We start from the raw sequence: 115,343 nt of genomic DNA, 5'->3' as shown, positions 1-115,343 counted from the left end.
GCGGCTTCCCGTTGTCACCGGAGGGCTTGCACCTGCCACCTTGCGTAACGTGCTGGCCTATATTGAAGCACATCTGGCGTATCCCATAACGTTGAGCGATCTGGCTGGTGAAGCAGCGCTAAGCGAATTCCATTTTGCCAGAATGTTTCGCCAGTCGATGAATATGGCGCCGCATCAGTACGTCATGCAACGCCGTATGGCACTGGCGCAGCAACTGGTCTGTTATTCATCACGCAGCCTGTCGGATATTGCAATGGCCTGCGGATTTAGCTCGGCGAGTCATTTCAGTAACCGGTTTAAACAAGTGACAGGTAAAACACCAACGCAGCTACGCGCGGCGAAATAACGTCAACACTGCGTAGCAAATACCGCCGACAACCAGCCCCCAGAATGCAGACCCAATGCCAAATACCGTCAGACCACTGGCCGTAACCAGAAAAGTTACGATGGCCGCATCGCGTTCAGCTTCATTATGTAAGGCTTGATATAAACTACCGCTAATCGTGCCGAGTAATGCAAGACCAGCAAGCATCTGGATCCAGCTTACGGGCAGGGCTGCCATCAGTCCTGTAACCGAACCGCCAAACACCCCAGCCAGAAGATAGAAGACGCCTGCTGCCGCTGCGGCGAGCCAGCGCCGATTTGCATCCGGATGCGCTTCAGGACTTTGGCAAATTGCGGCGGTTATGGCGGCGATGCAGATGGAATAGACGCCAAAAGGTGAAAATAGCAGCGCCAGTAGACCCGTAAAAACAATCAGAGGGGAAACGGGTAACGAATATCCTGATGCTTTCATGGTCGCAATACCGGGGGCATTTTGCGAAGCCATAGTGACCAGAAATAACGGTAGTGCAATGCTGATACTGTGGGCTAATGAAAAGTGCGGGGTAATAAACGCTGGGATAACCGGTGACAGATTAACATCATTAGTGACAATGTCACCTTTCATCAAGGCGATGGCAATACCCACTAACATCGCAGCGATAACGGCATATCTTGGGGCAATAACTTTTAGCACCAACCATGCCACCAGCATACTACCGCACAAAATAAGCTCACTGTTCAGGCTATTAAATGCCTGCAAACCAAAACGCAGTAAGATCCCAGCCAACATGGCTGATGCCAGCGAGTGGGGAATGATTTTCATCAGGCGGGCAAACAGTCCGGTTACGCCGCACAGCACAATCAGCGCGTTAGCCACGATAAAAACGCCGATGGCATCCTGAATAGATACCCCGTGCAGGCCCGTCACCAGCAGCGCGGCACCGGGCGTTGACCATGCGGTAAGTACAGGAGCGCGATACCACAATGTCAGCACCAGCGTACTGACCCCCATTGCTAACCCCAGTGCGGTCATCCACCCTGCAATTTGCCCGGTAGTCGCACCTGCGGCGAGTGCCGCTTGCCAGATAATGGCCGCCGAACTGGCATAGCCAACCAGGACCGCCACAAAACCCGATAATACAGTGGGCAGGGGGATGGAGAATGCACGCATATTCACTCCGTGTGCGTTATAACGGTCAATCACTGTAGCACTGTGCGTTATAGCGTACAAGTGCTAAACTGTAGCCCCGAGTAAGGAGAGCGACGAAGGAGAAAATGGACAACTTAACCCACTATCTGGCCACAACGCTCAGGACATTACGTCACCAGCGGGAATGGAGTCTTTCGCGTCTGGCGGAGGAAACTGGCGTCTCAAAAGCGATGCTGGGGCAGATTGAACGTAATGAATCCAGTCCAACGGTGGCGACGTTGTGGAAAATTGCCACTGGGCTGAACGTCCCGTTTTCAACGTTTATTTCACCACCAGAGTCAGACGGCACGCTAACATTCGATCCCCAGCAGCAGGCAATGGTCGTCACGCCGTTGTTCCCGTGGGATCCTCAACTGTGCTTCGATCATTTTTCGATACTATTGGCGCCCGGCGCGCTCAGTGAATCTACTCCGCATGAGACCGGCGTAATAGAGCACGTGGTGGTGATTAATGGTCTGCTGGATATGTGTATTGAGGGGCAGTGGCGCACCCTTAAATCTGGTGAGGGTGTCCGTTTCGCCGGAGATATGGCACACAGTTACCGTAACAGCAGCGAACAAACGGTGCACTTTCATTCGCTGATCCATTACCCGCGCAGTTAATCGGGAAAACTATTCCGAAAAGCTGCGCTTGTGACTACAATAGCCGCCATTTTTACCGCTTGTGGATGGTAACAACTGTATGCGCCAGCAGCCTCATCACCTTGAATTGTTAAGCCCGGCTCGGGATACCGCCATTGCGCGCGAAGCCATTTTGCACGGCGCAGACGCCGTTTACATTGGTGGACCGGGTTTTGGCGCGCGCCATAACGCCAGTAATAGCCTGAAAGATATCGCCGAACTGGTGCCTTTCGCCCATCGCTATGGGGCGAAAATCTTTGTGACGCTAAATACTATCTTGCACGATGATGAACTAGAACCCGCGCAGCGGTTAATTACCGATTTGTATCAGACCGGTGTTGATGCTCTGATCGTACAGGATATGGGGATTCTGGAACTGGATATTCCCCCGATTGAACTGCATGCCAGCACCCAATGTGATATTCGCAGCGTTGAGAAGGCGAAATTTCTTGCTGATGTCGGATTCACCCAGATTGTCCTTGCGCGCGAACTGAGCCTTGAGCAAATTAACGCCATCCATCAGGCTACCGATGCGACCATTGAGTTTTTCATTCACGGCGCGCTGTGCGTTGCCTATTCAGGTCAGTGTTATATTTCACATGCGCAAACCGGACGCAGTGCTAACCGTGGCGACTGTTCCCAGGCTTGCCGTCTGCCGTATACCCTGAAAGACGATCAGGGACGCGTGGTGTCCTATGAAAAACACCTGCTGTCGATGAAAGACAACGATCAGACCGCCAACCTCGGCGCATTGATTGACGCAGGTGTGCGTTCCTTCAAAATTGAAGGGCGCTATAAGGACATGAGTTATGTAAAGAATATTACCGCGCATTATCGCCAGATGCTCGATGCCATCATTGAAGAGCGCGGCGACCTGGCCCGTTCATCAGCGGGACGTACCGAACATTTCTTTACCCCATCCACGGAGAAAACCTTCCATCGTGGCAGCACCGATTATTTTGTGAATGCCCGTAAAGGGGATATCGGCGCATTCGACTCACCAAAGTTTATCGGTTTGCCGGTCGGCGAAGTCCTGAAGGTGGCGAAAGATCATCTCGATGTTGAGGTGACAGAACCGCTGGCTAACGGGGATGGCCTGAACGTGTTAATCAAACGTGAGGTTGTTGGATTCCGCGCCAACACCGTGGAAAAAACGGGGAACAATCGTTATCGGGTATGGCCGAATGAAATGCCTGCCGATCTGCACAAAGTGCGTCCGCATCATCCGCTGAATCGCAACCTCGATCATAACTGGCAGCAAGCGTTAACCAAAACCTCCAGCGAACGCCGTGTTGCGATCGATATTGAGCTCGGCGGCTGGCAGGAGCAGTTGATTCTGACGCTCACCAGTGAAGAGGGCGTGAGCATCACCCATACGCTGGATGGCCAGTTTGAGGAAGCGAACAATGCGGAAAAAGCATTGAGTAACCTACAGGACGGACTGGCAAAACTTGGGCAGACGATGTACTACGCCCGCAATATTCAGGTGAATCTGCCGGGCGCGCTGTTCGTGCCAAACGGTCAACTAAATCAGTTACGACGTGAAGCCGTTGATATGCTGGATGCAGCGCGCCTGCAAAGCTATAAGCGCGGTAGCCGCAAACCAGTATCCCAGCCTGCGCCGGTTTATCCGCAAACGCACTTGAGTTTCCTGGCTAACGTCTACAACCAAAAAGCGCGTGAGTTTTATCACCGTTATGGCGTTCAGTTGATTGATGCAGCCTATGAAGCGCATGAAGAAAAGGGCGAAGTACCGGTGATGATCACCAAACATTGCCTGCGTTTCGCCTTTAACCTGTGTCCGAAACAGGCGAAAGGGAACATCAAGAGCTGGAAAGCGACACCAATGCAACTGGTTAACGGCGATGAAGTCCTGACGCTGAAATTTGATTGCCGACCGTGCGAAATGCACGTGATCGGCAAGATGAAACATCACATTCTGAAGATGCCGTTGCCGGGTAGCGTCGTGGCTTCGGTCAGTCCGGAAGAACTGATGAAGACACTGCCGAAGCGTAAGGTTAATCGTTAGCTCAGATGCGTATCGGGTTTGCGTGATTTTTGCCAGTGATGGTGTTCACGAAGATCGGCGGCGGATTCTTCCGCCGTCACTCGCAGCTCATCGCTGTCGGCCGTGTGTCGTAGTAAATGATCGGCATCCTGCACCTGAAGATATTCATGTCCCTGATTAGTAGCGAAAAGTTGACCGGAAAAAAGCGCGCTGGCCAGCAATAACACTGTTAACCCTTTCTTAAACATCATGCACCCTCTGGTACGTTAGCTGCGGAATTGGCGATAATTTCGCCTGGTGACTATTCAATATTTTAATCGGGATAATGACAATCTCTGTTTTGTCATTTTGATGCTTTTTACATTTTTGTTTAGTCGATGTTGGGTTTTGTAACACCCGGGCAGTGCAGCGCTGCCCGGGTGTTATCACGGAGAGATTCAGGACTTAAATCCGGCGGCCGTCATCAGGAGACGAAAGAACATGCCAACAGCGGCGAGGGCCAGCACGCTGCCGCCCCAGAGGATCACCAGCCACATCAGGCGTTTCCAGATTGTTTGTTGCATCAATGATACCCCTCACCATGTTGAACTTTGCCGCGGAAAACGTAGTAGCTCCAGAAGGTGTACACCAGGATTATCGGGATAATCAGCAGTGCGCCAACCAACATAAAGCCCTGACTCTGTGCCGGAGCCGCCGCTTGCCAGAGCGTAATGGACGGCGGAATGATGTGTGGCCAGATACTGATCCCCAGTCCGCTAAACCCGAGGAAAATCAGCCCCAGTGTCAATACAAAAGGCAGCGTATGGCAGTTATGTTGCCCCAGTGAACGCCACAGCCAGATACTGATAAGCGCAACCAGCAGCGGAACCGGCATCAGGAACCACAGGTTGGGCAGACTAAACCAACGCTCGGCAATCGCGCTATGCGCCAGTGGTGTCCACAGGCTGATAATGGCAATCACAATCAACATTGCCAGCAGCAGTTTTTTGGCCACGCGACGCATTTTATCCTGCAACGGATTTTCACTTTTCATCACCAGCCATGTCGCCCCCAGCAGGGCATAGGCTACAACCAGGCCAACGCCGCAGAACAACGTGAACGGGGTCAACCAGTCGAAAGGACCGCCGCTGTAGCTGCGTCCGGTAACGGAAAATCCGTTGAGTACGGCACCCACCACCACGCCCTGGGTGAATGTCGCCAGGATTGAACCGCTGAGAAAGGCTTTATCCCAGAATGGTCGATGCGCCGGCGTGGCCTTGAAGCGAAACTCAAACGCGACGCCGCGAAAAATCAGGCCGATTAGCATCAGGGTCAATGGGATCGTCAGCGCATCGACAATCACCGCATAGGCCAGCGGGAACGCGCCAAATAACCCGGCCCCGCCCAGCACCAGCCAGGTTTCATTCCCATCCCATACGGGAGCGACGCTGTTAACCATCACATCGCGGTCATCAGCGTCCTGAATCGCGGGGAATAAAATGCCAATCCCGAGATCAAAACCGTCCATCACGATATACATCAGCGTGGCGAATACGATAATCACAAACCAGATAACTGATAAATCGATACCCATTAGCGATGAGCCTCCGGTTGAGAATCAAGGACGGCAGCCGAAAGCGGCCGGGCAGGCGTGCCGGTTGGCGGAATTGTTGAGTCATCTTCATGTGGCCCCTTGCGGATCAGGCGTATCATGTAGCTGTAACCCACACCAAACACTGAGCTGTACACCACAAAGAAGGACAGCAGGCTGATGCTCATATGTAAATCACCATGTGCGGAAACCGCATCCGCCGTACGTTGCAGACCGTAAACCACCCACGGTTGACGGCCAACTTCAGTGGTCACCCAACCGGCAAGGATGGCAATCAGACCTGAGGGGCCCATCCACAAGGCAAAGCGCAGGAAAGGGCGCGAGGTGTATAAACGCTGCTTATAGCGCAGCCACAGGGCAAAAGCGCCCAGCAGGATCATCAGCATGCCTAGCCCGGCCATTATGCGAAACGACCAGAACACCATAGTTGAGTTAGGCCTGTCTTCTTTAGGAAACTCTTTTAGTGCCGGGACCTGTTTGTCCAGGCTATGGGTCAGGATCAGACTGCCCAGGGCAGGAATTTCCAGCCCATAGCGGGTGCGTTCCTGCTCCATATCCGGCCAGCCGAAGAGTAGTAGCGGGGTTGGTTCGCCGGGCGGATTTTCCCAGTGCCCTTCAATCGCAGCAATTTTTGCCGGCTGATGCTTCAGCGTATTCAAACCGTGCATATCGCCAATCAAAGCCTGCAGCGGGGCGACGATTAACGTCATCCATAGCGCCATTGAGAACATCGCGCGAATAGCCGGGGTGTTATTCCCGCGCAATAAATGCCATGCACCTGACGCTGCAACAAACAACGCGCTGCTGAGGAAAGCGGCAACGGACATATGCAGTAAACGATAAGGGAATGAAGGATTGAAAATAACGGCGAACCAGTCAACGGGAACGACCTGGCCGTTAACTATTTCATAGCCTTGCGGTGTCTGCATCCAGCTGTTAGAGGCGAGGATCCAGAAGGTTGAAATAATGGTACCCAGTGCGACCATGCAAGTGGCAAAGAAGTGAAGCCCTGGGCCAACCCGGTTCCAGCCAAACAGCATTACCCCAAGGAAGCCCGCTTCGAGGAAGAAGGCGGTGAGCACTTCATAGGTCAGAAGCGGCCCGGTGATGCTACCGGCGAACTCGGAAAAACCACTCCAGTTGGTACCGAACTGATAAGCCATCACCAGCCCGGAAACTACACCCATACCAAAGTTTACGGCGAATATTTTCGACCAGAAATGGTATAGCGAACGCCAGGTGGGATTTTTCGTCTTTAGCCATAACCCCTCAAGTACTGCCAGATAACTGGCGAGGCCGATGGTAATGGCCGGAAAGATGATGTGAAAGGATACCGTAAACGCGAACTGGATCCTCGCCAGGTGAAACGCGTCAAGACCGAACATGCTTAACTCCGCAGACAAAATTGATTTGGCGCAATTCTAAGCCTGAGAAGCATTGCGGGGCAGAAACAGAACAGTTCTTTTTAACCATAACAGTTGCAGTGCTGTTATAGGTTGTACACGCTGATATGAAATCTGGAAGCTGGATTCCTGTTATTAAATAGCGTCCTCCCCACGTTAGTGATTTTGCGATATTAATAGCAAGGTAATTAAAAGGTAATCATAAATGTTTACTTTGTGTGTATAATAGACGACAGGGAGGCGCAGTGAAGCAAAGTGAGTTTAGACGCTGGCTTGAATCTCAGGGAGTTGCTGTTACAAACGGCTCAAATCATCTGAAACTGAGATATCAGGGAAGGCGTAGCGTTATGCCCAGACATCCAGGTGATGAAATAAAAGAAGCCTTGCGAAAAGCGATTATTAAGCAGCTTGACTTACAGTAATCATCATCACTACAAGGTTGATTATATGAGAGATTTTGAAAATTCTATGCGTTATCCTGTTACTCTAACACCGGCAGTGGAAGGTGGGTTTGTGGTTTCTTTCCCGGATATTCCGGAAGCATTAACTCAGGGAAATACTCGCCATGACGCTTTGCAGGCCGCGCAGGCGGCATTGATTACCGCTTTTGAATTCTATTTCGACGACAACGAGGCGATTCCACTCCCTTCAGCGGTTAGCGCTGAAGATGACTACGTAGAAATACCGCTGAGCGTTGCGTCTAAGGTTCTTCTGCTGAATGCCTTCCTTGAATCAAAAATCACCCAGCAGGAGCTGGCGAACAGGATCGGCAGACCTAAGCAGGAGATCACCCGTTTATTTGATTTAAAGCACACGACAAAAATTGATGCCGTGCAGATTGCTGCGCGCGCCTTAGGCAAAGAGCTGGCGTTAACGATGTTGTAAAACTGTTAACTATAACAGTTATAAAAAACACCCTGATTATGTAAACTGATATACACAGTGATTGTCACCGACACCGGTAATCAGGATCAAAAATGAAAAAGTACCAGCGACTGGCAGAGCAAATTCGCGATCAAATTGCGTCTGGCGTATGGCAGCCAGGCGATCGCTTGCCTTCCTTGCGTGAGCAAGTGGTCAGCAGCGGAATGAGTTTTATGACCGTCGGACACGCATACCAGTTGCTGGAAAGCCAGGGGCGGATTATCGCCCGGCCGCAGTCTGGTTATTATGTCGCCGCGCGCCCCGAACGTGAACTGGCAGCGCCGCAGGTACAGGTCATGCGCGACGAAGCGGTGGATATCAATACCTATATTTTTGATATGTTGCAGGCCAGCCGGGATGCGTCAGTGATGCCCTTTGCCTCAGCATTCCCCGACCCGCGTCTGTTTCCACTTCAACAGTTGAACCGCTCGTTGGCGCAGGTGAGTAAAACCGCCACCGCCATGAGTGTGATTGAAAACCTGCCGCCGGGGAATGCTGAGCTGCGTCATGCCATTGCCCGTCGCTATGCTCAACAGGGGATGACCATTTCGCCGGACGAAATCGTCATCACCACCGGCGCGCTGGAAGCCCTCAACCTGAGCCTGCAAGCTGTCACTGAACCGGGTGACTGGGTGATTGTCGAAAACCCCTGTTTTTACGGAGCGTTGCAGGCCCTGGAGCGATTACGTCTGAAGGCGCTGTCGGTAGCCACCGACGTTAACGAGGGGATCGATCTTGCCGCGTTGGAGCAGGCGTTGCAGGAGTACCCGGTAAAAGCCTGCTGGCTAATGACCAACAGCCAAAATCCGCTGGGTTTTACGCTCAGCGCAGAGAAAAAGGCGCGTCTGGTTGCCTTGTTGGAAAAATACCACGTAATGCTGATTGAAGATGATGTTTACAGCGAGCTGTACTTTGGCCGCGAAAAACCGCTACCTGCCAAAGCCTGGGATCGCGCCGACAGCGTTCTGCATTGTTCGTCTTTCTCGAAGTGTCTGGTGCCAGGATTTCGTATTGGCTGGGTGGCAGCAGGGAAACATGCCCGGCGTATTCAGCGACTCCAGCTAATGAGTACTTTATCTACCAGTTCGCCCATGCAGCTTGCACTTGTTGATTATCTTTCAACCCGGCGCTATGACGCGCATTTGCGACGCTTGCGTCGGCAACTGGCGGAACGTAAACAACAGGCCTGGCAAACGCTGCTGCGTCATCTTCCGGCGGAAGTCAAAATTCACCACAACGACAGCGGTTATTTTCTGTGGCTGGAGCTGCCGGAACCGCTTGATGCTGGTGTGCTCAGTACCCATGCGCTGGCACACCACATCAGCATTGCGCCGGGGAAAATGTTCTCGACCTCGGGAAGCTGGACACGTTTTTTTCGTTTTAATACTGCATGGCACTGGGGAGAGCGCGAAGAGCAGGCCGTAAAACAGCTTGGCAAATTAATTCGTGAAATGATGAAATAAACCATAACGCGCTATTCAATATAAATGAATAGCGCATTCTTATTTTCGAAATAGTGAATGCTGAACCACGGTATTATTTATATCGGGTGCGGCCATACAAAATATCAATAGTTAATACTATTGCCACCTCTGCGTCTAACTCCTTGTCTATACTCCAGAAGATTACCCCCCAGGTCAGAGTCTGTAGCGTAATGAGCGTTAGCTCACAACCTGATTAAATTTCCTTGCACCAGCAGGAACGCTTACAACACCCCGACTATTTTTAGAAAAGGACATATATTTACGGCAAGGCTGCCGCTCAATATTTTTTCGACAGGAGTAAGACGTTATGAGCAAGCAACTTGCCCTCAGTAGCCTGTGTGCCTTCAGCATGACGCTGATGACTGCGCAGGCGGCCGAACCCCCCACATCATTAGATAAACCGGAAGGCCGCTTGGATATTATTGCCTGGCCGGGTTATATCGAACGTGGGCAAACCGATAAACAATATGACTGGGTCTCGCAGTTTGAGAAAGATACCGGCTGTGCGGTCAATGTAAAAACGGCGGCCACCTCTGATGAGATGGTCAGCCTGATGGCTAAAGGCGGTTACGACTTGGTAACCGCTTCTGGTGATGCCTCACTGCGCCTGATAATGGGAAAACGCGTTCAGCCGATTAATACTGCGCTTATCCCTAACTGGAAAACCCTTGATCCGCGAGTGGTAAAAGGGGAGTGGTTTAACGTTGGCGGTAAAGTTTACGGTACGCCATACCAGTGGGGACCAAACCTGCTGATGTATAACACCAAAACCTTCCCAACGCCGCCGGACAGCTGGAACGTGGTATTCGTTGAACAAAATCTGCCTGACGGGAAAAGCAATAAAGGTCGCGTTCAGGCTTACGATGGCCCGATCTATATTGCCGACGCCGCATTATTCGTTAAAGCCACTCAGCCGCAGTTGGGTATTACCGACCCCTATCAGCTCACTGAAAAACAGTATCAGGCGGTGATCAAAGTCCTGAGCGATCAGCACGCGTTGATCCATCGCTATTGGCACGATACCACCGTGCAAATGAGCGATTTCAAAAACGAAGGCGTAGTGGCGTCAAGCGCCTGGCCTTATCAGGCTAACGCCTTGAAAGGCGAAGGTCAGCCAATTGCCACGGTCTTCCCAAAAGAGGGGGTTACCGGATGGGCTGATACCACCATGCTGCACAGTGAAGCGAAACACCCGGTTTGCGCTTACAAATGGATGAACTGGTCATTAACCCCGAAAGTACAGGGCGACGTAGCCGCCTGGTTTGGTTCTCTGCCAGTGGTGCCTGAAGGTTGTAAAGCCAGCCCGTTACTGGGTGAAAAAGGCTGTGAAACCAACGGCTATAGCTATTTTGACAAAATTGCCTTCTGGAAAACGCCAATTGCCGAAGGTGGAAAATTCGTTCCTTACAGTCGCTGGACGCAGGATTACATCGCCATTATGGGTGGTCGTTAATTCCGCTGGGGGTTTTATGACGTACGCAGTGGAGTTTCATAACGTCTCGCGTTTGTATGGGGATGTTCGTGCAGTGGATGGGGTGAGTATTGCGATTAACGACGGTGAGTTTTTCTCTATGCTGGGGCCATCCGGCTCCGGCAAGACCACCTGTCTGCGCCTGATTGCCGGGTTTGAGCAACTGTCAGGCGGCGCGATCACTATTTTTGGTAAACAGGCCAGCGAATTGCCGCCCTGGGAACGGGACGTCAATACGGTATTTCAGGATTACGCGTTATTCCCGCACATGTCGATCCTCGACAACGTCGCCTATGGGCTGATGGTTAAAGGCATTGATAAAAAACAACGCCACGCGAAAGCACGTGAAGCACTGGATAAGGTCGCACTCGGTTTTGTTTATGAACGTAAACCGTCGCAGCTTTCCGGTGGGCAACGTCAGCGTGTGGCGATTGCCCGGGCGCTGGTCAATGAACCGCGCGTCCTGCTGTTGGATGAACCGCTCGGGGCATTGGATCTCAAACTGCGTGAGCAGATGCAGCTGGAGCTGAAAAAATTACAGCAATCCCTTGGCATCACCTTCATCTTTGTCACCCACGATCAGGGTGAAGCCCTGTCGATGTCCGATCGGGTGGCGGTGTTTAATAACGGTCGCATCGAACAGGTGGATTCTCCGCGTGAACTTTACATGCGTCCGCGGACGCCGTTTGTGGCAAGTTTCGTCGGAACGTCAAATGTCTTTGATGCGACGATGTCGGCGAACGTTTGTGGGCTACAGGGTATGTTCTCCCTACGTCCCGAACACATTCGCTTGAATGATGCCGGAGGAGAAGTCCAGGCCCGGGGTGTTATTCAGGCGGTGCAGTATCAGGGGGCGGCGACGCGGTTTGAGCTGAAACTTGCCGGAGGGGAAAAACTGCTGGTTAGCCAGGCGAACCTGACGGGAGAAATGCTACCGTCAACGTTGTCGCCGGGTCAGCAGGTGATGGCATCATGGTCCCGCGACGTGATGGTACCGCTGGTTGAGGAGAGGTGAATGGCTATGAACGTCTTACATTCGCCTCCTCAGTCGACAAGCCTGAACCGGATCTCAGGTTACTTCTGGCGTAATCCGGGGATGGGGCTGTTTTTGCTGCTCCTTGGACCACTGATGTGGTTTGGCATTGTCTACTTCGGCTCATTACTGACGCTGTTGTGGCAAGGTTTTTATACCTTCGACGATTTCACTATGTCGGTCACGCCGGACCTGACGCTGGCGAATTTGCAGGCGCTGTTTAATCCTGCTAACTACGACATCATTTTGCGTACCCTGACGATGGCGGTGGCGGTCACCATTGCCAGCGCGATTCTGGCGTTTCCGATGGCGTGGTATATGGCGCGCTATACCAGCGGCAAAATGAAAGCCTTTTTTTACATTGCCGTAATGTTGCCAATGTGGGCCAGCTACATCGTTAAAGCCTATGCGTGGACGCTGCTGTTAGCTAAAGACGGTGTGGCGCAGTGGTTTTTAACCCATCTTGGGCTGGAGCCGCTACTGCTTTCGTTCCTGACGCTGCCTGCGGTAGGTGGCAATACGTTGTCAACTTCAGGCTTAGGGCGCTTTCTTGTGTTCGTCTACATCTGGCTGCCGTTTATGATCCTGCCGGTACAGGCCGCGCTGGAGAGACTTCCGCCGTCACTGTTACAGGCCTCCGCTGATTTGGGCGCGCGTCCGCGTCAAACCTTCCGCTATGTGGTCCTTCCGCTGGCAATACCCGGTATCGCTGCGGGATCTATCTTTACCTTCTCTCTGACGTTGGGCGACTTTATCGTGCCACAGTTGGTGGGACCACCAGGCTATTTCATCGGCAACATGGTGTATTCGCAACAAGGGGCGATCGGCAATATGCCGATGGCGGCGGCATTTACTCTGGTGCCGATTGTGTTAATCGCACTGTATCTGGCGTTCGTGAAGCGTCTGGGAGCTTTCGATGCACTCTGAACGCGCGCCCTGGTTACTCAAACTGGCGGCATGGGGCGGGGTTATTTTCCTGCACTTTCCCATCCTCATCATCGCCACCTATGCTTTTAATACTGAGGAGGCTGCTTTTAGTTTTCCACCGCAGGGATTAACGCTGAAGTGGTTTAGCGTTGCGGCGCAGCGTAGCGATATCTTGGAGTCTGTGACGTTGTCACTTAAGATCGCTGCGTTGTCGACCGCTATTGCCCTTGTTCTGGGGACGCTGGCCGCGGCCGCGCTGTGGCGTAGGGACTTTTTTGGCAAAAGTGCAATATCGCTGTTGCTACTGTTGCCGATCGCGCTGCCGGGTATTATTACCGGCCTTGCGCTGTTGACGGCGTTTAAAACCATCAACCTGGAACCGGGTTTTCTCACGATCGTAGTGGGCCATGCGACGTTTTGCGTGGTGGTGGTGTTTAACAACGTTGTGGCGCGTTTTCGCCGTACCTCATGGAGTCTGGTTGAAGCGTCTATGGATCTTGGCGCCAACGGCTGGCAAACCTTTCGTTACGTCGTGCTGCCCAATCTGGCATCGGCACTACTGGCGGGCGGGATGCTGGCGTTTGCCTTGTCGTTTGATGAAATCATCGTGACAACGTTCACCGTCGGACATGAAAGAACACTTCCTCTGTGGCTGCTCAATCAATTGGGCCGTCCACGGGATGTGCCGGTCACCAACGTTGTGGCATTGCTGGTAATGCTGGTGACAACACTGCCAATTTTAGGGGCCTGGTGGCTAACGCGTGAAGGCGACACTCTCGCCGGAAACGGTAAATAAACGACGATATGGGAAATTGCTATGCAACATCAATTACTGATTAATGGCGAGCTGGTCAACGGTGAAGGTGAAAAGCAGCCAGTCTATAACCCTGCCACTGGTGAACTCATTCTGGAGATTGCTGAGGCGTCAGCCATGCAGGTTGATGCCGCGGTGCGTGCGGCAGACACCGCGTTTGCCACCTGGGGGCAAACCACGCCGAAAGTCCGCTCTGAACTGCTGCTGAAACTGGCGGACGCTATTGCCGATAACGCGCAAACCTTCGCTGAGCTGGAATCACTTAACTGCGGTAAGCCACTGCACTGTGTCTTCAACGATGAAATTCCAGCTATTGTCGACGTTTTTCGCTTCTTTGCCGGGGCGGCTCGAACTCTGCAAGGACAGGCGGCCGGAGAGTATCTGGAAGGACATACGTCGATGATTCGCCGTGATCCGCTCGGCGTGGTGGCCTCTATTGCTCCGTGGAACTATCCGCTGATGATGGCGGCGTGGAAGCTGGCTCCAGCGTTGGCAGCGGGAAACTGTGTGGTGATTAAACCATCAGAAATTACCCCGCTGACGGCGCTTAAATTGGCCGAATTTGCCAAAGATATTTACCCGGCTGGCGTTATCAACGTCCTGTTTGGTCGCGGTAAAACGGTGGGCGATCCGCTGACCGGCCATGAAAAAGTCCGCATGGTTTCGCTGACTGGCTCCATTGCAACCGGTGAACACATTATTCAGCACACCGCGCCGTCAATTAAGCGCACACATATGGAACTGGGCGGCAAAGCCCCGGTGATCATTTTTGATGATGCCGATCTGGATGCGGTAGTGAGCGGCGTGCGGACCTTTGGTTATTACAATGCCGGGCAAGACTGTACCGCCGCTTGTCGAATCTATGCCCAAAAAGGCATTTATGACGCGTTGGTTGAGAAACTCGGCGCCGCGGTTGCCAGCCTGAAAATTGGTGCGCCGAACGACGAATCGACGGAACTGGGACCGGTAAGCTCGCAGGCACATCTTGATCGCGTGACTAAAGCAGTCGATGAGGCCAAAGCCCTAAGGCATATCAAAGTTATCACCGGCGGCAAGAAAGTGGATGGCGCAGGCTACTACTTTGCCCCAACGCTGCTGGCCGGGGCGAAGCAAGAAGATGCCATCGTGCAGCGGGAAGTTTTCGGCCCGGTGGTCAGCGTGACCGTATTTGATGATGAAGACCAGGTGCTGGCGTGGGCAAATGATTCGAAATACGGACTGGCATCTTCCGTCTGGACCCGGGATGTTGGGCGTGCGCATCGCTTTAGCGCTCGCCTGCAATATGGTTGCACTTGGGTCAATACCCATTTCACGCTGGTTAGCGAGATGCCGCACGGTGGGCAAAAACAGTCTGGGTATGGCAAGGATATGTCGGTTTATGGGTTGGAAGATTACACGATTGTTCGCCATGTCATGATCAAGCATGAGTAATCTTTTAAGCGCGAGCGGTAAATGGGGCACGGATAGCTAAATATCGGCAAACGTGTGTCTATACTATTCGCGCCACTGGCCTCGTCGCCATCGGACGGCGGTAAGTTGGAAATATCCGCGAGGTCAGGCTAATTGATACAACAAAGCCCCGGTTGAATGTCGGGGCTTTGTGCTTTAAGGAGCGCCATCGGGTTTATCTGCGGCCCAGGCTGCAAAGCCAGGCGAGTAGGGCACAGACGCTCAGAACTAGCCCCAGTTGTTGCACCATGCCTGCAAATCCCAGCATCATTCCCAGCAACAGGTAATAGCTTAATCCAAACAATGCCCCCGCGGCTCCGGCCTGTTCACGATAATGACGCAGCGCCTGACTCAGCACATTGGGAATGGCGATACCATAGGCAATCACCACGCCGAACACCGGAATCAGGATCCACGCAGAGTGCTGTAAGCACCACGCTACGAGACCTGACAACGCTGCCAGCGCACAGGCATAACGTACCAGTTGTTCCGGCGTCAGACCTGTCGTTAACAGTCTTTGGTTCAGCAGGCTACCCGACAGAGAAGCAAACGCAAGTAGCAACCCCGTCAAGCCAAAGGCTCTGGAGCTCCATCCCAATTGCCCAAAAAGAAACGGCGCCAGGCTGTAATAGCTAAACAGCATGGTGTTCAGTAGAGCAACCAGTATGGCGTTTTTCCACAGCTCATAGTCACGCGCCATGCGGGAGAGTAGCGCAGCAAGCCTTGGTCTGAGCGTATGTTCGGGCCGGGTTTCTGGCAGCATGGTCACGGTCAGCATCAGCAGTAGCAGCGCCAGCAGCACAAGGGCAATAAATACCCCGGTATGACCATACAAACTGACCAACCATCCTCCGCTTAGCAGACCGAAAACCGGACTCAATGCCAACGCGGCACCCATCACAGAAAAGACGCGGGATAGCGCAGTTGATTCATAGCTGTCCCTTAGCATGGTCTGTACCACTACAGATCCGGCAGCAGCTCCAATGGCCGAGACCATCCGTGCCAGCAGCAGAACGCTGAAATCAGTGGCAACAACGGCCATGAGGGAACCCGTGGCGTAGCACAGGAGTCCAGCCATCATCGCCCGGCGTCGCCCGATGCAGTCGCTCAGCCATCCCCACATCGCCACGCCGACGGCGAAGGCAACAAAATAAACGGAGAGTGTTTGAGCCGCGCGCTCACTGCTGACGTGATAAGACGTCGCAATACCTGGCAATGCCGGGCTGTAAATGGTTTCCACCAGTTGTGGAAACATAATCAGGAGTGTGAGAAGCCACAGCGGCGGTCGATGAAATGTGTTCATAGCAATATCCAGAGAAACAGAAAACAGGTGGGCATTATTGCTGAAAGGAAAATGTCGCATTACCATTATCAGGACTATAAATGTCAGATATCGGATAGAAGATGAAAATTGCCCCAGATGATGCTTTTGATGCGGACAGCTTTGATAAACCGGTAATCGGGATTGCTTCCGAGATGGGCGTACACGATTCAGGACGGCACAGCCATCTTCGTCATCAGCTACTTTATTCGGCAGCGGGAAGCATTACGATTGAGCTGGAACAGGCGTTGTGTCTGCTACCGCCACGTCGTGCGGTCTGGATCCCAGCCGGTACGGTACATCGCGCCATAATGCGCGGCGTGATGGCTTATCGTTCTTTGTACTTCTCAACCACGTTGCCGTTATCTGATTTACCGCTGCAGATAGTCGACGTTAACCCTCTCTTTTTTGAGGTGATAGAACGTATGTCTTTCTGGTCATGGGAGATGCCTGCCGCGCAGCAGACCAGTCTCATCACCGTATTTTGTGAGGAAATGCGTGCCGCCCACAGTGAAAACTGGACATTGCAGTATCCCTCAGATCCGCGGCTTAACGTGTGGCTTGAAGGATTACGCATGGGCGAACTGCCACCACGACTGAATCAATTGTCCCGACAGGTTGGGGCATGCGAAAGGACAATAGGTCGAATATTTATCAGGGATACCGGGATGAATTATCAGGACTGGCGGCAGCAATTTAGGCTGTTAAAAGCCATGGAAATGTTGGCTGACGGATGCCATATCAGCCAGGTCGCGCAATATCTGGAGTTTGTCAGCGACAGTGCTTTTATTGCTTTCTTCCATCAGCATACCGGCACAACACCAGGCCGTTATTCAGGCAATATAATGCCGCAGAAGGATTAGGGGTATTACATACTAAGGATAATTTACCCGGCAGTGCGAGAATGGGAAAATAGTTTACTAATGGCAGAGAGAAGTCCCTCTCTGCCAACGGACGCTGCAATTAATCAAACAAGAACCACATCAAGCAAACCAGCCGAACCTTGCGGAAATCAGACTGAAAAGTCCTACAGCAGCAAATATATTTATCAGCACCACCGTTTTACTGGAAACATTCATTTGTGCCACCTTTCGTTTTAACCCATATGGGTATAGTACGGGTTATAACTATCCGCAATAGTACGAATTCCGAACATAATGAAAATGGGTTGTTTTACAGCCACTTTTCTTAAATTAATTAATAAAACTTGATGTGGGTCATGAAAAAGAGCATATTGCGCGCGATTTCACCTTTCGGCCCGGATGCCTTACATGTCTCTGTACCAAAAAATGTTGGTTTTTTATGCGGTGATGGCCGTTATCACGGCAATCATCACCTGGTTTCTTTCCCGCGATAAAAAGCGAATTCGCTTTCTCAGCGCGGTATTAGTCGGTGCGACCTGGCCGATGAGTTTTCCCGTCGCGTTAATGTTCTCTCTCTTCTGATGACGGCGTAAACGCCGCTTCAGGCGGAAAGCAGGGCATCCAATCGCTTTTTGTCGACTTCGCTGACATCCTGTGGATGCTGATACCCCACGTTCTCATTCGCACGGGTATACAAAGCGACCAGCCAGTCGTATACGTAGCGGCTTGCGCCGTGCGAAGGTTGTTCATCCAGCTTCGTCAGGCGTAACATCGGCTGTTGCTTCGGCGCGCTAAAAATAGCCGATCCTTTCTGGATCCTGCTGGCAGGGCGCTGCTCCTCTGCAACGTCGGCAAATCCAAGCCAGGTAATAAAATCACCGATATCGGCGTATAGCTGCGCGGCACAGACGTTTTCGCGCTGCATAATGCGCTGTAAGCGTTGCGGCATCTCCAGGCGATAGCTGGTGGTGACGAGGATGTCGGCAACCTGCCTTAACGTACGGGGATCGAGTCGTAAACGGCGGGCATTATTTTCATCGCGACACCACTGGCGCACGTGGTTAATCCACATTTTGTGTGCCTGATATCCGGTCTCCTGGCTTTCCGGTGAGTGCATTGTGTCACGCACCTCGGCAAACAGGTCAATCTCTTCATTAAATAAACCACTTACCTGCTCCTCGCGCGGTTGCTGAATACGCAGCAGCGACTCAAAAATGCGCATCGGCGGGAGCAAACAATCCAGCAGTTCGCCATGCTTTGCCGCCTGAGCCTGTAGCTGGCGGATCACTGACTCATTGCTTGCTGATTCGGTCTCAACGGGGTTAATCCAGCCGATTAGGGTTTCGCGTACGCGCTGCTGGTGCTGTTCACGCAGGGAGGTCAGCCTGGCCTGGCGCTGCTGTGGTGAGGTTGCCTGAGTCAACCATTCGACGAGGCGTTGTAAGCTGTGTTTATCCAGCGCCTGCAGCGTGCCCCAGTGCAGTCCGGGTTTGCCCATTAATTGCTGCACGGATTCGTCAAGATTTTGCTGGGTACTAAAACGCGCATCCTGCGGGGTAATGGCCCAGACCACGCCTGGCAATGCGGCGTCGTGGACGGGTTGAGTATCGTTAACCCAGCCCAATAGCTTGCGGGTGATGGCGGGCGTCTGGGCGCGGGTAGAGACAGCGTTGCAGATTAAGAGCACATCCGGTTGCAGGTGCTGGCGATAATGTTCCAGCATCCAGCCTAATTTTGCCTGCCACAGTGGATGCGGATGAGTATCCGGGGCGAGGGGAATATCGAGCAGATCGACATTCTCCAGCACCGCGTCTTCAACCGTCAGGATCAGTTCGCGCGTGAGCAGCGCCAGTGACGACAAAGAAAGGCTAACTGCATTGAGCAACTGATGATTTTCAATCGGATGAACCACCACATCGCTTTGCGCCTCATTATTGCCGGTCAATGCCACCTGGGTCAGGAAACTTTCGGCAGGTAAACCAAAATGATCAACCAGCAGACTCAGCGGGGCCGCTAATTCTTGCGCGTGTCCGGTTTGTTGCAACGTGTGCGCCAGCGTCAGCCACTGCTGCGTCAGCTCTGGTTGTTCTCCCCACAGTAGTGCCCAGGCGTTTGCCCGGGTAGTCAGATCCAGTGCGGGCAGCAACGTGGCAAACTGGTGCCATAGCGCATCGTCAATTTGCTGTTGGTTTGCCGGTACGCAGGAGCGCCAGAAACGACCGATTGCCGCAACATCATGTGCGGTAATGCCCGGCACAGGGTGACGCTGACGCAGCGTTTGCCATTTTTCCAGGCGCGCCTCAATAATCGATTTCTCGACCTGCCGGTTATCCGGGAGCGCGCTGAACTGGGCGATAAATAGCTGTACCAGTTCCGCTTCACTGAGTAACCGCAGACGCAACGGCCATTCGCTATCATGCGGATTTTCATCGCGCGTAAAGCGGATCGCCATATTGGTTGGCGCATGGCCAGGATTAATATGCGAGAAGTAATCAAAGCTGCGATCCGGGGTAACAATATTCACTTTGCCAGTGGCATTGCTGCACAATGCCGCAAGCAGATGTGCTTTTGCCGATTGTGAATGTCCGTATAACCCTATACATCCTTGCGATGAAAAGGTTGTCTCCAGCACAGATTCACTCACTGCGGCTAGCGTAAGCTGTGCCAGCAGGGCATCCGCTTCATCATCAAGACGCGCCGCACGTTGACGGGTATCTACCACCCACTCGATGGCGGCCTGCGCGGTATTTAACATCTTGCTCATTTCAGGTACACGCTCCCGCTATCGATCCAGTAATGGCTTCCGCTATGGCGACGGTCTGCCAGCGTATTCAGTTTTAACGTTAAGGCATTGGCGGCAACGGGGGTGCCATCCTGTAACCAGGCATCGCTCAGGACGAAGAATTCTGGGCCACTTTCTTTGCTGCCGCCGCGTAGCTGCAGCCGTACATTCAACACGCCATCTCCGGCGATGTTTTTTGCCAGTTCGGCGGAATTTATGCTGAGCGTATACAGCGGCGTGGCAGGCCAGCGGCTGTTTGCCAGTTGCCGGAATCCTAACGTCACGTTGCCACGTAACGGGAAGTGCAACCGGGCATCCAGCTTCGCACCGGGTTTATCCAGATCAATATCGTGATACCAGATGTTCTCATCGCGCAGGGTATTGACCGTGTTATCCAGTACGCCAAGATAACGTACGGTCGAGTAAGCGCCGATATCGGCAGCTTTAAAGTTAAAACGCGGCAAACGCAAATCTAGCGCCAGGCTACACAGCATGGCGCCGACTGCCGCGGTGGATTTGGGATTACCAATCCGCCCTTGTTGGCTGAACGGATACCACTCATGCACGCGGTAGTTATCCATCCAGATCATACGGTTAACCGGAACAGGTTGCAGATGGCGGATCAACGCCTGTACACCCGGTAAACAGGCGGGCCTGCCGGTCACTAATAAAATATCGCAGCGATAATGTGAAATAGCCTCACAAACCGCGTGCAGCGGGGAAGTCAGGGTAAATTGCCCCGCTAACAGAGCTTCTTGTAACTGCCTGAACTGTACCTGCAACGGCACGCTCAGAACATCAAATGCTGGCGAACCTGCTGGCAACGCATGGTCGATAGCCTGCTGGATGTAGTTCATCACGTTGCGCGTTGGTCGTTGGCTCAGGAGTTCTCCGAATGTGGCATGCAGACCAGCGACCGGATCGTTAATATCGCTTTGTTCCCAGGCACTGAGTACCGCATGACCGAGTGGCATAAAGAGCTGCAATGCCGTTTGTTGACGCAAAATCGCCTGGGTATCGATACGACCGGAATCGCCAAACAGCGTGGCCAGCAATGCAGCGGCATCGGTCACGCCAGCTTGTTGTAAGCGGGTTTGCAGCGCAGGCAACACGCAACGCTGAATCACGTCCAGAAGCATGTCATCGCCTGCCACCTTAAAACCCTCACGGAACAGCAAATGCGGGGTAATTTTAACGTTCGCGCCGACGCCGTCATCAAGCTGATAATGGACGACGGCCATATCCGTTGTCCCGCCGCCAATGTCGATCGATGCCACGCGCAGCGCCCGACCTTTAGTCTCACCGGGTTCCGGCAAACGGTCCGGGCGGGCAAGGGCGTTAAAGAATGATTCGGTGTGGCCATCGTAGTGAGAGATAGCCTCGTTATACAGCCACACCAGTTGCCCGCAGCTGGCTTCATCCCATTCCATCTGAATTTCAGGTACGGGAACCACACTCTTTTCCTGCTGTTTACGGGTAGTGAAGTCTTCATCCTGCGGGTGCCAGCCCATTGCTTTCCAGACCAGGGCAATAGCTTCAAACATGCGCAGGCGGAAAATCTCGCGCTCCTGTTTGGGCATCGCCGACGGTAGGGTCAGGATCAGCGTCCGTAACTGACGAGGAGATGCCGGGAATCCGAGGCGCAACCGCGTCGCTACGCTGTTAATTTGCCCCAGCGCCTGGGCCAGTATTTCGCATAACATATGCGTCATCAGCGTGCTGCGGCTGTATTGCGGTGAGAATACCGGCAGACGATCGTCCTGCGGCAGGCTGAACAGCGGTTGCCCGTCATCGTTCATCAGGTTCATCAGCGGGAAGGCGGTAGCCAGCGGCTCGCGCTGGGTTTTGCCATTCATCTGGCTAAAGCGCCAGTCATGTAACACCGGCGTTTCATCCCACAGATAACGGCGCGGGCTGGAGATCCCACTATTGCCCTCGGTGCCCATACGCTGCATCGCCAGCTTACGGGCTTCATCACCCACACGCACAATCGACGGCCAGATAAAGGCGTCATCACGTCCGCTCTCAACGGAAAAATGCTGCTTACCAAAGCGCGCTTCGGAAAACTCCAGCCGGCTGGTGAACAGCGGATCGTTGAGGAACTGCGGCTCGCTTAACGAACGGACCTGCAATTCAGCGGTCTGACGCAGCCCGTCATTGGCATCCCCGTGATCTTCAATCAGGACGCCACAGGTATGGGTATTACCGATATCTAAAATAAGATCGACGGGAATAGCGGGTGTGCTAAGGGTATGCGTAACCAGTTTCACTTCCGGGACAGAAAGCTGCTCGCCTAACAGAGTCAGCACATTCAGCCAGTGCGCCTGGTATTCAAAGTTACGCAGCGCCAGCTGGATCTCTTGTTCTGAGCGATTCTCATGTTGGGTGACATGGTGCATAAAAGATTCGCGCAACCAGCCGTCAATCCAGGTCTGGTCAAGGAAATCAGCAATTTCATTGTCATGCCAGGCCAGCGCGAATCGTGTCCCGTTGAGCAGGTCGTTCTCATTAGGCGTTAACGCTGCAGGGGCATTTTCAGTGAGCTGGCTATCCAGCGCCACGGTAACGCGGTGGGTGTTGCCCGCGCTGTCGGGTTGCGCCAGTTTTCGTACCTGCACGCGCGCCCAGTTATCCGGGCCTTCAACAAACGTGCGCGGTGGGTTAAAGCGCAGAAACGGCAGCGGCAGCCAGACACCGTCGAGGACATCCAGCGAATAATGCAGCGTCTGGGTACTTTCCGGCTTCACCACTTCGGGCTGACCGCCAGTGCTGCCAGGCAAGGTATAGCGACCCGTTGCCAGATCGAAATCCAGCCGTAGCAGGGGACCGTTTGCCGTTTTGCGCACAAAGCGGCCATGGTGTGCAGATTCCTGCGGCGTCAGGCCAAAATCCAGGAATTGAACACCGCTATTGGCGATGAGCGTCACGCTCTGCTTGTAATCACACAGATTCACCAACATAGAATCAGGCACCTATCTTTTTGATTGTCAGAGGGATTTCCGCGTGATCGTCATAACGCGCGGTACAGGCGGCGACGTCGTTGGTTCCCGCTTTGCAGGTAATTTCAGGCATCGGATAACGTGACCCGTCTGTACAACGAGCATTGCCGCGACTCTTAATCATTAATTCACCCGACTGGTGCAAACCGGAGAAAATCTCGGCACGACAAACAATATTGTCACCATGAACTACGCGAGCAGTGCCTTTATTGGCCTGGATCTGATAGCGCAGCGACGGCGCTTTGCCGCTCACCGGATCTTTAACATCGACCAGGACGCGCCAGTTACCATTGAGGAAACGCGTCGTTCCTGCCTTCATCTGATTGGCATCCATCACCAGCGCATCTTTTGGAATCGCGGCGATCACCACCGGTCCTTCTACAGGTTTCTCTTTCTTCGCAGCTGGAGTCACTTCAGCACGATGCAAAGGCAGAGCAGATGCCAGTGCTGGCAGTGGTGCCATATCAATCTTAGCGACTTCAACAGCGGCGGCTTCGGGTACGGGCTGGGTGGTCTGTTGCTTCCACAGCAGCGGCCCAACGATGGCGGCAATGATGACTGCGGCAACGGGCAGGCTCCACAGCGGCAGGCGGCGCGCAGGTTTCTCTTGTGCCAGCGGCGGTGTAACCTCCGGTTCGTTAACTATAACCGGTGGCTGTGGCTCAGGTTCAGCCGGTTTAGCCAGCTCGACGACTGGCGTCAATAAAGGCGCATCAGCCTCGGCGAAGGTGATTTCCGGGGGGATTTCTTCTTCCTGTTCCGGCTCTGCTACGGTAACGACAGGAGGAATATCGGCAAGTTGCAGGCAATCGAGCACATCGTCGCGGGGATTTTCATTCAGATTGACGAAGCCCCAGAACGTAATAACGGGTTTGCCATCAACCAGAAACACGTGGTTTTCACCGGGAAACTGGATGGCTTTTTCGAGCAGAGAGCCAAACAGCTGTAGGGAGGTTTTTCCCGACTGCAGGCTTTTACGGCTCAGAGCCGCAGCATTTTCCAGCGTGCTTCCCAGATAGCGCAGCGCACGAAAACGTGCTTCTTCATCAGCGGCTTTCCACGCCACGGCTTTCCCTTCTATCGGGGAATACCAGTCAACCCGATCGCCGTTGTCGTTAATTTGTGGGATCGCCAAACAATCCACCATCGCCTGCTGTTTACGCAGACGAAGCGTTTCACGAATTTGCAATGCTGAATCAAAAACGGCCTGACCACCGCCGCCCACGGCCTGATAGTCATCCAAATTGCCGCTGCGCAAGAGAGTTTTTGCCACGTTGTTACCCCTTAGACTTCTTCACGTATCTACTTTACGTTTTATAAAAACGAGCAAACGGAGAAAGAGAGGCAAAAAGGGGCTAATTTTCATGGCATAGAGTGCCGGGAAAAATCTTGACGTTTTGAAAAAGACTTAAGGGAAATTAATTCGCTTAGGGTGATGAATTATTCAGCGAAATACACCGGATTAGAATAACCTGATAGTGATTTGTTATTGGTCAGTTTTTGTCAGCTATGCTCTGATATCTCGGTTAATAATAAAATAAGAAGGCTTATAACCATGATTGCAAGGAAAACGTTACTCGCGCTGGCTCTCAGCACCGTCATACCGTCAGGCGTTGCGTTCGCGGCCAATACTGACACCATCATCTATTGTTCTGAAGCATCGCCGGAGTCATTTAACCCGCAAATTGCCAGTTCCGGTCCCTCATTTGTGGCCAGTTCACAAGTGCTCTACAACCGACTCATCAACTTTGATCCGGTAAAGAATACCCCGGTACCATCTCTGGCAACGGACTGGACGATTTCTCCCGACGGTAAGACTTACACCTTTACCCTGCGTCAAGGCGTGAAATTCAACAGTAATAAATTCTTTAAACCGACCCGCGACTTCAACGCTGACGACGTGATTTTCTCGGTATTACGGCAGAAGGATGCCGATCATCCGTATCACAAGGTTTCTCAGGGAAGCTATGAATACTTTAACGATGTCGGTCTGGATAAACTGATTAAAGAAGTTAAGAAGCTCGATGATTATCACGTTCAGTTTGTCCTGAATGAACCTAACGCTGCGTTTCTTGCCGACTGGGGAATGGATTTTGCCTCGATTCTCTCTGCGGAATATGCCGACGCGATGCTGAAAAAAGGTACACCGGAAAACGTCGACAACTGGCCTATTGGCACCGGGCCTTACGTGCTGCAGCAGTACAAGCAGGACTCGCAAATCCGCTATCTTGCCAACCCTAACTACTGGGATGGCGCCGTTCCAACGAAACACCTGATCTTCTCAATCACGCCAAACGTCCAGACGCGGCTGGCAAAACTGCAAACCAATGAATGCCAAATAATCCCAGCACCTGCGCCCGTACAGTTTGACGAGATTAAAAAGAATAAAGATTTGACGCTGCATTCGGTTGACGCGCTGAACGTCGGGTATCTGGCATTTAATACCGAGAAAAAACCGTTTGATAACGTACTGGTGCGTCAGGCTTTGAACTACGCAACGGACAAAAAGGCCATTATTAACGCTGTCTTTTTAGGTTCTGGTACGGTGGCAAAATCGCCGATTCCACCGAATATGCTGGGGTTCAATAAAGATCTGCAGGATTACGCTTACGACCCGCAAAAAGCGAAAGACCTGCTGAAGCAGGCTGGGCTGGAAAATGGCTTTGAAGCGACGCTGTGGTCAATGCCGGTCCAGCGCCCATACAACCCGAACTCCCGACGGATTGCCGAAATGATCCAGAGCGACTGGGCAAAGGTGGGCGTGAAGGGGAAAATTGTATCGTATGAGTGGGGTGAATATCTCTCCGGAATGCGTAAAGGTGAGCATGACACCGCGTTGTTTGGTTGGATGTCAGACAACGGCGATCCGGATAACTTCGCGGATGTGCTGCTGGGCTGCGACAGCATAAAAACCGGATCTAACGCCGCGCGCTGGTGCGATAAAGAGTATAATTCGCTGGTTGAAAAGGCGAAACTGGTGAGCAAACCGGAAGAGCGCGCCGCGCTTTACCAGCAGTCACAAGAGATTTTCTACCAGCAGGCTCCTTGGATAGCCCTGGCAAACGGTAAAACGTTCTACGCTACGCGTAGCAACGTCAGCGGATACAGCGTTAGCCTGATGGGCAGTGATTTTTCAAAAGCAAAATTAAATTAATGAGTTAAGGAGAGGTTATGTCGCATCTGGATGAGGTCAGCGCACGTGTTGATGCCGCCATTGAGGAGAGCGTCATTACGCATATGAATGAATTGCTGATTGAGCTCAGCGATGATGTCGCGTTGAGCCGGGAAGACCGCTATACCCAGCAACAGCGTTTGCGTACGGCTATCGCCCATCATGGCCGTCAGCATAAAGAAGATATGGAAGCCCGTCGCGAACAGTTGACCAAAGGCGGCACTATTCTTTGATATTTCCTCGCCGGATCTTATCCGGCCTACAGGCGCGTTCTGTAGGTCGGATAAGCGCAATTAAAACGAACGTCTCGCCACCAGCCATGCCCCGATCACCAACATTACCGCGCCACAGATTGGGCCCATCAGCGTCCGTAGAGGCACGCCGTGACTACGTAGAATATCCAGTATCAGTCCCCCGATAAGCTGGCTGGCAACCAGTACCGCAATCGTCGTGGCAGCGCCTACATTTTGATATCCACTAATGCTGGCGAAAACAAAGAACGATCCCAACAAGCCGGGGATGAGTGTCCACCAGCGTATGCTGGAAACCAATTCACCAAACCCTGCTAAACCTTGCTTAAACCACAATATGCTGACAAACAGCACGATCCCGACCAGCGAGTTAAGTAACATGGCGATAAGGATCGTCGAGGACGTCTGCGTGATGCGTACCATCAAGGTATTTTGCACCACCAGACCAATACCAGCGGCAATCAGAAAGGAGAGGGTCAGCGTCTGGTTCATCTAAGGGCATCCGGTTCGCGGCGATCGTCTAACTGCAACTGCATGAAGGTCAGATCCAGCCACCGCCCAAATTTGGTTCCAACCTGTGGCATTTGCGCGGTGGTTTTAAAGCCCAGCAAGCTGTGCAGATGCAGTGATGCCTGATTCTGAGACTCAATACCTGCCACCATGACATGCTTGCCGCATGCGCGGGCTTCGTCTATCAGTCTGCTGAGTAGTGCTCGTCCGAGTCCTTTTCCCTGATGTTCTGGATGGACATACACCGAATGTTCAACGGTATGGCGGAAGCCATCAAAGTTACGCCAGTCGCCAAAGGAGGCGTATCCCGTAACCACGCCATTCTCTTCACTCACCAGTACCGGATACCCCATCAATTGTCGGGATTCATACCAGGAAATACGGTTTTCGGCATCGACCGTTTGATCATTCCAGATAGCCGCCGTATGCAGTACCGCATGGTTGTAGATTTCTGCAATGGCGGCGCAGTCTTCTTTGCTGGCAAATCGAATTGACATGTTGAACCTCAGGGCTTGTTCACTATAGTATTACAATATGAATACTATTGAAGACAGCATAAATCAACGGATCAGTGCAAGAATTCGCATTGAGCGGGAATCTCGCGGTTGGTCACTCACGGAACTTGCCGAGCGCGCGGGCGTGTCGCGGGCCATGATCCATAAAATAGAACGCGGCGAGAGTAGTCCAACGGCGACGCTGCTGGGTAGACTTTCCGGTGCGTTTGGCATCAGCATGTCTACCCTGATTGCGCGGGCTGAAATGCAGGAGGGCAAGCTGCTGCGCTTCGCTGACCAGCCCGTCTGGCACGACCCGCAAAGCCACTATCTGCGCCGCCATGTTTCACCGCGCAGCGATCTACCTATCGATCTGGTGCAGATTGAATTACCCGCTGGAAGTGATATCCCGATGCCAGCTTCTTCCTATGTGCAGGCCAGACAACTTATCTGGTTACAGCAGGGGGAATTAGTTTTTGTGGAAGGGGACATACGCCATGAAATGCAGGCAGGTGATTGCCTGGAACTTGGCCCGCCGAATGACTGTCGGTTTATCAATGAAACCGCGAAACCCTGCGTTTACCTGGTTGTGCGGTTAAACCACGTCGTCAGCTAAATAGTAGGCGCAGACTGCTACTATTGATGGATTCATGCCAAAAGCAGAGGAGCACATCATGGGTCAACAGACTAATCGTAACCGTCGCTGGGTACTGGCTTCCCGTCCACATGGCGCGCCAGTCCCAGAGAACTTCCGTCTTGAAGAAGATGAGGTGGCATCCCCGGGCGAAGGCCAGGTTTTGCTGCGCACTGTTTATCTTTCCCTCGATCCCTACATGCGTGGCCGCATGAGCGATGAGCCATCTTACTCACCACCAGTAGAGATTGGTGGTGTTATGGTGGGTGGTACCGTAAGTCGCGTGGTGTCATCCCGCCATCCGGACTACCAGCCAGGCGAATGGGTATTGAGCTACAGCGGTTGGCAGGACTATGACATCTCCGACGGTAACGGACTGGTGAAGCTTGGCGCTCATCCCGAACATCCCTCCTGGGCGCTGGGTGTTATGGGTATGCCGGGGTTTACCGCTTATATGGGCCTGCTGGATATCGGTCAGCCGAAAGCGGGAGAAACGCTGGTGGTAGCCGCCGCAACCGGGCCGGTTGGCGCAACGGTTGGGCAGATCGGTAAGCTTAAAGGCTGTCGGGTAATAGGTGTGGCTGGTGGGGCAGAGAAATGCCGACATGCCACAGAGGTGCTGGGCTTTGATGTTTGCCTCGATCACCACGCACAAGATTTTGCGCAACAACTGGCAAAAGCCTGCCCGCAAGGAATTGATATTTATTATGAAAACGTCGGCGGAAAAGTATTTGATGCCGTTCTGCCATTGCTCAATACTTCTGCGCGGATTCCGCTTTGTGGCCTGGTCAGTGGTTATAACGCAACGTCGCTTCCGACCGGACCTGACAGATTACCGCTGTTAATGGCAACCCTGCTGAAAAAGCGTATCCGGATGCAGGGTTTTATCATTGGTCAGGATTATGGTCACCGCATTCAGGAGTTTCAGCGGGAGATGGGGCGCTGGCTTAAAGAGGACAAAATCCACTACCGCGAGCAGGTGACCGACGGCCTGGAAAATGCGCCACAAACCTTTATCGGTCTGCTGACCGGCAAAAACTTCGGCAAGGTAGTTATTCGTCTTGCTGAGGATTGATGCGTAAGAGTGGAAGACGGTGAATGTCTGTAACCAGGCCTGCTTCGTACGAAATGTAGGTCTGGTAAAATGCCAATGACGTTATCTGGATGAAAAGCGATTATTCATGGAGAAAATGAGAAGGTTACAACCCGAAAGCAAATAAATACTCCACATTGAGATAAATAATGATTACTATTCTCATTCTTAAAAAGGCAAAACCATGATTTTGCTCATTGAAGCTATGTGAAGCAGTAACAAACGAATTTATCAAAGGGAGTCGTCATGTCTTTACGTCATCTGTTTTCACCGCGTCTGCGTGGTTCTTTACTGTTAGGTTCACTGCTCGTTGCATCATCTTTTACTACGCAGGCTGCAGAAGAACTGCTGCGCAAAGCCGTCGGTAAAGGCGCTTATGAAATGGCGTACAGCCAACAAGAGAACGCGCTGTGGCTGGCGACCTCACAGAGCCGCAAACTGGATACCGGCGGGGTGGTTTACCGCCTTGACCCGGTCACCCTCGAAGTGACTCAGGTGATTCATAACGATCTCAAACCGTTTGGTGCCACCATCAATAACGCCACGCAAACGCTGTGGTTCGGCAACACGGTAAATAGCGCGGTAACGGCGATGGATGCTAAAACGGGCGCGGTGAAAGGACGTCTGGTGCTGGATGCGCGTAAGCGTTCTGAAGATGTTCGCCCGCTGCAGCCGCGTGAGCTGGCCGCAGATGACGCCACTAACACGGTATACATTAGCGGTATTGGTAAAGAGAGCGTGATTTGGGTGGTGGACGGCGACGCCATTAAACTGAAGGACACCATCCAAAATACCGGCAAAATGAGCACCGCTCTGGCTGTCGACAGCAAGGCTAAGCGCCTGTACACCGCCAATGCGGACGGTGAATTCATTACCATCGATACCACCACCAACAAAATTATCAGCCGCAAAAAACTGCTGGATGATGGGAAAGAGCATTTCTTTATCAACCTGAGCCTGGACACAGCGGGCAACCGTGCATTTGTCACCGACTCTAAAGCGGCGGAAGTGTTGGTAATCGACACCCGTAACGGCAACGTACTGGCAAAAGTCGCCGCGCCGGAATCCCTTGCCGTGCTGTTCAACCCGACGCGTAATGAAGCCTACGTGACTCATCGCCAGGCCGGTAAAGTGAGTGTGATCGACGCGAAAAGCTATAAAGTCGTCAAAACATTCGAGACCCCAACATTCCCGAATAGCCTGGCGCTCTCTGCCGATGGTAAAACCCTGTACGTCAGTGTGAAACAGAAATCTACCCGCGAGCAGGAAGCTACCCAGCCGGACGATGTTATTCGTATTGCGTTGTAAAAAATCAGGAGGGGGAAACCCCTCCTGTCATTTCTCTAAACCCCACGATACGCCTCGTTACACCCCGCCAGTAGCCCGACCCACTTCAGGGACTTACACTACGCCTTCAACGGCTAACTGAATAACACGGGAATACCATGAAAAAGCCATTTATCTGTCTTTGTGCAGGCGTAATGCTGTTTGCCCTGGCAGGATGCACCACTGATTACGTCATGACAACCAAAAGCGGGCAAACCATTACCACCCAGGGTAAGCCAAAACTGGATAAAGATACGGGAATGACCAGCTATACCGATCAGGATGGAAACGCGCGGGAAATTAACAGCAACGATGTAGCGCAGTTGATTGAAGCGAACTAAAAAAGAAGGCCTGAAGGGTTAACCTGTCAGGCCTTCAGCCATTACGGCGCGGTGCGGTGGATTTCCGCGACGCGCTTACGCACGCCGAACCAGCCTGCCACCAGCAGGATGGCAATCAACGGTAATGACGCGATAGTGTAGGTGCCGTTTGGATAGTCAAACGCCATCAACACCAGCACGCTCAACAGGAACACCAGGGTTAGCCACGAGGTAAACGGAGCGCCCGGCAGTTTAAAGCTAACGTCTGCCGTTTTACCTTCTTTTATGGCCCGGCGCAGACGCATCTGACAGACCATGATAAAGCCCCACGACGCAATAATGCCCAACGACGCGAAGTTCAACACGATCTCAAACACCTGCGACGGCACCAGATAGTTAAGAAATACCCCGACGACATAGACGACCAGCGTGGCGAGGATCCCCGCCCAGGGTACCTGTTGGCGGCTCATTTTAGCCATGAATTTCGGCGCCGATCCGCCCATCGACATGGAACGTAAAATACGTCCGGTGCAGTACAGTCCAGAGTTAAGGCTGGAAAGCGCCGCGGTGAGCACCACAATATTCATGATACTGCCGATATACGGCACGCCCAGTTTGGAGAAGAAGGTAACAAACGGGCTTTGCCCTGCCTGATAGGCATTCCACGGCAGTAACAGAACCAGCAGCACGACAGAACCCACATAGAACAGACCAATACGCCAGATAACGCTATTGATCGCTTTCGGCACCATGGTTTGTGGATCTTTGCATTCTCCAGCAGCGGTGCCCACCAGTTCAATGGAGGCAAACGCGAAAACCACCCCCTGAACCAGTACCAGCGCCGGCAGCAAGCCATGTGGGAAGAATCCACCGTTGTCGGTGATCAGGTGAAAACCCGTGGCGTTACCATCCAATGGCTTTCCGGTGCCTAAAAAGACGGTACCCACCACCAGGAAAATCACAATCGCCAACACTTTGACCAGTGCAAACCAAAACTCCATCTCCGCGAACCACTTCACGCCGATCATGTTCATGGTGCCGACAATGGCCAGCGCGCCGAGGGCGAATACCCACTGCGGTACATCACCAAATGCGCCCCAGTAATGCATATACAACGCCACCGCGGTGATATCGACAATGCCGGTCATCGCCCAGTTGATAAAGTACATCCAGCCAGCCACATAGGCGGCTTTCTCACCTAAAAATTCACGGGCATAGGAGACAAAGCTGCCGCTGGAAGGGCGATGTAAAACCAGTTCGCCAAGCGCGCGCAGTATAAAGAACGAAAAAATACCGCACACCAGATAAACCAGCGCTAAAGCAGGACCAGCCATCTGCAAGCGCGCGCCAGCCCCTAAAAACAACCCGGTACCAATTGCGCCGCCAATGGCGATCATCTGTACCTGTCGATTTCCCATCGCTTTGTGATACCCCTCTTCGTGGGCATTCAACCAGCGTCGTTTCGCCGCATGTTGTTCCGCGGCTTGCGTGTTGTTTGTGTTCATTACTTTTCCTGTTGACCTGACAAAAATACAAAATCCTTTTTGCCGCACCTGCTGCGGCGAAAACAGCCTTACCCTTCATTGTGTTACGGGGAAAACTGCCGGCCGAGCATCCTACATTCAATTGTTCGGTTCCGCAAAGCCCCGATAACAAGAATTCAGTATTTTTGTACAGCCTGCACTGGCGCGGTGTGGCCTCGATTCAGCCAATAAAAGAGAAGGGCGTAAATACGTGGAGAGGAGTGCGCTTATCGAGACATTCACCCGATAAGCGCCGTAAGGTTATGCTGATACGCCAAAGACCTGAACGGCCTGCTGTAAGCGCGATGAACGTTGAGTCAGATCGGCGGTAGCATCGGTGACACGTTCCACCATCTCGGCATTATTGTGTGTCATGGTGCCAACGCGTGAAATCGAATCGTTAATCAGATCCAGCGCCAGGGTTTGCTCACGCGTCGCCAGACTAATATCTTTGATCATCATCGACATCTGCAGGACATCGCCAATCATCCCGGTAAGATGCGTCTCCGTTTGTTCTACCATTTTGACGCCGCTATTCACGTTGGCGACGTTCTTCTCAATCAACTGTTTGATCTCTTTTGCTGCAGACGCTGAGTGCTGTGCCAGATTACGGACCTCTGCCGCCACAACGGCGAAACCGCGTCCTGACTCTCCGGCTCGCGCGGCCTCGACCGCGGCATTGAGCGCCAGAATATTGGTCTGAAAGGCGATACTATCAATGACGCCGATGATGTCGACGATCTGCCCGTTGTCACGCGATATCGCCTGCATCATGGCGATAGTTTGTTTCATGATATCGCCGCCTTCTGCCGCATTGGCGCTGGTTTTATCGGCCATGGTCATAGTATGTGCCGCAGTCTCAGCAGTTTGCTGTACCGCGCTACCAATTTCTTCAATGGCGGCAGCGGTTTGTTGCAGGTCGGCGGAGGTTTCTTCGGAACGCTTATGCAGCGCCGTACCTTCTTTTGATACTCGCTGACTGATAGCGCGAATACCGGATATTTGCGTACTGACATCATCGACCAGTGAATTCAGATTAAGCCCGGACTGATTAACCAGGCGCATCAACATTCCGATCTCATCCACCCGATTTAAATGACAGTTATCAGGTTTTCTCCCGGATACCACTTTCTTCATTTGCGTCAGTAGCGTATTAACTGGCTGACAAATTTGATACTTAAGGTAAATAGCAAGCATCAGAAATAAGAACAGCAACCCTCCCGCCTGAATAAATGGATTAACAGGAGCAAAAAGAAATAGCACGGCGAGCAGGGCGATTACCCCTAAAGAATAATTGACGCGCTGGCTAATGCTCATCCATTTAAACATTGATGCCCATGACAATATGCCGCGGCGAATGATAATGCCTTTAAAAAGTCGAAACCCTTTAAACTGCTGGCTATTAATTTTTTGATATAAACTTTCGCTTTGAGTTATTTCATCGCGCGAAGGAACGGTACGCACTGAAATGTAGCCAGTGAGCTTTTCATTGTGCCAGACCGGTGTAACGTTGGCGCGAACCCAGTAATGGTCGCCATTCTGCCGACGGTTTTTCACCATTCCCGTCCAGCTGTCTCCCTGCTGTAGCGTGTACCACATATCGGCGAACGCCGCGGGAGGCATATCAGGATGGCGAATAATATTATGCGGTTCGCCCATTAATTGCTGTTCGTTAAATCCGCTGGCATCAATAAATGCGGAGTTGGCGTAGGTAATATGACTTTCTTTATCCGTCGTAGAAAGCAGCGTCGCTTTATCGTTAAGTGCGTGCTCAATTTGTGTAACGGGCATGTTACTTTTCATAGAGGTCCCATGATGCTATGTATAATCCATACAAAAATCCCCGCAATAAAATCGGGGGATATTAGAAATCTGTTTTCAACCGTTTTAATAAGAAACGTTGCATTCTCTACTAATCATCATTTCTGTGGAAGTAGTTAAAATAAAAATTTCCATGTAAATCATTCATCCCACGTCATAAAAGTGAAACAATTAATACAAGCGCATAACGTTACAAGTCGTTTAAACTGACTTAACGTAAATTGCGTTAAAAAACCTTTTCGTAAAAAGAAAACTGGCATGAAATGATTTTGATGTTATTAACGTGATATCAACGACCCTATTATATTTTGTAGGCTATTAATTGCGGGTGTTTTTCAGTTTAGCGGTACTGGGCGATCCAAATTTTAACCCTGGCTGCGGTAGGGTTTGTTATCTACTTTTTAGCTGAGTAAATGTGAATTAAATGTTTCAGTATGGCTATTTGATAAATTAATAATAAAGACATGTTAACAAACAAAGGCTCGTAACATGTCATATCGCCTGAGTATTCTGGATAAAAGCCCCATCGGGGAAGGTGAAACTGCCGCGACTGCGCTTTCCCGGACGTTGCGCCTGGCGCAACTGGCGGAAGAGTGGGGGTACCATCGTTTCTGGATCGCGGAACACCATAATACGCCACAGCTGGCCAGTCCATCGCCGGAGCTGGTGATCGCCTGGATCCTCGGGCAAACCCAGCGTATCCGCGTTGGTTCCGGCGGCGTGATGCTGCAACATTACAGCCCGTACAAAGTGGCGGAAAACTTCAATCTTCTGGCATCACTGGCTCCTGGACGTGTCGACCTCGGCGTAGGGAAGGCCCCTGGCGGGTTACCGTTGTCGACTCAGGCGTTACAGCATGGACTGCATCAGGAAGAAAAAGGCAGTTTTGCCGATCAGCTTTCTCAGCTTAACGGCTGGCTGGCGCTGAACGGAACGGAAAGCGGGGAAACGGTATTCCCGACGCCAATCCCACCAATACCGCCAGAAGGATTTGTACTCGGAGCCAGTGTGCAAAGCGCACAGTTAGCAGCGCAATCCGACTTGAATTTTATCTTCGCTGCGCACCTCAACGGTGACAAAGCGTTATTACGTGAGGTTTTGTCCTTCTGGCAGACCCACAGCGACCGCCCGACGATAGTCGCCGTTCAGGTGATTGTGGCTGACAGTCACGATACCGCTGCGCAACTGGCGGAAAACGTGCAAATCTGGGGCGTTGAGCTGGAAAATGGTCAACGCGTTACAGTCGCCAGCGAAGAGCAAGCCCTGGCATTCGCCGTACAGGCGGGTAGTTCGCCACGCAAAATCGCGCGTCGTGAACTGGCGTTGTTACACGGCACCGCTCAAGAGGTGATGGTAAAGCTGAATGCTCTGCATACGCAATTTGGTATTGATGAGTTCATTATCGACACGCCAGTGGCGGAGGGCCACCCGCGTCTGACATCGCTGCGTTTGTTGGCACAAGTCCATAATGCCGTGGAGGTGTTCTGATGACCCTCAGCTCAACGCTTATCAACTGGCGTCGTGAATTACATCAGCACCCGGAGCTTTCCCTGCAGGAGGAAGCAACCACCGGGCGCATTCAGGCCTGGTTGCACGCTGCGGATGTCGACATTCTGCCGTTCGAGCTGAAAACCGGTCTGGTCGCGGAAATCGGCAAGGGAGAAGATGTCATCGCGCTACGAGCGGATATCGATGCGCTACCGATAGAAGAAAGTGCCGACGTTCCGTTTCGTTCCCTCACACCGGGCGTGATGCATGCCTGCGGGCATGACGTCCATACCAGCGTGATGCTTGGTGCAGCACTGCTGCTTAAACAACAGGAAACAACCTTACCGGGGCGAGTACGTATTTTGTTTCAACCAGCTGAAGAGAGTTTCGGCGGCGCAAAAACGTTGATCCGCGCCGGTGCGCTGCAAAACGTAGCGGCTATTTTTGGTATGCACAATGAGCCCGGTTTGCCGGTGGGCGAATTTGCCACACGCGGCGGTGCGTTCTATGCCAATGTCGATCGCTTCGTGCTGCGCATAAATGGCAAGGGCGCACATGCGGCGCGTCCGCATGAAGGCAAAGATGCCATCCTGCTTGCCAGCCAGTTGGTAACCGTGTTGCAAAGCGTTGCCAGTCGCGACGTTAACACGTTGGATTCGGTGGTACTCAGCGTGACCCGTATTCAGGGAGGAAATACATGGAACGTACTGCCAGAGTCCGTTGAGCTGGAAGGGACGCTCAGAACGCACCGGACTCAGGTACAGCAGCAGGTTAAAGCACGGGTTAATGACATCGCTGCCGGATTTGCCCATGCCTTTGGCGCACAAATAGACGTTATCTGGCATGCAGGGCCGACCGCGTTGGTGAACGATGCGCGTTGGGCCGATATCGCCACCACGGTGGCGAAACAGTCAGGCTACACAACTCACCATGCTGACCTGCATATGGGCGGGGAGGATTTTGCCGTCTACCTGCAAAATACGCCAGGTGCATTTGTCAGTATTGGCAGCGCCAGTGAATACGGATTACATCACCCGGGATTTAATCCAGACGAACGTTTAATTGAACCTGCCGCACATTACTTTGCGCAGTTAGCAAAAACGGCATTCGCACACCTTTAAGTTTACCTGTTGGGTAGGGGTTATTATGGCTGAAAATCGGCAACTACGGCTCGGAACTATTCTGCATGGCGCATCGGGAAATATGTCCGCATGGCGCCACCCGGCGGCTCAGGCCGATGCCAGTATTAATTTTGATTTTGTCAAAGAGACGGCGCTTATTGCGGAAAAAGGGAAGCTGGATTTTATTTTTGTCGCCGATGGTCTGTATATTAATGAAAAATCAATCCCGCACTTTTTAAATCGTTTTGAGCCGCTGACAGTATTATCCGCTTTGGCCAGCATCACCCAGAATCTGGGACTGGTTGGCACAGTGTCTACATCATACAGCGAGCCGTTTACGACCGCACGACAGTTCGCCAGCCTGGACCATCTCAGCAACGGGCGTGCGGGCTGGAACGTGGTTACGTCGCCTCTGGAAGGATCGGCAAAAAACTATTCTCGCGCTCAGCATCCGGAGCATGCCCAGCGTTATCGTATTGCCGATGAATATTTACAGGTAGTGAAAGGACTGTGGGATTCCTGGGAAGACGATGCTTTTACCCGTAATAAAACAAGCGGGGAATTTTTTAATCCGCATAAACTGCACACGCTAAACCATCATGGAGATTATTTCCAGGTCGCCGGGCCGTTAAATATTGGGCGTACGCCACAAGGTCGTCCGATTATATTTCAGGCGGGAGCTTCAGCAGATGGCAAGAAATTAGCGGCGCAGCATGCTGATGCCATTTTTACCCATCAGGAGTCGCTGGCAGAGGCTAAGGCGTTCTATCAGGATGTAAAAAGTCAGCTGGAAATTGCCGGACGACATCCCGATCAACTGCATATATTCCAGGGCGTCAGCGTTATTGTTGGCGACAGCGAAGAGGACGTTGAGCAGCAGTATCAGACTACCGCTGCGCTGGTCTCCGTTACCGACGCGCTGAACTATCTTGGCCGCTACTTTGAACATCATGATTTTGCCCAATATCCGCTGGACGCACCGTTCCCGGATCTTGGCTCTCTCGGACAAAACAGCTTTCGCAGTACGACTGATGAGATCAAACGCAACGCGCGCGAGCGTGGCTTAACACTCCGTCAGGTTGCTCTGGAAGCGGCCAGCCCACGTCCGCGTTTCAGCGGCACGCCGGAACAGGTCGCCGACGGCCTGCAGCAGTGGTTCGACGAGAAAGCCGCAGATGGTTTTATTATCCAGGGCGGAACGCCGGATACCTTCCCGCGTTTTGTCGAACAGGTTGTCCCTGTGCTTCAGGCGCGGGGCCTGTTCCGCCATGAATATCCCGGTACGACCCTGCGCGCAAGCCTGGGATTAACGACACCTGCAAATCAATTCGCACAATAAGAGAAAAACGCTATGCAGAAAAAATCAGTATTCCTCGCGCTGTCGCTGGCTTTCAGCGCGACTGTCTGGGCAAATGATGTGACGATTAACGGCACGGGCGTAAGTCTGGAAGCCAATAAAACGCCGATCAATACGGCAAAGAATCCGCAGGCGATTGCGCAATTGCCTGCAAATCTGCACCTGGCCGTACCGGGCAAATTCACCGTGGCGATTGCCGGGCTCAGCCAACCGCCGCTGACCGTCTTTGCCGATGACAATAAGACGCTGATCGGCAGCGAGGCGGACATCGCGCGTCTGGTGGCTGACAGTTTGGGGCTGGAACTCAACGTCGTACCTACGTCATGGGAAGACTGGCCGCTGGGCGTCACTTCCGGCAAATACGATGCCGCGATCAGTAATATTACCGTCACCAAAGCACGCAAAGAAAAATTCGATTTCGCGACGTATCGGAAGGACTCTCTTGGCTTTTATGTCAAAACCGGTAGCAAGCTGAAGAAAATCGAGCAGGCGGAAGATATCGCTGGACTGCGCATTATCGTCGGTTCAGGGACGAACCAGGAAGCCATCCTGCTGGCCTGGAACGATGAGAACGTGAAGAAAGGGTTACAGCCGTTTACGCCGGTGTATACCAAAGATGATGCCGCGCAAACCCTGGCCCTACAGTCAGGTCGCGCCGATGCCTACTTCGGTCCTAATGTAATCGGCGCATGGAAAGCTGCACTCAACGGTAAAACGCAATTGGTGGGTAGTGTTGATGGCGGTTGGCCAAAAGCGGCACACATCGCAGTGACGCTGAAAAAGGACAGCGGTCTGGTTCTGCCGGTACAAACCGCCCTCAACGGCGTGATTGGCAACGGCGATTATGACAAGGTGCTGAATCGCTGGGGAGAAGGGGTGGAACGCATTCCGCAATCTGAAATCAACCCGGCCGGTTTAGGCGACTAAGGAGGTTATCGTGAGCGATCAATTTCGCGTGGTCTCACCTGAAGCCAGCGAGCTACAGCCCATTTTGAACGGTCTGTTCGGTGAGTATGCTGCCCGCTACGGCGATTATTTTTCTCGCGACGCTGAAGTGGAACTGACCGAATGGTATCTGGCACCTCAGGGACTTTTTGTGGTCCTGGAGCGTGGCGGAGAAATTATCGCCACCGGGGCTTACAAACCTTACGACAAGGACACTGCCGAGATTAAGCGTATCTGGACAAAAAGCAGCCTGCGTCAGCAGGGACTTGCGGCGCGTGTAGTGCAGGAACTGGAACGTCGGGCGCTATTCGCGGGCTACAGCCGGATATATCTGACCACAGGATTTCGCCAGCCGGAGGCCGTCAGACTTTATTTAAGCCAGGGCTACGATCCGCAATTTGATACGACGCGCAATCCCGAAGAGTACAGCCAGCCACCGTTTGATGGACGGCTGCGCTTTACCAAACTGCTGACTATTGCCGGTCAGGCCAGAATCGCCTGAGGAGAGAAGATGAAAACGACAGATAGCATTAAAGTCGTACCGGCGCGTTACCCCATGCGCACCGTTGGCGCGATCATTGCTTTGTTTGCCCTGGCGGTGATTCTCCAGTCTGTGGCGTTTAATCCGCGCTGGGAATGGAGTGTGTTTGCCCGCTGGTTCTTCGATCCGGTGATTTTGTCTGGTCTTGGACAAACGCTGTTACTGACACTTATCGGGACGCTGTTGAGTATTCTCATCGGCGGTCTGCTGGCGCTGGCGCGGCTTTCATCTTCCTGGCTGTTGAACTGTCTGGCCTGGGGGTACATCTGGCTGTTTCGTTCGTTACCACTGATTGTGGTGCTAATCGTTCTGTACAACTTCTCCTATCTGTACGACACGCTGACGATTGGTATTCCGTTTACTCCCATTCAGTGGGGAAGTTTTGAGACCATCAATGTACTCGGTCAGTTTTCCACTGCGGTGGTTGGCCTGACGCTGGTGCAAAGCGCCTATACCGCTGAGATTATACGTGGTGGATTTTTGGGGGTTGATCACGGTCAGTACGAGGCAGCGGCAGCACTGGGCTTACCGGCAGGGCGACGTACGCTGCGGATTATTCTGCCGCAGGCGCTGCGCACCATTTTGCCTGCTGGCTTCAATGAAATCATCAGCCTGGCGAAAGGGACGGCGATGGTATACGTGCTGGCAATGCCTGAGCTGTTCTACACCATCCAGATGATCTACAACCGCACGCAGGAAGTGATCCCGCTGCTGATGGTGGGTGCGGTGTGGTATCTGGTGATCACCAGCATCCTGTCGCTTATTCAGCATCTGGTCGAACGTGCGCTGGCACGCAGCGAACGACGTTCAGCGATCAACACCGTCCGGGTGAGCCGTGCAGAAAAACGCAGTCGTCAACGTCCACAGCAGGAGGCCGTCCATGTCCCACTCGCCTGAAGGTCATATTTCTATTACCGGCGTCAGCAAATACTTTGGTCGCCACAAAGCATTGGATAATGTGTCGCTGGAGATCCCTCCCGGAACGGTTACGGTCATTCTCGGGCCGTCCGGTTCAGGGAAATCCACACTCCTGCGTACCATCAACCATCTGGAACGCGTCGATGAGGGTTTTATTCAAATCGATGGCGATTACATTGGCTATCGTCGGCAGGGAGACAAGCTGTATGAGCTGAAAGAGGCGGAAATTTTGCGCCAGCGGGTTAACGTCGGCTATGTGTTCCAGAACTTTAATCTGTTCCCGCACTTAACGGTGCTGGAGAACCTGATTGAAGCGCCCATTGCGCACGGACTGGCATCGCGTAAAGCCGCCACCGAGCGGGCATTAACGCTGCTTGATGCAGTAGGGTTGCGCAATAAAGCCGATGCCTGGTCGCGTCACTTATCTGGCGGTCAGCAGCAGCGTATCGCTATTGCCCGTGCACTGGCGCTAAATCCGCGCGTCATGCTGTTTGATGAGCCTACATCTGCACTGGATCCTGAGCTGGTGGGCGAAGTCCTGGATGTCATCAAAGCGCTGGCTAAGTCGGGAACCACGCTGGTGGTGGTGACACACGAGATTGGCTTCGCTCGGGAAGTGGCGGATCAGGTGGTGTTTATGGTTGATGGCAAAATCGTCGAGCAGGGCAGCAGCGAGCAGGTGTTGAATCATCCACGCCACACGCGCACCCAGCAGTTTTTGTCGAAAGTGCTTTGAGACCGCGTCCAAAGGGTGAAATTAACAAGAAAATATGAATGTCCGTTAATCCTAAATTAGTCTTCCTTTTGAGTAAGACTCTTCAGTGAATAATTATCGAAAAATCATTTTATTATCAGGTGAATAATGACTTGGGTCTGGAATATATCACCCTTAGTGAAGTTGTGAGAAAGCATAGTAAAACTTTGCTTAAATCATATGTTATGTATCATGCCATTGAGTATTACCACTTTTTAACTAAGGAATTGAAAATGGTAAGAGCACTGGCCTGTCTCGGCGATAAAACAAGTTATGGAGAAATTATTACTGCTTCTGCACTGGACTGGACTGGACTGGATGGAAAATGGTAAAGCATATCTAGCTACTGGCGACAGGGTGTTGTGTGGCGGCCCCAATCACTATGTTTTTGGTACAGCCACACAATATACCAGCAGTGGAGCGGGCACTTTAACCACCCTCGACACCAGTCAATTATCGATAATGATGCAGAGCTCACAGGATGTCAGCAGCAGAAAGTGTATTCGTTTTAAGTGTGCAGATGATGACGGCAGACTGATGGTGGATTGCCGGTATGTTCTCATACTCCCGGACGGCCATACAGAAACGAGGAATACAGATAGCCAAGGAATGACAGAGTGGCATTATGCTGAATCCGCTGAAAATATTAACCTGCACATATTAATGGATTAATTATGGCTGTTTACCCGCTTAGCACCAGCATTCGCTCTAATGTTCCCGCAGACTCTTTATTATATGATCTATGTATTTATCGTATGGATACCGACAGAAATAAATATTATTTGATAGATGTGAGACAGCAGAAATTTAAGGATAACCACCAAACTCAGATACATATGTCTGAAGATATAAACGAGCCTCTATCAACTATCTACATTATGGAAATGACGCTTTATCGTAAGACGATGCTGCATACCCACAGTGTTACTCCAAAACCTTTCACAAAGATGTATACGCTTGCAGAATTTAGTACAGGTAAGGCGTGCTCTGAGGCGAAACGTGAAAATCTCTGTTATTTTGAATCGGCAGGCACACCTAAACCTGATAGTCAGGGGGGCGAAACGAAACTAGTTACTATAACCCGCGAGGAGCGACCATTTATAGCGAAAGAATATCCTATTGGTAATTCCAGGGATCCTTTTGATAAAAAATTAGTAGAACGTCAAATAGAAGAAAGATTTAACGGATTTGATTTCCCTAATCAAATAGCTGCAAGTGTATGTGGACCTGCTGCATTTTTTTACTGCCTGCAAAAGGATCGCCCTGATGTGTATGCGCAAGCTACCCGTGAACTCTGGCGATACGGAAAAACTAAAATAGGTAATTTAATAATTTCGCCAGGTAAAGGCTGTCGGCATCCTACAGGTGTATTTTACTATGATGACGGCAGACCGAAGATAGTCGGTACAGACTGGATGACGCTTGCTGGACTCAGGGATTCAGAGAATACAATGCTGAGCTTTGATACTCTTGATTCTCCAGTTGCTGGTATCACAATTTGGCAAATTTTGGCAGAATGGTTTGAAAAGGTCGGCTATAAAATGGTCTTTAGTAATGTCGGTATTACTCAGGCGGGTGTTCAGGGAATCAGAGATTTAAATAAATATATTGAGCAAGATTATAAAGTCGTAACATTGATAAATGATGGACTTCTTGTAAATAGTACAAATAAAACAACATTACCTACACACTGGGTTGTTTGGAATGGTTCAGTCATGCAAGATCCTAATGGATATATTAGTTTGGAATTGTTTTCTTGGGGAAAGGAAAAAAACTGGATAAAACCAAAAAAAGATTTGCAATTTTTTATCAACAGGTTTTTTGGAGGAATGGCTTTCAAGCCATTGAAATAAAATGGGAAGATTTTTTTTGGTTCTGCCTTTATTATTACTATCTGCCTGTTCGTTGCAGGCAGAATTCACTCCAGAAAGGGAGGTACTTAATGATGCAACTGTTGGCATTCCCTATTATAACCAAATTAATATATTTGGTGGGGTAGTTCTTTCTTATGATCTTTATGGTAAACAAGCTATTGCTGGAGATATTCATCCAGATAATTTAGGGCTTCACCTACAGTATTGTGATGATAATGAATTCAATAATTGTATCCAGATTAGAGGGACACCAACAAAAGCAGGCATAGCTAAAGTGCGAGTACATGGGGGCTTAGGTGGCGGAATGTTTTCAAAATCAGGAGAGTTCGATAAAACCTATACTATTACGGTCAAAGATTCAGAAGGATCTTCTTAAGATCGTTTGAGAGGCGCTCTCAGTATCGCCCATCAAGATACGAGAACCCGCTCAGAGAGCGGTTTTCTCACATCTGAGTGGTTAAAAAACAACCTTAACAATAATTTCCGATATCCAAACTGACCCCGTATAGATGCGATAGGGTGCAACCCCTTCCAGATATGCCGCATTCAGACACTTTACCGGCAATCAGAAACGGTAATTTTACTCATTTCTTGATGGTCATAAAATAGCATTAACGTACAATATTAGGTGCTGAATCATCCACATCACACGCGCACCCGAAAGTGCTTTGAGTTACATTGCGGCACAAGACTGTGCCGCACAAGGATTACAGGGTGACGACGATTTTGCCCACCTGACCGTTGGCTTCCATGTATTGATGTGCTTCAACGATATCATCAAAGGCAAAGGTTTTATCAATCAGCGGTTTGAGCTTACCGGATTGCAGTCCTTCAAAGATAAACCGTTTCGCCCGCGAAAGTTTTTCTGCGTCCGCGGTGATTTCGAAAATCTCATAGCCGCGGAAGGTCAGATGACGACCGAGTATCTCAATTACCGGAATCGACAAATCACGCGCATCAAGAGAGCCATACTGGAAAAAGAGTCCGCCGGCAGGCATCACCTGGGCAATTTTTGCCACGCCAGGGCCACCGACCGGATCGAAGACCACGCGGGTACCTTTGCCGTCAGTGATCCGGTTAATCTCCGCCACCAGATCCTGCTCCTGGCTGGCGATAACCTCTGCCGCGCCAAGTTGCAGAAGCTGGGCACGTTTCTCACTGGTGCGCGTCATCGCAATCGGTTTTGCTCCCCGCATGTTAGCAATCTGAATTGCCGCCAGTCCGACGCTGCTGGAAGCAGCATTGATCAGTACGTTATCACCAGGCTTAATATCCGCATATTCAACCAGCGCACCGAAAGCGGTCACATACATCATCCAGCTCGCCGCGGCTTCCTCGAAGCTAAGATTCTCAGGATGTTTGACGACAGCATGGGCTGGAGCATTGACGACTTCACCGTACATACCATACTCATGGAAGCTGAAAGCCGGGATGACGCTGACGCTATCGCCGGGCGCAAACTCACGCACGTTGTCTCCCACGGATTCAACAACGCCAGAAGCCTCATAGCCCAGACGAGCCGGGAATTTGGGTTGGTAAATATACTGGCCGTTACGATACATAATTTCCGCACGGTTAATGCCGATTGCGCGTACGCGTATCTGAACTTCATCCGCACGCGGAGCCAAAACTGGCATATCCTGTATTGTCAGGACGTCAGCGTCGCCTGGTTGATTAAAAACCACGACCTTAGACATAGCAAACCTCTGTAAATTGTTCTGTATTGGGTCTGCACAATTTAACGGCTCAGATGAGGGTGAAAAACCGCCGTTGCGGAACTTCACTATTACTCAGATTATAATAATCCCTGTAGGCGCGATTTTTGCTCGGTAAAAAGCGCATACAGCCAGTCAATAAACACCCGAACACGGGGGGCAAGATGACGCCTGTCCGGGTAGAGCACGGAAACGGGTTTTGATTCCCCGGCATAATCGGCCAGCACCTCTACGAGCTGGCCCGACTGGATCCAGGGGGCCAGTACCGCGTGCACACCGTGGATGATACCGAGTCCGGATAAACAGCCTGTCAAAAGAATGTCGGAGTTATCAACGCAGATGTGACCTGTAGGGATAAACGACACGGTTTCACCCTCACGGACGAAGGACCATTCCAGTGCTTCACGATGACGTTCACTGAAAAAGTTAATTGCCTGATGTCTGGATAAATCCTCTGGCGTCTGCGGTACGCCGTGTTTTTGCAAATAATCCGGGGACGCGCATGTCACCATTTTTACCTCACCAAGCCGCCGTGAAATCAGAGAAGAGTCTTGTAACTCGCCAATGCGAATCATGCAGTCGATACCTTCGGCAAGCAGATCGATTCTTCGGTCGGTAGAGGTGAGGACAATCTCAATATCCGGGTAGCGCGACTGGAAATCGTTCAGGGCCGGGACTAATACCGAGTGAGCCAGCGACAGGGGGGCATTCACCCTAAGCTTTCCGCGCGGAGGGCGGGTGGGTGAGAAAGAAGCCATGATGTCATCAACGTCACTGAGCAGGATTTTTGTGCGTTGGTAAAAAGCGTCACCTTCTTCTGTCAGACTCACTTTACGAGTCGTGCGGTTAAGCAACTTTGCTCCCAGATCGTCTTCAAGATGTTGGATAGCTTTGGTCACTGCAGGGCGGTGCAGGTGTAACACGTCTGCTGCTCTGGCAAATCCACCTTGCTCAACAACCTGTACAAAAATGTTCATATATTCAAACATACTGGAACGCATGGCTTATTCTCCCCCGGTATTCGACCATTGTTATTATGAAAGTAATAATCATGTCTGCATAGGTTGCCGAATGCTGCTCTACACTTAGGGTTTTAACTTTGGGGATTGCAGCATGATTAAGGTCTATGGGGTACCGGGCTGGGGATCGGCCATCAGTGAAGTGATGCTCACACTGGCGGAGATCCCTTATCATTTTATTAATGTCGACGGTTTTGACAGTGACGGCCCTCAGCGGGAGTTGCTTAAGACGATGAATCCATTATGCCAGGTGCCCACGCTGGTACTGGAAAATGGCAGTGTGATGACAGAAACGGCGGCGATCGCGCTGATGATTCTCGATCGTCGCCCTGAACTTTCACCACCCGTTGGACACGCCGAACGCCAGCAGTTTCAGCGTCTGTTGATATGGCTGGTAGCAAATGTCTATCCCACGTTTACCTATGCCGACTATCCAGAACGCTGGGTACCGGACGCCCCGGCGCAGTTGAAAAAGAACTGCATTGAGTACCGTAAATCCCTCTATATGTGGCTGAACGATCAGCTAAACGCCGAGCCGTACGCATTCGGGGATCAGCTAACACTACTGGACGTATATATTGCCGTTATGCGCACCTGGGGACCAGGGCATGACTGGTTTCAGGACAACACGCCGAATATTAGCGCTATCGCTGATGCAGTTTGTCAGCATCCGAGGCTACGTACTGTACTGAAAAACAATAAGATTATTTGAATAAAAAAACGCTGTTCCGCAGGTGTGCAAATCCCGGAACAGCGGGCAAACTATCGCCATAAGATTAAATTACGCGACAGAAGGGGTCAGCGTAATACGTTCCAATGGACTCACGATAAACAGATAAGAAATAAGGCCAATCAGCCCCATCGAACCGACGTACAGAATGGCGTAATCAAAAGACTGGGGATTGTCACCCATGAGAGTGAGCAGGGCGCTAAATAGCCCGCAGCTGGTGCGCCCGAAGACCGCGGAAAAAGTGATGCAGGCGGTGGCAGACTATTTGCTGAAAAAAGGTTATCGTCGTCATGGTTTGCTATGGACCGCCGATCGCCGGGCTATTGGACAACGCGTCGCCTCGATCGTATCGAACAAATTCCACGTGAAGACGATATTATTGATGTCGGATTTCACCTGGTTGAAGAGAGTCCGCATAAGTTACCTGCATCCCAAAACAATAAGGAACCTGTCATGCCGCACGTTGATATCAAATGTTTTCCTCGCGATTTGAACGAAGAAGAGAAGGCCGCACTGGCGACGGATATTACCGAAGTCATTATTCGTCATTTACAAAGCAAAGAGAGTTCAGTGAGCGTGGCGCTGAATGAAATTGAGCCAGGGGAGTGGCAGAGCGTGTGGGATGCGGAAATTGCGCCACAGATGACGAGGCTGATTAAAAAACCCGGCTACAGCATGTGAAAGAGAACGGGCGATTATTGCGCCCGTATTATTCAGCCGCTGTTATGCGTTTCCCGCTGGTGACAAACGTTCCGGCGCCAAGATGATGCAGGGTATTGAGTTTATCATCATCAAACTGCCAGCGTCCTTCCACGAAAGCTCGCTCATCAGCGGCAGCCGAGACCACTTCCCCAAACAGGGTGTCATATTTTTCCTGGGCCGCCGTTGCAGGCAGCAGACGACACTCCATCCAGGCCAGACATTTCGCTTCTATTAACGGTAATCCCAGCACCGGACCTTTTACCACCGGAATACCGTAGCAGTTAAATTTATCTTCCACGCGACCGGAAACGCTGCCCACCGCGTAAGTCCAGTTGGTAGCGGCCACGCCCGGAATAACAATACCGAACTTGCCGCTACGCTCAATCAGTTCACGCGACCAGGCGGTCTTATCAACAACAATTGCAATCCGCGGCGGTTCAAATTCCACCGGCATTGACCATGCCGCCGCCATCACATTGCGCCGCTCGGTATGCTCATCCCGGCTGGTGATCAGTATCGTAGGGCCGTGGTTAAGCAGCCGACTGGCATGTTTTAATTCGATTGAACGGAAATGGCTCATGGATGCTCCTGGGCTGAGAGATAACACACCACAATAGATATAGATATTAACGGTATTAGCGATTTTGTCGCCTCGTCTGGAGGAACAACGCACAAAATCGACGGCGTAAAATTAAAAATGCGTTATAAGTACTGCATTAATCGAACAGGAACTCCCTATGACGCCTTTTTTAACCGCTTATTTTGCCCGTATTGGCTGGTCAGATTCGGCCAGCGTCGACATTGAAACTGTAAAAGCGCTGCATTTACTGCACAACGGCGCGATTCCGTTTGAAAACCTGGATGTATTACTGCCAAGAGAGATGCAGCTTGACGATTTGTCGCTGGAAGAGAAGCTGGTGACGGCGCGTCGTGGCGGTTATTGCTTTGAACAGAATGGAGTGTTTGAGCGCGCGTTACGCGAAATCGGTTTTAACGTACGCAGCCTTCTCGGTCGTGTGGTACTGGCAAATCCGTCAAGTCTGCCGCCGCGCACGCATCGTCTGTTGCTGGTTGAATTACAGGGAGAGCAGTGGATCGCCGACGTTGGCTTCGGCGGACAAACGCTGACGGCGCCGATTCGTCTGCAGGCCGATATTGAGCAGCAAACGCCACACGGCGAATATCGCCTGGTTCAGGAGGGGGACGATTGGATCCTGCAGTTCCGCCATCACGATCACTGGCAATCAATGTACCGTTTTGACCTGGTCGTGCAGCACCAGAGCGATTACCTGATGGGCAATTTCTGGTCCGCGCACTGGCCACAATCGCATTTTCGTCATCATTTGCTGATGTGTCGTCATCTTCCGGACGGCGGTAAGCTGACGTTGACCAATTTTCATTTCACCCGTTATCAGGATGGTCGTGCGGTAGAGCAGATTAATCTGCCCGATGTCGCCAGCCTGTATGCCTTGCTGCAGGAACAGTTTGGACTGGGCGTGGATGACGTGAAGCATGGGTTTACCGAAGATGAGCTGGCGACGGTCATGGCTGCGTTTGATACGCATCCAGAGGCGGGGAAATAGGGGCATCGGAAGTCATGCCGGATGCGGCGTTATCGCCTTATCCGGCAGACCCTAAAGTAAATCCGAATGTATTTGTAAGCGGGTTACTACCTGTTGCTACATATGGCTGGATTGTTGATCAGATTTATGGGGCATTGAAATAAAAAATAACAAGCACTCCAATGGAGTCCCTTTGAATTATCATTCAAATAATGCGTGTAAAATAAATCCTATTAACATTGGTGGAATCGATATAATCCAAAGAAAACCCTCAATTCTAAATCCAATAGTTAATTTCATTGGTAAGGAATTAATGTAATTATATTGCTCTATTGTCATATCATGATTAGAGAACTTGTTATACGGCAATATTAATGAATCCATAATAAAACCAACTTTTGCATGGTATGACCCTGGTGTTAATATCAGGCTAGCTTCTTTTGCTAATCCTGCCATAATAGGCAATCTATTATACTTTTTAATATATAAATCAACAACTATAGCATAATATTTTTTATTTACCAATGAAATAATAACAATAAATAACATTCCAATCATGGAGAATGTTATTAAATATAAAATAAAGTTTGGATTATTTTTTAAATAATTGCTCATAAATTATATGTTCTCCGAATAATTCACCATAATGTTCAGCACTATCCTCGACAACTTTTGCGGTTCCTATACTTACGCCAACCCCCGTTACAAAGCATAAACTAGCACCTACGGCGCCCACTTCCGTAGTTACTAGCCCAAGAACCCACATGCAGGCACCTCGCGCAGCTAAACCACTGGCCCAACCAACCCCCATACTCGTCCCCTGTTTAAAACCAAACTTACTATATTCAGTAATTGCAGCCTTTTTGCAAGCATCTTCACGGCCTCTGGAACAAGCGTCATATACATTTGCTGAATAACCAGCAAAATCTAAGCCAACACCAATGTATCCTACATTTTTCATTATTTTTATCAATTTGGAAGAATGCTCAATATAATTCGCATATCCTTCAATATTATCGACTCCAGATTGGTTCCACTTATGCATAACAGAAGATGTTGAGAGGCCCAGCGCTTTCTTTATACTGTTATATTCTTCTAAATTTAATTGTGATTTAGAGAACTTATTTAATACAATATCCAATCTTTTAAAAAGCCTCGATCTTTGTCCAAAAAACTCCTCTCCAGATATTTTTCCATTATTATGCGTGTAAGTTTTTTTGTATAGATCTTCAATTTCTTTTAATATGTCATTTATCTCTTCATAGTATCCTTTGCCTATTTCACTTATATATCCAAAACCATCCCCGGCCTTACCTAAATAATCTCCATAAAGCTGATATGAAAATGTATCTACGACGGCTCTGTTATCGTGTAAAAGTTTTGCTTCCTCTATAGTAAGAGGTTCAAGTGCTTTATCAATTTTATCTCGTGCTTTTTGCAGAGTCTGAATCTGCTTTTGATCTTGCTTTTCAGGATCAACAACAATCAATATAGAGCCTGGTTTTTTTTCCATTTCTGGATTTAGCTTGCGGTATAACTCTTTTACTCCTAATGGCGGATTGACTATTAACTCACACTCATATTTCTTAGGTGATGTTTGATCTGGTACTACACAAAAACCAGGTTCTACCGTTTGTCTTGCTTCTGGGGGGCGCTGCTGCCGTACAGGTGGTGTATCAGGTATTGAATTACTGGTACTATTTACTGACTGAAAACTGGACAAAAGGTATTCATCATATCTGTATGTTATATTAAAATGCGGTGTAAACCTGCAATGACATTTGCATGAACCTCTGCTGTGTGCGGAACCTGCAAGGAGACATATTATTTCGGTTTCATAATCTGATAAATCTCGCCCCATCCTTGAGTAAATATCAAATAAATGTTTGGGAATCCTTGTTCGAAAACCTGTGCTAAAATTTGAAGTTAAGAATTTATTTTTCTTTTCTCCAGTAATGATTTTTTTCCGTCCAAGTATTATCCCTCCAGCCGTACCAATAAAATCATCGTGTTCAAATCTTTCATCGAAGTCTCTAAGTGAATCATGCGAGCGTCTATGTAAACCGGTTTCCTCTTGCATTTGTCTGAATATTTCTGAAGAAGGTGTTATTTTTCGACCTTCATGATCAATGTCGTTATCAAATGCACTTTTGAAGGTGTCTCTATATAAAATCCTGCTTGCTTCTATATGTGAGCCATTTGGTACGCCACCCTCAATTTGGTATCGTTGACCATCAAAACCACATATATACTCATCCCCCTCACATGCTATTTTTACTCCTCTAATACGAGGAAGGTCGGAATTTTCTAAAATATAACCACCACAACTTGTTCTATCTCCCGGAGATAATAAAAATCCTTTCTTAGCATCCCAGAAACTCATATGGCAAATCCTTATTTTAAATATCAAGACTAAAGAAAGTATGATATCAAACTATTTGTAATTTAATTATTGTGACTGCCATCGCAAATTATAAAAAAAAGCCTGAATCTTTTTTAAAATAATTCAGGCCTTTTATAACCAGTTTAATTGAAATTCATTAGATAAATGCCTCGTAAACTCTTTTTCTTTTCTATGATGAGATTAATCTCATTAAGCCCGTCATTTGACAGTGGAACCTGTAATGCCTTCTCCCATTTTAACGTGGTTTCACGTTTCTCAATAATATAATCATATCTGTCATAATGTTTTTTCCGATGATTTTATTAGCATGTTGATTAACAATACCTTTTTCATTCTCTGTGAAGTGGAGCGTTCCAGACAAGGTTTTAAATGTTCTCCTTATATCGCGCATTGAGAATACAGATTCTAAATTCTTTTTCGCAAAAATATTTACTGGCTCTGCCCAATAAGAAGAACTTAAGTCTATGGTCGATTTTAAAGTTCGCTTTAGTTTGTCTGTTTTGATTGTAGGCCTTATCCGGCCTACGGGAACAATTAAAAATCTATCGCCCATTCGGCGTGAAACAGGATCACTGCCGAACCGGTAATGGTTACTTTTTCCGGCAGGTTTTCACGGATAGCCACCGTCACATCAACAATACCGTCACGCCCGAGCGCGCGGCCCTGATGCCCCTGAACACGTAGCGTTTTTCCGTCATGCGGCATCAACCCATGTTGAACCAGCCACGCGCCCATTGGACCGTTGGCATTGCCGGTAACCGGATCTTCCACAATACCAATAGCAGGCGAGAACATGCGGCCATCGGTGGCGTTTTCGCCCTTGCGAATTTGAAAAGGGAAGAAACCGTTACAGCCAATTTGCTGGCTGATAGCGGTCAAAGCAGGCAAATCCGGGGAAAGGGCGTCGAGGTCCACCTCAGACTTCAGCGCAATCATTACTTTAGAGTGTCCGGTGGTGGCTACCTGAATGGGTAATCCGGGCAGCATATCGTCTTCGCTCAGGTGCAGTGCATCGATTATCGCGGCACGTACAGCACCTTCCAGCGGAGCTTCGAATCCAGGTACGCCTTGTTCAAGGCTAATGCGATAGTCATTGTCACTCGCTTCAATATCGACCCGATGACGACCAGCGAGCGATGTTTGCCAGACGGTGCTGTTGCCCAGACCCAGCACCTTGGCGCGCACATAATGTGCGGCGACGGTAGCGTGTCCACAGATAGGAACTTCGACCGTCGGGGTGAAATAACGAATGCGAACATCGCTGTCGTCACTGGTCAGCAGGAATGCGGTTTCCGAATGACGCAACTCGCGAGCAATAAGTTGCATCTGTGCTTCGCTTAATCCATCAGCATGCAACACCACTCCCGCTGAATTGCCGCGAAAGGGTACTGAAGTAAAGGCATCGACGTGATAAACCTGTGGTTTCATTAGCGTTCTCCCTGGGATGGAGAAGCATCATAACGTACAAAAAGCGGGATAGCGATCCAGGCCCGGTAAGCGCTAGCGCTACCGGGCAGCAGAGAAAATTAGCGGCGCGAACGCACTATCTGATAACGGCGGGTAAAGTACTCAAACGGCGCACTCCACACGTGGACCAGTCGGGTGAACGGGAACAGCAGGAAAATGGTCATCCCCAGAACCAGATGCACACGGAAAATCCACGCCACGCCATCCAGATGCGCAGACGCACCGCCCTGGAAGGTCACCACCGACTGCGCCCAACCGACCAGTTTTAGCATTTCACTGCCGTCAGGATGCTGTGCAGAGAACGGGATAGTGGTTAAACCTAGAATACATTGAATCAGCAGAACGCAGAGGATCAGAATATCGGCGGTCGAGGAGGTTGCGCGAATGCGCGGGTTAGTCAGCCGGCGCACCAGCAGGCCAGCGCCCCCCACCAGTGTGAGCACGCCACAAAGTCCGCCAGCAATCATCGCCATCTGCTGTTTTACCGCAATCGGCAGGAACCAGGCATACATCCAGTGCGGCGTTAACATGCCAAACAGGTGCCCGAAAAAGATCCCCAGAATGCCGATGTGGAACAAGTTTGACCACAACACCATGCCGCGTTTGTCCAGCATCTGGCTGGAAGACGCGCGCCAGGTGTATTGGCCGTAGTCGTAGCGTAGCCAACTGCCGAGGATAAACACCGTACCGCACAGGTACGGATAGATATCGTAAAAAAAGACGTTCAGGTACTGTATCATTTCGGGCCTCCCGCGCTGACGTCGACATACTGAGGTGCCACGTCCTGGCTAAAGCGTCGTTGATAGTTTTGTAACGGTGAACTGTCACAGGCGGTGGCATTATCTTCGATAAACTTCACCTGTTCCTCTTCCCAGACTGCATCCAGCGCCTGTCGGGTATCGTCGCGCGTTTCCGCGCCAACTTGCTTAGTGACACTGTCACTCGAAAGAGGACTTCCGGCAAGCTGCAACAGGGCATCAAACAGTTGATACCACGGCGTATCGCGCTGTTTTAAGCGCCCGCCAAGCAACGCCAGAATCGGTGCGACGTTCTGCAGTCCTTCTTTGGCCTCCGCTTCCGGTAACACGCTTAAGTACTCAAGATATAAAGGCAGGTGATCCGGCAGTTCGCGACAGTTTAGCTGCAGCCCGACCTTTTCATACTGCGCCAACAAATCAACCATCGCCTGGCCCCGGTCACGGGACTCGGCGTGCACATGCTCAAACAGCAGCAGTGAGGTGGCCCGACCCCGGTCAAAGATTTCGCACCATTCGGCTTGTTTATCCAGTAACGGCGCATTGAGCAGCTCCTGGCTAAAATCACTCAGCGTGGGGGCATCGCTGGCCACAAGCGCCAGCGCGTCGTCTTTACACTCCCATAGCAGCTCGTCGGGGTACTCCATCAGCAGGCCGATAACCTTCAGGATTTGCATTATTCACCCTCCGCTTTATCGCGCACTTCGGTGATGTCGATGGCATCAATACGGCTGCTGTTGAACAGGTTGAATTTGGTGTCGGAACCATGACAACCGTCGCCGAAGGTAAAGCCGCAGCCGTTTTTCTCCGGGAAGGCATCACGCGCCATTTCGCGGTGACTGGTCGGGATCACGAAACGGTCTTCATAGTTGGCGATGGCCAGATAACGATACATCTCCTCGACCTGCTCAACGCTCAGACCCACTTCCTCAATCGCGCGGGTGTCCGTGACGCCTTCTACGGTTTGCGCACGCATATAGTGGCGCATGGCCATCATCCGTTTGAGCGCCCTCAGCACCGGACCGGTATCACCCGCACTGAGCATATTGGCGAGGTACTGAACCGGAATTCGCAGCGACTCAACCGCAGGCAAAATGTTGCCATTGTGCGGCAGTCCGCCCGCGTCGGCGACCGACTGAATCGGTGACAATGGCGGCACATACCAGACCATCGGCAGGGTGCGATACTCCGGGTGCAGCGGTAGCGCCAGCTTCCAGTCCATCGCCATTTTGTAAACCGGCGAGCGCTGAGCTGCTTCGATGACGTTGTGTGGAATACCTTGTTTTAGCGCCTCTTCAATCACCGCCGGATCGTTCGGGTTGAGGAACACATCGCACTGACGCTCGTAGAGATCGGTTTCATGCTCGGTGCTCGCTGCTTCCTCAATACGGTCGGCGTCGTACAGCAATACCCCGAGATAACGGATACGCCCAACGCAGGTTTCTGAACACACCGTCGGCTGGCCGGACTCAATACGCGGGTAGCAGAAAATGCACTTCTCTGACTTACCGCTCTTCCAGTTAAAGTAGATTTTTTTGTACGGACAGCCGCTGATGCACAAGCGCCAACCGCGACATTTGTCCTGGTCGATCAGCACAATGCCGTCTTCTTCACGCTTATAGATAGCACCGCTCGGGCAGGTGGCGACACAGCTTGGATTCAGACAGTGCTCGCACAGGCGCGGTAAATACATCATAAAGGTGTTTTCGAACTGACCGTACATCTCCTTTTGCATCTTCTCGAAGTTACGGTCGCGGGCACGTTTTGAAAATTCGCCGCCAAGCAGTTCTTCCCAGTTTGGACCCCAGATAATCTTGTCCATCCGTTTACCATCTATCAGCGAACGCGGACGCGCGGTGGGCTGATTCTTGCTCTCCGGCGCGCTATGCAGATGCTGATAATCGTAGGTAAACGGTTCATAGTAATCATCGATTTGCGGGATCACCGGGTTGGCGAAAATTTTGGTGATCACGCCCATCTTACCGCCCAGACGCGGTCTTATCTTGCCGTTGACATCGCGAACCCAGCCGCCTTGCCACTCTTCCTGATCTTCCCAGTTTTTCGGATAACCAATCCCCGGTTTAGTCTCGACGTTGTTAAACCACGCATATTCCATCCCTTCACGCCCGGTCCAGACGTTTTTACAGGTGACGGAGCAGGTGTGGCAGCCGATGCACTTATCCAGATTAAGAACCATGCCTACCTGTGAGCGTATTTTCATTTTTTCGCCTCCTGTACCTGATCGCGACCTTCATCATCCAGCCAGTTAATGTTTTTCATTTTTCTAATCATGATGAACTCATCGCGGTTAGAGCCGACCGTCCCGTAATAGTTGAAGCTGTATGCCAGTTGCGCATAGCCGCCGATCATGTGCGTGGGTTTCGGGCAGACGCGGGTGACCGAGTTATGGATCCCGCCACGCATTCCGGTGACTTCCGAGCCTGGGATATTCATGATTCGCTCCTGAGCGTGATACATCATGGTCATTCCCGGCGGCACGCGTTGACTCACCACTGCACGCGCGGTGAGCGCACCGTTGGCGTTGAAGGCTTCAATCCAGTCGTTATCCTCAATGCCCAGCTCTTTGGCATCGGTCTCGCTGATCCAGACAATGGGGCCGCCGCGCGAAAGCGTCAGCATCAGCAGGTTTTCACTGTAGGTAGAGTGGATCCCCCATTTCTGGTGCGGCGTCAGGAAGTTGAGGGCTTTTTCCGGGAAGCCGTTAGGCGGAACCTCGCGCATTTCACTGACGCTGCGGGTATCGATAGGCGGACGATACGCCACCAGACTTTCACCGAATGCTCGCATCCACGCGTGATCTTGGTACAGCTGCTGGCGACCGGACAGGGTACGCCATGGGATCAACTCGTGAACGTTGGTATAGCCTGCGTTATAGGAGACATGTTCGCTTTCAAGGCCGGACCAGGTAGGACTGGAGATGATTTTGCGCGGCTGCGCCTGGATATCGCGAAAACGAATCTTTTCGTCTTCTTTGTTCAACGCCAGATGCGTATGGTCGCGTCCGGTCATCGCCCCCAGCGCTTCCCAGGCTTTCACCGCCACCTGACCGTTGGTTTCCGGCGCCAGGGCGAGGATCACCTCAGAGGCATCCAGCGCGGTGTCAATCAGCGGTCGGCCTTTTGCCGGGCCTTCGCGTTTGGTGTAGTTCAGCTTGCCGAGGAAATCGACTTCCGCCTGGGTATTCCACGCAATGCCTTTCCCACCGTTACCAAGCTTGTCCATAAGCGGACCGAGTGAAGTAAAGCGTTCGTAGGTAGCGGGGTAGTCACGTTCCACAACGGCGATATTTGGTGCCGTTTTCCCCGGAAGGAGATCGCATTCGCCTTTGCGCCAGTCCAGAATGTCAAACGGCTGCGCCAGCTCTGCCGGAGAGTCGTGTTGCAGTGGTTGCAACACCACATCCGTTTCTTGTCCAAGGTGTCCCACACATACCTCGGAGAACACTTTGGCGATGCCTTTATAAATTTCCCAGTCACTCTTCGATTCCCATGCCGGGTCGACCGCCACGGACAACGGGTGAATAAACGGATGCATATCCGAGGTGTTCATATCGTCTTTTTCATACCAGGTAGCGGTTGGCAAAACGATATCGGAGAACAAACAGGTGCTGGACATACGGAAATCGAGCGTGACCAGCAGATCGAGCTTGCCCTCTATCGCCGCGGATTGCCATTCAACCTCTTCAGGTTTAATACCCTCACTTGAACCGAGCGCTTCCCCCTGGATCCCGCTTTCGGTACCCAGTAAATACTTGAGCATGTATTCATGCCCTTTACCTGAGGAACCGAGCAGGTTAGAGCGCCAGACGAAGAGGTTGCGTGGGTGGTTTTTGCCGCTATCCGGCTGCTCGCAGGCAAAACGAATATCACCCGACTTCAGCGCTTGGGCAGTGTATTGCGCAGGAGATAACCCAGCTTGTTCTGCCTTCGCTTTGACGGTCAATGGGTTAAGGTTAAGCTGCGGCGCAGAGGGCAGCCAGCCCATTCGTTCAGCACGTACGTTAAAGTCAATCAAATGTCCGCTAAACTTCGACGCATCGGCCAGCGGAGAGAGGAGTTCTTGCGCGGTGAGTTTTTCATAACGCCACTGACTGGAGTGGTTGTAGAAAAACGAGGTGCTGTTCATCTGACGCGGTGGGCGGTTCCAGTCCAGGGCAAAGGCCAGCGGCAACCAACCGGTTTGCGGACGCAGTTTCTCCTGACCCACATAGTGCGCCCAGCCGCCGCCGCTTTGTCCCACGCAACCACAGAACACCAGGATGTTAATCATCCCGCGGTAGTTCATGTCCATGTGATACCAGTGGTTAACGCCAGCCCCGAGGATGATCATCGAACGGCCATGCGTTTTGTGCGCGGTATCGGCAAACTCACGGGCGATTTGTTCGATATGACGGCGTGGCACGCCGGTAATTTGCTCACCCCAGGCCGGGGTGTAGGCTTTTACTTCGCTGTAATCTTGTGCGCTATGAACATCATCCAGACCACGGTCGAGGCCGTAATTCGCCAGCACTAGATCATAGACGCTCACCACCGGGCAACGGCTACCGTCAGCGAGGGTAAGATATTTTACCGGTAGTTGACGGACCAGCACCGGTTCTTGTTTTACACTGCGAAAATGTGGGTTTTCGTTGCCGCCAAAATAGGGGAATGCCACGCCGGTCACGCCATCATGCTGACCAAGCAGCGAGAGGGAAAGCTCTGTTTCAGCACCAGCCGCCAGGGGTTCCAGGTTCCATTTGCCTTTCTCGCCCCAGCGAAAACCGATAGATCCGTTCGGGACAACCAGTTCGCCTTCGCGGTTGAAAGCCACCGTTTTCCACTCTGGATTGTTGCTTTCGCCGAGACCATCAACAAGGTCTGAGGCGCGCATCATGCGTCCAGGCACGTAGCTGCCATCTTCGCGGGCATCCAGCAGCACCAGCATCGGCATATCGGTATAGCGACGACAGTAATTGAGGAAATAATCGCTGGGATTGTCGAGATGGAACTCTTTCAGGATGACGTGGCCCATCGCCATTGCCAGCGCGCTGTCTGTCCCTTGTTTCGGTGCCAGCCACTGGTCGCACAGTTTGGCGACTTCCGAGTAGTCTGGCGTAATGGCAATTGTCTTGGTGCCTTTGTAGCGAACTTCAGTAAAAAAGTGCGCGTCCGGGGTACGGGTCTGCGGCACGTTAGAGCCCCAGGCGATGATATAGCTGGAGTTATACCAGTCGGCGGATTCAGGAACGTCGGTCTGCTCGCCCCAGGTCATCGGTGACGCGGGCGGTAAGTCGCAGTACCAGTCATAGAAGCTCAGACAGGTTCCACCCAGTAGCGAGAGATAGCGCGTACCTGCGGCATAGGAGACCATCGACATTGCGGGGATGGGAGAGAATCCGGCCACACGATCCGGGCCGTAGGTTTTCACCGTCCAGACGTTGGCAGCAGCAATCAGTTGATTAAGTTCTTTCCAGTTGGAACGGATAAACCCACCGCGCCCGCGTACCTGCTTGTAGCTCTGGCATTTTTGCGGGTCGTTCATAATGGATTCCCAGGCCAGCACCGGATCGGGCTGGCGGGACAGGGCGTCGCGCCACAATTCGATTAAGCGTTTACGCACCAGTGGATATTTCAGGCGGTTAGCGCTGTAGAGATACCACGAGTAACTTGCGCCGCGTGGGCAGCCACGGGGCTCATGATTTGGCAGGTCAGGGCGGGTACGCGGGTAGTCGGTTTGCTGAGTTTCCCAGGTTACCAGCCCGTTTTTGACGTAGATTTTCCAGCTGCATGAGCCGGTACAGTTAACGCCGTGGGTAGAACGCACAATTTTATCGAACTGCCAGCGCTGACGATAGCTGTCTTCCCAGTCCCGGTTGGTGTGCATTACTTGCCCATGCCCCTCGGCAAACGTATCGCCCTTTTGTTTAAAGTAGCGAAAGCGGTCTAACAGTTTACTCATGACATAACTCCTGCTTCGAATAACGTTGCCTACACAGGCCAAAAGATGACTATTTTTTTTGTGATTTACGGCCGTAAACCAGCCAGGTCACCAGCACGCAGACGATGTAGAACACAAGGAATATTTTCATGGCACCTACCGGAGATCCGGTCAGCGCCAGCGATGAACCAAACGCTTTCGGGATAAAGAAGCCCCCGACAGCACCAATTGCGGAGATAAATCCCAGGGCGGCGGCGGTATCGGTTACCGCCTCACGCTGGGCCTGTTCTTCAGTACCACCGTGCAGCTTCACCCGGTAAATGGTGATTTTGCGAAAGATCACCGCAATCATCTGGAAGGTCGAACCGCTTCCCAGACCCGCGGTCAGGAACAAGCCCATAAACACCAGGTAAAACGCGATAAAGCTTCCTTCGCCCGAGCCGGGCAAAGTGAGAAACAGCAGGGCGCTGAACAGTGCCATAAAGATGAAGTTAATTAAGGTGACACGCACACCACCAAACTTGTCAGAGATAACGCCGCCCGCCGATCGCGCAAGCGCACCGATGAAGGGCCCGAAGAACGCCAGTTGCAGAATATTCACGTCAGGGAACTGTGTTTTCGCCAGCATGGCAAAGCCTGCTGAAAAACCGATAAATGAACCGAAGGTGGCGAGATACAGCAGACTTAATAACCACAAATGAAAACGCTTGAGGACCGGTAGTTGGGAGGCAATTGAGGCCTTCGAACTGGCAATGTCGTTCATTCCTATGCCCGCTGCCACGGTCGCTATCAGCAGTAGCGGCACCCAAATCCATGCGGCATTGGCCAGTGACAGTAACGATCCGTCAGCTTGTGGTACGCCCTGCACGCCCAGGAAGGTAAAAATGGGGAGAAAGATCACCAGCGGCGCGATCAACTGCATCACGCTGACACCGAGGTTGCCGAGGCCACCGTTAATGCCTAGTGCGCTACCTTGCTTCGCTTTGGGGAAGAAAAAACTGATATTGCCCATGCTGGAGGCAAAGTTAGCGCCAGCAAACCCACACATCAGCGCAATGATAATAAATACGCCAAACGGAGTAGCAGTATTTTGCACGGCAAAACCGAGCCAGACGCAGGGAATAACCAGAATGACGGTGCTAAAAATGGTCCAGCGTCGCCCCCCAAATATAGGTACCATAAAGGAGTAGGGAACGCGCAATATTGCACCAGAAAGAGAAGGTAATGCCGTTAATAAAAACAGTTGATCGGTGGTAAAATTAAAACCAATTTTATTCAGATTGACAGCAACAGCGCTGAACAACATCCAGACGCAAAACGCAAGCAGCAAGCAACTCACTGATATCCAGAGGTTTCTTCGGGCAATGTGCTTACCTTTGTTTTCCCAGAAGGCAGGATTTTCGGGTTTCCAGTCAGTTAAAAGATAACGATTATTTTTCTCATTTGATGCTGACATATTATTCTCCATGCACATGCCGTTCATGAAAAAGAAATAAACGCATACAGCGCCGCGCGAGTTCTTTTAGAAACTATTGAAAAGTTTTGGGAATATTGACTGAAAGAATAGATAAAAAAGCGCAATAACGCGGCGTGATGAGGGAATTACACGTTGCTTAAGTGTTACCAATTGTAAATATAAAAGATGTATTATTAATTCATCTATAACATCAATTAACTAACTCTAACGTAATCATACGATCCAGGTGGCGTTCGAATGCAGGATCGGCCATTTCCTCAATGCCTAATACATAGATGCCATCCAGACCGCATACCAACGCAATTAAACGCCAGGCCACATCGGCAGCATCCGGGCGTGAAGAAAACTCACCGGCTTTCTGTCCCTGAGAGATGATAGCGGCGGTTTCTTCGTGCCACATCCGCATGGTCAGCAGGTAAGCGCTTTTGATTTCCGGATCTTTATCCGCCAGAACCTGCGCTTCACGCCATAGTTTTATATAGGGTTCGAACCCGCCATCTTCGCTGCCCAGCATGGCATGCAGCCGTTCACGGAAGCTGGCGTTTGCGCTGACCAGTTCGGCATCCAGAAGAGTACGGATCAGTTGCACAAAAGCGAGGGATTTTAACTCGCCGGCAGACGTAAAGTGATGATGCACCTGGCCGGTTGACACCTGAGCTTCCGTGGCAATACGCCGCACCGTCATGGCGGTAAATCCTTCCTCAAGCGCGACGCGCATTGCCGCCTGCAGAATCACTTCCCGACGTTCATCCCGATTTAGATAGCTCATCGTTCCTCCCATATCCGTTTAGCACGCAGTCTAACAAAAAGTTGGACATACGTTCAAATTTCCGTAGGATCGCCGAACCTGGACGTGTGTCCAGTTTCAGTTTTGAAGGGAGTTTTATGTTTCGTCAGTGGTTAACGTTAGTGATTATTGTGCTGGTCTACATCCCTGTTGCGATTGATGCAACGGTGCTGCACGTTGCCGCGCCCACGCTGAGTATGACGCTGGGTGCCAGTGGTAACGAGCTGCTGTGGATCATTGATATTTATTCTCTGGTAATGGCCGGTATGGTGTTGCCCATGGGGGCGCTGGGCGATCGCATTGGCTTTAAACGCTTGCTGCTGTTAGGTGGAGGCTTGTTTGGTCTGGCATCGCTGGCGGCCGCTTTTGCTCATAGCGCCAGCTGGCTGATTGTCACCCGGGCCGTGTTGGCGATTGGCGCGGCGATGATTGTGCCGGCAACGCTTGCGGGGATTCGCGCCACTTTCGCTGAGCAACGGCATCGTAATATGGCGCTCGGCGTCTGGGCCGCGGTTGGTTCCGGCGGTGCGGCGTTTGGCCCACTGGTTGGCGGGATGCTACTGGAGCACTTCTACTGGGGATCAGTATTCTTAATTAATGTACCGATTGTCCTGGTGGTAATGGCCTTAACCGCACGCTTAGTGCCGCGCCAGGCTGGACGTCGCGATCAATCGTTAAATTTTGGTCATGCGATAATGCTGATTGTCGCCATTCTGCTGCTGGTATACAGCGCCAAAACCGCGCTGAAAGGGCATACGGCGACCGTTGCTATCGCTCTGACGCTGTTAACCGGCGCTTTGCTGTTGTGGCAGTTTGTCCGCATCCAGCTTGCGGCAGCCCGCCCGATGATTGATATGCGGTTGTTCACGCATCGCATCATTTTAAGTGGTGTCGTGATGGCGATGACCGCGATGATAACGCTGGTGGGTTTCGAGTTACTGATGGCTCAGGAGCTACAGTTTGTCCACGGCTTAACACCGTATCAGGCAGGGTTGTTCATGCTGCCGGTGATGCTGGCAAGTGGTTTCAGCGGACCGATTGCCGGTATGTTGGTTTCACGTCTGGGATTACGTTGTGTGGCAACGGCGGGCATGGCGCTGAGCGCTGTTAGCTTTTACGGCCTTGCGATGACGGATTTCAGTAGCCAACAGGTACAAGCCTGGATTTTGATGGCTTTGCTCGGCTTCAGCGCCGCCAGTGCGCTTCTGGCTTCAACAGCGGCTATCATGGCAGCAGCACCTGCGGAAAAAGCCGCGGCCGCGGGTGCCATCGAGACAATGGCTTATGAACTGGGAGCCGGACTTGGGATCGCTATCTTTGGTTTGCTGTTGAGCCGTAGCTTTTCTGCATCGATTCTGCCGCCAGCCGGACTTAATCCGCAGGAAATGGAACGTGCCTCATCGTCAATGGGGGAGGCGGTACAACTGGCGCACTCGCTCCCGTCGTCACTGAGTGAGGCATTGCTGACGGCTGCCAGAGAAGCGTTCACCTGGTCACATAGCGTGGCCTTAAGCAGCGCCGGCAGCATGCTTATCGTATTAGCGATAGGAATGTGGTTCAGTCTGGCAAAGGTACAACGTTAATAACTAGTGAGCTAAATGACAGGGGTAATCCATCTCTTCGACTTCTTTCCCACTCAGTCGAGCGTATTGCCCCGTCAATCTCCAGAACGCAGGCTGTGTTTCCGTATAGATTTCTGCCGCTAATATCAGGCGGCGGCGATCTACCTCATTAAGCTCCAGAAGTGTCCACGGAATAAAGTAGCGATCGCTGTCCGTCAACGTAAACCACAGTGGGCATCCGCAGCCGGAACAGAAGAACCGTTCACCACGATTTGAGGAAGGAAAGTGCGAAGGTTCTACCGATTCTGGTGACATCAGCGGGTGAGCGCTGGCTTCCAGATACATGGCGATGCCGCCAGACCATTTCTGACACAGCGTACAATGGCAGGCATAGACATCCAGCATTTCGACGTCGACGGTAAAATGACTCTGTCCGCAAAGACAACGACCAGTGAATGTCTGCACGGCATACTCCTTATGACCGAGTCTACATCAAGAGAAAAAGCCAGCCCTTGAAGGACTGGCTTTGTATTCTGACTACAACAAAATTAGAACTGATAGTTCAGACCAACAGCCACGATGTTGTCAGTTGACACTTTCGCTGCATTGGTGAAGTTGTTGTCATCCAGCAGGTTGATTTTGTAATCAACGAAGGTGGACATGTTTTTGTTGAAGTAGTAAGTAGCACCCAGGTCTACGTATTCAACCAGATCCTGGTCGCCGTAACCGTTGATGTCTTTACCTTTGGATTTCAGGTAAGCAACGGACGGACGCAGACCGAAGTCGAACTGGTACTGAGCAACTACTTCAAAGTTTTGTGCTTTATCTGCAATACCAGTAACACCGGAGCCACCATAGGTGGTCATGTTGCGGGTTTCAGAGTAGGTGGTTGCCAGGTAGATGTTGTTCGCATCATATTTCAGACCAGCGGCCCATACTTCAGCGTTTTTACCGGAAGCCATGAAACCGCCGTTACCGACAGACTGTTTGTCGGTACGGTCAGATTTCGCATAGGTAGCACCTACGCCAAAGCCTTCATACTCATAAGTGGTAGACAGACCGAAGCCGTCACCGTTAGCTTCTTTCAGGTTGTCACGGTCATTTTTGCCCTGGTACTGAGCAGCAAAGTTCAGACCTTCAACCAGACCGAAGAAGTCGGTGTTACGGTAGGTTGCAACGCCAGTAGTACGGCCAGTCATGAATACGTCAGTCTGGGTCCAGGTATCACCACCGAACTCAGGCAGGACGTCGGTCCATGCGCCGATGTCGTAGGCCACGCCGTAGTTACGACCGTAGTCGAAAGAACCGTATTCAGCGAATTTCAGACCAGCGAATGCCAGACGAGTTTTGTCTGCTTCAGAGCCCTGGGATTCAGAACGGTTGCCTTTGAATTCATATTCCCACTGACCAAAACCAACCAGCTGGTCATTGATCTGAGTTTCACCTTTGAAGCCCAGACGCGCGTAGGTTTTGTCGCCATCGCTGCCGTTGTCGTCAGAGAAGTAGTGCTGAGCGTGAACTTTTCCGTAGATATCCAGTTTGTTTGCGTCTTTGTTATATACCTCAGCTGCGTTTACCGCACCTGCCGCCAACAGGCTAGTCACTGCCACTGCAACTAATTTAAGTTTCATTCTAAATAATCCTTATAATTTTTTCTTGGTGTGTTTCCTAAACCATTGCTAAACGAAGGGGTTCGTCAATGGCAAACTATTTTTAAATGACGCAGTGGTATAAGTTCAATAATAAGTTTCATAATATTGCGAAATATTTGAAGTTGTGTGATCCAGATCTACATAATACGGTTGATTGTATTAATCTTTATATGTGACAAATCTGAATGGGTATATTTACGTAGGGGACTATTGTCAGGGCTATGATTTAAATGGCGTTAGTTTCGCATGTGTAATATATGCATGTGAAGGGATATAGATAACCGCATAATATTTTCGTGCGTTAACCAATTACCATATATTTAACATTTAATTAAACAAATGCAAACATAAATCGCAAGTGGAATGAACAATTATTATTCATCAATTTGTCTAAAGTATAGCCGGGTTTTATTTGTTTGTGATAAAACCCGGCTTTTTTTTCAGGCGCGGCGCGTTGCCAGCCAACAAAGTAGCGATCCCGCGCAAACCATCAGTGCGCCCTGCCAGAAAGATAGCGAAAGCGGTGCACTGAGTAACACAGCAGCCAGTGCAGAAGAGAGCACAGGGGTAAAATAGGATCCTACGGCCATGATGGTCACGTTGCCATGCAAAATGCCAATATTCCACGCCGCATAGGCAAATCCTAACGTTAATGCCGCTGAGAACATTTTAATAGTCACCGTAGTGCTGAAAATCATTTCTGGTTGCGGAGTCATAAAATAGTAAATCCACAAACTTGCGGCTGTTAGTAAAACGAACACGGTGATGCCGTTAAAGCCTTTTGCATATTTATTGGTCACCGTGCAATACGTTGCCCAGATAAAAGCGCCGAGAAAGGCGAGAAAATAGCTCAGCGGACTGCTGGCAACATTGCTGATAATTTCATCAAGGTTAAGACCGTTTTCACCACCCAATACCCAACAAACCCCGGTCAATGCGATAATTAATCCAGGGATTACCAACCAGGTTGTTTTTTGACCATTAAATAAAATAGCAAACAATATTGTCAAACTTGGCCAGAGATAATTGACCATACCGACTTCAATAGCCTGGTGACGAGTAGCCGCATAACCGAGAGCCAGCGCTAAACATATTTCATAGGTAACAAAAAGCACGCTACCAGCGATTAAATAACGCACAGGAATTTTTCTGATATTCGGAAAGCCGACGGTAAATATCAGCAACAGACCACTTAAGGAAAAAATCATTGCTGCGCCGCCCGCAGGACCCAGTCCTTCACTTACCCCACGCATGAGTCCGACCATCGTACTCCAGAGCACGATGGCAATGAGCCCAATTAACGTTGCCTTTTGTTTTGTCATTCTGATTGTCTGTCCATGGTACTGGCAAAAATTTAAGCTGAAATTTATAGCACTTTTATACCGTAGCGCGCTAATTAATTGCCTTTCCCATACTCCCTTATGGGTACAAGGGTTAAACAAAGTGCACTATTTAGTAGCGGAACCGTTTCGTTATTGATTTGACGCAAAAAAAATATGGATATAGCTGATAGTTTCGTCGCGAAGTTGTACATGGCATCTTTCAGACTGCCGCGCTGGCGCAATTTGAGAGATTTCCTGTACGAACCCCTGCAAAAAAGAGGAAAGCAATGGACGTCAGCCGCAGACAATTTTTTAAAATCTGCGCGGGCGGTATGGCGGGAACAACAGTGGCCGCTTTGGGTTTTGCACCCAAAATGGCACTGGCTCAGGCGCGAAACTATAAGCTGTTACGCGCCAAAGAGATCCGAAACACCTGCACATACTGTTCCGTAGGTTGCGGGCTATTAATGTATAGCCTGGGAGATGGAGCAAAAAACGCCAAAGAGTCGATTTACCATATTGAAGGGGATCCGGATCATCCGGTGAGCCGCGGGGCATTATGTCCTAAGGGCGCAGGATTACTGGATTACGTGCACAGTGAAAACCGTCTGCGTTACCCGGAATATCGCGCCCCTGGTTCCGACAAATGGCAGCGTATCAGCTGGGATGAAGCATTCACCCGTATCGCGAAGCTGATGAAAACTGACCGTGACGCCAACTTTATCGAGAAGAATGAGCAGGGCGTAACGGTAAACCGCTGGCTTTCAACTGGGATGTTGTGTGCATCGGCGGCAAGTAATGAAACCGGTATGCTGACGCAAAAATTTGTGCGCTCACTCGGCATGCTGGCAGTAGACAACCAGGCGCGCGTCTGACACGGACCAACGGTAGCAAGTCTTGCTCCAACATTTGGTCGCGGTGCGATGACCAACCACTGGGTTGATATTAAAAATGCTAACGTCGTGATGGTGATGGGCGGTAACGCCGCTGAAGCACATCCGGTGGGATTCCGCTGGGCGATGGAAGCAAAAAACAACAATGATGCCACGCTGATTGTTGTTGACCCTCGTTTTACACGTACAGCTTCGGTGGCGGATATCTATGCGCCAATTCGTTCCGGCACGGACATTACGTTCCTGTCCGGCGTCTTGCTGTACCTGATTGAAAACAACAAAATCAACGCTGAATACGTTAAGCATTACACCAACGCCAGCCTGCTGGTGCGGGATGACTTTGCTTTCGAAGACGGTCTGTTCAGCGGTTATGACGCAAACAAACGCCAATATGATAAATCGTCCTGGAACTACCAGTTCGATGAAAACGGCTACGCGAAACGCGATGAAACGTTAAGCCATCCTCGCTGTGTCTGGAACCTGCTAAAACAGCACGTTTCCCGCTACACGCCGGATGTGGTGGAAAACATTTGTGGTACGCCGAAAGAAGACTTCCTGAAAGTCTGCGAAGTGCTGGCTTCCACCAGCGCAGCGGATCGCACCACCACGTTCCTGTACGCGCTGGGTTGGACTCAGCATACCGTCGGGGCGCAGAACATCCGCACCATGGCGATGATCCAGTTGCTGCTCGGCAACATGGGGATGGCAGGTGGCGGTGTCAACGCCTTGCGCGGTCACTCCAACATTCAAGGGTTAACCGACTTAGGTCTGCTCTCTACCAGCCTGCCGGGCTACCTGACGCTGCCGTCAGAGAAACAGACAGATCTGCAAACCTATCTGGCCGCGAACACGCCAAAAGCGACATTGGCCGATCAGGTTAACTACTGGGGCAACTATCCGAAGTTCTTCGTCAGCTTGATGAAATCTTTCTACGGCAATGCTGCACAGAAAGAAAACGACTGGGGCTTTGAGTGGCTGCCGAAGTGGGATCAGTCCTACGACGTCATCAAATACTTCAACATGATGGATAGCGGGAAAGTCACCGGCTACATCTGTCAGGGCTTTAACCCTGTTGCGTCCTTCCCGGACAAAAACAAAGTGGTGCAGAGCCTCAGCAAACTGAAGTATCTGGTGGTTATCGATCCGCTGGTGACCGAAACCTCAACGTTCTGGCAGAACCACGGCGAGTCAAACGACGTTGATCCTGCGTCGATTCAGACCGAAGTCTTCCGTTTGCCTTCTACCTGCTTTGCGGAAGAGGACGGCTCCATCGCCAACTCCGGCCGTTGGCTGCAGTGGCACTGGAAAGGTCAGGACGCACCGGGCGAAGCCCGCAACGACGGCGAAATTCTGGCCGGTATTTACCACCGTCTGCGAGACATGTATCGCACTGAAGGCGGTAAAGCTGTAGAACCCGTTCTGAAAATGAGCTGGAACTATAAGCAGCCGGACGAACCGCATTCAGAGGAAGTGGCGAAAGAGAACAACGGCTATGCGCTGGAAGATCTCTATGATGCCAACGGTGTACTGGTTGCGAAGAAAGGTCAGTTGCTCAACAGCTTTGCGTTGCTGCGCGATGATGGTTCTACGTCATCATCCTGCTGGATTTATACCGGTAGCTGGACCGAGCAGGGCAACCAGATGGCCAATCGCGATAACGCCGATCCGTCAGGTCTGGGTAATACGCTGGGCTGGGCCTGGGCATGGCCGCTGAACCGTCGCGTGCTGTATAACCGCGCTTCGGCGGATCCACAGGGTAAACCGTGGGATCCAAAACGCATGCTTATCCAGTGGAACGGTACGAAGTGGACGGGTAACGATATCCCGGACTTCAATACCGCGGCACCGGGCAGTGGCACCAATCCATTTATCATGCAGCCGGAAGGGCTGGGGCGTCTGTTTGCTATCGATAAGATGGCGGAAGGTCCGTTCCCGGAACACTACGAGCCGATGGAAACGCCGCTGGGTACTAACCCGCTGCACCCGAATGTGATCTCCAACCCGGCAGCGCGTCTGTACGAGGCGGATAAACTCCGTATGGGCACGAAACAGGACTTCCCGTACGTCGGGACGACCTATCGTCTGACCGAACATTTCCATACCTGGACCAAGCACGCATTGCTGAATGCGATTGCCCAGCCAGAGCAGTTTGTGGAAATCAGCGAAACGCTGGCGGCAGCGAAAGGGATCAACAACGGCGATCACGTGAAAGTTAGCAGTAAACGTGGATTTATTCGCGCAGTTGCCGTGGTGACCCGTCGTCTGCGTACCCTGAACGTCAACGGTCAGCAGGTTGAAACGGTTGGGATCCCAATCCACTGGGGCTTTGAAGGAGTCGCGCGTAAAGGCTTTATCGCCAACACCCTGACGCCGAATGTCGGTGATGCAAACTCGCAAACGCCGGAATACAAAGCGTTTTTAGTTAACATCGAGAAGGCGTAAGGGAGGCGAACATATGTCTATGGAAACGCAGGACATCATCAAACGGTCCGCAACAAACTCCATCACGCCGCCGCCTCAGGCCCGTGATTACAAAGCCGAGGTCGCGAAGCTGATCGACGTTTCCACCTGTATAGGCTGTAAGGCCTGTCAGGTGGCATGCTCAGAGTGGAACGATATCCGCGATGAAGTTGGCCACTGCGTCGGGGTGTATGACAACCCCGCCGATCTCAGCGCCAAGTCCTGGACGGTGATGCGGTTTACCGAAACCGAACAGAACGGCAAGCTGGAATGGCTGATTCGTAAAGACGGCTGTATGCACTGTGAAGATCCGGGCTGCCTGAAGGCATGCCCGTCTGCCGGGGCAATCATCCAGTACGCCAACGGGATTGTCGATTTCCAGTCAGAACACTGTATTGGCTGCGGCTACTGTATTGCCGGGTGTCCATTTAATATTCCGCGCCTCAATAAAGAGGATAACCGTGTGTATAAATGTACGCTGTGTGTCGACCGGGTCAGCGTCGGGCAGGAACCTGCCTGCGTGAAGACCTGTCCGACCGGGGCAATACATTTCGGCACCAAGCAGGAAATGCTGGAAATGGGCGAACAGCGTGTGGCAAAACTGAAAGCACGCGGTTTCGAACACGCCGGTCTCTACAACCCGGAAGGTGTGGGTGGTACGCACGTTATGTACGTTCTGCATCATGCCAACCAGCCGGAGCTGTATCACGGCCTGCCGAAAGATCCGCAGATCGATACCTCTATCAATCTGTGGAAAGGGGCGCTGAAACCGCTGGCCGCTGCCGGATTTATCGCCACCTTCGCCGGGCTGATTTACCACTACATTGGTATCGGTCCGAATAAGGAAGTGGACGACGACGAGGAGGATCATCATGAGTAAGTCGAAAATGATTGTGCGCACGAAGTTTATCGACCGCGCCTGTCACTGGACGGTGGTGATCTGCTTCTTCCTGGTGGCGCTGTCGGGGATTTCGTTCTTCTTCCCGACTCTGCAATGGCTGACGCAAACCTTCGGTACGCCGCAGATGGGACGCATTTTGCACCCGTTCTTCGGCATACTGATCTTCGTCGCGCTAATGTTCATGTTTGTGCGCTTTGTGCACCACAACATCCCGGATAAAAAAGATATTCCGTGGCTGAAAAACATTGTGGAAGTGCTGAAAGGCAATGAACACAAAGTGGCGGATGTGGGCAAGTACAACGCCGGGCAGAAAATGATGTTCTGGTCGATCATGAGCATGATTTTCGTGCTGCTGATTACCGGTATTATTATCTGGCGTCCATACTTTGCACAGTTCTTCCCAATGCAGGTCGTGCGCTATAGCCTGCTGATCCATGCGGCGGCGGGGATTATCCTGATGCACGCCATCCTCATCCATATGTATATGGCATTCTGGGTGAAAGGTTCGATTAAAGGCATGGTTGAAGGGAAGGTGAGCCGTCGCTGGGCGAAGAAACATCACCCACGTTGGTATCGCGAAGTTGAAAGACAAGAAGCGAAAAAAGAGAGCGAGGAAGGGGTTAACTAATCCCTGATGTTCCCTCTACGCAATGGCGCTACATCGGTAGCGCCATTTTTTTGCCAAAAAAACGTCATGTTTCTGTCATATGCTGAACGTAAGGTGTTGTCTTTCCAATAATAGAAGAGTTAAAAGACAATGCATCTGGTGAAAAAACTACTCGCAATCAGCGTGTTTCTTTGTGCTTCAGCTCAGGCGCAGAACATCCTCGAATTTCCTCAGCCGGAGAATAACCCGGAAGAGTTTTATGCCGTAACCGAAATCCCGGCAGGTGGAATGATTAAATATGAAACCGACGCCAAAACCGGGTTTATCGTTGCCGATCGCTTCCAGTCAATGCCGGTTGCCTATCCCGCCAATACGGTTCACTAACCCAGTCTTTAGCCGGTGACGGCGACCCGCTGGATGTTATCTTTTATACTCGTGCGCCGCTGGCCCCGGGGACGTTGATTAAGCTGCGCGCAATAGGCGTCCTGAAGATGATCGACGGCGGTGAAAAGGACGACAAAATTGTCGCCGTGCCGGCCAGTAAAATTGACCCCACTTATGACAACATCAAAGAATTGAGCGATCTGCCCAATATTGAAGTTCAACGTCTGGAATCTTTCTTCCGCGTGTACAAAGATCTGCCGGAAGGGCGCAAGAAGGTCGAATTAAACGGTTTCAACGACGCCGCTACGGCAAAGCAAGAGATCAAACAGGCCTGGGATGCCTGGAAAGAGAAAAAACCGCAGCAATAAATGGTATGCCGGATGGCAGGCCTACACGCGCATTTTGCTGGTGTAGGCCGGATAAGCTTGCGCCATCCGGCAATAAAGATTACTCCAGTTGTGAGTTCAGACGCTCAATCTCTTTACGCCATTGCGCCTGTAACAGCGGTTTTTGATGTTTCGGCTTGCGGGCGAGATCGTCGGCCAGACGCTGTTCCAGATCGAGGAGTTGTTCCAGCAATCCATCGCTGTCACAGCTTATTTCAACTTTCGCTTCGACCACCGTTTTGGGAACGGTTATCTCCGCGGACGTTTCCCTAATACGCGCATTGACCGCCTCCAGATCGTGCCATTCACTGAGTTCGCCATTGTCGATTAACCAGAACCGGTTACAGCTTTGGCTGATAAGCTGCCGGTCGTGACTGACCAGCAACACGCCGCCGTTATAGCTTTGTAGCGTTTCTGCCAGCGCCTCTTTACCTTCCATATCCAGATGGTTGGTCGGTTCATCGAGCATCAGCAGACTGTAGCGCGCAAGCGTCAGCCCCACAAACAGCAGCCGGGAGCGCTCACCACCGCTTAATGTACTGACCCTCTGCGTATGACGAATCCACGGAAAACCCGCGCTAATCAGCGCCATCTTGCGAATCTCTGGCTGCGGGGCAAACGCTTCCAGCGCGTCAAACAATGAATCGTTATCGGCAAGCTGATGCAGCGTCTGATCGTAATAGCCCAGCGTAACGCGCGGGTGCAACACCAGTGAAGGCGATGCCAGCTGTGATTGAAACTGTTGCCAGATAAGCCTTAACAGCGATGATTTACCGCAACCATTACGCCCGACAATTGCCACGCGATCGCCGCTTTTTAACCGGATACCGGCAATGGAAAACAGTGTATCTGCGTCGGGAGCAGGGGCTACAGACAGATTGGTCATCTCCAGCAAACGATCTGCACGCAGGGAATCACCCTGCAATGTTAGTGTCCACTGACTTCCTGCCGTCACTTCTGTCTGCACCTCTTTCAGGCGTTGCACCTGTTTTTCCATCTGCTTGGCCTTGCGGGAGAGATCTTCGTTGTCGTAGACCCGCCCCCAGGTTGCCAGCCGTTTGCCGCTGGCGGTAACCCGGTCTATCTCTTTTTGCTCAGCCTTGTGGCGCAGAGCATCGCTGACGTCTCTTTCTGCCAGCGCCTGACGTGCCGCGCTACAGGGCAGATCAAAGGCATGGAGAGTGCGATCGCGTAGGATCCACGTTCCGTGAGTCACTGCGTCCAGCAACTGCGGGTCGTGGGAAACCACCACAAAACTGCCAGACCAGTTCTGTAAGAATTGCTCCAGCCACAGTAATGTTGGCAAATCCAAATGGTTACCCGGTTCATCCAGCAGCAGCAGGTCAGGATTACGCATCAACGCCCGCGCTAATAGCAAGCGTGTGTGCTGGCCACCGCTCAACGTTTGCGCTGTCAGAGATAAATTCTCTGGTGTGAAACCCATTTCGGCAAGCAGCGCTTCAACCCGCCATTGTTGAACCGCACGCTCATGCTCAGGAAGTTGAGCGAGAACGGCTTCCTGCAGTGTAAGAGGCAATATATCGTCAGGTAGATGTTGTTCTACACGCGCGAGATGGCAGTGATTCGCTTGCGCGATTGCTCCACTGGTGGGCGAAATCGTGCCATCGAGCAGTTTTAACAGCGTGCTTTTTCCGCAGCCGTTGTAACCGATAAGCCCGATGCGGTCGCCTTTTTTTAGGGTAAAGGAAAGATCGTCGAATAGCGTGCCGAATGCCGTATCAACGTGTAAGGATTGTGCGGTTAGTAATGTGCTCATTGTTGCTTACTCAAGAGTTACAGGCGTGAAAACGCCTCGTCAAACATCGCTGACGATAACCCGGTAAGCCCGAGAGAAGGGGGTTTAGAAGTTAGCTTCGCTCAAGCAGAAGTTATCGCAGCACGATACCGATAACGCTTGAGCACTGGCGATCGCCAAAAGCATGTGAAACGATAAAACGTTCACAGTACAGCATAAGTATCCTCCTTTTGTTTTTCAGAATGTTGATCGGTGATGAAAGTGTAATCGCAACATACGCAGTAGCGCAAGCTTTGAACGCCCAGCAGATTACAAGACAAATAAATCATGCAAAACTTAATTTTCTTCGCGTCGAAAGCTTGGGTTAATGATCACAATAACGATCAATATTCTCCGGTATCCTATCGCGCACTATTTTATTATTTGGAGAATAGATGACATGAAAAAAACAATGACATTGACGATGATTGCGCTGGGATGTTTATTTGTAAATGCACAAGCAAGTGAAAAACTAGCGGGTAATGAGATACTTAAAGTGCAAAAAGGTGGTGTTCCTGACAAAATTTACACGCAGAATAAACCGCATTTAAAGATTGCCACCTATAACATTGGTAAAAATGAAGCATCTGCTGATGTGGCGGATTTTACGGCACTTAATTCGGCAATTAAAAAAATTGATGCGGATATTATTGCTGTACCAGAGGTTGATAATAAAACAGGGCGCAGTCAAAAGATTGATCAACTCAAAAAAATCGCTGATGCCAATAAACTGTATTACGCCTTCGGTAAAGCCCTCGATTTTGATGGCGGTGAGTACGGGTTAGGACTGCTTTCCAAATATAAAATATTGCATACACAGGTGGTAAAATTACCGTCGGGTAATGCTGAACAACGCGTGGCGTTACTGGCGCAGGTTGACGTTCCTGGGTTTGATTCTGCTCCCATCATTATGGTGACTCATCTCGACTGGCAAAAAGACCCCACCATGCGTACGGAACAAGCCCGCTATCTGTTAGATATCAGCATTGGCGACGCGACATCAGATTTCCCGGATATCGCCTCCTCAATTAAGATCCTTGCAGGGGATTTTAATTCGACCCGGGATGAGCAGCCACTTAAAGAAATACGTTACTTTTTCAATGAAGTGACGAAAGAAGGAATTGATACGCGCAGTTGGCCAGCCGTTAATCCTGCGATCGATATAGACCATATTTTCACGTTTAAAGGTCAGAAGTGGAACGTCAAAAACCTGGAAATCCCACATAATTCGCCAGAGTTTACGTGGTCTACGGCGAGCGATCACCTGCCGGTTATTGCTGAACTTGAACTTTCAGAACAGTAATCTACATACAGTATTTCGTTCATCGAACGCTTAAAATTGCCCGGCAGACTCAGCTGCCGGGCAAACCGTCAAATAGAAGTACGACGGTAGTCGCGATATTCCGCCTGCCAGAAATTATCGTCAATAGCCTGTTGCAGCGCTTCAGCGGAGGTTTTCACCGCCACACCTTGCTGCTGGGCCATTTTACCGACGGCAAAGGCAATGGCACGAGAAACCGTCTGAATATCTTTCAGTTCCGGTAGCACCAGTCCTTCACCGTTGAGCACCAGCGGTGAATACTGTGCCAGCGTTTCACTGGCCGACATCAGCATTTCATCAGTGATGCGCGACGCGCCAGAAGCAATCACGCCAAGGCCAATACCCGGGAAGATATAGGCGTTGTTACACTGGGCGATCGGGTAAGTTTTCTCTTTCCACACTACCGGTGCAAACGGGCTACCGGTCGCAACCAGCGCGTTACCTTCGGTCCAGGCGATAATATCCTGCGGCGTGGCTTCTACACGAGAAGTCGGGTTAGACAGCGGCATGACGATCGGACGCGGACAATGCTTGTGCATTTCGCGGATAATCTCTTCGGTAAACAGACCAACCTGTCCGGAAACCCCGATCAGGATGTCAGGTTTAACGTTGCGGATCACATCGAGCAACGACAGGACATCTTCTTGTGTATCCCAGTGCTGCAGATTTTCGCGTTTTTGCACCAGTTTGGTCTGGAAGGAGAGCAGGTTCGGCATTTTGTCGGTTAACAGGCCGAAGCGATCGACCATGAATACGCGTTGACGCGCCGCTTCTTCGCTTAAACCTTCTCGCTGGATTTGCGCAATGATCTGCTCGGCGATCCCGCATCCGGCGGAACCCGCGCCGAGGAAGACGATGTTTTGTTCGCTCAGCTGGCTTCCGGCCGCGCGGCTAGCCGCAATCAGCGTACCGACGGTAACCGCCGCGGTGCCCTGAATATCGTCGTTAAATGAGCAAATTTCATCGCGATAACGGGTCAGCAGTGGCATAGCGTTTTTCTGGGCGAAATCTTCAAACTGCAACAGCACGTCCGGCCAGCGATGCTTCACGGCCTGGATGAATTCATCAACGAATTCGTAGTATTCATCATCAGTGATACGCGGATTGCGCCAGCCCATATACAGCGGATCGTTCAGCAGTTGCTGGTTGTTGGTCCCCACGTCCAGTACCACCGGAAGTGTATAGGCCGGGCTAATTCCGCCACATGCGGTATACAGCGACAGTTTACCGATTGGAATGCCCATCCCGCCGATCCCCTGATCGCCAAGACCTAAAATACGTTCGCCATCGGTGACAACGATGACCTTGATATTGTGGTTAGGGACGTTTTGCAGGATATCGTCCATATTGTGGCGGTTCTGATAAGAGATAAACACGCCGCGCGCACGACGATAAATCTCAGAGAAACGCTCACAGGCTGCGCCGACCGTTGGGGTATAGATAACTGGCATCATCTCATCCAGGTGATTATGCACCAGTCGATAAAACAGGGTTTCGTTGGTGTCCTGGATGTTGCGCAGGTAAATATGTTTGTCGATTTCGGTTTTGAAGCCCTGATATTGGATCCAGGCGCGTTCAGCCTGTTCTTCAATCGTTTCGACGACTTCCGGCAGTAACCCCAGCAGGTTGAAGTTACGGCGTTCTTCCACACTGAAGGCGCTCCCTTTATTCAGTAAAGGGAACTCCAGCAGTACCGGGCCAGCGTAAGGGATGTAAAGGGAACGCAGTTTTTTAGTTTCGTTTTCCATGTCACTCACTCTTTTTTGAATAACCGTCCCTGGCGCTCTTTATGATCGTATGTGGCCTGTCCGCCAGGGAAACGGGCGAAGTATAAAGCATTGTGAATGGGTTAAGGGGTTTTATAAGCAAAAACACCACTGCGGTTGCAATGGTGTTTATCTCGTTACTCAGTCAGACGTGCGAAAGGCTACTTGCCGTCAGCGCGGCGCTTTCTTCCAGTAGGATTGTTGACCACGTTGGTTTTGTCACCTTCGGTCACGATTTTACGTTGATTTGAGATTTTGTGGTCCAGTCCGAGAATATGACGGGCCTGACGGTTCGATTTCATTCTAACTCCTTAATCCTGTTACTGGTTTCAAGGGCGAGCCCGTATGAGAACGGACGAAATACAACCTGATATAAAGCCGATGTTCAACATAACGGCTTTCTGGATGGTCGGTCATTTTATCTGAAAGGTCAATGCTTAAGCGGCAAATGAGAACTATCCCGTATGTAACATGCTTTTTCCCGGGCGTCCTATACTAGTAACTCCGACGACAACACAGGAGAGCGGTAATGACTATCCATAAGAAAGGTCAGGCACACTGGGAAGGCGACATTAAGCGCGGCAAAGGCACTGTGTCGACCGAAAGTGGCGTGTTAAATCAGCAACCGTATGGGTTTAATACACGATTTGAAGGTGAGAAAGGCACCAATCCTGAAGAGTTGATTGGCGCGGCCCATGCAGCCTGCTTCTCGATGGCGCTTTCACTGATGCTGGGCGAAGCAGGGTTTACCCCAGATGCCATTGATACCACTGCCGATGTTTCTCTGGATAAGGTAGATGCCGGGTTTGCGATCACTAAAGTCGCGTTGCATAGTCAGGTGAGCGTGCCGGGGATAGACGCCGCCACGTTTGACGGCATCATCCAGAAAGCAAAAGCCGGATGCCCGGTATCTCAGGTTCTGAAAGCGGAAATAACGCTGGATTACAAACTGAAGTCTTAATAAAGTCGTGCCGGATGTGACCAGTTCTTATCCGGCACCTGATGATGTTATTGCGCTACCCAACCGCCATCCATATTCCACGCTACGCCACGCACTTGCGCCGCACCGTCTGAACATAAGAATAACGCGAGATTCCCTAACTGCTCTGGGGTAACGAATTCGCGCGACGGCTGCTTTTCAGCCAGCAAGGCGTCACGGGCTGCCTCAGGCTCTGCGCCTTCGGCAATACGTTTATCGATCTGCTGCTGGACCAGCGGCGTTAGCACCCAGCCGGGACACAGCGCATTGCAGGTGATTTCCGTCTGCGCGGTTTCCAGCGCGATGGTCTTGGTTAATCCCACCACACCGTGCTTCGCTGCTACGTAGGCAGATTTCTCTTTTGAAGCCACCAGGCCGTGAACAGAAGCGATATTAATGATGCGCCCCCAGTTTCGCGCGCGCATACCGGGAAGCGCCAGACGCGTGGTGTGAAAAACGGAGGAGAGGTTAATCGCGATAATCGCGTTCCATTTATCAACCGGGAAGGTTTCTATCGGTGAAACATGCTGGATCCCGGCGTTATTGATAAGAATATCCACACCGCCGAATTCGCTCTCTGCATAGCGCATCATGTCGGCAATTTGCGCTTCATCGCTCAGATCCGCGCCATGATAGCCTGGCGTTTTGCCATACTGCGCAACAGCGTCTTTGGCAGCATCAACATCACCAAACCCGTTGAGGATCAGAGTGGCGCCAGCTTGCGCCAGCACCTGTGCGATACCTAATCCGATACCACTGGTCGAGCCGGTAACCAGGGCGGTTTTTCCCGTTAAGTTCATGATGATTCTCCTTAAACAATTCCGGTGGTGTAGAAGACGCCGATGACAAACAGTACGGCCAGACTTTTAATGATGGTAATAGCGAAAATTCCGCCATACGCCTGACGATGACTAAGGCCGGTGATAGCCAATAAGGTAATGACCGCGCCGTTATGCGGTAGGGTGTCCATACCGCCGCTGGCCATAGATGCCACGCGGTGGAATACTTCAAGTGGGATATTGGCGGCATGTGCGGCAGCGATGAAAGTGTCAGACATGGCGGCAAGGGCAATACTCATCCCGCCAGACGCCGAACCGGTGATCCCGGCAAGCGTGGTAATGCTGATAGCCTCATTGAGCAGCGGGTCAGGAATAGCCGCCAGCGCTTTTGACAGCACGAGGAAGCCCGGCAGGGCGGCGATCACTGCGCCAAAACCGTACTCTGACGCGGTGTTCATCGCCGCGAGGATCGCGCCACCAACTGCCGTTCTGCTGCCTTCAGCCAGGCGACCTTTAATGTTGCGGTAGCCGAAGAGCACCACCAGCAGAATCCCAGAAATCAGCGCCGCTTCCACTGCCCAGATAGCGGTGATTTTACCGACTTCGGTGGTAATCGGTTTGGCAAGCCCCGGAAGTTCAAGTTGATGCGTGGCGCCGTACCACTGTGGGATCCAGCGGGTAAACAGCAGGTTAAATACCCCAACCAGGATCAGCGGAGAGATCGCGATGATCGGGTTCGGCAGGTTAATGTTATCCGGCGTTTCCGGCTCGTTTAACAGTTCAGTGCCATAGCCTTCATTCTTTGCCTGCGCTTTACGACGCTGACGTTCGAGATAAACCAGACCGACGAAAATAATAAACAGCGAGCCTATCAGCCCCAGCCACGGCGCAGCCCAGGCGTTAGTCCCAAAGAAGCTGGTCGGAATAATGTTCTGGATCTGCGGCGTGCCTGGCAGAGCATCCATAGTGAAAGAGAATGCGCCCAGCGCAACGGTGGCCGGGATCAGGCGCTTAGGAATATTACTCTGGCGGAACAGCTCCGCCGCAAATGGATACACCGCAAACGCCACGACGAACAACGAAACCCCGCCGTAGGTTAACAGCGCGCACACCAGCACGATCACCGGGATGGCGTGACGACGACCGAGGATGTTGATAGCGGCGGCAACAATGGAACGTGAAAATCCAGATAACTCGATTAACTTGCCAAACACTGCACCCAGCAAGAACACCGGGAAGTAAAGCTTCACAAAACCGACCATTTTTTCCATAAACAGGCCGGTGAAAGCGGGGCCGACGGCGCTGGGTTCAGTGAGTAATACAGCACCTAATGCCGCGATGGGGGCAAACAGAATGACGCTGTATCCGCGATAGGCTGCAAGCATCAGCAGGCCCAGCGCTGCCAGGGCGATTAATACACTCATCATGACTCCTTATTATTATATTGGGGTACAGAAAGAGACGTTATGGTTTCAGGGCAAAACGCAGTTGATGCTCTCTGCGTTGCTGGATGTACTCCTTGCGCGAATCATCCCAGCGATAAAATCCCTGACCGCTGCGTAAACCGGTATCACCGTTGGCTACCTTGTCAGCGACCAACGACATCATCTCGCTGCCGGTTGCCAGTTCCGGGAGCAGATGCCGACAAATATCCTGCACCGTAGAGAGTCCGGTCATATCTGCCGCTTCCAGCGGACCAACCATCGCATAGCGACGTCCGAGCGAGGCACGCATGACCTGATCCACCACCTCTGCGCTGGCGATGCCGCTTTTAACGATATGAAGCGCTTCACGAAGCAAAGCAAACTGCAGTCGATTGCCGACAAACCCTGGTGCGGCGCGATCGAGCACGACGGCTTCCAGTTGCATCGAGAGCAGCCACTGTTGCAGCTCACGCAGGTATTCCGCTTTGGTGGCGGTGCCGGGGACAATTTCGACCAGCGGAATAAAATGTGGCGGGTGCCAGAAATGGGCGATGAGCAGCCGCTCAGGATGGACGAGCTTTTCTGCCAGCGCATCCGGCGGCAGGCCGCTGGTATTACTGGCAATGACGGCCTCAGGCGCGATCAGATCTTCCAGTTGCGCATACAACGCGTGCTTGAGCTCGAGCCGCTCCGGGATCGCTTCAATCAGTAACCCGCACGCAGCAATCTCCGGTAGCGAAGTCGTACCGTGCAGACGACTCACAACCTGTTCTTTTTCGTCTGCGGCAAACTGTTCGGCGGTAATCAGCTCATCCAGAATACCGCTGGCAACGGCGCTAATTTCTGCAATTCGGCTGCTATCGGTGTCATACAGCCAGATATCGTGACCATAACGGGCGAAGTGGGTGGCAATACCGACCCCCATTAACCCCGCCCCCAGAACGCAGACAGGCTTACTTTGCATGAGAGACCTCCTGCAAACGCTCTACCGCCAGCGCTACGCCCTGACCGCCGCCTACGCACAGCGTAGCCAGCCCTTTGGTCGCGTTACTGCGGGCCATTTCGTGCAACAGTGTCACCAGGATTCGGCAACCAGATGCACCGATGGGATGGCCCAGCGCAATCGCGCCGCCATTTACGTTCACCCGGTCGCTGTCCCAGTTCAGGGATTCGCCAACCGCCAGCGCTTGTGCGGCAAAGGCTTCGTTGGCCTCAATGAGATCGACATCATTCAACGTCCAGCCAGCTCGCTTCAGGCACTGGAGTGACGCTTCTACCGGCCCAATGCCCATAATGGCGGGATCGACACCAGAAACCGCGTAGCCTGCTACCCGGGCAAGCACTGGCAAATTGAGTTCTGCGGCTTTGCCGGCGCTCATCAACATCACCGCGGCGGCACCATCATTGATGGATGATGCATTTCCGGCGGTCACCGTGCCGTTTCCTGGCAGAAATGCTGGTTTAAGTTGCGCCAGCTTGTCGGCCTGAGTATCCGGGCGAGGCTGTTCGTCACGGTCCACCACACGTGGCGGCTTTTTGCCTTGTGGGACGCTAACCGGCGTGATTTCCGCGCTAAAACGACCCGCTTCAATGGCAGCGGCGGCTTTTTGCTGGGAGCGCAGGGCAAAAGCGTCCTGCTGCTCACGACTGATTACGAACTTATCCGCCAGATTTTCAGCAGTAATACCCATGTGATAGTCGTTGAACGCATCCCACAGGCCGTCATGCACCACGCTGTCTTTCATACTGGCATGACCCAACCGCAGGCCGGCCCGCGCGCCGTCGAGAAAATAGGGCGCATTGCTCATGCTCTCCTGGCCTCCGGCAATCACGATTTGCGCATCGCCACAGCGAATTGCCTGTACCGCCTGATGCACCGCCTTCAGGCCAGAACCGCACACCAGATTAATGGTTAACGCCGGTGTGGTTGACGGCAGTCCTGCGCGTAACGCCGTTTGTCTGGCCGGATTCTGGCCGCAGCCTGCCGTCAGAACCTGACCTAAAATCACTTCATCAATTTGTTCAGGCGCCACAGCCGTTTTTTCCAGCAGCGAACGGACAACCGCTGTACCTAACTCCACGGCGGAAAGTGGTGCCAGCGCACCATGAAAACTGCCAATCGGGGTGCGCGTTGCCGCGACAATTACAACATCCTGCATGGTCAGCTCCTCAGTTAAATTGCATTTCGGGGACAGTTTCGGGCACGATCAGCTTGCCGGCGGTTCTGGCGACGATTTCATCCACACTGATACCCGGGGCGCGTTCACGCAGAATGAACGCCCCGTCGGCAATTTCCAGCAGAGCCAGGTCGGTAAGCACGCGTTTGATGCAGGCCACGCCGGTCAACGGCAGGGTGCAGGCGGGAAGCAGTTTGGACTCACCGCTTTTGGAAGCATGGGTCATTACCACGATGATGTTGTCGGCTCCGGCAACCAGGTCCATCGCGCCGCCCATGCCTTTCACCATTTTTCCGGGGATCATCCATGAGGCGATATTGCCGTTAACATCGACTTCAAACGCACCGAGCACCGTCAGATCAACGTGGCCGCCGCGGATCATGGCGAAGGATTGCGCAGAGTCGAAAATCGCCGCGCCTTTGCGCGCCGTCACGGTCTGTTTCCCGGCGTTAATCATGTCGGCATCAATTTCGTCTTCTGTGGGAAACGGCCCCATACCCAGCAAACCATTCTCTGATTGCAGCATCACGTCCATGCCATCAGGGATATAATTTGCCACCAGAGTGGGAATGCCGATCCCAAGGTTGACGTAATAACCGTCGCGCAGCTCGCGGGCGACGCGCATCGCCATTTGTTCACGCGTTAACATGGTCAGGCTCCTTTCTGGCGCAGGGTGCGTTGTTCAATACGTTTTTCAAACTGCCCCTGAATAATGCGGTTAACGAAAATTCCGGGAGTGTGAATCGCTGCAGGGTCCAGTTCTCCGGGAGGGACAATCTCTTCGACTTCCACGACGGTAATGCGCCCGGCGGCGGCCATCAGCGGATTAAAGTTCTGTGCGGTGTGGCGATAGATGACGTTGCCGTACCAGTCGGCTTTCCAGCCTTTAACCAATGCAAAATCACCGGTTATCGCCTGTTCAAGGATGTAAGGGCGTCCGGCAAACTCGCGAACCTCTTTCCCTTCCGCTACGGGGGTTCCATATCCAGTCGCGGTAAAAAATGCCGGGATCCCCGCGCCGCCCGCGCGCAACTGCTCTGCCAGCGTACCCTGTGGCGTCAGGATGGCTTCCAGTTCGCCGCTAAGCACCTGCTTCTCAAACAGGGCGTTTTCCCCTACATAGGACGCGACCACTTTGCGCACCTGGCGCGTTTCCAGCAGTACGCCAAGGCCAAAGCCATCCACGCCACAGTTGTTTGATACAACGGTAAGTCCCTGTACTTCTCGACGGCGTACTTCGGTAATCAGGTTTTCAGGGATCCCACATAAACCAAAACCGCCCGCCAGCAGCGTCATGTTGTCGGTCAGTCCTTCCAGCGCCTCTTGATAAGTGGCAACACGTTTATCCAGTCCAGCCATACACTTGCCTCCCCAGTTGTCCTTGCCGACATCATTGGGGGTGAAAAATGATTTGTTAATTTTAAATTTGTGACTCACTCATTGGGTTTTTTTATCAATTTAATGTTAATTAAAGGTATTCAACAAGTTAAAGGAATGCGAAATGGGAATGAGCATCAAACAGTTACGCGCGTTTTTAGCGGTAGCTCACACTCTGAATTTTGCTCATGCCAGTGAAAGACTGAACATGTCGCAACCCGCATTAAGCCTGGCGATTAAAGGACTGGAAGATTCGCTGGGAGGGGCGTTACTGTTGAGAACCACCCGCAAAGTGACTCTGACGCAGGAGGGAGAAACGCTGCTGAATATGGGGAGACAGCTGCTGGCGGACTGGGAGAATACGGAAGAAGCCATGCGCCAACGCTTTACGCTACAGCGCGGTAAAATCTCGATCGCCGCCATGCCCTCATTTGCCGCTAACGTCCTGCCATCGGTACTGAAAACGTTTCGTGATTCTTATTCTGGTATCAACGTAACGGTTCATGATGTGATCAATGAACACGTGATTGAAATGGTCAGTGAAGGGCGGGTCGAGATGGGCATAGCCTTCGAGCCGGACTATTCGGGACATCTGCATTTCACGCCGCTCGGCGTGGATCGTTTTATCGCGATTGTGCCGCCAACCTGTCGGCTGGCAGACAGGGATCGTATTGCATGGCGCGAACTGCTGACGCTGGATTTCATCACCTTGCAACGTCCGTCAGCCGTGCGGCTGATGCTGGAAGAACAACTGGTGCAAAGCGGACATACGCTGGAAGTAGCGCTGGAGAGCCATCAATTAGTAACCGTTGGCCGTCTGGTGGCTAACGGTCTGGGCGGTAGCGCCGTACCTGCACTATGCCGCACGCAAATGACAGAGTTAGGCGCAACCTGTATCGATCTGGATACGCCGGTGATCCAGCGTCGGATCGGGGTTTTGCGTTCAGCACATCATAAATTATCTACTGCTTCCGAGGTGCTGGTGGATTCACTGAAAAAGGCGTATCGCACCTGACTTTTCTCGACGGCTCAAGTCATGTAACCGCCCGCCAGCAGCGAACGTCACATCCGGTATCACTTTTCAGTAATGCCTGTTTTTTCTCACAACCGTGGGTTGCCAATGGACATCTGTCACGGAAAAAGCATCCCTGGGGCAACGTTCGGTTTCCCGGTAGCTCGGTTTTACGTAACACCAAATCTTCCGTCAGTGGCGCGCCCGTTTTAGGGACAGAGTCCAGCAATAACCGTGTGTACGGATGGGCGGGGTGAGTGAGAACGTGTTGAGCATCGCCCAGCTCAACAATTTGCCCGAGGTACATCACCGCCACACGGTCGCTCATATGGCGGACCACCGACACGTTATGCGATATCAATACGTAGGTCAGATTTCTGCGCGCCTGTAGTGACACCAGAAGATTGAGAATTTGCGCCTGCACAGAGATATCCAGTGCTGAAGTGGGCTCATCGAGGACGATAACATCCGGTTCTGACGATAGTGCCCGGGCGATGGCGATACGCTGGCGTTGTCCACCGGAAAACGCATGCGGCAGACGGTCGAGATATTCCGGGCGGATGCCTACCTGTTGGGCTAAATCTTCAGCAAGCATGCGGCGCTCACGTTCCGGACTTCGTTTTTGGATCCATACCGGCTCAGTGATCGTGCGCCATACCGGTAAGCGAGGATCCAGCGATGAAAGAGGGTCCTGAAAGACCATTTGCATACCGTTATGCTGTTTATCACCACGGCGAGAATAGCTTCCCTGGCTGGGTTTAAGCATGCCCATCAGCAGTTGCGCCAGCGTACTTTTTCCACAGCCGGATTCGCCAACAATCCCCAGCGTTTCACCCTGGCGAATCTGTAAATCCAGGCCGTTGAGCGCATGCACCCGTTCCGTAACCTTGCCAAGCCAGTTTTTACGCGCAGGAAAGTTGACATGAACATCCTGCAGCGCCAGTAAAAAATCAGACATGTGTTGTCTCCGGTTGTGGATACCAGCAGGCAGATTGTTGATCTACGCCTCCCTGACTACTTAACGCAGGCGTTTCTTCACAACGAGGACCAGCGGCAAAGCAGCGCTCACGAAATGCGCATCCGGCAGGTAAGCAGGTTAGATTCGGCACGGTGCCGGGGATCGCAGGTAACAATGCGCGCGGCTCGCCGTGTTCCGGCGCGCATTTTAGCAAGCCGATGGAATAGGGATGCGTCGGACGTTGAATAACGGTTTGCGTCGGGCCACTCTCAATCACGCTCCCGGCATACATGACGTACAACCGGTCGCATAACTGTGAAACCACCGCCATATCATGACTGATAAATAACACGGCTGTTCCGCTGGCCCGTGCTTTTAACTTCAGCAAACGCAGCACCTGCAGTTGCACCGTGACGTCCAGCGCGGTGGTCGGTTCATCGGCAATAATAAGCTCTGGCTCGCACGAAAAGGCCAGCGCAATCATCACGCGTTGGCGCATCCCGCCGGAAAGCTCAAACGGAAATCGTTTCATGACCTCCGGCGCGTCCGGGATTTGCATCTCTTCGAGTAGAGCGACGGCTTTATGACGGGCATCCGTGCGGCTTAACGCCTGGTGATGGCGGATTACCTCCACCATTTGCTGGCCGATACGCCGGGTCGGATTCAGTGCCGTCATGGGCTCCTGAAAGATCATCGCGACGCGTGCGCCGCGCCATTGGCGCATTTGTTTCTCACTGGCGTTGAGCACATCTTCACCCAGCAGTGAAACGCGTCCCTGGTGAATACGATAGCTTCCCTCCGGAAGCAGACGCATGGTGAGCATGGCGGTCACGGACTTACCGGAACCGGATTCACCCACCACACCAACGATTTCTCCACGGTTGATGTGCAGTGATACATGGTTCAGCGCATGCACATCAGCTTTATAGCCGGGGAAACTCAGATGTAAATCTTCGATTTCCAGTACGGGTTGTGTCATGACTGTTTTCCTCCGGCTTTCGGATCAAGCAGATCGCGAATACCATCGCCAAAGAGATTAAAGCCCACGGCGGTAATCAGAATGGCCGCGCCGGGAAAAGCGCAATACCACCACTGATCAAGCACATAATTGCGGCCAATTGCGACCATCGCGCCCCATTCAGCGCTGGGTTGCTGCGCGCCCAGACCAATAAACCCGAGCGTGGCGGCCATCAGGATCGCACTGCCGATATCCAGCGATGCCTGCACAATGAGTGGCGGTAGAGAATTGCGTAAAATGTGCCAGCTAATCAGATGCCAGCGTGAAGCGCCGTAGGTCCGGGCAGCCTGTACATAGCTAAACTGGCGCACCACTAACGTCTGACCGCGGGCGAGGCGTACATAGAAAGGGATACGGACGATGGCAATCGCCAGCATGGCGTTAAACAGGCTGGGGCCCAGCGCGGCGGCCAACGCCATCGTCAGCACCAGCGAAGGAATGGAAAGCATAATGTCCATTATCCGCATAATTATCGCGTCGGCGCGCCCGCCCATGACACCCGACAAGCAGCCCAGCAGTGATCCCAATCCCCCGGCGATACCCACCACCACCAGACCCGCAACGACCGACTGCTGACTTCCTACCAGAACGCGGCTGAACAGATCGCGACCGACTTCATCGGTACCAAACCAGTGAGCGGCTGACGGGGGCAGCAGGCGCGCACTCAAATTGATGGCATTAGGATCGTGTGGCGTTATCCACGGCGACAGCACCATCAGCAGCAGTATCAATACGATGATGACCCCGCCAACCAGCGTCAGCGGGCTACTTTTCATCATCCAGAACAGTTTGGCCCAGTCCGTGCGGCGGCGTGCTGTCTGAGGGGCGGTCGGCATTTCTTGTGTGAGCATCATTCAGCACCTCCACGTCCAATTCGAGGATCTACCCACAAATAGAGCAAATCCACCACCAGGTTGACCAGCACATAGGCGAACGAGACCACCACGGCAAATCCCATTACCGCCGGGAAGTCGAGTGCCTGAATTGAGGTCACCACCCAAGCGCCCATGCCTGGCCAGGCAAAGACCGTTTCGGTCAATACCGCACCGTAGAGCAGATCGCCCAGCGCCAGGCCGAGGACGGTGATTGATGGGATGAGTGCGTTAGGCAATGCATAGCACAGCACGATGTACCAGCCCGGTAACCCGCTGGCGCGGGCGGTACGAATGTAATCTTCACTCAGTTGCTCCAGCATGGCGGAACGAATCTGGCGGGCAACGATCCCAAGATGTACAAAAGCCAGTGTCAACGACGGTAAAATCAGGTGCTGAAGCGCATTGAAAAAGACTTCTCCGTTGCCTTCCAGCAGTGCATCAATCAGGTAGAACCCGGTGACGTGAGCAGGTGGATCCAGCCAGTCGTCTAAACGTCCACCGCCGGGTAAAATTTGCAGATGACCGTAAAACAGCACGATAACCCCCAGCCCCAGCCAGAATGCTGGCGTGGAGATACCGGTAATTGCCATTAGCCGAACAAGGTGATCAAGCCAGCGGTTACGCCAGACCGCAGATAAAATACCCAGCGGGATACCTATCACCAGCGCCAGCAACAAAGAGCAGAAAGCCAGCTCAAGGGTAGCGGGGAAGAAAATGCGCAGTTCATCCAGTACCGGACGCCCGGTGCGAATGGAGGTGCCTAAATCGCCGTGAAAAATGTCGCTGACATAGCGAAAAAACTGGACATACAGCGGTTGATTCAGCCCCAGCTGTTGGCGAATATTTTCGACAATTTCATCGCTGGCGCGGTCGCCCGCCAACAGCCGTGCGGGGTCGCCAGGTATCAGATGTGAAATAATAAAGGTGATTACGCAAACACCGATAACCACCAGAATAAGTCCCCAGCATCGCTGGCGCAAAATACTCCAGAACGTCATTAGCTTCCCCTTGCGGAGCCAGAGCGGCTCCGCGTAAACGTGGCTTATTTACTCATGGTGGAGATATTGAAGACCTGTTCCAGCATGGGGTTGAATACAAATCCTTTGACGTCTTTGTTCATCGCCAACTGATAGTTTTTCTGGAATAAATAGACGTAGGCCGCTTCATCAATCACGATGGTTTGCGCCTGCTGGTAGTCATTGGTTCTGGCCACCTGATCGGTCGTAGCCAGCGCGCTACGTAGCAGCTTATCGACCTCACTGTTTTCATAGAACGAACGGTTACCCGGCAAGCCTTTCTTATCTGACTCAAACCAGTAGTTCATAAACATGTACGGGTCGGCAAAATCCGGACTCCAGTTGCCAATGGCAATGTCGTAATCGCCTTTGCCCACGCGGTCACGCATGGTGGCGTTCGCCAGTTTTTCCAGCTTCACCTTAATGCCCAGTTTGCCAAGGCTTGCCTGGGTAGCGAGCGCGATAGGTTCCCAGTTTGGATCATTATCTGAGTACAGGAAGCTCAGGCTTTCAGGTTTGGTGGCAACTTTGTCCCACGCTGCTTTGGCTTTGGCTTCATCGAAGCTGTACTGCATGGCCTTATCGTCAAAACCCCACATGCCTTCGGGGATTGGGCCACGCATTTGCTTTCCATTGCCGCTCAGGATCCCGTTGACCATGCCTTTATAATCGGTGGCCCACGAGATAGCGCGGCGTAAATCCACCTGATTGAGCGGGGCCTTACTGTTGTTGAGATACAGATAAGTCACGCGCAATGAGGGATAATCCGCCACGTTCACTTTGCCTTCCTGTTTTAAAGCAGCAAGCTGGTCAACAGGAAGCGCATCGGCAATGTCGATATCGCCACGGGACAGTTGCAGGCGACGGGAGGCGCTTTCACCAATGATTTTGACTGAGACGCGCTTAAACGTCGGTTTTGTACCGGCATAATGCGGGTTAGGCACCAGCACCAGTTGTTGTCCCTTTTGCCAACTCTTCAGCATGAAGGGACCAGAGCCTGCCGTGTTCTGTGCCAGGAATCCGCGGGCATCGTCTGCGGCATGCTCTTTTAAGATGGCCGGGTTAATGATTGAGGCACCGTCATTTGCCAGCGTATACAGAAACGGAGCAAACGGCTGGCTGAGGGTAAACTTCACCGTGGTGTTATCAATGGCCTCAACCTTCAGATCTTTCGGGAAAGCCTCCGCAGGTCCCTGACCAATCTTGAGCAATCGTTCGAAGGATTGCTTTACCGCATCAGCCGTCACCGGTGTTCCGTCGGCGAATTTGGCATCGTTTTTCAGGGTAAACGTCCACTCTTTCTGGTCGTCCGAGGCTTTCCAGCCGCTGGCTAAATCGCCTTCAACTTCCGTGGAACCTTTACCACCATCTGTTTTGTACTGAACCAACCGCTGGTAAGAGGGATAGGTGACCGTCCAGTCATTGTTATCTATGGTCACAGCGGGATCGAGCGTCTGCGGATCGGCGGCTTTACCAATCACTAACATATCTTTGGGAACAGCAGCCTGCGCGGCGGGCAGGGCTACCGCTAACGCAACGGCTATCAGAGCGGGGCGGAAAAAAGCGTTTAACGCAGGTGTAGTCTTCATAACCAGGCTCCAGAATTAAAGGGGATGTTGTGTTGTTATAGACGTGACAGTGTAACAATCTATTTGATCGTCAAGCAGCGGGTAACGGGCGGCATCAGGTAATTCAAAATGCCACCATTCGCTGTTAATACCGACAAAACCACCACCAAACATAATGGCATTGAGCAGCAGGCGGTTACGCTGCGCTGCCGGAGGAACAGACGGATGCCAGGCATGGGAACGGTCGTGCATTTCATCAAAACCGGCCCCCATATCAAGGAGATGGCCGCGATCGTCCATCAACGTGACGTCAATTGCCGTACCCCGACTGTGATTGGAACCAATGGCAACATCGACAACATATTGCGGGTCGGGACAGGCATTCCACAGTATCGCCTGCGCCTGCTGGGGGCGATACGCGTCGTACACCACCAGCGACAAGCCCGCCAGTTGCGCAATGCTGATGCATTTTGCCAGCGCGGTTACCGCCTCGGTGTGCAACAGGCAACGCGCTTCCCTGTAGATAGGTGCGCCGGTAATGTTGTCGGCAGTAGCGTATTTAAGATCGATATGCAGCGACGGAAATATCACCGACAGATCGACCAGTTCTGGGAGTTCTGACATAGCACGTTTCCTGTTTATTGTTCGAATTGACCAAATTGTTGTTGTAACTGGCGATTAGTTTGCAGGCGTCCTGCGAGGGCGTCACCCAGTTGCGCCACCACCGCAGAAAGTAATAAGTTGAACAGACAGCTCACCGGTGCCAGTGAGTCCCAGAAATGTCCGGTGTCGGTTTTTACCTGAAGCAAATCAATGGAATAATCCCTGGCCCATGGGCACCACACATCGGTAATTAGCGCCAGCGGAATGCAGCGTTCAGTGGCGACACGGCAATATTGTCGCGAAATAGCGGAGTAGGCGCGCATATCGGTAATAACCACGTAAGGCTGGCTGAATCCCGAGTTCAGCGACTCTACCCAACTGCCGGAAAGGCCTTCGGAGTAGCTGACTTTAGGTCGCAGATATTCCAGGTGACTAAAAAAGGCGTTAGCGATCCCGCGTGTGGACTGGATCCCGAGGATGTACACGGCTTCCGCATGCGCCAACTGCTGTGCAATGCGTAGAAACGTCTCACCCTGAGCAAGTTGGTAGACGTGGGTAATGGCGTCGATTTCCAGTAACAGCGACTGGTGCGCCCGATCTGGCAGGCTTTGTTGCTGGTGCCAGGAATCCAGTCGTTCATTCATTCCCCAGGGCTGATACGGAACTACAGGCAGCTCGCGCAGACTGGCTTTTGCATCCTCCAGGTTACGAAAGCCCAGTTTACGCAGATAACGTCCGACGGTAATGCCGCTGGTTCCGGTTGCTTTCGCGATGCCATCCGCGGTTTCAAATGGGATCTGCACAGCATGGGCTAACAGCCACCCAGCCACGCGCTTTTCGCTGGGCGTCAGCTGGCTAAAGGTTTGCTCTATGCGGGTAAATAACTCTGGTTTGGCTGTCATTACCTTCTCGCTGTTAGTTGTCTGTCAGATTCCGTATCTCTGTTAGCGAATTAACAATGCACGACGCGTGCCATGTCAGTAACAGCAGCATGCTGGCTGTTTTTGTTAAAATTCAACTCAAATTCGTTAACTAATGATCAACATTTGTGCAGCGTAGTTCAATTTTGGTGCAACGGCAGAGGAAGCGGGGTATGAATCTGCTGATTTCGTCGGAACGATCACATTGTGGGCAACATTTATCCCTAAGACATAAGAATCAGTAATTGAAAATATAAATTTCAGCCATATCAATAACACCAATCTTTATTCTTATGACGATAGGGGTATTATTTTTCGCGAGCTACATTAACGGTGTTAAGCGCAAGTGTAGATATTATTTATATTATACATGGAGTACTACAATGAATAAATTCTCCCTTTCTACAGCAGGTATTCTGGTCGCAGCGCTGTTAACCAGTGTCAGCGTCAATGCAGCAACAGATAACGCTAAAACTGAAGTGACTCCGAAAGGCATGAACTGTCAAGAGTTTATTGATTTGAACCCACAAACTATGGCTCCGGTGGCCTTCTGGGTGCTCAATGAAGACGAAGACTTCAAAGGTGGCGATTACGTAGACTATAACGAAACCGTTACGACTGCAGTTCCTCTGACCGTTGAACTTTGTAAGAAACATCCGCAGAGCGAATTAAGTAAAATAAAAGACGAAATCAAAAAAGAATTATCTAAATAAAATTAAGCCGTTATTAAAACCCAGCCAAAGTGCTGGGTTTTGTTATTTGTGACGTTGTCACTTATTTGTTTTGCAATACTTAAGAAAACTTTATAAAGATATAAACGCCTGTGCCGATACTGGATAAAAGTTAGCCTTTTGCAGAAGGAGTTTGTATGGCCTGGTATCCTACTCGTATTTCAACGCGTTTAACCATCGGCGGCATTCTGCTGCTTGCAGTAACGACTATTGTTATCGTGGTGATTATGCTCTGGCGTGGTCAGCCGCGCGTCGTTGAAATCAACACCGCCCTGATCGAAGAAACAGGGCAAGGTTTAACCCGTCAGTTGAGTACTGTATTGTCCCGAATTGAAGGTGAGACAGTCAGCCTGTCGCGACTGGCTGAAGTGTTGCCTAACGATGAATCTCTGTATCAAAGCGTCGTTCCGCATCTGATTGGTGAAGGTAAAGACTCGATTATTACCGGCGGTGGTATCTGGCCAGAACCAAACGCCTTCACCGCAGGTGTGGAGAAAAGAAGCTTTTTCTGGGCGCGTAATGCCGAAGGAAAGCTTGTCTATTCCAACGATTATAACGTCGAAGGATCAAGCGGATACCACAATGAAAGCTGGTATCAGCACGCCAAAGGGCAATCACAAAACAACTGCCTATGGTCTGATGTTTACCAGGATGCCAGTTCAGGCGTCAACATGGTGACATGCAGCGTGCCTTATCAGCAGGCGGGCAAGTTTGCCGGTGTCGCTACCACCGATATCCGTCTGGATAACGTCGCAACTTTCATGCAGCAGCAGGGCAACAGTACTGGCGGTTACGCGTTTGTGGTAGACAAGCAGGGACAAATTCTCTATTTCCCGCAGGCCGACCTGGCCAAACATAAAACCATTAACGATCTGGCGCAAAGCGCGCAGTGGCTTATCCCGGTGCAAAATGGACTGAAATCTTTGCGCCCGACAGATGGGGTGAAGACCATAACGCTGGAAAATGATCTCGTCCTGAATACAGCGTCACAGGTCATGCTGTTCCCGATGCCAGATACCGGCTGGGTCGTAGGGCTTGTGACACCAGAATCACGTATTGTCGGTCTTGCCAAAGTGATGATGCAGGACGTTCTGGAGGTATTGATCCCTATCATGACGCTGTTGCTGGTGGGATCATGGCTGGTGGTTCGTCGACTAATTTCACGTCTCGATGATACTCGTCAGGCTCTTGATGACATCGCGCAGGGAGAAGGTGATCTTACCCGTCGTCTGGATGTTCGCGGCAAAGATGAGATTTCGGCTATCGCCGAGGCGTTTAACCTGTTCGTCGATAAAATCTCGGCCATCCTGATCACCGTCAGAAGCAGTAGCACAGTGGTGGCGAATAACGCCGTTAGCCTGGCTGACAGTAATATGGAGCTTTCATCTCGCGTAACGCAGCAGGCCGCTGCGCTGGAAGAGAGCTCAGCGGCTATGGAGCAGTTAAATGCGACCGTTCATCAAAACGCCAGTAATACACAATTGGCGGATGAGCTATCCGATAACACAGCGCAAACGGCCAACCGTTGCGGTGATGTGATGCAGGGCGTTATCTCTACGATGGATAACGTCAGCGCCTCATCCGGCAGAATGGTGGAAATTGTCGCGGTCATCGACAGCATTGCGTTCCAGACCAATATTCTCGCCCTGAATGCCGCGGTTGAAGCCGCCAGAGCGGGTGATGCTGGCAGAGGGTTTGCCGTCGTGGCCTCCGAAGTGCGCACGCTGGCTCAGCGTAGTGCCACCGCCGCCCAGGAAATTAAAGCGTTGATTGATGAATCCGTTTCTCATGTTGGTAGCGGAAGTCAGCAAATTCACACTGCCGGCGAACGTCTGGGAGAACTGGTCAGCAATGTGCGTCAGGTACGCCAGTTGATGGGGGAAATACGCGTTGCGGGTGAAGAACAGCGTAAAGGTGTTTCCGAAGTTACGCTCGCAGTTACCGAAATGGACAGCACCGTTCAGCAAAACGCATCATTAATTGATGATGCCGCCGCACGTACACAGGCATTGAAAGAGGAGGCGGAGCAGTTGGCGTTGCTGGTCTCGTCATTCAGATTGCCTGAGCCTTCAGTGGCCTGATAACGACACGATATCCGGGTGCAAACATTGTGCCCGGATAACTCCAGTATAATGGCGCTTAACCACGATTTATCGATTTAACTCCTCTTTATTGTGTCTTACAAAACTTTGAATCATTCTCCGCTTAACTCTATAATATTGGGTGTAAAGTCGTTTTTATTCCAATAAGAGCCAATATTATGGATTTAACGCTCAATACAGCAGCCGATATCGTCAAACTACTTTGCGACAGATTGCGTAAGGAACGGCTCGCGCAGCAAATGACGCAGGCAGATGTTGCCGCGCGTTCAGGTGTCGGTGTGAATACCGTTTCGAATCTGGAGGCAGGTAAAAATGTAGGATTTGAGAATCTGGTCAAAGTCGCGATGGTGTTAGGCTATGGTGACGCGCTGGAAGGCTTGTTCAAACCCAGGATCGACAGTCTGGATGATATTTTGCGTTACGAGAAGAGCGCGGCACGCCAGCGGGTGAAAAGGAAAAATACTGATGCCTGAGCAAGTCGATGTCTTTTATGAAGGCTGGGGTGAAAAATGGTTGTGGGGAAAACTGGTGTCTTCCTCAGCCCTGACCGGACGCCCGTTGATCGCCTTTGAATACAGTGAAGACGCTATACGTAAGGGGCTGGAGCTGTCCCGGTTAAGGTTACCGCTGAACGGTCCTCGTTTACGCAGGGATTTCCCGGCTCATCAGTTGGGATTACCAGGACCCGTGTACGATTCGCTACCTGATGGTTGGGGTATGCTGTTGATGGATCGTTTATTTAAACGCCGTGGACTCAACGCAGCGCGCATAGGACCTCTGGAGAGGTTAACCTGGGTCGGCAATAACGCAATGGGCGCCATGACGTTCCGGCCCGTTCAGTCAGATGTCGAGACGCTTTCAAAAGAGGATGTTCCTCTCGAACAACTGGCATCTGAGGTTCAGGAAGTCCTGAGCGGCGAAGGCGGGGAATTCTTGCAAAAACTGCTCCAGATGGGCGGTTCACCGCAAGGGGCCAGGCCAAAAGCGTTACTCTATCGTGACAGTGTCACGTCAAAGTTCACCACTGCGCCCCTCCCGGAGAGCGAAAGCTGGTTGATTAAATTTCCTGCCAGGCATGAGCATGCTGAGGTATGTGCCATCGAAGCGGTATATGCTGAATGTTTGCGGCAATGTGGGATCACTACGCCTGATACCGCGTATTTTAATCTGCCTGACGGGCAGGCGGCATTTGCTACCCGCCGTTTCGACCGTGACCAGCCGGTCCGTATTCCTATGCAGAGCCTGGCGGCATTTACCGGTGCAAATTACCAGATACCCGGTGCTTTAGATTACCGGGATTTTCTGCGCGCCACACAGATTTGTACCAATGATGTCAGAGAAAAAGCGAAAGCGTTCGAACGCGTGGTTTTCAACGTGGCATTTAACAACCGTGATGACCATCCCAAAAACTTTGCCTATTTAATGTCAGCCGCAGGAAACTGGACTTTGGCTCCGGCTTACGACGTGACCTGGTGCGAAGGACCCGGCGGGTATCACCAAATGGACGTGCTGGGAGAAGCGCTGGATATCGAAAGAAAGCACCTGCAGCAGCTTGGCATACAGGAAGCTGAGCTATCAGCTGAGCATGTGAACGCTATAATCGACAAGATCTGCCACCATGCAACAGCGCTAAGCGTTACAGCCAAAGACAAATACGCCGATCAGATAACACAAACTACGCTGAATACGATACAGAAACAGATTAATGATAATGTCCGCCGGTTAATGTCCCTGTGATGCAGAGACAGCCGCTACACTTAGCGAAGAATTAAATCTGAGCGAGGCAACGTTATGGCTGAATTTGTCGTGAATATGCTGAAAAACACGCCAGTTTGGGTGTATCTGCTGTTTGCCTTTCTACTGTATCGAGGGATTAAAGCCAGAACACCTGCCACTGTCACGCTGGAAAAGCTGGCGCTGATCCCCGCTATTTTTTTAGTCTGGGATATCTACGATTTAATCACTTATCGCGACCCGACCCTCATTACGTATATTCAGTGGGCGATAGGTATCCTCAGCGGCGCAATCATTGGCTACATATTAATTAACCCCGGTCGTTTGAGCCGCAGTAGCGCACCACGGAGTATTCACCGTCCGGCAGATTATTCCGCATTGCCATTTATGCTGATGGCATTCGGCGTTAAGTACGTACTTGGCGTACTTAACGCCATTTCCCCCGACGTTTTACGTCAACCCGCAATGAGCGCCCTGGCTATCATTACTGGCGGCATGTTCGCCGGAATTTTTGTGGGGAAATTTACCCGCTACGTGAGCGTCTGGCTCAGGCTTCCCGCTCAGAACAACCATTAACGTCCCCAACGATTGCGAATATAGGTCACAGCTTCCTGCGTTTGCGGTTGATTAAGGTAATCTTCGCGAAACAGGATCGTGCCGTTAATGTACGGTTCGGTCTCGTTTAAATCGAGCTGCTTTTTCAGTTCCGGCACACCGCCTTTGACCGTCCAGTCTGGCTCTTTTCTCGATGGTTCACCGACTTTATACAGCGCTACACCAATGTAGAGGCGAGTGTTGGTTGATTTCACTACATCTGCCCACCATTTTGCCAGTACATCGTAGCGCGCTGCGTCGCGGGCAAAAGGCCAGTAGAGTTGCGGTGCGATGTAATCCAGCAAGCCTTGTTGCACCCAACGGCGGGTGTCGGCATAAGACTCATCATACGCTGCCGCACCGCGCGTGTCGGAGCCCGCTGGATCGTGCGAACGGTTGCGCCATACGCCCGCAGGGCTGACACCGAATTCAACCTCAGGCTTGAGTTTCTTGATAGTCCGTGATACCTGGGCAATCAGCCGTTGCGTGTTATCGCGGCGCCAGTCAGCTTTGGAAGCGAATCCCTGGCCGTATCTTCTGAACGTCTGGCTGTCATTGAGCGCAGAGCCAGGAGACTCGGTATAGAAGTAATCATCAAACTGCACACCGTCAACAGGGTAATTCTCAACCACTTCCGCCACGATGCTGGTTATCCAGTCACGCACTTCGGGAATACCGGGGTCTAACACAAAACGCTCGCCCGCGGTGCGGATCCAGTCCCGATGCAGAACGTATACGCTGGACGGTGTTTGTGACAGCGTGCTGTTTAATTCAGTGACCGTCGAAGGTTTGGTGTTTACAGACACGCGATAGGGGTTAAGCCAGGCATGAACTTTCATTCCGCGCTTATGCGCTTCATCGAGCATAAACTGCAGCGGATCGTAACCCGGATCCTGGCCAATCGTGCCGGTCAGGGTATCTGACCACGGCAGAATCTTTGACTTCCACAATGCGGTCCCATCGGGCTTAACCTGGAAAAAAACGGTGTTAATACCAAGTCGTTTCAGGTTGTCCAGCTTATCCGTCAGCGCTTTTTGCTGCAGGCTGATGCGTACAGCAGGTGAACTGATGTTCACAGATGAGATCGGCGGCCAGTCAAGACGTGAAACCGTCGCCAGCCAGATCCCACGCACTGGCTCCTTACTCTGCTGAGGTTTGCTCACCGGAGGTTGCGGAGTGGTTTTGGGGCCGGGCGGTTGTGAAGAACAGCTGCCAAGTAACAACATACTGCCCACAAGTACAGCAAACCATTTCATGTTGGTCAGCGGTAGTCTGGCACGAGAACGGGCGATAATCTTCGCCAGTTTTTTCTGATAATTTCCTGAAAAGAAACCGGATGCTGCCATCTGATTTTGCTCTTATTTCTTCTTATTGCGGCTGTTAGCCCAGGGATCGAAGGCCGGTTCGGGAGTGTTATTTGAGGCCTGGTCATGTAGAGAGTCCAGGTACAGTGCTTCTACTTCTGCCCGTGCCCACGGCGTACGGCGCAGAAACTTCAAACTGGATTTAACGCTCGGTTCATTTTTAAAGCAGTTGATATTAATGCGTTGCGCCAGCTCAGCCCAACCATAACGTTCAACCAGGGCATTGACCTGCATTTCTAGCGTCACGCCATGTAAAGGGTCTTTAGAATTATGAGCATTCATATGAAGTCCAGTTCAGTGGTTCCAGATTTTGTCAGTAGTGAGACGGGAAGAAGGTTACAAGAAAGCAAAGCTGCCAGCAACGGCAGAAAGCGGTATGGCGCGACAAGCCGTACGTCATACCGGCAATGGATGGATCAATACTCTTTAAAAGCCAGTTCCAGACGGGCAATCAACGGTTTAAACAGGTAGCTCATCAGGGTTCGTTCACCGGTCTTGATCGTCACGCTGGCGGGCATTCCCGCTTTAATTTTGTAATCGCCCAGCAAACGCGCGCCCTCTGCTGAAACCTGTACTTCCGCAAGGTAGTAAGGCTGCTGAGTGGCTTCATCAATTAAACGGTCCGCAGAGATAGTCAGAACCTGGGCCGGAACCGAAGGTAACAGCGCATGGTTAAGGGCAGGGAACAGCACATCAACAGTTAAACCGGGGACCAGTTTATCAATGGCATGTACGGGTATTTTGGCATCAATTTGCATCGGTTGTCCGCCGGCGACGATATCCATCAAATGTTCTCCAGGCTGAATGACGCCGCCCACGGTACTGACTTTAACATCCAGCACAATACCGTTAATCGGTGAGCGGATCTCGGTGTTATCCAGTTCATGACGCGTTGATACCAATTCATCCTCCAGCATTGCCACTTCTTTTTGGTTTTCCGTCAGTTCAGACTCAACTTCACGTAAATACTGATGACGCACCTGGTAGGCTTTAATTTTTAATTCGTTCTGCTGCGATTTCAGTTTGGCAATGTTAAGAATATCTTCTGAAACGCTGCCAGATATTTCTGCTGCCTCGCGCTCCAGCACCAGTAATTGTGCTTTGGGGTAATAGTTTTTTTCGCTCAGCGCCCGAATAGCCCCTAACTCCCGGTTAATCAGAGAAAACTGGTGGTCGCGATAGCCTTTTATTTTATTGAGATTATCCGTCTGTCCAACCAGACCATCGAGCGTCTCCTGAATCATCGACAGTTCATCCTGAATCGTTTTGCGACGGGTATCGAAAAGTTTAGCCTGCAGATTTCTGACTTCTGATAGCCGTTTATTGCCAGAGAATTGCTGCGTCAGCGTAGTATTAAAGCGGATCACATCCAGGTCATCGCGTTCTGCTAACAGACGATCTTCGATACTTTTTGCAGAAATATACTGGGCATTCAACGCGCTGAAACGCATTTCAAGCTGCATTTTATCCAACCGGACGAGGACCTGATTTTTCTTCACGAAGTCGCCTTCTTTGATAAAGATATCGGTTACCCGACCGCCGCTCAGATGCTGAATGGTTTTGCGGTTACTCGATACGGTAACCGTACCATCGGCGACCACGCCCGCATCTAACGGAGCTTGCACTGCCCAGAGGATAAAACTACCGACACCAAGCACAATGACGATCACGCCCCGGATAATCGGCGACCAGATATTGGTATCTACGCCAGCAGAGGCCGTGTTGTGGGGGTTCTTTTTCATCATCAAGCCTCACGTTGCTGTTCAGTCGTGGATGGAGAAGGCGTAGCCACCGGTTTCAGTACGTTGGCCTGACGCAAATGGGCAAAAACCTGATCGCGGGTACCAAACTCCTGTATAACGCCATCGTTAAGCAGCAAAACCTTATTGACCACGCCGAGCAGCGTCGGGCGGTGTGAGATAATGACTGTGGTTTGTCCCTGGGTACGCAGAGCATTGATGGCTTTAACGAGTGCAAATTCGCCCGCGTCGTCAAGATTGGCATTCGGTTCATCAAGCACGATAAACGCAGGATTGTTATACACGGCGCGCGCCAGCCCGATGCGCTGTCGCTGCCCACCGGAGAGCTGGTATCCACCTGCGCCCAGCAGAGTGTCATAACCTTGCGGCAAGCGCAGGATCATCTCATGAACGCCTGCCAGTAATGCGGCGGCGACGATAAGCTCACTGTCATTCTGCGCGAAGCGGGCAATGTTTTGTGCGATGGTACCGTCAAACAGTTCCACATCCTGCGGCAGATAGCCAATAGACGGGCCCAGCAGCGCTTTATCCCACTGGCATATATCTGCGCCATCTAATCTGACTTTCCCTGATAACGGTTTCCAGACACCAACCAGAACCTTTGCCAGCGAGGTTTTTCCTGAGGCTGAAGGGCCGATAATCCCCAGCACTTCACCTTGCTCCAGCTGGAATGAGATATTACGCAGTAGCGGAGAAGGCTGGCCGGGGGCTGCAGCGAAGACGCTTTCGACGCTGATGTTGCCATTCGGACGCGGCAGGGTCAGTACCTCTTTCGGCGCCGGATACTCCTTCAGCAAGGTTGAGAGCTGATGCCACGCGCTACGAAACTGCACGAACTGCTTCCAGCTGCCAATGACTTGTTCTACCGGGTTGAGGACGCGGCCAAGAATGATCGAGGCGGCAATCATCAAGCCCGGGGTAATATGGCCGCCGATCACCAGTAAAGCCCCGGCGCCCAGCGCAATCGACTGCAGCAATACCCGCACAAAGCGGCTGAGACTGCTTAACCCGGCCGTTTTGTCGGCAATCTGTGTTTGTAGCGCCAGCACTTTGTTATGTTGCTCCTGCCAGTTGGACTTCAGGGTCGAAAGCATCCCCATCGCTTCAATGGCATCGGCGTTTTGCAGCTGTTTATTCAGTTTACTGGCATTGTTAATGGTTAAGGCGTGCGCTTGCTGAATCGGGCGCTTGGTAGAGATTTCAGATACCAGCGTCAGAATAAATAATAACGTTATTCCGCCGAGAGAAAGATATCCCAGCAGGGGATGGACCAAAAAGGCGATGAACAGATATATCGGCGTCCAGGGAATATCCAGTAAGGCGAACAGACTATTCCCGGAAAGAAACTGACGGATCTGATCCAGTTCGGCTAAAGATTGCGCCGGGTTGTTATCACCGGTAACCATCTTTCTTTTAAAGGCTGCGTTAAAGACCAGCTGACTTAGCTTTATATCCAGCCTGTTGCCAAGCCTGACCATAACCTGCGCGCGGGCAGATTCAATCATGGCAATAACGATGTACAAGCCGACAATCAATAAGGTTAACATTAACAGCGTGGTGGTATTTTTACTGACCAGCACACGATCGTAAACCTGTAGCATATAAATTGCCGGCGCCAGCATAAGCATATTAATCACACAACTAAAAAACAGCAGCATCAGAAAAGTGGGTTTCGTTCCCTTTAATGCATCATTCAGTTCTGTTGGCGTATGCTGGCGCGACATAGTCTTCTCCTTATACGATCAATGAACTATTGCCATTGTTGCTGGCAAGGGTAGTGGGCATTTCCAGATAAAAGTCACCAATATTCACGGTGGTCGAATTGACGCCCACCAATGTGATGGTGTCTGTACCGATAGTCACAATGGTGTTGCCATTGTTTCCGGTGATAGACACGCTGCTGGCAAAATTACCCGCGTTGATACCTAACAAGACGAGATCAAGGAAGTCCTGTCCGCCGTTGGGGTTACTGTCAAAACCGGTAATTCGGTCCTGCCCAAAGTTGGCCCCAAAGGCGAAGATGTCGCTCCCGGTACCACCGTCCAGAATGTCGTTACCTTCCTGACCATTGAGAATATCGTCCCCGCTACCGCCGGAGAGGATATCCGCGCCCGCACCGCCAATCATGACGTCGTTGCCAACACCACCTTGCAGGTTATCAGCGCCATCTCCGCCATCGAGGAAGTCATTCCCGATACCACCAAACAACTGGTCGTTACCGCCCATACCAAACAGATAGTCGTTACCAGAACCGCCCGTGATGGTATTTGCAATGGCATTACCGGTACCGATAAAACTGCCGTTGCCGGTAAATACCAGTTCTTCCACGTTATCGGTGAGGTCGTAGCTGCTGAGGCTGGTTCGGACAACGTCCGTACCGCTATTCACACCTTCGATAACCACATCACCGAAATCATCAACGATGTAGGTATCATCGCCCGCGCCGCCGGTCATACTGTCGGCACCAAGCCCGCCATCAAGCGTGTCGTTACCGGCATCACCTTGCAGAATATCTTGTCCCGCCTGACCAGAGAGGCTGTCGTTTCCAGCACCGCCGATGAGCAGATCGTCACCTGCACCGCCAAGTAAGGTGTCATTACCGCCTTCACCGCGCAGGATATCGCTCCAGGCAGTACCGACGAGGGTGTTAGCCCCGTTGGTACCAACAATCAGATCGCCCACAGGCTGGGTGGTGGTCGACGTCAGGACAACAGGGGGGTTGCCTTCATCGTCGACGACGGTAACGACCACCTGCAACGTTCTGCCGACCATAGCCTGGCCCGGCGTATAGGTAGCGGATGTCGCACCGTTAATGTTGACGAATCCGGTTGGCGAACTCATTCTCCATTGATAAGTGAAATTACCGCCGCTCAGACCATCAGCGTCAGAAATGCCTGAAACCACCGCGGTCAGCGTCAGGCTTTCAGTTGGGGTGAGGTCGTTAATTACTGGCACACCGGTCGTGGCCTGATTGCGCGGGAGGATTGCCTGAGTTTGTGCCGACACCAGGGTTTCAGCGTCACCCATGCGGTCGTTAAAACTGGCGACCACACGCAACGGTGCGCCCTGAATAGCGCCAGGCACTCTGAACTCAACGCCTGTTGCCTGATCTCGCCATTGGCCGTTGACGAATGCCTGCCAGGTCATAGTGATGGCCACATCCGCCGCCAGCCCGTTACCATCCAGCAAGTTCGCCACGTTGACGCGCAGCAGGTCACCCACCGAAGGGTTAGGATTGCTGATGGTCAGATCGCCCGTTGCTTGTTGCCCCGTCACCCACAGCTGCTTCCCATCGCCAAACTCCAGTTTTTCGATGTTCAACAGACGATCGATGCCATCATTCAGGTTCAGCGTGGCATCCGGCGTAGCGTGATCGACGCGCAGGCTACCGTCCGCCATACGGGTAAAGACATAGTTGCTGCTGACATCACGGTACACCGCGACGTCAGTTTCCGTGCCGTTACCTTCATGCAGAATTTCGCGCACAATCGACAGTTGATTCGGTTTCAGCGTGCCGGCCAGCATGTACGATTTCAGTTCGGCCATACCTTCGGCGCTGGTGAGTCCCGCCATACCCGTAACGGCAATACGAACGTTGAGCCACGCATCACCATCAATGATATCGTTACCAGCTTTACCCATAATGCGGTCGCTACCACCACCGCCGAGTAAAATATCGCTACCATCATCAGGGTTCAGTAGCACCGCGTCCGGATTTGTAGAACGCTCTACGCCGAGAATAGCCTGTAGACCGTTGATCCGGTCCGCACCTTCCTGGGTCAGGTTGTTAGAGAGGGGAACGCCCTGAACAGGCGCAGTACCTATCGGCTGTTCTGTTCCGGTCAGGATATCGTCGTGTTTCCAGCCCGACAGCCCTTCAACAAGATCAAAACGGTCGCGTAGAATAAACTCCTGCTGGTTGACGAAAATAGGGATCCCAAGATCAGAGTTAGCGCCATTTGGGTCGCCTTTATGGATAGCCCAGTCGAAACCGGCCATGCCATTATTGCGCTGGATCCCCGCGCCCTGAACCATGATGTCGTCACCGGCTTCGCCATCGTAGTCGGTGTCGTTACCCTGACCGTTGAGGACATCGTGACCGATAATGGTACTGTTGAAGAACAACTCAGAGTTGTCACCCGCCAGCGTGTCAAACCCGTCGCCGCCTTCCAGCCAGTCATCGCCTTCGTTGCCCATCAGGAAATCACCACCCGAGCCACCAAGCGCAAAGTCGTTATCCTGACCCGAGAAGACCTCCTGCGCATCTTCGCCGACCACCACGAAGTCGCTGCCGCTGCCACCAAAGACCAGATCGTTTCCGTTACCGGAAAAGATAACGTCATGTCCGGCATCGCCATGCAGGAAGTCCGCATCACCAACAGGCGTTCCGGTATCGGTAATAATGTCATCACCGTCACCGCCATGGACCACATCTGCTTCGTCACCGCCGTCCAGTCGGTCATCTCCGCCATCGCCCCACAGGCTGTCGATCCCTTTACCGCCGATTAACGTATCGTTGCCAGCCGTCCCACCAAGCACCACATGCCCATCGCCGGTATATTTCAGATACCCACCACCGGCAAAACTATCGCCGTCAACATCCACCCCTGGGTCGCGACGCACCAACAACGGCGAGAGTAGATCTTTCAGCGGATTACCCCATTTCGGGTCGATTTCCGTTTGCAGCACGCGGTTCACTTCAAAAATATGGTCCGGTGTCTGGAACAGATTAGCGGGCAGGTGGGAGGAACCCTCATCACCAAGATCGCTGTTACGCATTACCAGCGCGGAAAACGAGTTGGCCTCCAGTTCATTGAGTAAGTTCAGCCCCTGAACGCGGCTCAGATAGTAGAAACGATCACCGTCCTGAAGCATTTCCATTTGTGTTTCAAAGACGAAGTTGAAGGTTGAGCCGAGCATGCCGCCAAATTCATTTTTGCGCTCAGCCAGCCCGCCAATCCAGAAATCGACCATATTCAGACCGGTCTCTTTGGTTGCCCACGCTCCGGTACTGTTAAAGAAATCCATCGCATCCGCAGGCGGGGAATTGTTAGCATCACCAAATAACAGGAAGTTAACCGCTGCGCGCTTACCTTCAAGGCTGGTAGCGTTGAGGATCAGTTCGTGCTGACCATAGGCGGCCATAAAGTTAATGATTGAAGCGGGATTTTTCAGGTAGGTAGTGAAGTCAGCCCAACTGGTATAAGGCTTCAGTTGGCTATCGCCGCTTAAAGCAAAAAACTGCTCGCGGGCCTGGTTCAGCGTCGGCATTGCGGTGTCACGGCCACGGGCTATATTAAGCGCGCCTAAATCGAGGGGCAGGCCGATGAGATTATTACGCAGAGCATCGGTAATAAATTCATCAATTTCGTTACCCACCTGACGCGTCATACCACGCACGATTGCGCCGATAGCCTGATCGTCCGTGACGGTGGCCCCGTTGATTTGATTAAATGCTACCGGATTCAGGAATGCTGAAATCAGGTCAATATCACCGCTTTGCATATCAATGTCGGTACGCGCCACGGTTTCTGTCAGCATTGAATGCCCAAAACGGTAAACAACATGCGCAAACTCTGCAAAGATCAGCGGGTTAATATCCGCCGTGTTGGAGAAGACAAACGGATCGACGGCAGGTTGTACGGTACGGGCAAACTCCTCGAATACGAGGTGCTGATATTGCATTTCCGTGGAGAAGCGGCCTGCCTGGAATAAGTACTCACCGTTCCATACCAGAGTATTGGTATCGGCAGGTAATTCCGTGATTTGGTGGTTGGGCATCAACCACTGATTAATGAGGTCGATATCGCCGGTTTCCAGCAGAGTGGTTTTATACTGCTCAACCAGGCGGTTATGCTCGCTGTGAAAAACGGCGTGCACCGCAGTTAAACCTATATTTTCGTTCCCGCGCCCGTCACCGGTGATAAAGTGGCGATCGAGCAGTTCGTTATCATAGGTTCCTGCCGGTTGCGGTCCTTCTCCGCCGATGGCGCTGTCATCATCTGCCAGCAGACCAGCTTTTGGCACGGCAGTATGAGCGATGTCATCCAGAAACGCATGACCGGTGCGGAACGTCTCCGCGGGTAACAGGCCTCCGTTGGCTTCAACCAGCCCCCCGGTGGTAACAATCTGTACCTTTCCGTTTTCACTTAAAATCAAATTACCGTAGCGATCCGTTGCCAGCAGGGGAACATTAAACACGTCCTGATCGGTGAGTTTAATGCCAAGCAGGGTTTCAGCCTGGTTTTTAACGTCGGCCCAGGTCGCCAGTCCGCCGTTCGCACCACCCAATAAATTCCCGGTAGGCTCAGGTTTCCCATCAATAATGACGTATTCGCGGATGAAAATTTGATGTGAAGGATGGGAGGTGTAGGTTTGGTTTTGGTCGATGAAGGGGGTCGTCAGGTTTACTGTCTCTCGATTTTCATCCACCGTTGCCCGGGTTAATAGCATAAAGTTTGTCGACGACCCTTCAACATATAAAGGGTCATCGGGCTGGAGCGGAATGAAAACGATACCGTTGCCTCCTTTCGGAATCAGATCCAGACCATGGTCGAAAAACTGGCCAAAGAAGGTCATCCAGCCGTTAAAAGCAGGGGAGAGACCGATATCGGGAGACTGATTGGGAATGGATAAGCTGCCATCCCCAGTAACAGTCCCGCCGCCGGGCGCATCTTTTAATGCGTTAAAAGCCTCCAGCGCGGCCGGGTTTGAGGCCGTCTGGTCTGAAATTAAATTGCTAATTATTCGTGGGTCGGCATCAATAACAGTGCCACCAATTTGGATATAACTGGTCATTTGATCCGCATCCTGCCAGTTTAATGCGGTTAATCTCGGCATTGTCTGATCGGCAGAGCCGTATAATTCCTGACCTGGTAAAAGGTTATTCCATGAACCATCTACCGTGCGAAGTCCATAGGGCAAGAGTGGGCTGGAGACTAATTCCCGAAGCATTTCAGCATTAACGCTCCCGTCTGGGTTAGTTGCCGCTTCGGATATTTTGATCTGCTTAAGAATAAAAGCAAGATCGTGCAGGGTGACAGTAAAGTCATATTGTGAGGCCATAAGTCATTACCCCTATCTTTACTTGTATTAGCTATCATCATTCGTTCTCATGTTTATAAAAAACATGTGAGAATGAGTCGTATTTAGTGCTTGATTGTTATTGCTTGTACAACTCCATTTAATAAAATGCTCAGATTATCAATGACGTATTTAGCGTCATCTTCGTGGATATTCACATCGCGAAATAATGTAGTCGCAGGTTTAAAAGTTTGCTATTTGTGTGCAAGAGACACACTTGCTCTCTTGAATTATCAGGCATATTCAAGGTCTGCTGCGTCGCAAGTTTGAGCGTAGTAAGGGTTAGATGTGTTGTTTTTTTCTCACATTACATTTCTGTGATGATCATAACTATGGTTTTTCCTTTGCCGACTTCACTCATACTTTTCTATGAATAAGATTGTATTTTCATTTCTTTACATTAGGGGGGTGGCAATTTATTTTTACACCGAAGACAACGCTGAGTAGACTGCATTGAAGCTTCAATTTATGAGGAAAATATAACGTTATCTCGGTTAAACATTCCTCTCATCTTAAAATTATGTGCTACTTTGCCAGGTTGAATTAACCCGGGCAAGTTATGTTAACACCAGTACGAACACGGGTAATAACGAAGGTTAACTTTAAGACTAAACGGTCACAAGGTTGGCTATGGCTGCATTAACTTGTGATGAATATGGTCTTTATCGTGTTTAATTCGGGTTAAGAAAATTTTTCTTAAGGAAATTATGCCTGTAGGTAAAATTTAATATAAACAATGAGTTATATCGATAGCATCGAGATTTAGATCTTATTTAAGACCGACCTAATATGATTTGAGAAAACAAAGGTTTTAATCTCTGGGATTATTCTTAAACTAGCAGTCATCGTAGGGTTAATCCTACGGAGTCATAAGACATTACTGGCGTCGCTGTATCCCTCAATAAATACTCCGCTCTCAGCGGAGAGGGACTATTGAATTATTTATTACGATACCGATGTATTTATTAATTAAGGACAGACAATATGAAAATCAATAATCCTCATACCAGTTACATATTTGCAGCTGGTGGCCTTGCGTTATTGTTAGCGCAGATAGCGTATGCTGATTCAGCAAATACCATCACCTTTAAAGGCGAAGTGACCGAACAAACTTGCGAGGTCACGGTTAACGGTGTAAATGCACGGCCGGTAGTATTACTGCCGTCGGTTGCGAAAAGCGATCTCGCAGCAGCAGCATCTTCAGCAGGCCTGACAACATTCACCCTCGGCGTTACTGGTTGTACTGTTGATTCTAATGCGTTGGATATTAAAACCGTCTTCGTTGCAAATAATATGACCGAGCGTGGAAACCTGGCTAATACGGGTACAGCGCAAAATGTTGAATTACAACTACTGACCGATAGCGCGGGCACTACGCCGATTGACTTGCGTACTGGAACTCCAATTGCAGGAATCACCGTTGCGGCCGGAAATACGTCCGGTGAGCACGACTTTGCCGTGCAGTATTTTAGCCCGAACGGTGGAGCAACCGCCGGGACAGTTGTCGGCACTGTGCAATACGCCATTTCCTATTTGTAAGCGAGATCTGCGTGATGAAAGGATTGGCTATTGGTTTAGTTGGAATGATGATGTGCTTCTGCGTGCAGGCAAGCATAGTGATGACCGGCAACCGGATAATCTATCCGGCAGACAGCCGGGAAGTCAGTGTGCAATTAACTAATCGCGGCGACGTCCCTGGTGTCGTTCAGGTTTGGCTTGATGATGGCGATGCACAATCCGTACCACAAACTGCGGCCGCTCCTTTTGTCACCACTCCACCGGTCTTTCGGATGGCGGCCCACGCGGGGCAAACTGTGCGGCTGCGTTACATCGGCAAACCCGTTGCACAGGACAGGGAATCGCTATGGTGGTTTAACTTCATTCAGATCCCGCCCATAAATAAGGATGCGCAAAACGATAACCAGCTTCTGGTGCTGGTACGTAGTCGCGTAAAAGTATTGGTAAGACCCAAAGGGCTGGTGGGTTCGCCGCTGGAGATGGCGAACACCAGCCGGGTCTGGCTGCAGAATGGCAAGCTGCATTTACGCAATAACAGTGGTTTCTATCTTGCGCTCTCGTCACTTGACGTCAGAGGTGCGGGAAAAAAACAGCGCATTCAGAGCGAAACGATCGCACCGTGGGCGACAATGTCGTGGCCTGCAAAAATTTCGCAATTGAACGACGCGCAAATGCGCTGGATTAACGATCAGGGAGCCTCATTAAGCGGGCGCGTGGCATTGGAGAAACAGGACAATGTCCGAAACTAATCCACGCTGGTGGTGGCTTTTTTTGCCAGCTGCGATGCCTGTTTTTGCCAGCAATTACACCTTTGACGAAACATTGTTGCTTGGGAGTGGTTACGAAAAAAGCCTGGCAATGCTCAACGATCCGGATGCGGTGGTCGCGGGACGTTATAGCGTCGATATCTGGCTCAATGGACGGTATGTAGGGAGGGATGATGTGTTGTTTCGCCAGAATACAGCAGGGCGTACCGAACCCTGTCTTCCGGCGAAATTCTGGGATGAACAGGGCGTAACAGCAGCGTCGGAACAAGCGCAGGATTGCTTCGCCCCTGAAGCTCGGATCAGCGGTGGACGCTGGGATTTTGACCAGAGCTTATTGCGTCTGAATCTCAGCGTTCCTCAGGCGGCATTAAAACGTACCCCCATGGATTATGTACCGCCGTCGCAGTGGCAAAGCGGCGAGAGCGTGTTGTTCAGTAACTACAATCTGCACGCCTATCACAATAAAAATAACGGTCAGCAAAGTGATTATGGTTGGCTGGGACTGAGCAGCGGCTTCAACATGGGGAGTTGGCAATTTCGCCAACAGTCGTCTGCCAACTGGCGGCGCGATGGCGATCGAGAAAGCCAACGTTGGGATGCGCTGCAAACCTGGCTTCAACACCCTGTCGCATCTCTGGAAAGTTTACTGACGGTAGGCGAAAGCTACACCTCGGGAAATCTGCTTGGCAGCATGGCGTTTACAGGTGTCAAACTGGAAACCGATCAACGAATGTGGCCACAGTCGCGACGCGGCTACGCCCCAGAAATTCGTGGTACGGCATCTACACCTTCACGCGTTGTGGTTAAGCAGAATGGTCGAACGCTTTACGAAACCAGCGTACCACAAGGCCCTTTTGTACTCGATGATTTGCCGAATACAGCCTGGGACGGTGATTTACAAGTTGAAATCACCGGCGCCGATAACAAAAAGAGTAGCTATACCGTGCCATATGCCAGCGTACCTTTATCACTGCGTCCCGGCGTCTGGCGCTACGGTCTGGTGGCAGGTAAGACCCGGGATTACAGCGCGGCCGATGGTCTGTTTACCGATTTCACGCTGGAGCGCGGGATGACGAATCTCCTGACCGCTAATGGCGCTTTGCGGATCGGCGACGACTATCAGGCACTGCTGATGGGAGGCGTTCTGGCAACGTCGATGGGCGCTTTTGGTGTCGATGTTACCGGTTCGCGGGCCCGGATTGCTTCTCAAACCATGAGTGGCTGGCGGCTGCAAACCAACTGGAGCAAAACGTTCACTCCGACAGGAACTCACGTCGCGCTGGCGGGTTATCGCTATTCCACAGAAGGGTATCGTGACTACGGTGACGTTCTGGGTGAGCGAAGCGTCAGCGGAAGCAATGCGCAATGGCGCTCGGATACGCTGCGTCAAAAAAACCAGTTTACCGTTACGGTGAACCAAACGTTGAGCAGCTACGGAAACCTATGGCTGTCGGGATCAATGATGGATTACTACAGTGACCGTGGTAGCAGCACTCAGTTGCAGGCTGGGTATAACACCACCTTTGGACGAATGACGTTAGGTATGTCATTCAGCCGACAGGACACCTGGTGGCGTAACGGCGACCGTTCACAAGTGCAAAAAGAAAACATGGCAACGCTTACCCTCTCAATGCCTTTGGGTATAGGTGAACGTGAGCATACGCTGGCGCTGTCGGCGAGTCAGGCTCAACAGGCTGGGCGCAATGCACAGTTGGCATTGTCTGGTGCGCTTGATCAGGATGAAACCCTTAATTACGCGCTGTCCACTGGCTGGCAACAGGGGCAAGGTGAGTCAAACAGCGTGACCGACTGGGGTGGTTCACTGCAAAAAAATACGGCTTTCGGCACGCTAAACGGCAGCGTCTCACAGTCACAAAACTATCAGCAATGGTCTGCAGGGGTACGCGGGGCGCTCGTTGTACATCGCCATGGCATTGTTGCCGGCCCGTGGGTTGGCGACACATTTGCCCTGGTGGAAGCGCCAGGCGCTGCGGGAGCCAGAGTCGGGGGCGGCCAGGGTGCAACTGTGAACAGTGGGGGTTATGCGCTGGTCCCCTCATTGACACCTTATCGCTTTAACAATGTGACTCTCGACGGTAGCGGAATGAACACCAACGCAGAGCTCCAGGAGAGTCAACGGCGCATTGCGCCAATGGCGGGGGCCGCAGTAAAACTGCGTTTTGCAACGCTCTCTGGCTATCCGTTACTCATCACTGTGAAGAGTGACGTGACGTTACCGATGGGAGCGGCTGTGACCGACGGTCGAGGTCGTGTAGTCGGGATGGTTGCCCAGGCGAACCAGGTATATGCCCGCGTTGAAGAAGAAGAGGGACTATTGATGCTGGAAAGCAGTGATTGTTCGTTGCCGTGGAAACTTAACCAACAACAACGTACAGAACCGTTAATTGCATTAACGGTAGCTTGCGTAACAAAAGGGCGCTCATGAGACTATTTTTTCTGGTGCTGGCGCTGTTTTCTTGTCAGATACAGGCCGCCTGTGAATACATTATTTATCCATATAAATCAGGAAGTAGTGGCGCACAAGGCACGCACAGGCTTAGTGCAAGTACGGACGGCATTGCCAATGACTGGCGCTCCGGTGGCGGCAACGATGCCTGGAACGGGCTATTGCCGGGATTGAGTAAGTCTGTCGATATCACCAGTAATAGCAGTTTTCAGCCGGCAGGGACGATCCTGACCTCCAGCGGCGGGATCCCTTTTACCACTTATGCCCATAAAGGCGGCGGTTACGATCCTGAGCAGGTATTTTTCCGTTGTACACCGGACACAGCCGGGCAACTCTATGAAGCCTGGTCAACTAACGGCGATGACACCGTGGCTGGCTGGTATGAAGCAACGGATGTACCTGGCGCGTATCTGACCATCATGAAAAACGTCGCATTACGCTTGACGCACGATGCGACAGGCAGCGTCTTTACCGACAGCTGGCAGCAACGCCCACTGGAAAACCTGGATCTTGATACCAATGGCAACTTCCTGATTAAGGCCAAGAACTTCTCGACGATAAGTGCCGAGTTGATTAAAACGCTGGATACACGCTACTACGCCAACCAGGCGCAGTCTGCTACTTACAATAGTTATGTGAATCCCAATGCTTACGTGGTTTTTCGTGGGCCCGGTACAACTTCGTGGGGTATCAAGATAGGTCAGCCACACCGTGGAGGAAACTGGGCTGGCTGGGCGAATGACTGGCCGTCAGTGATTAGCCTGTACAATAACGGGATCTTCGTCAAACGTGCAGCAATGTGTCAGGTTACCGATTTTACGCCCGTTGTGCATCTGCCGCCAATTTCCGTGGCCCAGCTCAAGCAGGGGGAGTATTCATCAGCGCCCTTCCAGATAGGATTTGCCTGCGAATCAACGGTGGTTTCCGGTGTGGCGACCGGGAAGAGCAATGTCGCAATGGGGCTGCTTGCACCGGAAAGCAGCGTCAACAGCGCCTGGGGTTTTAATTTGATTACTGGTAAAACCGTAACCTGGCTATTAGATACGCAATATGGCGCTCCCGGGCGGGCTCGCGGCGTTGGCGTGCGTGTTTACCGCGCGGGTAGTCCGGTGAATTTTATGGCGGTATCAACTGTCGGCAGCGGTAGCGAAGGCGGCTGGATGCCAGTCATTGGCAGCAATACGCAGCAAAATGGCAGCCAGGATGGCATCAATTACTACAGCGAAAGCTTCGAAGCTCGTCTGGCAAGTTTTGGTGCAGATACGTTAACGGCGGGGGGCTACCAGTCACATGTACAAGTTTTATTGCGTATTCAGTAGCCTCTGGATGTTGGCATTTGACCTACATGCGGCGGTTAACATCAGTACTACTCGGGTCATCTTCAACCACGGAGAGACTCAACGCTCGGTGATGTTAGTCAACGACGGTAATTATCCCGTGGTGGTTCAAAGTTGGGTAGATGACGGCACGCCAGAGAAAGGGCCATCTCAGGCCAGTTCGCCTTTTATCGTGCTTCCCCCGGTGCTAAAAATTCTCCCCGGTGAACAACGAGAGATAAAGGTGATGACGACTGGGGCGGGGCTTGCCAACGATTATGAGTCGTTATTCTGGCTCAACGTGTACCAGGTTCCAGCGGAGTTGAAAAATAGCCTAACTGGTGAAAAAGTGCGCTTAACGTTAAGAAATCAGCTAAAAGTCCTATGGAGACCGAAAAATACAGGCGTGTTGACTGAAAAAAGCATCAATCTTCTGAGTTTTCACCATGAAAACGGGGGGATTTACGCTGTTAATCAGAGTTCCTGGAACATATCTCTGGCTAATGTAACTTCAGGAGACTATTCCATAACTGGAATAGTGGTTTCACCGCGTTCCCGGCAGGTAATTTTTAAGTCAGCACCTCCTGAAATGCTGAATAATAAGATAGACTTTACTGTGATTAACGATGAAGGAAATCGTTGGGGATTTTCAACTGTCGTAAATTAACGCTGGCAGTGCTCGCTCTAGCTAAATTGACAAAAATCCATATTCAGGGAACATAATGGCACACGTGTTTTTGCTTAACAGTACCGTTGTATTCTGGCCAGAGCGGAACGTACTCTACGCGAAATCAGATGAGACCAAACGTATAACATTAAGCAATCCGGCAACCCGTTGTTTACTATTATTAATTCAACAACAGGGGCAGGTTATTGAACGTGATTATTTCTTTGAGCATGTCTGGTATATTAACGGTGCGCAGGTCACCAATAATACGTTCTATCAGAATATTTCCTTGCTGCGTCGCGCGTTTAAAGAACTTGGCCTGAATGAAGAACTTATCGTAACCGTACCGAAAGTCGGAATCCGCCTGGAGCCACAACTGGAAGTGCTGGAACAGAAGATTGAAGAACCGCTTAGCGATCTCTCTGTCACGCCATCGGTAACGCCGGTAAATACAGTGACAAAATCACTGCGTATGCGCTCACTGTGCTGGATTCTGGCGGGTGTTGTGTGTTGCGTTATAGCCGCAATAGTGACCTGGGAGGCACAGTTTGATCCCAAACTCAGTCGCTATGTGTCTTTAGGCGTAGGGGAGGGATGCCACTGGTACGTCAATCAGGATGTGCTTAAATTTGATCAGCACCAGCAGTTTATCAAAACAAATACGCTGGATTGTCAAAGTTATCCCTGGGTTTATCTCACGCTGTATCCTAATTTCCCGCGGATCTCCGCATTAACTTGTCGAAAGCAATTTAGCCGCTGGCAGGATAATGATTGTGTGACCCATTATTATTTCGCGGAGTCCAGACATGTGGGGACTTAATATAAAATGGTGTGTTGGCATCATCTTAGCAGTAGCGTTAACAATTGCAGTCACGATGACGTTACAAAACTGGCAGCGGTCACATTTTGATTGCTCCGGAGAATTAGTAATGGAGTATCCAGATATTCGTGGTGATATTTCAGTCAGATACGTTTTTAATGGCAGCAATGGGGTGGCTATTTTACGCGGAAAAATCACTGATAATAACGGTGAAAAGCTGGCGGTAAATCAAAATGTCTGGTTTACCTTTACCCGCAAGGATGATGATTACTTTATGGAATCCGGAAATGTCGCTTCAAGTTCCGGTGGCACTAACATTCATCCATTGTTAGCGAGAACGTTGCCAGATTTTTTCCTTAAACCCAAAGAACCATTTTATTTCAGCATATTGCGACTCAATAGCAGTACATGGCAGTTCTATACCAGCCGTTCGCCGTCGGTGTTTTGTCAGCGTTAAACCGTTGAGATTGCACTCTGTATAGCGTTTGCATCCAGAGTGCTTGTGCTCAAAGCATTTCAACTGCAGGAGCGAACTTTGTTGCTCAGACCTTCATGATTGGTTATTCGACAGAGAAATCAGAAGGGGCGAAGACTGAACAGGTCCATGGGGTTAGAAGCCTAATACAGTTCAGATTCAATTTAACATAATATACATTATGCGCACCAATGTGGATTGTGTCCGATAACGACGTTTCCGGTGCCGTCATTGGTCACAGACCGTAATCCACTGGCCCAGGACGTCTTT

General features: G+C 51.5%; 99 protein-coding genes and 5 pseudogenes (1 of these 104 running past the window's edge). 53 read left to right on the top strand and 51 right to left on the bottom strand.

Going from position 1 to position 115,343, the window contains the following annotated elements; genetic code table 11:
- Positions 1–346 carry the end of an AraC family transcriptional regulator gene (locus SK34_RS00500; RefSeq protein ID WP_003836123.1) on the top strand. The gene continues 524 nt to the left of window position 1, outside the view, so the window shows 346 of its 870 coding nt (coding positions 525–870); its start codon lies off the left edge, out of view; its stop codon occupies positions 344–346.
- Here SK34_RS00500 and SK34_RS00495 read toward each other — a convergent pair.
- Positions 329–1,495: a benzoate/H(+) symporter BenE family transporter gene (locus SK34_RS00495; RefSeq protein ID WP_003020244.1), complete on the bottom strand. Its 1,167-nt coding sequence runs from the start codon at positions 1,493–1,495 to the stop codon at positions 329–331. The genes SK34_RS00500 and SK34_RS00495 overlap by 18 nt on opposite strands.
- Positions 1,496–1,599: 104 nt before the next feature.
- On the opposite strand from SK34_RS00495, the gene SK34_RS00490 reads away from it, so the two are divergent.
- Positions 1,600–2,136, top strand: a complete 537-nt coding sequence (locus SK34_RS00490; protein WP_003836127.1) for a helix-turn-helix domain-containing protein — start codon at positions 1,600–1,602, stop codon at positions 2,134–2,136.
- Between the two features lie 79 nt (positions 2,137–2,215).
- Positions 2,216–4,183: a peptidase U32 family protein gene (locus SK34_RS00485; protein ID WP_003836129.1), complete on the top strand. Its 1,968-nt coding sequence runs from the start codon at positions 2,216–2,218 to the stop codon at positions 4,181–4,183.
- On the opposite strand, the gene SK34_RS00480 is transcribed toward SK34_RS00485, so the two are convergent.
- From SK34_RS00480 to SK34_RS00470, 4 genes are all read right to left on the bottom strand, one after another.
- Positions 4,180–4,410, bottom strand: a complete 231-nt coding sequence (locus SK34_RS00480) for a DUF2554 family protein (protein ID WP_003020233.1) — start codon at positions 4,408–4,410, stop codon at positions 4,180–4,182. The genes SK34_RS00485 and SK34_RS00480 overlap by 4 nt on opposite strands.
- Before the next feature lie 189 nt (positions 4,411–4,599).
- The gene (locus tag SK34_RS23225) at positions 4,600–4,725 is read right to left on the bottom strand and encodes a DUF2474 domain-containing protein (RefSeq protein ID WP_003020230.1); all 126 of its coding nucleotides are present in this window, start codon (positions 4,723–4,725) and stop codon (positions 4,600–4,602) included.
- The gene (cydB, locus tag SK34_RS00475) at positions 4,725–5,735 is read right to left on the bottom strand and encodes a cytochrome d ubiquinol oxidase subunit II (protein ID WP_003020227.1); all 1,011 of its coding nucleotides are present in this window, start codon (positions 5,733–5,735) and stop codon (positions 4,725–4,727) included. The genes SK34_RS23225 and cydB overlap by 1 nt, the downstream gene beginning before the upstream one ends.
- Complete coding sequence (locus SK34_RS00470; RefSeq protein ID WP_003843730.1) at positions 5,735–7,138, bottom strand: cytochrome ubiquinol oxidase subunit I; 1,404 nt, start codon at positions 7,136–7,138, stop codon at positions 5,735–5,737. Before SK34_RS00470 ends, cydB begins: the two co-directional genes overlap by 1 nt.
- 263 nt (positions 7,139–7,401) lie before the next feature.
- Here SK34_RS00470 and SK34_RS23220 point away from each other — a divergent pair, with 263 nt between their 5' ends.
- The 8 genes from SK34_RS23220 (at position 7,402) to patD (ending at position 15,240) form a co-directional block, all read left to right on the top strand.
- Positions 7,402–7,578: a type II toxin-antitoxin system HicA family toxin gene (locus SK34_RS23220; RefSeq protein WP_003020221.1), complete on the top strand. Its 177-nt coding sequence runs from the start codon at positions 7,402–7,404 to the stop codon at positions 7,576–7,578.
- 46 nt (positions 7,579–7,624) lie between these two features.
- The gene (locus tag SK34_RS00465) at positions 7,625–8,041 is read left to right on the top strand and encodes a type II toxin-antitoxin system HicB family antitoxin (RefSeq protein WP_123924900.1); all 417 of its coding nucleotides are present in this window, start codon (positions 7,625–7,627) and stop codon (positions 8,039–8,041) included.
- Positions 8,042–8,133: 92 nt separating this feature from the next.
- A complete protein-coding gene (locus SK34_RS00460) occupies positions 8,134–9,543 on the top strand; it encodes an aminotransferase-like domain-containing protein (RefSeq protein ID WP_044702348.1) in 1,410 nt (469 codons plus the stop codon).
- A 328-nt stretch (positions 9,544–9,871) separates the two neighbouring features.
- Entirely contained in the window at positions 9,872–11,017 is a 1,146-nt protein-coding gene (gene ydcS, locus SK34_RS00455; protein ID WP_003020212.1) for a putative ABC transporter substrate-binding protein YdcS, read from the top strand.
- 16 nt (positions 11,018–11,033) lie between these two features.
- The gene (locus SK34_RS00450) at positions 11,034–12,050 is read left to right on the top strand and encodes an ABC transporter ATP-binding protein (protein WP_003020210.1); all 1,017 of its coding nucleotides are present in this window, start codon (positions 11,034–11,036) and stop codon (positions 12,048–12,050) included.
- Positions 12,051–12,995, top strand: a complete 945-nt coding sequence (locus SK34_RS00445) for an ABC transporter permease (protein ID WP_003843727.1) — start codon at positions 12,051–12,053, stop codon at positions 12,993–12,995. It abuts the gene before it with no gap.
- The gene (locus SK34_RS00440; protein WP_048232090.1) at positions 12,985–13,791 is read left to right on the top strand and encodes an ABC transporter permease; all 807 of its coding nucleotides are present in this window, start codon (positions 12,985–12,987) and stop codon (positions 13,789–13,791) included. Before SK34_RS00445 ends, SK34_RS00440 begins: the two co-directional genes overlap by 11 nt.
- Before the next feature lie 21 nt (positions 13,792–13,812).
- The gene (gene patD, locus SK34_RS00435) at positions 13,813–15,240 is read left to right on the top strand and encodes an aminobutyraldehyde dehydrogenase (RefSeq protein WP_048232089.1); all 1,428 of its coding nucleotides are present in this window, start codon (positions 13,813–13,815) and stop codon (positions 15,238–15,240) included.
- A 193-nt stretch (positions 15,241–15,433) separates the two neighbouring features.
- On the opposite strand, the gene SK34_RS00430 is transcribed toward patD, so the two are convergent.
- On the bottom strand, positions 15,434–16,561 hold the full coding sequence (locus SK34_RS00430; RefSeq protein WP_032939100.1) for a multidrug effflux MFS transporter: 1,128 nt from the start codon (positions 16,559–16,561) through the stop codon (positions 15,434–15,436).
- Positions 16,562–16,662: 101 nt separating this feature from the next.
- Here SK34_RS00430 and SK34_RS00425 point away from each other — a divergent pair, with 101 nt between their 5' ends.
- Positions 16,663–17,442, top strand: a complete 780-nt coding sequence (locus SK34_RS00425; RefSeq protein ID WP_032939116.1) for an AraC family transcriptional regulator — start codon at positions 16,663–16,665, stop codon at positions 17,440–17,442.
- Between the two features lie 120 nt (positions 17,443–17,562).
- Here the strand turns inward: SK34_RS00425 and yncL are convergent, their stop codons facing one another.
- A complete protein-coding gene (gene yncL / locus SK34_RS23215; RefSeq protein WP_071524268.1) occupies positions 17,563–17,658 on the bottom strand; it encodes a stress response membrane protein YncL in 96 nt (31 codons plus the stop codon).
- 192 nt (positions 17,659–17,850) lie between these two features.
- On the opposite strand from yncL, the gene SK34_RS23210 reads away from it, so the two are divergent.
- The gene (locus SK34_RS23210; protein ID WP_003020198.1) at positions 17,851–18,024 is read left to right on the top strand and encodes a GhoT/OrtT family toxin; all 174 of its coding nucleotides are present in this window, start codon (positions 17,851–17,853) and stop codon (positions 18,022–18,024) included.
- Positions 18,025–18,043: 19 nt separating this feature from the next.
- On the opposite strand, the gene SK34_RS00420 is transcribed toward SK34_RS23210, so the two are convergent.
- The 3 genes from SK34_RS00420 to SK34_RS00410 are packed head-to-tail and all read right to left on the bottom strand — an operon-like array spanning position 18,044 to position 24,496.
- Complete coding sequence (locus tag SK34_RS00420) at positions 18,044–20,206, bottom strand: virulence factor SrfC family protein (protein ID WP_048232088.1); 2,163 nt, start codon at positions 20,204–20,206, stop codon at positions 18,044–18,046.
- Positions 20,203–23,184, bottom strand: coding sequence for a virulence factor SrfB (locus SK34_RS00415; protein WP_048232086.1), 2,982 nt, complete (start codon positions 23,182–23,184; stop codon positions 20,203–20,205). Before SK34_RS00415 ends, SK34_RS00420 begins: the two co-directional genes overlap by 4 nt.
- 4 nt (positions 23,185–23,188) lie before the next feature.
- Positions 23,189–24,496, bottom strand: a complete 1,308-nt coding sequence (locus tag SK34_RS00410; protein ID WP_016150274.1) for an SrfA family protein — start codon at positions 24,494–24,496, stop codon at positions 23,189–23,191.
- Positions 24,497–24,778: 282 nt separating this feature from the next.
- On the opposite strand from SK34_RS00410, the gene SK34_RS00405 reads away from it, so the two are divergent.
- Both SK34_RS00405 and SK34_RS00400 read left to right on the top strand, forming a co-directional pair.
- Complete coding sequence (locus tag SK34_RS00405; RefSeq protein ID WP_048232084.1) at positions 24,779–26,377, top strand: ABC transporter substrate-binding protein; 1,599 nt, start codon at positions 24,779–24,781, stop codon at positions 26,375–26,377.
- 17 nt (positions 26,378–26,394) lie between these two features.
- The gene (locus SK34_RS00400) at positions 26,395–26,628 is read left to right on the top strand and encodes a YdcY family protein (protein ID WP_003020183.1); all 234 of its coding nucleotides are present in this window, start codon (positions 26,395–26,397) and stop codon (positions 26,626–26,628) included.
- A gap of 60 nt (positions 26,629–26,688) precedes the next feature.
- Here the strand turns inward: SK34_RS00400 and SK34_RS00395 are convergent, their stop codons facing one another.
- Entirely contained in the window at positions 26,689–27,138 is a 450-nt protein-coding gene (locus tag SK34_RS00395; RefSeq protein ID WP_048232083.1) for a DMT family transporter, read from the bottom strand.
- Positions 27,135–27,653 carry a GNAT family N-acetyltransferase gene (locus tag SK34_RS00390; RefSeq protein ID WP_003836165.1) on the bottom strand — a complete coding sequence of 173 codons (519 nt, stop codon included), beginning with the start codon at positions 27,651–27,653 and terminating at the stop codon, positions 27,135–27,137. The genes SK34_RS00395 and SK34_RS00390 overlap by 4 nt, the downstream gene beginning before the upstream one ends.
- A gap of 37 nt (positions 27,654–27,690) precedes the next feature.
- Between SK34_RS00390 and SK34_RS00385 the strand changes: the two genes are divergently transcribed.
- From SK34_RS00385 to SK34_RS00370, 4 genes are all read left to right on the top strand, one after another.
- Positions 27,691–28,266, top strand: coding sequence for a helix-turn-helix domain-containing protein (locus SK34_RS00385; protein ID WP_003020168.1), 576 nt, complete (start codon positions 27,691–27,693; stop codon positions 28,264–28,266).
- Between the two features lie 58 nt (positions 28,267–28,324).
- Complete coding sequence (locus SK34_RS00380) at positions 28,325–29,359, top strand: NADP-dependent oxidoreductase (protein ID WP_016150272.1); 1,035 nt, start codon at positions 28,325–28,327, stop codon at positions 29,357–29,359.
- A gap of 264 nt (positions 29,360–29,623) precedes the next feature.
- Entirely contained in the window at positions 29,624–30,685 is a 1,062-nt protein-coding gene (gene yncE, locus SK34_RS00375) for a 7-bladed beta-propeller protein YncE (RefSeq protein ID WP_003843717.1), read from the top strand.
- A gap of 137 nt (positions 30,686–30,822) precedes the next feature.
- Entirely contained in the window at positions 30,823–31,044 is a 222-nt protein-coding gene (locus SK34_RS00370) for a YgdI/YgdR family lipoprotein (protein WP_003843716.1), read from the top strand.
- A gap of 41 nt (positions 31,045–31,085) precedes the next feature.
- Here the strand turns inward: SK34_RS00370 and ansP are convergent, their stop codons facing one another.
- Both ansP and SK34_RS00360 read right to left on the bottom strand, forming a co-directional pair.
- Positions 31,086–32,528, bottom strand: coding sequence for an L-asparagine permease (gene ansP / locus SK34_RS00365; protein ID WP_003843715.1), 1,443 nt, complete (start codon positions 32,526–32,528; stop codon positions 31,086–31,088).
- Between the two features lie 279 nt (positions 32,529–32,807).
- The gene (locus tag SK34_RS00360) at positions 32,808–34,349 is read right to left on the bottom strand and encodes a methyl-accepting chemotaxis protein (RefSeq protein WP_048232081.1); all 1,542 of its coding nucleotides are present in this window, start codon (positions 34,347–34,349) and stop codon (positions 32,808–32,810) included.
- A 507-nt stretch (positions 34,350–34,856) separates the two neighbouring features.
- On the opposite strand from SK34_RS00360, the gene SK34_RS00355 reads away from it, so the two are divergent.
- The 9 genes and pseudogenes from SK34_RS00355 to SK34_RS00310 all read left to right on the top strand — a co-directional run bounded on the left by SK34_RS00355 (position 34,857) and on the right by SK34_RS00310 (position 43,741).
- Positions 34,857–35,855, top strand: coding sequence for an MsnO8 family LLM class oxidoreductase (locus SK34_RS00355; protein ID WP_048232079.1), 999 nt, complete (start codon positions 34,857–34,859; stop codon positions 35,853–35,855).
- Positions 35,855–36,976, top strand: coding sequence for an amidohydrolase (locus SK34_RS00350; RefSeq protein ID WP_048232077.1), 1,122 nt, complete (start codon positions 35,855–35,857; stop codon positions 36,974–36,976). Before SK34_RS00355 ends, SK34_RS00350 begins: the two co-directional genes overlap by 1 nt.
- Positions 36,977–37,001: 25 nt before the next feature.
- Positions 37,002–39,260: pseudogene (locus tag SK34_RS24800) on the top strand (NtaA/DmoA family FMN-dependent monooxygenase).
- Positions 39,261–39,270: 10 nt separating this feature from the next.
- Positions 39,271–39,780 carry a GNAT family N-acetyltransferase gene (locus SK34_RS00335; RefSeq protein ID WP_032949329.1) on the top strand — a complete coding sequence of 170 codons (510 nt, stop codon included), beginning with the start codon at positions 39,271–39,273 and terminating at the stop codon, positions 39,778–39,780.
- Between the two features lie 9 nt (positions 39,781–39,789).
- The gene (locus tag SK34_RS00330) at positions 39,790–40,716 is read left to right on the top strand and encodes an amino acid ABC transporter permease (RefSeq protein WP_003836182.1); all 927 of its coding nucleotides are present in this window, start codon (positions 39,790–39,792) and stop codon (positions 40,714–40,716) included.
- Positions 40,700–41,473, top strand: a complete 774-nt coding sequence (locus SK34_RS00325; RefSeq protein WP_003836184.1) for an amino acid ABC transporter ATP-binding protein — start codon at positions 40,700–40,702, stop codon at positions 41,471–41,473. Before SK34_RS00330 ends, SK34_RS00325 begins: the two co-directional genes overlap by 17 nt.
- A 291-nt stretch (positions 41,474–41,764) precedes the next feature.
- Positions 41,765–42,163: a PAAR domain-containing protein gene (locus SK34_RS00320; protein ID WP_231588739.1), complete on the top strand. Its 399-nt coding sequence runs from the start codon at positions 41,765–41,767 to the stop codon at positions 42,161–42,163.
- 2 nt (positions 42,164–42,165) lie between these two features.
- Positions 42,166–43,344 carry a hypothetical protein gene (locus SK34_RS00315; protein ID WP_048232075.1) on the top strand — a complete coding sequence of 393 codons (1,179 nt, stop codon included), beginning with the start codon at positions 42,166–42,168 and terminating at the stop codon, positions 43,342–43,344.
- A gap of 1 nt (position 43,345) precedes the next feature.
- On the top strand, positions 43,346–43,741 hold the full coding sequence (locus SK34_RS00310) for a hypothetical protein (RefSeq protein ID WP_048232073.1): 396 nt from the start codon (positions 43,346–43,348) through the stop codon (positions 43,739–43,741).
- A gap of 331 nt (positions 43,742–44,072) precedes the next feature.
- Here SK34_RS00310 and SK34_RS00305 read toward each other — a convergent pair whose 3' ends face one another.
- The gene (locus SK34_RS00305) at positions 44,073–45,062 is read right to left on the bottom strand and encodes a zinc-dependent alcohol dehydrogenase family protein (RefSeq protein WP_048232071.1); all 990 of its coding nucleotides are present in this window, start codon (positions 45,060–45,062) and stop codon (positions 44,073–44,075) included.
- A 98-nt stretch (positions 45,063–45,160) separates the two neighbouring features.
- The gene (locus SK34_RS00300) at positions 45,161–46,081 is read right to left on the bottom strand and encodes a LysR family transcriptional regulator (RefSeq protein WP_048232069.1); all 921 of its coding nucleotides are present in this window, start codon (positions 46,079–46,081) and stop codon (positions 45,161–45,163) included.
- A gap of 112 nt (positions 46,082–46,193) precedes the next feature.
- Here SK34_RS00300 and SK34_RS00295 point away from each other — a divergent pair, with 112 nt between their 5' ends.
- Positions 46,194–46,811, top strand: coding sequence for a glutathione S-transferase family protein (locus tag SK34_RS00295; RefSeq protein ID WP_016150265.1), 618 nt, complete (start codon positions 46,194–46,196; stop codon positions 46,809–46,811).
- 69 nt (positions 46,812–46,880) lie between these two features.
- Here the strand turns inward: SK34_RS00295 and SK34_RS00290 are convergent.
- Positions 46,881–47,003: pseudogene (locus SK34_RS00290) on the bottom strand (glucarate transporter); the annotation flags it as partial.
- On the opposite strand from SK34_RS00290, the pseudogene SK34_RS25140 reads away from it, so the two are divergent.
- Both SK34_RS25140 and pptA read left to right on the top strand, forming a co-directional pair.
- Positions 47,002–47,088 (top strand): annotated as a pseudogene (locus SK34_RS25140) (hypothetical protein); the annotation flags it as partial. The pseudogenes SK34_RS00290 and SK34_RS25140 sit on opposite strands and share 2 nt — an antisense overlap.
- Before the next feature lie 194 nt (positions 47,089–47,282).
- A complete protein-coding gene (gene pptA, locus SK34_RS00285; protein WP_048233744.1) occupies positions 47,283–47,510 on the top strand; it encodes a tautomerase PptA in 228 nt (75 codons plus the stop codon).
- Between the two features lie 28 nt (positions 47,511–47,538).
- Here pptA and SK34_RS00280 read toward each other — a convergent pair whose 3' ends face one another.
- On the bottom strand, positions 47,539–48,111 hold the full coding sequence (locus SK34_RS00280; protein WP_003020117.1) for a flavin reductase family protein: 573 nt from the start codon (positions 48,109–48,111) through the stop codon (positions 47,539–47,541).
- Between the two features lie 157 nt (positions 48,112–48,268).
- Here SK34_RS00280 and nhoA point away from each other — a divergent pair, with 157 nt between their 5' ends.
- Together nhoA and SK34_RS24895 are read left to right on the top strand one after the other, a co-directional pair.
- Positions 48,269–49,114: an N-hydroxyarylamine O-acetyltransferase gene (gene nhoA / locus SK34_RS00275; protein WP_048232065.1), complete on the top strand. Its 846-nt coding sequence runs from the start codon at positions 48,269–48,271 to the stop codon at positions 49,112–49,114.
- A 44-nt stretch (positions 49,115–49,158) separates the two neighbouring features.
- Positions 49,159–49,257 (top strand): annotated as a pseudogene (locus tag SK34_RS24895) (hypothetical protein); the annotation flags it as partial.
- Positions 49,258–49,294: 37 nt separating this feature from the next.
- Here the strand turns inward: SK34_RS24895 and SK34_RS00270 are convergent.
- From SK34_RS00270 to SK34_RS00230, 9 genes are all read right to left on the bottom strand, one after another.
- Positions 49,295–49,708 carry a hypothetical protein gene (locus tag SK34_RS00270; RefSeq protein WP_048232063.1) on the bottom strand — a complete coding sequence of 138 codons (414 nt, stop codon included), beginning with the start codon at positions 49,706–49,708 and terminating at the stop codon, positions 49,295–49,297.
- Complete coding sequence (locus SK34_RS24890; RefSeq protein WP_081365516.1) at positions 49,686–51,476, bottom strand: PAAR domain-containing protein; 1,791 nt, start codon at positions 51,474–51,476, stop codon at positions 49,686–49,688. Before SK34_RS24890 ends, SK34_RS00270 begins: the two co-directional genes overlap by 23 nt.
- Positions 51,477–52,031: 555 nt before the next feature.
- A complete protein-coding gene (locus tag SK34_RS00260) occupies positions 52,032–52,925 on the bottom strand; it encodes a PhzF family isomerase (protein ID WP_044702414.1) in 894 nt (297 codons plus the stop codon).
- A 98-nt stretch (positions 52,926–53,023) separates the two neighbouring features.
- Positions 53,024–53,704 carry a respiratory nitrate reductase subunit gamma gene (gene narI / locus SK34_RS00255; RefSeq protein WP_003020109.1) on the bottom strand — a complete coding sequence of 227 codons (681 nt, stop codon included), beginning with the start codon at positions 53,702–53,704 and terminating at the stop codon, positions 53,024–53,026.
- Positions 53,701–54,396, bottom strand: a complete 696-nt coding sequence (gene narW / locus SK34_RS00250) for a nitrate reductase molybdenum cofactor assembly chaperone (protein WP_032949314.1) — start codon at positions 54,394–54,396, stop codon at positions 53,701–53,703. Before narW ends, narI begins: the two co-directional genes overlap by 4 nt.
- Positions 54,396–55,940, bottom strand: coding sequence for a nitrate reductase subunit beta (gene narH / locus SK34_RS00245; RefSeq protein WP_003020103.1), 1,545 nt, complete (start codon positions 55,938–55,940; stop codon positions 54,396–54,398). The genes narW and narH overlap by 1 nt, the downstream gene beginning before the upstream one ends.
- The gene (locus SK34_RS00240; protein ID WP_048232059.1) at positions 55,937–59,677 is read right to left on the bottom strand and encodes a nitrate reductase subunit alpha; all 3,741 of its coding nucleotides are present in this window, start codon (positions 59,675–59,677) and stop codon (positions 55,937–55,939) included. Before SK34_RS00240 ends, narH begins: the two co-directional genes overlap by 4 nt.
- A gap of 49 nt (positions 59,678–59,726) precedes the next feature.
- A complete protein-coding gene (locus tag SK34_RS00235) occupies positions 59,727–61,112 on the bottom strand; it encodes a NarK family nitrate/nitrite MFS transporter (RefSeq protein WP_003020098.1) in 1,386 nt (461 codons plus the stop codon).
- A 211-nt stretch (positions 61,113–61,323) separates the two neighbouring features.
- Complete coding sequence (locus tag SK34_RS00230) at positions 61,324–61,902, bottom strand: TetR family transcriptional regulator (RefSeq protein WP_003020094.1); 579 nt, start codon at positions 61,900–61,902, stop codon at positions 61,324–61,326.
- 116 nt (positions 61,903–62,018) lie between these two features.
- Between SK34_RS00230 and SK34_RS00225 the strand changes: the two genes are divergently transcribed.
- Complete coding sequence (locus tag SK34_RS00225) at positions 62,019–63,503, top strand: MFS transporter (RefSeq protein ID WP_003836218.1); 1,485 nt, start codon at positions 62,019–62,021, stop codon at positions 63,501–63,503.
- Positions 63,504–63,506: 3 nt separating this feature from the next.
- On the opposite strand, the gene SK34_RS00220 is transcribed toward SK34_RS00225, so the two are convergent.
- The 3 genes from SK34_RS00220 to yddG form a co-directional block, all read right to left on the bottom strand.
- Positions 63,507–63,947: a GFA family protein gene (locus SK34_RS00220; protein ID WP_003836219.1), complete on the bottom strand. Its 441-nt coding sequence runs from the start codon at positions 63,945–63,947 to the stop codon at positions 63,507–63,509.
- Positions 63,948–64,030: 83 nt separating this feature from the next.
- Positions 64,031–65,113: a porin OmpD gene (gene ompD / locus SK34_RS00215; protein WP_003836220.1), complete on the bottom strand. Its 1,083-nt coding sequence runs from the start codon at positions 65,111–65,113 to the stop codon at positions 64,031–64,033.
- A gap of 461 nt (positions 65,114–65,574) precedes the next feature.
- Complete coding sequence (yddG, locus tag SK34_RS00210; protein WP_048232057.1) at positions 65,575–66,456, bottom strand: aromatic amino acid efflux DMT transporter YddG; 882 nt, start codon at positions 66,454–66,456, stop codon at positions 65,575–65,577.
- A gap of 287 nt (positions 66,457–66,743) precedes the next feature.
- Here yddG and fdnG point away from each other — a divergent pair, with 287 nt between their 5' ends.
- The 4 genes and pseudogenes from fdnG to SK34_RS00185 form a co-directional block, all read left to right on the top strand.
- Positions 66,744–69,791, top strand: a complete 3,048-nt coding sequence (gene fdnG / locus SK34_RS00200; protein ID WP_096890184.1) for a formate dehydrogenase-N subunit alpha — start codon at positions 66,744–66,746, stop codon at positions 69,789–69,791.
- 13 nt (positions 69,792–69,804) lie between these two features.
- Entirely contained in the window at positions 69,805–70,689 is an 885-nt protein-coding gene (fdnH, locus tag SK34_RS00195; protein WP_003833024.1) for a formate dehydrogenase N subunit beta, read from the top strand.
- Positions 70,682–71,338 carry a formate dehydrogenase-N subunit gamma gene (gene fdnI / locus SK34_RS00190; protein ID WP_003020054.1) on the top strand — a complete coding sequence of 219 codons (657 nt, stop codon included), beginning with the start codon at positions 70,682–70,684 and terminating at the stop codon, positions 71,336–71,338. The genes fdnH and fdnI overlap by 8 nt, the downstream gene beginning before the upstream one ends.
- A gap of 129 nt (positions 71,339–71,467) precedes the next feature.
- A pseudogene (locus SK34_RS00185) lies at positions 71,468–72,067 on the top strand (inorganic diphosphatase); the annotation flags it as partial.
- An 81-nt stretch (positions 72,068–72,148) separates the two neighbouring features.
- Here the strand turns inward: SK34_RS00185 and SK34_RS00180 are convergent.
- The gene (locus tag SK34_RS00180) at positions 72,149–73,864 is read right to left on the bottom strand and encodes an ABC-F family ATP-binding cassette domain-containing protein (protein ID WP_048232055.1); all 1,716 of its coding nucleotides are present in this window, start codon (positions 73,862–73,864) and stop codon (positions 72,149–72,151) included.
- A 418-nt stretch (positions 73,865–74,282) separates the two neighbouring features.
- Here SK34_RS00180 and SK34_RS00175 point away from each other — a divergent pair, with 418 nt between their 5' ends.
- Entirely contained in the window at positions 74,283–75,185 is a 903-nt protein-coding gene (locus tag SK34_RS00175; RefSeq protein ID WP_016150253.1) for an endonuclease/exonuclease/phosphatase family protein, read from the top strand.
- 68 nt (positions 75,186–75,253) lie between these two features.
- Here SK34_RS00175 and maeA read toward each other — a convergent pair whose 3' ends face one another.
- Together maeA and sra are read right to left on the bottom strand one after the other, a co-directional pair.
- Positions 75,254–76,951: a malate dehydrogenase gene (maeA, locus tag SK34_RS00170; RefSeq protein ID WP_048232053.1), complete on the bottom strand. Its 1,698-nt coding sequence runs from the start codon at positions 76,949–76,951 to the stop codon at positions 75,254–75,256.
- Positions 76,952–77,130: 179 nt separating this feature from the next.
- The gene (gene sra / locus SK34_RS00165; protein ID WP_003020039.1) at positions 77,131–77,271 is read right to left on the bottom strand and encodes a stationary-phase-induced ribosome-associated protein; all 141 of its coding nucleotides are present in this window, start codon (positions 77,269–77,271) and stop codon (positions 77,131–77,133) included.
- A gap of 227 nt (positions 77,272–77,498) precedes the next feature.
- On the opposite strand from sra, the gene osmC reads away from it, so the two are divergent.
- On the top strand, positions 77,499–77,930 hold the full coding sequence (gene osmC / locus SK34_RS00160) for a peroxiredoxin OsmC (RefSeq protein ID WP_003020036.1): 432 nt from the start codon (positions 77,499–77,501) through the stop codon (positions 77,928–77,930).
- Positions 77,931–77,977: 47 nt separating this feature from the next.
- Here the strand turns inward: osmC and SK34_RS00155 are convergent, their stop codons facing one another.
- The 6 genes from SK34_RS00155 to SK34_RS00130 are packed head-to-tail and all read right to left on the bottom strand — an operon-like array spanning position 77,978 to position 83,687.
- Positions 77,978–78,748 (bottom strand): 3-hydroxybutyrate dehydrogenase, encoded by a 771-nt coding sequence (locus SK34_RS00155; protein WP_003843689.1) that lies wholly within the window; start codon positions 78,746–78,748, stop codon positions 77,978–77,980.
- An 11-nt stretch (positions 78,749–78,759) separates the two neighbouring features.
- Positions 78,760–80,154 (bottom strand): GntP family permease, encoded by a 1,395-nt coding sequence (locus SK34_RS00150; RefSeq protein ID WP_196491835.1) that lies wholly within the window; start codon positions 80,152–80,154, stop codon positions 78,760–78,762.
- 37 nt (positions 80,155–80,191) lie between these two features.
- Positions 80,192–81,115 (bottom strand): 3-hydroxyacyl-CoA dehydrogenase family protein, encoded by a 924-nt coding sequence (locus SK34_RS00145; RefSeq protein WP_048232051.1) that lies wholly within the window; start codon positions 81,113–81,115, stop codon positions 80,192–80,194.
- Positions 81,105–82,310: an acetyl-CoA C-acetyltransferase gene (locus tag SK34_RS00140; RefSeq protein ID WP_048232049.1), complete on the bottom strand. Its 1,206-nt coding sequence runs from the start codon at positions 82,308–82,310 to the stop codon at positions 81,105–81,107. The genes SK34_RS00145 and SK34_RS00140 overlap by 11 nt, the downstream gene beginning before the upstream one ends.
- Before the next feature lie 10 nt (positions 82,311–82,320).
- Positions 82,321–82,977, bottom strand: a complete 657-nt coding sequence (locus SK34_RS00135; RefSeq protein ID WP_003020022.1) for a CoA transferase subunit B — start codon at positions 82,975–82,977, stop codon at positions 82,321–82,323.
- Between the two features lie 2 nt (positions 82,978–82,979).
- Entirely contained in the window at positions 82,980–83,687 is a 708-nt protein-coding gene (locus SK34_RS00130; RefSeq protein ID WP_003020020.1) for a CoA transferase subunit A, read from the bottom strand.
- A gap of 142 nt (positions 83,688–83,829) precedes the next feature.
- Here SK34_RS00130 and SK34_RS00125 point away from each other — a divergent pair, with 142 nt between their 5' ends.
- Positions 83,830–84,720 carry a LysR family transcriptional regulator gene (locus SK34_RS00125; RefSeq protein ID WP_003020016.1) on the top strand — a complete coding sequence of 297 codons (891 nt, stop codon included), beginning with the start codon at positions 83,830–83,832 and terminating at the stop codon, positions 84,718–84,720.
- Positions 84,721–84,739: 19 nt separating this feature from the next.
- On the opposite strand, the gene SK34_RS00120 is transcribed toward SK34_RS00125, so the two are convergent.
- From SK34_RS00120 to SK34_RS00090, 7 genes are read right to left on the bottom strand one after another with little or no spacing between them, the layout of a single operon-like run.
- A complete protein-coding gene (locus tag SK34_RS00120; RefSeq protein ID WP_048217721.1) occupies positions 84,740–85,675 on the bottom strand; it encodes an ABC transporter ATP-binding protein in 936 nt (311 codons plus the stop codon).
- Positions 85,668–86,654 (bottom strand): ABC transporter ATP-binding protein, encoded by a 987-nt coding sequence (locus tag SK34_RS00115; protein ID WP_048232047.1) that lies wholly within the window; start codon positions 86,652–86,654, stop codon positions 85,668–85,670. Before SK34_RS00115 ends, SK34_RS00120 begins: the two co-directional genes overlap by 8 nt.
- On the bottom strand, positions 86,651–87,547 hold the full coding sequence (ddpC, locus tag SK34_RS00110; protein ID WP_048232046.1) for a D,D-dipeptide ABC transporter permease: 897 nt from the start codon (positions 87,545–87,547) through the stop codon (positions 86,651–86,653). Before ddpC ends, SK34_RS00115 begins: the two co-directional genes overlap by 4 nt.
- Positions 87,544–88,566, bottom strand: a complete 1,023-nt coding sequence (locus tag SK34_RS00105) for an ABC transporter permease (protein WP_003020008.1) — start codon at positions 88,564–88,566, stop codon at positions 87,544–87,546. The genes ddpC and SK34_RS00105 overlap by 4 nt, the downstream gene beginning before the upstream one ends.
- A 44-nt stretch (positions 88,567–88,610) precedes the next feature.
- Complete coding sequence (locus SK34_RS00100; protein ID WP_003843680.1) at positions 88,611–90,173, bottom strand: ABC transporter substrate-binding protein; 1,563 nt, start codon at positions 90,171–90,173, stop codon at positions 88,611–88,613.
- 15 nt (positions 90,174–90,188) lie between these two features.
- Positions 90,189–90,776, bottom strand: a complete 588-nt coding sequence (ddpX, locus tag SK34_RS00095) for a D-alanyl-D-alanine dipeptidase (protein WP_032935741.1) — start codon at positions 90,774–90,776, stop codon at positions 90,189–90,191.
- 14 nt (positions 90,777–90,790) lie between these two features.
- Positions 90,791–91,657, bottom strand: a complete 867-nt coding sequence (locus SK34_RS00090) for a MurR/RpiR family transcriptional regulator (RefSeq protein WP_003020002.1) — start codon at positions 91,655–91,657, stop codon at positions 90,791–90,793.
- Positions 91,658–92,058: 401 nt separating this feature from the next.
- Between SK34_RS00090 and hdeB the strand changes: the two genes are divergently transcribed.
- The 5 genes from hdeB (at position 92,059) to SK34_RS00065 (ending at position 96,818) form a co-directional block, all read left to right on the top strand.
- Positions 92,059–92,388: an acid-activated periplasmic chaperone HdeB gene (gene hdeB / locus SK34_RS00085; protein ID WP_003019999.1), complete on the top strand. Its 330-nt coding sequence runs from the start codon at positions 92,059–92,061 to the stop codon at positions 92,386–92,388.
- A gap of 155 nt (positions 92,389–92,543) precedes the next feature.
- Positions 92,544–94,487, top strand: a complete 1,944-nt coding sequence (locus SK34_RS00080) for a methyl-accepting chemotaxis protein (RefSeq protein WP_048232044.1) — start codon at positions 92,544–92,546, stop codon at positions 94,485–94,487.
- Positions 94,488–94,666: 179 nt separating this feature from the next.
- Positions 94,667–94,981: a helix-turn-helix domain-containing protein gene (locus SK34_RS00075; protein WP_003836258.1), complete on the top strand. Its 315-nt coding sequence runs from the start codon at positions 94,667–94,669 to the stop codon at positions 94,979–94,981.
- Positions 94,974–96,245: a type II toxin-antitoxin system HipA family toxin gene (locus SK34_RS00070; protein ID WP_048232042.1), complete on the top strand. Its 1,272-nt coding sequence runs from the start codon at positions 94,974–94,976 to the stop codon at positions 96,243–96,245. Before SK34_RS00075 ends, SK34_RS00070 begins: the two co-directional genes overlap by 8 nt.
- 54 nt (positions 96,246–96,299) lie before the next feature.
- On the top strand, positions 96,300–96,818 hold the full coding sequence (locus tag SK34_RS00065; protein WP_003836260.1) for a hypothetical protein: 519 nt from the start codon (positions 96,300–96,302) through the stop codon (positions 96,816–96,818).
- On the opposite strand, the gene SK34_RS00060 is transcribed toward SK34_RS00065, so the two are convergent.
- From SK34_RS00060 to SK34_RS00040, 5 genes are all read right to left on the bottom strand, one after another.
- Positions 96,815–98,182: a glycoside hydrolase family 10-like protein gene (locus SK34_RS00060; RefSeq protein WP_048217714.1), complete on the bottom strand. Its 1,368-nt coding sequence runs from the start codon at positions 98,180–98,182 to the stop codon at positions 96,815–96,817. The two genes, SK34_RS00065 and SK34_RS00060, sit on opposite strands and share 4 nt — an antisense overlap.
- A gap of 12 nt (positions 98,183–98,194) precedes the next feature.
- Positions 98,195–98,482 carry a VF530 family protein gene (locus SK34_RS00055; protein WP_003019974.1) on the bottom strand — a complete coding sequence of 96 codons (288 nt, stop codon included), beginning with the start codon at positions 98,480–98,482 and terminating at the stop codon, positions 98,195–98,197.
- A 134-nt stretch (positions 98,483–98,616) separates the two neighbouring features.
- Positions 98,617–99,945: an HlyD family type I secretion periplasmic adaptor subunit gene (locus SK34_RS00050; RefSeq protein WP_174329792.1), complete on the bottom strand. Its 1,329-nt coding sequence runs from the start codon at positions 99,943–99,945 to the stop codon at positions 98,617–98,619.
- Positions 99,945–101,684, bottom strand: a complete 1,740-nt coding sequence (locus tag SK34_RS00045) for a type I secretion system permease/ATPase (protein WP_016150245.1) — start codon at positions 101,682–101,684, stop codon at positions 99,945–99,947. The genes SK34_RS00050 and SK34_RS00045 overlap by 1 nt, the downstream gene beginning before the upstream one ends.
- 10 nt (positions 101,685–101,694) lie before the next feature.
- Entirely contained in the window at positions 101,695–107,025 is a 5,331-nt protein-coding gene (locus SK34_RS00040) for a peroxidase family protein (RefSeq protein ID WP_048232039.1), read from the bottom strand.
- 1,002 nt (positions 107,026–108,027) lie between these two features.
- Between SK34_RS00040 and SK34_RS00035 the strand changes: the two genes are divergently transcribed.
- Genes SK34_RS00035 through SK34_RS00005 form a run of 7 tightly spaced genes read left to right on the top strand, consistent with a single transcriptional unit; the run spans position 108,028 to position 115,055 of the window.
- A complete protein-coding gene (locus tag SK34_RS00035; RefSeq protein ID WP_080941992.1) occupies positions 108,028–108,582 on the top strand; it encodes a fimbrial protein in 555 nt (184 codons plus the stop codon).
- 14 nt (positions 108,583–108,596) lie between these two features.
- Positions 108,597–109,310, top strand: a complete 714-nt coding sequence (locus tag SK34_RS00030) for a fimbrial biogenesis chaperone (protein WP_231588752.1) — start codon at positions 108,597–108,599, stop codon at positions 109,308–109,310.
- The gene (locus SK34_RS00025; protein WP_048232035.1) at positions 109,297–111,774 is read left to right on the top strand and encodes a fimbria/pilus outer membrane usher protein; all 2,478 of its coding nucleotides are present in this window, start codon (positions 109,297–109,299) and stop codon (positions 111,772–111,774) included. The genes SK34_RS00030 and SK34_RS00025 overlap by 14 nt, the downstream gene beginning before the upstream one ends.
- On the top strand, positions 111,771–113,114 hold the full coding sequence (locus SK34_RS00020; protein ID WP_003843660.1) for a fimbrial protein: 1,344 nt from the start codon (positions 111,771–111,773) through the stop codon (positions 113,112–113,114). Before SK34_RS00025 ends, SK34_RS00020 begins: the two co-directional genes overlap by 4 nt.
- Positions 113,115–113,121: 7 nt before the next feature.
- Entirely contained in the window at positions 113,122–113,778 is a 657-nt protein-coding gene (locus SK34_RS00015; RefSeq protein WP_048232033.1) for a fimbrial biogenesis chaperone, read from the top strand.
- A 55-nt stretch (positions 113,779–113,833) separates the two neighbouring features.
- The gene (locus SK34_RS00010) at positions 113,834–114,598 is read left to right on the top strand and encodes a winged helix-turn-helix domain-containing protein (protein ID WP_016150238.1); all 765 of its coding nucleotides are present in this window, start codon (positions 113,834–113,836) and stop codon (positions 114,596–114,598) included.
- A complete protein-coding gene (locus SK34_RS00005) occupies positions 114,585–115,055 on the top strand; it encodes a hypothetical protein (protein WP_048232031.1) in 471 nt (156 codons plus the stop codon). Before SK34_RS00010 ends, SK34_RS00005 begins: the two co-directional genes overlap by 14 nt.
- Positions 115,056–115,343 lie beyond the last annotated feature (288 nt).

The sequence above is a fragment of the Citrobacter sp. MGH104 genome (assembly GCF_001034485.1).
Classification (GTDB): Bacteria; Pseudomonadota; Gammaproteobacteria; order Enterobacterales; family Enterobacteriaceae; genus Citrobacter; species Citrobacter freundii.
This window is presented reverse-complemented; position numbering and strand designations above follow the sequence as displayed.

What these genes read in the sequence shown, in the direction of transcription:
- SK34_RS00495 (WP_003020244.1), bottom strand. Translation starts at nt 1,495, where the DNA reads ATGCGTGCATTCTCCATCCCCCTGCCCACTGTATTATCGGGTTTTGTG.
- SK34_RS00490 (WP_003836127.1), top strand. Translation starts at nt 1,600, where the DNA reads ATGGACAACTTAACCCACTATCTGGCCACAACGCTCAGGACATTACGT.
- SK34_RS00485 (WP_003836129.1), top strand. Translation starts at nt 2,216, where the DNA reads ATGCGCCAGCAGCCTCATCACCTTGAATTGTTAAGCCCGGCTCGGGAT.
- SK34_RS00480 (WP_003020233.1), bottom strand. Translation starts at nt 4,410, where the DNA reads ATGTTTAAGAAAGGGTTAACAGTGTTATTGCTGGCCAGCGCGCTTTTT.
- SK34_RS23225 (WP_003020230.1), bottom strand. Translation starts at nt 4,725, where the DNA reads ATGCAACAAACAATCTGGAAACGCCTGATGTGGCTGGTGATCCTCTGG.
- cydB (WP_003020227.1), bottom strand. Translation starts at nt 5,735, where the DNA reads ATGGGTATCGATTTATCAGTTATCTGGTTTGTGATTATCGTATTCGCC.
- SK34_RS00470 (WP_003843730.1), bottom strand. Translation starts at nt 7,138, where the DNA reads ATGTTCGGTCTTGACGCGTTTCACCTGGCGAGGATCCAGTTCGCGTTT.
- SK34_RS00465 (WP_123924900.1), top strand. Translation starts at nt 7,625, where the DNA reads ATGCGTTATCCTGTTACTCTAACACCGGCAGTGGAAGGTGGGTTTGTG.
- SK34_RS00460 (WP_044702348.1), top strand. Translation starts at nt 8,134, where the DNA reads ATGAAAAAGTACCAGCGACTGGCAGAGCAAATTCGCGATCAAATTGCG.
- ydcS (WP_003020212.1), top strand. Translation starts at nt 9,872, where the DNA reads ATGAGCAAGCAACTTGCCCTCAGTAGCCTGTGTGCCTTCAGCATGACG.
- SK34_RS00450 (WP_003020210.1), top strand. Translation starts at nt 11,034, where the DNA reads ATGACGTACGCAGTGGAGTTTCATAACGTCTCGCGTTTGTATGGGGAT.
- SK34_RS00445 (WP_003843727.1), top strand. Translation starts at nt 12,051, where the DNA reads ATGGCTATGAACGTCTTACATTCGCCTCCTCAGTCGACAAGCCTGAAC.
- SK34_RS00440 (WP_048232090.1), top strand. Translation starts at nt 12,985, where the DNA reads ATGCACTCTGAACGCGCGCCCTGGTTACTCAAACTGGCGGCATGGGGC.
- patD (WP_048232089.1), top strand. Translation starts at nt 13,813, where the DNA reads ATGCAACATCAATTACTGATTAATGGCGAGCTGGTCAACGGTGAAGGT.
- SK34_RS00430 (WP_032939100.1), bottom strand. Translation starts at nt 16,561, where the DNA reads ATGAACACATTTCATCGACCGCCGCTGTGGCTTCTCACACTCCTGATT.
- SK34_RS00425 (WP_032939116.1), top strand. Translation starts at nt 16,663, where the DNA reads ATGAAAATTGCCCCAGATGATGCTTTTGATGCGGACAGCTTTGATAAA.
- yncL (WP_071524268.1), bottom strand. Translation starts at nt 17,658, where the DNA reads ATGAATGTTTCCAGTAAAACGGTGGTGCTGATAAATATATTTGCTGCT.
- SK34_RS23210 (WP_003020198.1), top strand. Translation starts at nt 17,851, where the DNA reads ATGTCTCTGTACCAAAAAATGTTGGTTTTTTATGCGGTGATGGCCGTT.
- SK34_RS00420 (WP_048232088.1), bottom strand. Translation starts at nt 20,206, where the DNA reads ATGAGCAAGATGTTAAATACCGCGCAGGCCGCCATCGAGTGGGTGGTA.
- SK34_RS00415 (WP_048232086.1), bottom strand. Translation starts at nt 23,184, where the DNA reads ATGTTGGTGAATCTGTGTGATTACAAGCAGAGCGTGACGCTCATCGCC.
- SK34_RS00405 (WP_048232084.1), top strand. Translation starts at nt 24,779, where the DNA reads ATGATTGCAAGGAAAACGTTACTCGCGCTGGCTCTCAGCACCGTCATA.
- SK34_RS00400 (WP_003020183.1), top strand. Translation starts at nt 26,395, where the DNA reads ATGTCGCATCTGGATGAGGTCAGCGCACGTGTTGATGCCGCCATTGAG.
- SK34_RS00395 (WP_048232083.1), bottom strand. Translation starts at nt 27,138, where the DNA reads ATGAACCAGACGCTGACCCTCTCCTTTCTGATTGCCGCTGGTATTGGT.
- SK34_RS00390 (WP_003836165.1), bottom strand. Translation starts at nt 27,653, where the DNA reads ATGTCAATTCGATTTGCCAGCAAAGAAGACTGCGCCGCCATTGCAGAA.
- SK34_RS00385 (WP_003020168.1), top strand. Translation starts at nt 27,691, where the DNA reads ATGAATACTATTGAAGACAGCATAAATCAACGGATCAGTGCAAGAATT.
- SK34_RS00380 (WP_016150272.1), top strand. Translation starts at nt 28,325, where the DNA reads ATGGGTCAACAGACTAATCGTAACCGTCGCTGGGTACTGGCTTCCCGT.
- yncE (WP_003843717.1), top strand. Translation starts at nt 29,624, where the DNA reads ATGTCTTTACGTCATCTGTTTTCACCGCGTCTGCGTGGTTCTTTACTG.
- SK34_RS00370 (WP_003843716.1), top strand. Translation starts at nt 30,823, where the DNA reads ATGAAAAAGCCATTTATCTGTCTTTGTGCAGGCGTAATGCTGTTTGCC.
- ansP (WP_003843715.1), bottom strand. Translation starts at nt 32,528, where the DNA reads ATGAACACAAACAACACGCAAGCCGCGGAACAACATGCGGCGAAACGA.
- SK34_RS00360 (WP_048232081.1), bottom strand. Translation starts at nt 34,349, where the DNA reads ATGAAAAGTAACATGCCCGTTACACAAATTGAGCACGCACTTAACGAT.
- SK34_RS00355 (WP_048232079.1), top strand. Translation starts at nt 34,857, where the DNA reads ATGTCATATCGCCTGAGTATTCTGGATAAAAGCCCCATCGGGGAAGGT.
- SK34_RS00350 (WP_048232077.1), top strand. Translation starts at nt 35,855, where the DNA reads ATGACCCTCAGCTCAACGCTTATCAACTGGCGTCGTGAATTACATCAG.
- SK34_RS00330 (WP_003836182.1), top strand. Translation starts at nt 39,790, where the DNA reads ATGAAAACGACAGATAGCATTAAAGTCGTACCGGCGCGTTACCCCATG.
- SK34_RS00325 (WP_003836184.1), top strand. Translation starts at nt 40,700, where the DNA reads ATGTCCCACTCGCCTGAAGGTCATATTTCTATTACCGGCGTCAGCAAA.
- SK34_RS00320 (WP_231588739.1), top strand. Translation starts at nt 41,765, where the DNA reads ATGGAGAAATTATTACTGCTTCTGCACTGGACTGGACTGGACTGGATG.
- SK34_RS00315 (WP_048232075.1), top strand. Translation starts at nt 42,166, where the DNA reads ATGGCTGTTTACCCGCTTAGCACCAGCATTCGCTCTAATGTTCCCGCA.
- SK34_RS00310 (WP_048232073.1), top strand. Translation starts at nt 43,346, where the DNA reads ATGGGAAGATTTTTTTTGGTTCTGCCTTTATTATTACTATCTGCCTGT.
- SK34_RS00305 (WP_048232071.1), bottom strand. Translation starts at nt 45,062, where the DNA reads ATGTCTAAGGTCGTGGTTTTTAATCAACCAGGCGACGCTGACGTCCTG.
- SK34_RS00300 (WP_048232069.1), bottom strand. Translation starts at nt 46,081, where the DNA reads ATGCGTTCCAGTATGTTTGAATATATGAACATTTTTGTACAGGTTGTT.
- SK34_RS00295 (WP_016150265.1), top strand. Translation starts at nt 46,194, where the DNA reads ATGATTAAGGTCTATGGGGTACCGGGCTGGGGATCGGCCATCAGTGAA.
- pptA (WP_048233744.1), top strand. Translation starts at nt 47,283, where the DNA reads ATGCCGCACGTTGATATCAAATGTTTTCCTCGCGATTTGAACGAAGAA.
- SK34_RS00280 (WP_003020117.1), bottom strand. Translation starts at nt 48,111, where the DNA reads ATGAGCCATTTCCGTTCAATCGAATTAAAACATGCCAGTCGGCTGCTT.
- nhoA (WP_048232065.1), top strand. Translation starts at nt 48,269, where the DNA reads ATGACGCCTTTTTTAACCGCTTATTTTGCCCGTATTGGCTGGTCAGAT.
- SK34_RS00270 (WP_048232063.1), bottom strand. Translation starts at nt 49,708, where the DNA reads ATGAGCAATTATTTAAAAAATAATCCAAACTTTATTTTATATTTAATA.
- SK34_RS24890 (WP_081365516.1), bottom strand. Translation starts at nt 51,476, where the DNA reads ATGAGTTTCTGGGATGCTAAGAAAGGATTTTTATTATCTCCGGGAGAT.
- SK34_RS00260 (WP_044702414.1), bottom strand. Translation starts at nt 52,925, where the DNA reads ATGAAACCACAGGTTTATCACGTCGATGCCTTTACTTCAGTACCCTTT.
- narI (WP_003020109.1), bottom strand. Translation starts at nt 53,704, where the DNA reads ATGATACAGTACCTGAACGTCTTTTTTTACGATATCTATCCGTACCTG.
- narW (WP_032949314.1), bottom strand. Translation starts at nt 54,396, where the DNA reads ATGCAAATCCTGAAGGTTATCGGCCTGCTGATGGAGTACCCCGACGAG.
- narH (WP_003020103.1), bottom strand. Translation starts at nt 55,940, where the DNA reads ATGAAAATACGCTCACAGGTAGGCATGGTTCTTAATCTGGATAAGTGC.
- SK34_RS00240 (WP_048232059.1), bottom strand. Translation starts at nt 59,677, where the DNA reads ATGAGTAAACTGTTAGACCGCTTTCGCTACTTTAAACAAAAGGGCGAT.
- SK34_RS00235 (WP_003020098.1), bottom strand. Translation starts at nt 61,112, where the DNA reads ATGTCAGCATCAAATGAGAAAAATAATCGTTATCTTTTAACTGACTGG.
- SK34_RS00230 (WP_003020094.1), bottom strand. Translation starts at nt 61,902, where the DNA reads ATGAGCTATCTAAATCGGGATGAACGTCGGGAAGTGATTCTGCAGGCG.
- SK34_RS00225 (WP_003836218.1), top strand. Translation starts at nt 62,019, where the DNA reads ATGTTTCGTCAGTGGTTAACGTTAGTGATTATTGTGCTGGTCTACATC.
- ompD (WP_003836220.1), bottom strand. Translation starts at nt 65,113, where the DNA reads ATGAAACTTAAATTAGTTGCAGTGGCAGTGACTAGCCTGTTGGCGGCA.
- yddG (WP_048232057.1), bottom strand. Translation starts at nt 66,456, where the DNA reads ATGACAAAACAAAAGGCAACGTTAATTGGGCTCATTGCCATCGTGCTC.
- fdnH (WP_003833024.1), top strand. Translation starts at nt 69,805, where the DNA reads ATGTCTATGGAAACGCAGGACATCATCAAACGGTCCGCAACAAACTCC.
- fdnI (WP_003020054.1), top strand. Translation starts at nt 70,682, where the DNA reads ATGAGTAAGTCGAAAATGATTGTGCGCACGAAGTTTATCGACCGCGCC.
- SK34_RS00180 (WP_048232055.1), bottom strand. Translation starts at nt 73,864, where the DNA reads ATGAGCACATTACTAACCGCACAATCCTTACACGTTGATACGGCATTC.
- SK34_RS00175 (WP_016150253.1), top strand. Translation starts at nt 74,283, where the DNA reads ATGAAAAAAACAATGACATTGACGATGATTGCGCTGGGATGTTTATTT.
- maeA (WP_048232053.1), bottom strand. Translation starts at nt 76,951, where the DNA reads ATGGAAAACGAAACTAAAAAACTGCGTTCCCTTTACATCCCTTACGCT.
- sra (WP_003020039.1), bottom strand. Translation starts at nt 77,271, where the DNA reads ATGAAATCGAACCGTCAGGCCCGTCATATTCTCGGACTGGACCACAAA.
- osmC (WP_003020036.1), top strand. Translation starts at nt 77,499, where the DNA reads ATGACTATCCATAAGAAAGGTCAGGCACACTGGGAAGGCGACATTAAG.
- SK34_RS00155 (WP_003843689.1), bottom strand. Translation starts at nt 78,748, where the DNA reads ATGAACTTAACGGGAAAAACCGCCCTGGTTACCGGCTCGACCAGTGGT.
- SK34_RS00150 (WP_196491835.1), bottom strand. Translation starts at nt 80,154, where the DNA reads ATGATGAGTGTATTAATCGCCCTGGCAGCGCTGGGCCTGCTGATGCTT.
- SK34_RS00145 (WP_048232051.1), bottom strand. Translation starts at nt 81,115, where the DNA reads ATGCAAAGTAAGCCTGTCTGCGTTCTGGGGGCGGGGTTAATGGGGGTC.
- SK34_RS00140 (WP_048232049.1), bottom strand. Translation starts at nt 82,310, where the DNA reads ATGCAGGATGTTGTAATTGTCGCGGCAACGCGCACCCCGATTGGCAGT.
- SK34_RS00135 (WP_003020022.1), bottom strand. Translation starts at nt 82,977, where the DNA reads ATGTTAACGCGTGAACAAATGGCGATGCGCGTCGCCCGCGAGCTGCGC.
- SK34_RS00130 (WP_003020020.1), bottom strand. Translation starts at nt 83,687, where the DNA reads ATGGCTGGACTGGATAAACGTGTTGCCACTTATCAAGAGGCGCTGGAA.
- SK34_RS00125 (WP_003020016.1), top strand. Translation starts at nt 83,830, where the DNA reads ATGGGAATGAGCATCAAACAGTTACGCGCGTTTTTAGCGGTAGCTCAC.
- SK34_RS00120 (WP_048217721.1), bottom strand. Translation starts at nt 85,675, where the DNA reads ATGTCTGATTTTTTACTGGCGCTGCAGGATGTTCATGTCAACTTTCCT.
- SK34_RS00115 (WP_048232047.1), bottom strand. Translation starts at nt 86,654, where the DNA reads ATGACACAACCCGTACTGGAAATCGAAGATTTACATCTGAGTTTCCCC.
- ddpC (WP_048232046.1), bottom strand. Translation starts at nt 87,547, where the DNA reads ATGATGCTCACACAAGAAATGCCGACCGCCCCTCAGACAGCACGCCGC.
- SK34_RS00105 (WP_003020008.1), bottom strand. Translation starts at nt 88,566, where the DNA reads ATGACGTTCTGGAGTATTTTGCGCCAGCGATGCTGGGGACTTATTCTG.
- SK34_RS00100 (WP_003843680.1), bottom strand. Translation starts at nt 90,173, where the DNA reads ATGAAGACTACACCTGCGTTAAACGCTTTTTTCCGCCCCGCTCTGATA.
- ddpX (WP_032935741.1), bottom strand. Translation starts at nt 90,776, where the DNA reads ATGTCAGAACTCCCAGAACTGGTCGATCTGTCGGTGATATTTCCGTCG.
- SK34_RS00090 (WP_003020002.1), bottom strand. Translation starts at nt 91,657, where the DNA reads ATGACAGCCAAACCAGAGTTATTTACCCGCATAGAGCAAACCTTTAGC.
- hdeB (WP_003019999.1), top strand. Translation starts at nt 92,059, where the DNA reads ATGAATAAATTCTCCCTTTCTACAGCAGGTATTCTGGTCGCAGCGCTG.
- SK34_RS00080 (WP_048232044.1), top strand. Translation starts at nt 92,544, where the DNA reads ATGGCCTGGTATCCTACTCGTATTTCAACGCGTTTAACCATCGGCGGC.
- SK34_RS00075 (WP_003836258.1), top strand. Translation starts at nt 94,667, where the DNA reads ATGGATTTAACGCTCAATACAGCAGCCGATATCGTCAAACTACTTTGC.
- SK34_RS00070 (WP_048232042.1), top strand. Translation starts at nt 94,974, where the DNA reads ATGCCTGAGCAAGTCGATGTCTTTTATGAAGGCTGGGGTGAAAAATGG.
- SK34_RS00065 (WP_003836260.1), top strand. Translation starts at nt 96,300, where the DNA reads ATGGCTGAATTTGTCGTGAATATGCTGAAAAACACGCCAGTTTGGGTG.
- SK34_RS00060 (WP_048217714.1), bottom strand. Translation starts at nt 98,182, where the DNA reads ATGGCAGCATCCGGTTTCTTTTCAGGAAATTATCAGAAAAAACTGGCG.
- SK34_RS00055 (WP_003019974.1), bottom strand. Translation starts at nt 98,482, where the DNA reads ATGAATGCTCATAATTCTAAAGACCCTTTACATGGCGTGACGCTAGAA.
- SK34_RS00050 (WP_174329792.1), bottom strand. Translation starts at nt 99,945, where the DNA reads ATGATGAAAAAGAACCCCCACAACACGGCCTCTGCTGGCGTAGATACC.
- SK34_RS00045 (WP_016150245.1), bottom strand. Translation starts at nt 101,684, where the DNA reads ATGTCGCGCCAGCATACGCCAACAGAACTGAATGATGCATTAAAGGGA.
- SK34_RS00040 (WP_048232039.1), bottom strand. Translation starts at nt 107,025, where the DNA reads ATGGCCTCACAATATGACTTTACTGTCACCCTGCACGATCTTGCTTTT.
- SK34_RS00035 (WP_080941992.1), top strand. Translation starts at nt 108,028, where the DNA reads ATGAAAATCAATAATCCTCATACCAGTTACATATTTGCAGCTGGTGGC.
- SK34_RS00030 (WP_231588752.1), top strand. Translation starts at nt 108,597, where the DNA reads ATGAAAGGATTGGCTATTGGTTTAGTTGGAATGATGATGTGCTTCTGC.
- SK34_RS00025 (WP_048232035.1), top strand. Translation starts at nt 109,297, where the DNA reads ATGTCCGAAACTAATCCACGCTGGTGGTGGCTTTTTTTGCCAGCTGCG.
- SK34_RS00020 (WP_003843660.1), top strand. Translation starts at nt 111,771, where the DNA reads ATGAGACTATTTTTTCTGGTGCTGGCGCTGTTTTCTTGTCAGATACAG.
- SK34_RS00015 (WP_048232033.1), top strand. Translation starts at nt 113,122, where the DNA reads ATGTTGGCATTTGACCTACATGCGGCGGTTAACATCAGTACTACTCGG.
- SK34_RS00010 (WP_016150238.1), top strand. Translation starts at nt 113,834, where the DNA reads ATGGCACACGTGTTTTTGCTTAACAGTACCGTTGTATTCTGGCCAGAG.
- SK34_RS00005 (WP_048232031.1), top strand. Translation starts at nt 114,585, where the DNA reads ATGTGGGGACTTAATATAAAATGGTGTGTTGGCATCATCTTAGCAGTA.